Genomic DNA, 115343 nt, shown 5'->3' with positions numbered 1-115343 from the left:
ACCTTTCGATCCGACCGGCAGCATATCGCCGATGGCGGGCTGGTTTCGCAGCTTGATCAAATCTTCAATCGTGAGAATGTCGGGATCATCCAAGCAGACTTCATGCTGCGGCGCGCTTTTCGGAATGCCCGCGCAGACGACGACGTCTCCCGCTTGCGCTCTGCCCGGATAAAAAGATGCCTTGTCGACCAAGCCTAGCACCGTGATGCCGATGCCGGTCTGCCGAGTCGGCACGTTATCTTCCGTGCTACCGGTGAACTGATTGTCTGCGTGCAGTCCTGCCCGCGCCGCGTACGCCTTGATCGCGCGAATCAGCTTTTCTCCGGTTCCATCCATTTCGACACAGAGGCAGTCGACCACAAGCATCGGCACAGCCCCGCTCGCGATAAGCTCAAACAAAGGAACGCGCACGGCAAACGCACCGAGCACTTCCTCCGACACCTGCACAACATCCAGCTCCTTCGTGCCGATCCCGCCGTCCGAGTCGCAGGCGACGACCATGTACTGCGTTTCATTAATATCAATAACCGTCAAATCGCGCACCTTTTGCAAATGGGCGAGCGGCTTTGCTATGTATGGAATACTCATGCAACCACCTTCTTCTCAAAAGCTACGGGGTGACCTTTTGCGTGCTCCTGCTGTCAGACCATGTTGCTTTTTTTGACAATCTTGTAAGCGATGGCCGAGATGATAATGTTGATGGCTGAACCTACGGTAAGCGGCAGAAGTAAGCTGAGAAAAAGTCCGACTCCCCCGATTGGAATAAAGAGGGCGGGAGCGATCACCCCGTTGCAAATCACCGCGGCGATGACGCCGACCCACAGGTTGACTTTGCGGGCAACCAGCCAGAACAGGACGGCCCAAACCGCCTGCTGCAAGGCGACAAACAAATGAAGAGGCAGGCCCATGGGAAATCCGGTGGTAGCAGCCGTAAACAGATGGCCGACGCCTCCGACAATCGCCCCGTCGATCGGCCCGAAGGCGACCGCCGCGAAAAAGCCGGGCGCAGAATCGAGCGCGACTGTCCCTGTAGGCGACGGAATTTTGATGAAACCTCCTACCGCGCTAAGCGCAATCACGATCGCAAGACGCGCGACCCTGCGCGGTGTCCAAAAACCTTTTTTGACCGACGGCATCTTTTGGTTCACATTCATTTGTGCCATCATTCAATCCCCTTTCCATCTATTTGATTGACAAACATGAATTTGTCACCCCGTATCATGGTTTCCACATACTCGACCGGACGGTTCACCTTATCGGCATACATCGTCCGGCACAGCAAAAAGCACGGCTCTCCGACAGGAATTTGCAAAAGCTCGGCGCTCATCTCGTCTGCCGTGATCACCTGAATCGTCTCTTTGCCTGCCTTCATCACCAAGCCGGCGGATTGCGCCAAATGGTGGTACAGCGAGCTTACGTTCAAATCGGCGGACAAAATCGGATAGCACAGGTTAAACGGCAGATACGAAACCTGGTGCGAAATCGGGTATTCGTTGACATAGCGGATCCGTTCGATCCGAATTACGCTCGTTTCCCCTTCTTCGATCTCCAGCTTTTTGGCAATCTGCTCGCTCGGACGCGTCACGAGCTGCCCAAGCATTTTGCTGTGCGTCCGCTTTCCACTCAGCGCGATCTCGTCGGAAAAGCTTCCAGCCCCATGCATCCGGCCGGCGAGCTTCTGGTCCTTCACAAACGTCCCGTCGCCAAGGCGCTTTTCCAGCAAGCCTTCTCTCACCAGCTCGTCCACCGCTTGTCTCACCGTCATTCTACTGACCCCAAACCATTCCGCCAAGTCCCGTTCAGGCGGGATCGTCTGCTGCTCAACGACGATGCCTTTTTCGATCAGGCCGCGGATTGCCTCACGAATTTGCAAGTATTTCGGGATTTTCGATGCAGGATTAAAATGCTTCAGCAAAAATGGCTTCGTGCTCAATAGGAGCATCCTCCAGACATATAGAAGTCTAGACCAATTATACAATACGGTTTTTTACACGAGTGGAATATTTTGCAAAAATACGACTGTTTTTTTCGCCATATTTCGACTTTTGCTTACAACGAATAAAGCTTTATCATACAGGAGAACCTTTGGCAGCGCCAATGCAAAAAGACCGATCACCCCGCTTCCTGGCAATCGGTCTTGCTTTCTACGCGAATCTGCTGTGTGCTTTTGTTTACGATGATTTCAATGCGGTTCGGCGCTGGCCGACATTGATGCCCAACACCTCTTCCATCGTATAAAGCCCTGCTGTCTTGTTGGACAGCCATTTGGCGGCATAGAGCGCGCCTTGGCCAAAAGCATTGCGGCTGATCGATTCGTGCACGAGCCGAATCGTCTGGTTTTCCAGGCCAAAAATGATTTCGTGCTTGCCGACGATCCCGCCTACGCGCACGGAATGAATATGCTCACGCTCGTTTAGGCCCAGCTGGTCGGCGATTCGCACCGCCGTCCCGGATCTGTCTTTTTTGGCGGCAAAATGCTCTTCCACAATCTCAATATCGGCATGCGGGATAATCGTCTTCAAAAACTTGGACGCTTCCAGAAGAAAATTGATCCCGATCGTAATGTTGGGCGAATACAGGATGGCCGTCGAACGGCTGGCATGCTTCAACACGTCCAACTGATAGGGGGAATAGTTGGAAATGGCGGAAACGATCCTGACCTTTGCGTGTGCAGCGCTTGCATAGCAGTGGACCGAGTCCGCTGACGAAAAGTCAACCATGACATCCACCGGATGTTTTTTGAAAAAAGTCGCAAGGTCTACTTCCTGGACGGAATGGATGAGCCCTTGAAGAGGGCCGTGACCGAGCACCTCACTTGCATAGTTTCCGGAATGTTCTGTCGACGATTTCAACACCCATTCCAATCTGCTACCCGAATCCTTCAACAGCTCTTCTGCAACCGCTTTGCCCGTTTTTCCAAAGCCCATGAGTCCGATTCTCATATGCAAACTGCACCTCCTGATCAGATTTTTCAACGCTTCCCGACGACTTGTACCCAAATCATGGGAACTAACTTACAACCCATTATAGCATAACAAGTTGTTTGTAAAAACATGTCTTGCGCACAAATTTTGAAAACGTTGCACGCCGGTGCGCATTCAAGCCTTTTTCCAAAATAAAAATCCGCGCAATGATCATGCATGCGCGGATTGTGTTTGTTGTAGCTGGAATCTGTCAGCTGTTCGCTGCCCCCGAATTGTCCAGTTGGCTGAAATACTGGATGGTTCTCTCCTCGACCTGTTCATCTCCGACCAGGATCAAACCGTCCTGCACGCGCAGGATCACGTGCGAGCCTGGGGAAATCGTCAGTTCGGAGCCGCGGCGCAGCGCGATCAGCGTCGCTTGTGTATGCTGCCACAGCTTGATGTCTGCAATGCTTTTGCCGATGACATGCGCCCCCGGCGGAATGGTCACCTCGACCGGATGGAACGGCGCCAGGTTGCGCAGCCGGTCGGAAAAGTGGATCAGGCTGGATACGACCTCCTCCAGCTTCCGGTCCAGCTCGCGCTTTTCCTGCAGCAACAGCTCCAGCTCCTCCCGGTACGATGACACGGATTTCATATACTGATATTTGTTCAAATACTCGCTCGCAAGCTTTTGCGATGTAACCGAAACTTCTTTTCCTTGCGACACCTCAACGATTTGTTCCGCCTTCAGCAAGCCGATCGCTTTGCGGATGGTTTCCGGCGAAACGTGATAATGGCTGGCCAGCAAGGTACGGCCTGATATTTTTGCGCCCTCGGCGATCTCTCCGCTTGCGATGCGTTGAGCCATATCCAAGGCGATCGATTGATATATGGGAATCTCCGACATGCTTTCTTCTCCCGGCCTTTCTGCAGTCTCTGTTTTACGATGGTTTCCTCCATTCTACTGCATGCATCCGTTCGGAAGCCAGCTTCTTTTGAAAAGGAAACCGCGAAAGCCGACCGCATTGGGCGCCACCCTCACCCATTATGGAAAAATACCCAGCCGGTCCATGGCTGGGTATGTTCACGTGTGGATGCAGGCTGGGTAAAAAAACGACATCCCCGCACCAAAATAGGCACGCGTGCCGCAGCACGGCTCGCATTGCTGCTACGAATTCGGCGATGTGGACTCAAGTCCGTGGGAATCCGCGCTCTTTTCCGCAGGTTCCGGCGGCAGCGACAAAATGAGCATGCGCGATAAGAGCTGGTTTCGCTGGTTATCCAGCTCAATCTTGCGCTTCATGAAACGCAGTACGCTTATGATGAAATAGATCGCCAGCACATAGCCTGCAAGCGTAACCAATAATGGTACAAACATGAACAATCCCGCTGGTAAACTCGTCATTTCAAACAACCTTTCTCCTTCTTTTCATACCCCATTTTGCAACTTTATCATTTTTCTGGAAAATTGTCATTTTTTTCATATTCTGTCACAGAACACGATGAACACAAAACCGGTTGTACGCAAAGAAGGAAAAGGGAGGCTGGTCAAGCCTTGCTGCGCCTGCTTTTTTTGACCATCAGAGAAATAAGACGGGCATCGCGCGGAAACGTTGCACTGGAATTAATGGGTAGCGCTCATAAATTTTCCAACAATTGATCGTTTACGGTCAATTCAAGAGTGTGGTACCTTCATACCTAGCCAAAACTTCCCACACCGGAAGTGCGGGGGACGCTTTAACTCGCTGGAATCTGAACAGCGATTGGGGTGAATCGCGTACGCGTAGGGTTGACTCCTCAACCCGAATCCGACAACTAACCTCGCAGGCAGTCGAAAGGAGCGAATTTGTTTTGAAAAAATTGCTTTCCCTACGTTCACTCGTGTCGGTCACGATGAGTCTTTTTCTGATGGGCATGTCGGCACAGGCATTTGCCGCGACTTATCAGGTCAAAGAGAACGACACGTTTGAAAGCATCGCCAAGCAGCATGACATTCCGCTGCAATCGGTGCTCGAGGCAAACAAGGGCGTTGACCCGCTGAACCTGCAAGTGGGACAAGACGTCCAACTGCCGATCCAACCTGCCGTCAAAGCCGCTTCCGTCCCTGCTCCCGCAATGGAAAAGGTCGTGAAAGCCGCAAACGGCAAGGAGCATGCCTTCACTCGGCAATTGAGTGTCGTTGCCACTGCCTATACCGCTTCACCTTCTGAAAACGGCAAGTGGGCCGGGCTTGATTACCTCGGCAATCCGCTCAAGGTTGGCACCATTGCAGTCGATCCGTCCGTGATCCCGCTTGGATCTACCGTGTACGTGAAAGGCTACAAATATGGTTCTTTGCCTGCAACCGGCATGATCTGCCGTGCGACTGACATCGGCGGAGCCATCAAAGGGAACCGCGTAGACATTTTCGTACCTGGTACGGATGCCAGCAACTTCGGAATGCAAAATGTTCAACTCTATGTCCTGAAATAATGCAGGAACGAAATCCGCCCCTATGAAGGAGCGGATTTTTTTCGTACAACCGCGGCTCCGCAAAAACGTTTGGCGGAGCCGGGTTTTCTACTCCCAATAGGCGGACATCAGATCGACCGACCAGGCTGGCTGTTTGACCTCGCTCCTCGGCAAAAACTCCTTCATCACCGGCTTGATGTCGATGACGGGCGTCCCATCGATCGCGTCCAGCCCTGTCACTGTCAGGCTCCGTCCGTTGCGTCCGACAAGCTTGGCCACCGTAATTCCCAACTTGTTCGGCCGGTTTTTTCCCCGCTGTGCAAAGATCCCGACTTTGGGATAAGCCGGATTGTTCCGCGGATGGCGCGCCTCGTATTGAATCTTTTCATCCTCTACCTGATCGAAATAGAAAAGCACCTCGATGTGTGAGAATTCCTCAATGCCTGCAAGCGACGATTCCTGCAAATGGTCGGCGAGCGTGATTTCCGATTGCACGGCACCCCAGTGGTCATCCTCTACGGCTGTACGGGTGTTGCGGACATACGCGACCGGTTTGATTTCGATCATGAGACTTCCTCTCCCTTGCTTGTCTTCCACTTCCTCTGCTATTTTAGCAAGTTTTTCCTCTACGCAGTTTCAATCTCTGCGATTTCCGTTCTGTTTTTGTAACGCGCTGCTTCCGCTTCCACCAATTCTTTGTATACACGATTGGTCAGCAGCAGTTCTTCATATGTTCCACGCTCCGCGACTCGTCCGCCGTCCATGACGTAAATGACGAAAATTTCGCACTCGCTCGACGAACGCCATTTTTCCTGCAACCTCAACGGAAAACTTGTACGCTTTCTCAATCCCGATCATCAACTCCGACGTTAATTGGTAAATGACAACAAAGAAACCGACCGACAAGTCTCCCTGCAAAACTTGGTAGCCGCCGATGGCAAGCGCCGTCAGATAACTTCCCCACGTGATGGGATCTTTTGTTAGGAGCTGCTTCACCATCATTTTCCCTTCCGCCATAACGCTCTGGTAATAGCGTCCGAACACGTTCAAATACTTTTGGTGCTCCCACGCTTCCCCGTGATAGGCCACGACTTCCCGGGTCGATGCCACCCCTTCTTCCAGACAAATGACGACCGCCGTCTTGTCCTGCTGGATTTGCGCCGCCATCTTTTTTTGTTTGCCCCCGAATGTTCGTCCCATTTTCACAAGGAGAATGCTGAAGACCGTTACACCGACAAAAATCAAAGGACTTGCCGCTCCAATGACAATGCTGACGAGTAGCGCAGCACAAAAAATTGGTTGACCCGATCTGTTACATGCAATACGCGTTGCGAATCCCACATTTGCGAAAAAGAGGCGCGCAATTCTGTTAGCGCGGATATGCTTTCATACGCTTTTTGACCAAACTCCATTTGGCTATTCGCTAACTTTTGCGCTGTCCATGAGGCTTTTTTTTCAAAATAAGGCCCAACCAAGTAGTAAAGGAGAAAACAGGGAAGGAACATGAGCGTCAGCGAGAAGCTCAAGGAAAACATCAGCATAAACGAGATGCACGTAAAAATCGTGTTTTGCAATAATTCCGGGAAGTATTGGCGGTATAATTTCTGAAGCGCGGAAACCTCTGTATTCAGCAGGGTCAAAATAGCACCGGCTGACGTGTTTTCATAATAGGAGAATCCGAGGCGTCGCAACTGCTGAAAAATAGCAAGCTGCAAATCACGCGCCGTATTTTCCTGGAGCATCCGTTGCGAAATTTCTTTTCCTGAACTGGCCCCGAATTTGAAAGCTAACACCAGAAGAATCAAGAAAATTCCGATGACAAATTCCCTGTGATCTTTTGCCGGATCGGTAACATCGAGAAAATGTTGAACAAATTTCGGAATCAAAAGCTCGCATATCGCTGCGATGAAGCCACATGCGCAAAGCAAGAGCACCCCGTTTTTGTAAGGCCGCATGAACGATAACGCCCACATGTATTGCTTCATGTTCACCCTGTCGGTTTCATGTGATTCCTTCACACTTTCGTCCTCCTCCCACACTCATCACAACTTCGCTTGACAGACAAGTTATAATTTTACCATAATTTAACGTTTCTACGTCAATCCCCCTCCTCCGCAAGCAAAAATTGACAAGCCCATTTCTGCCTGCTACACTCTTATCTCAAGAAAAACTTTTTTTGGTAAATCGGTTATGAAAGGACCTGCAGATCTGCACTGTGGCTCAGAGAGTCGATCCTTGTCTGGAAGATCGATACGCAGATGGTCTGCTCCCCATCCTGGAACCGCCGGCGATGAGCCGTGACGGGTGCCCTGCCGTTATCAGGGTTCTTATGAGCGGATTGCATGTGCGCATGCAGTCAATCAGGGTGGTACCGCGGGTTATTCGTCCTCGTCCCTTTTTTGGGGACGGGGATTTTTTATTTGAAAAGGGAGTGAATGTACAGTGGCAGAGCAAAAAGGACAGGCACGGCATATTACGCCGCAGTCGGAAGACTTTTCACGCTGGTATTTGGATACGATTCGCAAGGCAGACCTGATGGACTACACGCCGGTTCGCGGCTGCATCGTGTTCAAGCCGGACGGCTTCGAGCTGTGGGAGCACATCCAGGACGCGATGGACAAACGCTTCAAGGAAACGGGCCACCGGAACGCCTATTTCCCGATGCTGATTCCCGAGTCGTTTTTCCAAAAAGAAAAGGAGCATATCGAAGGCTTCAATCCTGAGCTGCCGTGGGTGACAGAAGCCGGCGGCGAACCGCTGGAGGAAAAACTGGCGCTGCGTCCGACATCCGAGACGATCATCGGCCACATGTACAGCCAGTGGATTCAAAGCTACCGGGACTTGCCTGTGCTGATCAACCAATGGGCGAACGTCTTCCGCTGGGAAAAACGGACCATGCCGTTTTTGCGTACGTCCGAGTTCCTTTGGCAGGAAGGGCACACCGCCCATGCGACCGAAGAGGAAGCGCGCCAGGAAACGATGCAGATGCTGGAGATTTATCGTGAGGTTGTCGAGGAAGTGCTCGCGATCCCGGTCTGGAAGGGGCAGAAGACGCCGAGCGAGCGATTTGCCGGAGCGGTCGATACGTATTCCATCGAGGCGATGATGAAAGACGGCAAGGCGGTTCAGGCGGGCACGTCCCATTACTTGGGCGAAAACTTTTCTCGCGGGTTCGAGATCAAGTTCCTCGACCGCGACAACCAGTTCAAATACGTGCATACCACCTCTTGGGGCTCCTCGACCCGTCTGATCGGCTCGCTGATCATGGTGCACGGGGACGATCGCGGCCTTGCGCTGCCGCCGCGCGTCGCACCGATTCAGCTGGTCATGATTCCAGTCGGTCCGGCCAAGCTGCAGGCCAAAGTCATGGAGACGTTCGATCCGTTGTTCGACGCGATCAAACAGGCAGGCGTCCGCGTCAAAACCGACCTGCGGGAAGAAACGCCGGGCTGGAAGTTCAATGAATGGGAGATGCGCGGGGTGCCGATCCGACTTGAACTCGGTCCGCGCGACGTCGACAACAACCAGGTCATTCTGGCCCGACGTGATACCGGTGAAAAAATCACAGTGGCGCTGGATCAGGCGGTGGAGACGATCAAGCAGTTGCTCGTCGACATCCAAAACAACATGTTCCAAAAAGCGCTGGCGTACCGCGACGCCCATTCGCATCTGAATGTCGATTCGCTCGATCAGCTAAAAGAGCTGATCAGCCGAACCGAGCAAGAGGGGCAGCCGACCGGATGGGTGCTGGCAGGCTGGTGCGGCACGAATGAGTGCGAGGCGAACGTGAAGGAAGAAACCAAATTCACGTCGCGCAACATTCCGTTTGAGCCGCCGACCGCGAAAGAAACGTGCATATGCTGCGGGCAGGCGGCGAAACAGACCGTCTGGTTTGCCCGGGCGTATTGATTTTTTTGATCATGAAAGGCAAAAAAGGAGGCGCGCGATGTGCCTCCCTTTTTTTCGCCCCCATTCACTTCTTCAAATAATACGGCACCATCGCGATCTTCACGTTCTCTTTAGCGAACAAATACGCGCGCAAAAGCAGGCTTGTCTGGTTGTGCAGCAGGTTTTGCCACCAGTGGCGCGTGACGAAATACGGGATCATGATGGTGACGTGATCGGTTTCCGCCGTTTTCCATTCCACCGTTTCGATGAACTTGGTCAACGGCTTGACGATGCTGCGGTAATGCGAGCGCAGCACAATCAGGCGGACGCCCGGATTCCATTCGTCCCAGCGCTTCTCCATCCGGTGCACCGATTCGTCGTCAAACCCGACATAGACCGCGATGATGTTATCGGACAGCGACTGGGCATAGCTGATCGTATTGCGCACCACCTGTGTGATGCCCCCGACCGGGATGACGATGACACTGCCTTTTTTGCTCGGCTTCTCATGATCCACATCGAGGCGCAATTCGTCGGCCAAAGCGCGATAATGCTGATTGATCTTCTGGAAGATGAAAATGACCGCAGGCAGGAACAAAAAGATCATCCACACCTGGGCGAACTTGGTGATCAAAAAAATGAGCGTGATCGTCAAGGTGGTCAGCATCCCGACCGTATTGATCAAAAACGGTATCAGCCACCCGGATGGCTTTTTGACAATCCATCGTTTCATCATGCCGGCTTGCGAAAGCGTAAAGGGAATGAACACCCCAACGGCATACAGCGGAATCAGGCTCTCCGTCTCGCCTTTTGATGCGATGATAAGCAGCCCCGACAGGATGCCAAGCACGATGATCCCGTTGGAAAAGCCAAGCCGATCGCCCCGGACCATAAACATGTTAGGCATGAAGCGGTCGCTCGCCAGCATGAATGCCAGGAGCGGAAAAGCTGCAAACGCAGTATTCGCGGCCAAATACAGGATCAGAGCCGTCACCGCCTGGATGAAGTAATAAATGATGCCGCGTCCATACGTCGCCGAGGCGATTTGCGACACGACGGTTTCATCCGGTTTGGGCGCGATGCCGAACCCGTAAGCGAGCAAGCTGATCCCGATAAACATCGCACCCAGGATGATCCCCATCATCACCAGCGTTTTGGCGGCATTTTTTTCGGCTGGCGCCATGAAATTGGGGATCGCGTTGGATACCGCCTCGACCCCGGTCAACGCGGAGCACCCGGAGCTGAACGCCTTCAGCAGCAAAAACAGCGACATGCCGGAGACGACGGTACCGACGGCAGGCGGAGTCGCATGAATATTTCCGGCCAAATATTGCACCGCCCCGCCAATGATCAGCAGAAAAATGGCCAAAACGAACAAATAGACCGGATACATCAAGATGGACGCCGACTCGGTGATACCGCGCAAATTGAGCAGCGTAATGACGATGATCATGAACAGCGAGATGAAGACCCGATGGCCGTGTAAGGAAGGAAAAGCGGACGTGATCGCATCCGTTCCTGCCGACGAGCTGACGGCGACGGTCAAAATATAATCGACCAAAAGGGAGCCGCCCGCCACCAAGCCAAACGGTACACCCAAATTATCTTTGGCGACGATATATGCCCCTCCCCCCGTCGGGTAGGAGTAGATGGTCTGCCGATAGGAGAGGATCAAGATCGTCAAAAGGCCGAGCACCGCAAGCGAAATCGGCAAAGAGTACCAGAGCGCAGCCGCCCCCGCAGTCACCAGGACGAGCAAAATTTGTTCCGTTCCATATGCGACCGAGGAAAGCGCATCGGAAGACAGCACCGCCAACGCCTTCAGCTTCGTCAGCTTTTCCTCCGCTAACTCATGGGATTTCATCGGGCGTCCGATCAGCAATCGTTTTAGTTTCATGAGCGTACAAGCCTCCCCTGCATTTGCAGAAATGCCCCGATCCAATTGTTCTGGCAAATGACGCATGAACCTACAGTTTCTGTATCTAGTTTGCACCTCGCTGGTTCGGTTATGATATCCACTTTGTTCCGTTCCTGCGCGCCAAAATGGCTGCGCCATGCTTTTGGCTTAAGCCGCGTTGCACCTACACAAAAAAACCGGCAGGCTCGCAGTCGCTGCCTGTCGGTTTTTTTGTGCTTCATAAAGGCTTATTGAACGATTTTGATGTCTTTCATATAGGCGTTCCATGTCCAGAGCGGCGTATCCTTGTAGCCGTCTACGCCCTCTACCCCTTTTGTGGTCACCATGATCTGCTTCGGATGGTCGATCATGATCCAGGGCGTTTCCTCGGCGATGATTTTCTCGGCTTGGATCATCAAATCTGCCCGCTTGTTGTCATCAATCAGCTTGCTTTGCTCATCCAAAAGTTTGTCCAGCTCGGGATTGCGGTAGTTGGCATAGTTCGCCCCGCCCTCGCCTACATAGGCGGAATGGAAAATCGGCACCAAATTGCCGGACGGATCAGGGAAATCCGAGCCCCAGTCGTTGGCAATAATATCATAGTCGCGCGCCCCGCCGAATCCGCGTGTCGTCAATTCCTCACCGGTCACCTTCTCGATCTCCAGATTGATGCCGAGCGGTTTGACCGCCGCTTGCAGCGCGAGCACGGCATTGATCTTCAGCGTGTCATTGTCGGTCAAAATTTTGGCGCTGAAGCCGTTCGGCACGCTTGATTCGGCCAGCAGCTGCTTGGCTTTGTCCAGATTGTACGCGTAATCGGGCAGTTCCTTGTAAGCAGCTTCCCACTTGTCTTTGGCAAACGTCCAAAGCGTCGGGGAAACAGGGACGGCGCGTGCCGGCATACCCATTCCACGGACGATCTGGTCCATGATTTTCTGCTTGTCGAGAGCGTAGTTCATCGCTTGCCGCACTTTCACGTCGGTGAACGGCTTGCGCTGGGTATTGAAGGCGATCACGTCATTGCGCAAGCCATCCACCTTCTGGATGTTTACATTGTCCATCCCCTCTACGACTTCCACCAAATCGAGCGGCAGCCCGATCAGCATGTTGATCTGCCCCGTTTTCAATCCGGTCACGCGCGTCGTTCCTTCGGGGATGACTTTGTAGACGACTTTATCCAGGTAAGGGCCGCCCGTTTTATCCCAATAGTTCGTGTTTTTCTCCAGGACGATTTCGCTTCCTGTTTTCCAGCTGACATACTTGAATGGGCCTGTGCCCAGCACGCCGCCATCCGGTTTGCCGAAATTGTCTTTATGCGCTTCGTAATATTTTTTGCTGATGACGTGGCCGGCCGGCGTTCCCATGACGTAGCGCCAGAGCGCGTCCGGCTTTTTCAGCGTCACTTTGACCGTCCATTCGTCAGCCTTCTCGATTTTGTCCACATTTTCATACATCCAGCCCAAATAGGAGGCCGTTTTCGGGTCTCTGGTGCGCTCCATGGAAAAAATCACGTCGTCGATTGTCATTGGACTGCCATCGGAGAAGGTCACGTCCTTACGCAAATAATACAAATAGGTGACAGGGTCTTTGGCCTCCCATCGTTCCGCCAGGTTGGGGGCGAGCTGGGAGTTTTTATCATATTTCAGCAGCCCTTCCGTGATCTGGTCTACCACCGCATCGGTCGACGGGTCATAGGCAAAAGCGGGATCGACCGCAACGATATCGTAGCCGAGCCCGAACGTCAGCGTTCCTCCCATTCCGGCCGCTTTCGGCTGTTCTGCGCCTTCTGTCTTCGCCGCGCTTGTCGGCGCTTCTGCCGGTGTTTGGCTCGCACATCCCGCAGCGAGCACGAGGCTTGCCACGATGGGACCGACCGTCCATTTTTTCAATAGCCTTTTCATTCCAATCCCCCCATCTTATACTTGATGAATATATATAGAAATCATTATATCCTTTTTATTTTCTGAACATTTTTACAATTTTATCTTCCCATCTGCAAAATTCTATCATGTTTTGTTCGACGTTGACATGCGCGAAAAAACCGGACAAGTCTTTGTCCGGTTTTTCGTTTCCTTATGATTTGTGCGCATAGGGCCCTACTTGTCGGTGCGTGAAGCGGTAGGGCGTGTTTTTATTTTTCAGCCACATATTTCCTTTGACGATGAGTACATAGACGGCCGCGATGAAATAGATGGTCCCGATGATCCAATCCCATGCTGTGACCATGCGTGCGGCGATGATCTCGTCCAGATACCAACCCCCGATCGGAATGTGCAAAAAGACGACGGAGAACAAACCGGGATTATAGATGGTTTTCGCTTTTACATTGGCGAAAATGCCATGCCAAATGAACTGAAAGAACCCCATGAATATGGGCGCCAGTCCCAGCCAAACAACGGACGGAAAAGCGACGGGAAGCAGGTAAAACAGGTAGGCGATCACAATGTTGATGACCATCGCAGATTGCGGATTCAGCGGATACCGCTCCGGCTGTTCGCTGCGGAAAATCAGCCCGTTGAACAACCCGCCAAAGTAGCCGGGCCACCTGTATTCCTCGAATTGGTGGACCAAAATGGCGATGAAGCTCAGCCACAGAAGGCGCCTTGGAGCGGTTAGCACCCCCCACTCCATAAACAGGTAGACTCCCACGGCGATTGCCACCAAAAGCCCGAAATCTTGCCAATACTTCCGTAAAGCGTTCATGCTCTTCTCCCCCTATTTTCTTATGACTCGTGAAAATAGCGTGCAAACAACAGATCGATTTGCTGTTCCAGCGGGGCGATCTCGGTATCAGCCCCCGTCGCCAAAATCGACTTCAGCAGTGTTGGGAGGAAGACGGCGCCAAAAATTTGCATGATCATCATCATGAGCAACTCGGGGTCGCTTTCTCCCGTTATGTCTGTAAGGACCGTCTTCACTTTGTCGAAGCCGATCGTTTTGAGGAATTGGCCGTATTCTTGCTGCGAGGCGAACACAGCCCCCCCGATGGCAAAGATGCGCGATACCAGTTCGGGATACTGCTGGATGACGCCGACATACTGGAGCAAAAATCGTTTGAGGCGTTTCTTGGGTGCAAGGGTAGCGTCGTCGAGAATCTCGAACGTGCTTTGAAAGCTGCTGAGCAAGACCTTGATCGCTTCGCTGATCAGCTTGTCTTTGGAGCCGAAATAATAATTGACCAATGACAGGTTGGTCCCGGATTCTGCGGCAATCTTGCGCACAGTCACTCCTTCAAAGCCTTCACGCTTCACCAACTCCAGCGTGGTTTGCAAAATTTTGTCCTTTGTTTCGCTATTTCGATCCATCTGTGACATGCACGACCTCCTCTTACCGGTAAGCAGAAGTTCATTTCAAACAATGTTTTAAACATCGTTTAATTGAATGCTAGCACTTGTGCGCGCCATGCGCAATTGTTTTTTTATTTTGTACATCCGCATCGAGATCGTTGAGTTGCTCCTTTCGAAAAAACAGCAAGACTGATCGAAGGATCAACCTTGCTGCTTGATTCCATTCCATATGTGCCGCAAACAAAGAGGGAGCTTGCTTACAAACGTCTGAAAACGGGCGCTGGCATTGTGCGCCGCTACTGCGGCAGCGTCCTCATTTCATCGGTTGCAACCAACGACAAAAAACATCCGCCCCGAGCTGGAACGGATGTTTTGTCATTACCCGATTATATCGGCTTAGATGGCTGCGCGGCCGCCCTGCTCTCCGCTTCCATCTGCGCACGAATCTCCTTCTCGATCTGCACGCGCAATTCTTGCTCCGATTGCTTCACTGGCGCTTTTTCTTCCACCGTGCTCGCTTTGGGTGCATCATCGCTCAACAGTCCTTGCGAAGCCAGCTTGAATTCTTTCAATGTGGAACCAACCGCCCTGCCCAGCTGCGGAAGCTTGGACGGGCCGAATAGCACCAGGCCAACGAGCAATAAAAATAAAATTCCGGTCAAACTCGGTATATGCACGATTGATCACCTCTATTGGGCACCGTTTTTTTTCAGTATAGCAGCCAATTTCGGCAGAATCATGGAAAAACGCATATATTTTGTGACAATCCTCTTCTGCACGCCGTTTTCTTCCATTTCCACCGCTTTCATATTTCGGAATAATGAAACTTTTTTAAATCCATACCCTATTACCTGCAAACTCATTGAAAAACTGGAAACTCAGTAATAAAATGAGACGTAGAAAAAGTCAAGAACCAAATACAGGAAATGATTGATCCGACATGAGGGTACGCTGCAATATCCTACCCTACATCTTGCTACGTTCAAGGAGGTCCTCATGTACAAGCAGGTACGTACAGCATCTGAGCTTGCTATCTTCTATTCGATTGTAGACTTTGTCTGGGCGGAGAAAAGCTACGCTCGCGAGCGTTTTGAAGGTACGGATAAATTTTTGCTCCAGGCGGAGGATGGCGAATGGGGCGCGGTTTTGGAAGCTTCTCCCTTGGAAAAAAGCGATCCGATCATACGCGAGCTGTTTTCCCCCTACATCAGAGACTTGTCGGTCGTCGATATCCCGACGATTGCCGTGCTTCCGCAATACCGCGGCAGTTTGGGAACGAAAGCGATCTCGCTCAGTGTGAAATACTGCGAAGAGCATGGCTATGAACATGTAATAAGCGTGAACAATCCTGTTTTTTTCCGGGCCTTGAAAATTACATACAAGATGCCGCTCACCCGCATCGATCAAGCCATCAATTACAAGGGGTCACCGTTTATTCCGGCCATTCTGCACATTTCCCGCATTTATCGGAACAAATCCGACTATCCTTGGCTTTTCTACCCGCAAGAAATCAACGAAAAACGGAGGCTTCCTCGATGGACCGTCATCTCATGAGCAGGCAAAATCTTTGGATTCTTCAGTTTGTCCTGGTGATTCTCACGCTTTCCATGGTCACCAATCTCCTTACGGGGAACGACCTGATGTTCGTGGTCATCGCGTCACTCATCGGTTACACCATTTTCGGCACGCTCTGGTATTTATCATTCAGCAAAGCGCTGCGCGAAAAAACCGCTTCATTTGTAAGGTACGCCAATGTCATCATCATCGGGATTTACATTCACTTGACGATTGTGCTGGACCCGGTGCTGACAAGCTTCATGTTTCTCTTTTTCTACGTCGCGATCATGGCGATCTATCAAAGCAAAGTGGTCAATGTGATTGCGGGTATCCTGGCTGCAAGCTCTGCTGCCTACTTCTTCCTGTTTGATGCTGCGAACATTTTTCCGTCCGTGGAAATTTCGGAATTGGTCTTTACCGTTGTGATCTTTCTTTTCATGATGGCGTGCTTCAATTCGCAGAGCAATTTCAACCGCGGCCTGCGCAAGGAAGTGGAAGAGCAGCGGCGCAAAGCGATTGAATCGAAGGAAACGTTGGAAAAAGCATTCCAGCAAATGAATGATTCCTTAAAAGCGGTGCAGCGCTTCCAGCAAGAGCTGCACAACCAGGCGGCAGCCACCAGCGAGATGTCAACCACATTGGTCAAGAGCCTCGACCGCATGGCGGAATCGTTTAGCGAACAGATGGAGCACTCCACGGAAATCCGCAACGAAATGTCAGCGACGAACATGCGCGTCGATGAGGTGAGCAGCTCATCGCAAATGATCTACTCCTATTCCAAAGACACGCTGGAATCAGCGGAAGCAAGCGGCGCCGAGTTGGACAAGCTGGAGAGCGACCTCCATATCTTCAATCACTCGATCGAAACCGCGGCGACATTGATGGGCCAACTGGAGGAGCGCACGGAAAGCATCGAGCGAATCATCAAAGTCGTGACGGACATTTCACAGCAAACCAACCTGCTCGCGTTGAATGCGTCGATCGAAGCGGCGCGCGCGGGCGAGCATGGCCGCGGATTTGCCGTCGTTGCCGAGGAAGTGCGCAAGCTGGCGGAAGGCTCGAAAGACTCGACCCTGTCCATCTCCGAGCTGTTGCTTGAGATCAAGTCTTTTACAACGCAGGCGACCGAACAGATCGTCAACAGCCAAGGCTTTATCCAGAAAAACCATGCCAGCATGCAAAATGTGAAAACCATTTTCCATGAAATCACCCAACACATGCAAAACTTCTCCGCCAAATCGCAGCATTTGCAAGACTTCTTGTTCGGCTTGCAGGCGACGATGCAAGAAGTCTATTCCAAAGTCGATTCAGTGACCGACATTTCCCGCAACAATCAGCAGCACCTCGAAGCGATCTTGAAAATGATCCGCGAGCAGCACTCCGGCATTTTGCAAATGATCCACGATTTCGACTCGATTGAAAAACAGATGAGCCAGCAAAAGCTGTAGCGAAACCAACAAGCCGCGACTGTGATTCATGCACAGCTCGCGGCTTGTTTTATCTCCCACTTTTTTCCTATCACCTCTCGATTACGATTTTGAAGCAATGCGTATTTCTCCGTGACAAACCTCCGTTTCGCATGGTATAAAAGTAATGTATTTTATCCAATTTCATGATCGATTGCGAAAAAGGCAAACCATGCCGAAAGGATGGGACGCAAAGCCGTGGGTCTACGGAGGGAACCCCTCTATGATTGCCAGGTTGCCGCATTTTGGACCCGACACGTCGATCCAGGATGCTTATGCACTTGGGTCTTTTTCTGTTTTCGATCAGCGCCAGCCAAGGGGGACTCCATTTGAGAAGAAGTGACATAACACCGGAAGAAGCGAAGAAAAAGTATATCCGCGAATTCCTTCAGACGATTTTGAATATGAACGACCAGGATGATCCCGCCTCGATCAAAAGCCTCATCGCCATGCTGAACGGCCTTTTACGCGTGAATACGTTTATTCCCCCGACGATTGAAATCATGAGCTTTATCAAACAGCAAAAACCAACGCTGTACCACGCCACAAGAAAAAGCATCACATCCACGAGCAATCTGGCGATCCTGTTTCACCTCGATGCCGACCCCAAGATCGTTGCCCAGCGTTTGGAGGAATACATTACGGATTAACAGCCAGCCGCTCTGGCTTGCGCGATTTCTGCAAGGAACGTCCTGATTTCCCTGGCAGTCGCGATCACCTGATCGAGCGGCATGAGATGGCGAGAGTCAGCCAGCACGACCGTTTTGGTCAAGATGTCGGCTGGCACCCGTTCGATCATTTGCAGCTTCAGCGAAAGCTTTGGCTCCGTTTCCGCCGGCAGGAACAGGATCGGACAGCGGATGCGGCCATACGCCTCTTCATAGCGCAGATCGCACACCGTCTCCATGATTTGCAGATTGATCCGTGTGGGGATTTGGTAGGCGATGCGTCCATCCGGCAGCGGATACCGCGACGTATGCTGAAACCATTTTGCAAAATACCCCTCCCACGGCACCCACCGCTCGAGATTGTCCGGAACAATGTCCTCCCCGGGTTCGAATGCCTTGATCGGCCGCTGGGCAAACTCGGCGAGAACCTCCTCACGGGTGAGATCCCGTTCGCCGTCCGGCCCGATATAGTTGATCATGCCGGCATCCAGCAAACAAAGCGATGCCGTTCGCTCCGGATGAAAGGCGGCGAAAAACACGGCGAAATCACCGCCTAACGAATTGCCGATAAGATGCGCTTTGGGAATCTGCAGCTGATCGAGCACAGCGAGAATATCGCGGCACATCGTCTCGATGTCATACCCTTCATCAGCAAAATCCGACTCCCCATGCCCCCGCATATCCATGCTGACCGGATGGTACTTGTCCGCGAAATGGGGCAGCATCTCGTCCCAAATACTTGAGCGACTCCCTTGGGGATGAAGGAATAGGAGCGATTCTCCCTTCCGCTCGCCTTCCCATACTTGCAATTTGGTTTGCGCTTGATAGACAGCTACACGTTTCATGATGATCTCACCTTTCACAGTTATTGGTAGAAAAGAGGTATCCCTATGAAGCGAACGGGACGTTTGCTCGAACTGCTCTCACTCCTGAATTCCAAAAAAACCTTTACGGTAAAAGAGCTGGCCGACACCTTTTCCGTCTCCCACCGGACGATGCTTCGCGATCTTCACCTGCTGAGCGAATCCGGCGTCCCGCTGCAGGCGACACCCGGCCCAGGAGGTGGATACAGCCTGGCGCGCAAACATACGCTTCCCCCCGTCACATTCACGCTCGAAGAGGCAGTGGCTCTCATCATTTCTTATGAATCGTTTCTCCACTATACAGACAAGCCGTTTGAAAAAGAGACGCTTTCTGTCATCGCCAAGCTGTTCGCGATTTTGCCGCCGGAAGCGACGCAAAAAATCGAGCTGCTGCGGCAAAAAGTATTTATGCGCAACCCGCGCCGCGTTACCCAGGCGCCGTTTTTGCGCCCGCTGCTCGATGCGGCGCTCGAACAGCATGCGGTTCACATCGAATACGACTCCTTGCAGCGCAAGAGCAAGCGGATCATTCATCCCTATTACCTGTACGCATTCAATGGCTATTGGTACTGTCGCTGCTTCTGCCGGCTGCGGCAAAAAAACGTATCCTTGCGCGTCGACCGCATTCAATCGTACACCGTGCTGACCGAGCCTCCGCTCCCTGCCGTGCCGCAGATCGATGATGACCAGGAACAGCCGGAGCTGCGCCTTTTGGTGAGACTGACGGCAAGAGGCTGCAAACTGGCCGATTGGCATCATGAGTTCGGCAATTTGATCCACTATCAGGAAGACGGCACAGGCACGATCGACACCAAGATTTTTGCAACGGATGTCGAGTGGGTCAGCCGCTTCATCCTCGGCTTGGGGCAGGAAGCGACCGTCGAGCAGCCGATACAGGTCATCGACTATTTGCAAACCGAGCTTGGCGCTTTGCAGCAACGCTATGGGAGTGGAATTCTCCCGTCATCGTAACCGGAAATGGTGACAGATCGTGACAGCATTTCAATAGTTGCTCGATTTTTTTGTGAAAAGAAAAAACCAGCCGCATGTGGCTGGTTTGATCGAGGAAAACTGCGTTTCCTCTTGCTTATTTGATGGAAGCAAACCCGAGCAATCCAAGCACCTAAATGTTGCTAAAACAGGGAGTTTTTTTAATAAAAGTAAATTAAGGTTTAGATGGGGCTGAAAGTTTTATCTTCCTGTTACTGCTGCGCTGCTTTCGCGAGCGTCGCAATCGTGCCGAGATGCATCGCCTCATGGGCAAACGCGAAATTCACGACCTCCCCCGCTGTTCGAAACGTCAAGGGTCCCATCTCGATCGGTTTACGCAGCGCCTCATCCAAAAGCGCCGGCGATACTTCATCGAGCGCTCGCAGCTGCTTCGTCAAATCGTGGAGCAGCTCTTCTTTGGCTGGAGGTGCCTGCATCCAGTCTGCCGGTTTCGTTCCGGTGTGAAACAAGGCGCTGTACGCTTCCGGCAATTCTGTATTGAACGGAAACGCCAGCGAAAGGAAATAATCAAGAGCGACGACGATATGGCCCACATTCCAGCGGATCGTATTGTTGCACCCTTTCGGCTGAATGTCGAACAGCGCTTCGTCCAAGGCTCCCAACTGGTGGATGGCGATTTGGCGAACCGATTTTCCTGTGTGGATAATGGCTTGGGACATGGTTGATTCCTCCGTTTATTTGGGATTTTTTGTATTTCCTCATTTGCATCCTCAGTATACCGTTTGGCTTTTCTCCCCATCAATCACGCCTTTCCGATCAAAATCAGTAGTGAAAACGATCGATGGGCTGACCTGTGCCTGCGTTTTTTGACAGAAAAAATCCCCCCTTGCGAAAAGGGAGGCCGTCTTGATTGGCAGGTCGTGCCGTCACGGGCGCTTCTCTCTGCTGTAAAAGGCCGGCGTGAACGGCAGCGTATGTTTGGCGGGATGCCTCGTGCGAAAATGCGTGATGCTCACATCCAGAATCGCGACAAAATGGATCAGGCAAATATGCAAAATATCGGGAAACTCGTTCGGGTTGATGTAATCGGGGTCGCGCTTCAACACAGGGTGATGCTGCAAGGCGAAGGCAAACCGCTCCGTCTTGCGCAGCATGGAGTACAGCCGTCTGCCATCGTTCGGATTGAGATCCTTGTCCAAATGGTGCGCGAGGGAATTGCGCAGGTCATTGAGAAACAAAAACGGACGGATTTCATCTTTTTCAATGAGGCCCAATGCGCAAGCCAGCCTGACTTTGTTCGGAAAATTGAGGGTTGCCGGATCAAAGGTGTCCTGATTGACACAGGCGAGCTTGATCAGCTCAATCAGCCCCGCCTCGATGAACAGATGGCCTTTTATCAGCGACACGATCGGGTCCTTCGCTTCCGTCACGCGCTCGATAAATTGATCGGGATCGATATTCAGCTTCATCCATGACCTCTTTTCTCTTTCTATTTTGGACTCAGCGCATGATTGCCTCGTCGTCTAGCAACAGTTGTTTTACCTGCTGCAAGTCTTTCGGATCGATCTGGCAATCGCGTGTGAGATACGCTTCCATCGTGCCATGACGCGCCAAAACCGCCTGTATCACATCGTCCAGATAGTCGCGCCGCACCTCGAGCAATGGCTTGATGCGTTCGGGTGAGAGCTGAAACAGGCTGGCCATGCGAATAAACCGTTCCATCCGCTTCATCCGATGGGCAATCCGGTCGTTGGACAGCAAGTAATCGTCCAGCACCTGTGCGTAAGGAACGCCGAGCAGCAATTGGATCACGGCACAGAGAAATCCCGTGCGGTCTTTGCCGCCCGTACAATGGATGAGCGCCGGCAAATTCGTTTGCTGTGCGAGGAGCGCGATCACGCCCTGGATTTGCCGCTGACTGTCAAATGCCATTTTATCATACATGTCTTTCATGATTTTTTCAAAATCAAGCTCCCGCGCCCGCAGCGTCAGCATCGAAAAAAACTGAAGCCGCGAAAGCTCCTGACTACGGTCCGTGAACGGCAGGTTGACCGTCGTGATCCCTTGTTCCGTCGCAAGTTTGCCCGGCTTTGACTTGCGTTCGCCCGCCGTGCGCACATCGATGACCATACGGATGCCAAGACCGCGCATCGTCTCAACATCCGCTTCCGTCAGGCGGGATAAATCCTCCGAGCGGTACAGCACGCCTTGCTTGACATACCGCCCTTCCTCCGTTTTTCGTCCCCCAACGTCGCGAAAATTGGAAAGGCCCGTAAATGCATGGCTCGCTTCGATTTGCCTGTTTGTCATGATGATTCTCCTTTCGTGTGGTGCCGATCGATACATGCGACTATTTGTGTATTTTTAGTCACATAAATTCCAAAAGAAAAGACTGCCTCATCGTACAGCCAATTTACTTCCATCATGGAAATCATTACAATATAGTATAGTTATTCTGTGACCAAAAGTCCATAAAAAGTCATAGAAATTCGAAATGGAGCAAACCGATGCCTAAATTCACAGAACAAGAAAAAGAGCGCGTTCGCGAGTCGCTGCTGGTCAAAGGAAAAGAGCTGTTCATCCAATACGGCCTCGCCAAAACGAGCATCGACGACATCATCCTCGCATGCGGGATCGGCAAAGGCACATTTTATAAATTTTTCGCCTCGAAAGAAGAGCTGTATTACGCGATTCTCAAAAACGAAGAGGAGGTTCGCAAGCTGTTGATCGGCAAGCTGCTGGGAGAATCGCTCAGCCCGAAAGAACTGCTGACCTCCTTCTTCATCGCCTCCTTTCGCTATGCCGATGAGAACCCGTTTTTTCAGCGCGTGTTCCAAGACGGTGAACACGAGCGGCTCGTTCGCAAGCTGCCCAAGCATTTGGCCGAGGAACTGGCCTATGAAGATACGGCAAAAGGCATCGAAGCGGTGCAAGCGCTGATGCACAAAGGCATATTGCCGAAACAGGACCCGGCGGTTGTCGTGGGCATCATGAAAGCGGTCATGCTGCTGCGGTTCCACAAAGACAAGATCGGCGAGCCGCTCTTCGACCAAGTGATCGAAAAGATAATCGATTACGTGACCGACGGCATGATCAAGGACACACGGGAATGATAGCAAGCTTGTCTGGGCAGGTCAGGCACGCGGCAGCTCGTGCGGATCGATCCGCTTGCCTGCCTGCATCCAACTGCACTCCATCGTCAAATGAATCGCCATGCCAAAAAGGAGGGGACGCCCTCCTTTTTTTAATTGCCGCATCGCGCCCGCAGCTTGCAGCCTCCCTTTCGATTGGTAAAGATTGCATAAATACGAGCGGCTGCGGGAACGATAACGCATGTATTGGAGGGATTCGCGGATGAAGTCTGTGCAAAATCAGGAGAAAAAACTGGCGCTCCTCTCGTTTGCCGTCTCCTTGCTCCTCTTGCTCTCGCTGCTCGCCAAACTGATTCGGTCGTGACCGGAAAGGAGATCGCTCCATGTTTGACCAAATCGTCCTCGCGCGACTGTTGACCTTTATCACACTCGGCTTTCATATCATTTTCGCGACGCTCGGTGTCGGGATGCCGCTTTTCATCTCGCTTGCGGAATTCATCGGGCTGCGCAAAAAAGACCCGCACTACCATCTGCTCGCCCGCAGGTGGGCGCGCGGCTACGTCATTACCGTCGCGATCGGTGTCGTCACGGGCACGTGCATCGCGCTTCAGCTTGTCTTTCTTTGGCCCGGCTTCATGCAGGTTGCAGGCAAAGTGATCGGGCTCCCGCTCTTTTTGGAGACGTTCGCCTTCTTTTTCGAGGCGATCTTTTTAGGCGTTTACCTGTACACCTGGGATCGTTTCAAAAATCCGTGGCTCCACTGGGTACTCTCCATCCCGATCATGATCGGCTCCGTCGGGTCGGCCTTTTTCATCACGACGGTCAATGCGTTCATGAATACCCCGCAGGGCTTCACGCTTGCGGGCGGAACCATTACCCGGATCGATCCGTGGCTCGCGATGTTCAACCCGGCCACCCCATCCAAAGTGGCGCATGTGCTCTCTTCCGCTTTTTTGACCGTGTCGTTCGTCTTGGCCATGCTTGCCGCATTCCACTTGTACCGCAGCAAAAAGCATGTATATTACAAAAAGGCTCTGCATTTCACGATGGTGCTGGGTTTGCTTTTCTCGCTCGCCAATACGTTTATCGGTGACTTGTCTGGAAAATTTCTGGCAGACTATCAACCGGAAAAACTGGCCGCCGGGGAGTGGCATTTCCATACGGAAGAACGGGCAAAGCTGATTGTCGGCGGGATTCTGCATCCCGATACGCTGCAGGTGGAGTATGCCCTCGGCTTGCCGTTTGCGCTCAGCATTTTGGCGAAAGGTACGCCTGATGCGACCGTGATCGGCCTGGACCAGTTTCCACGCGACCAATGGCCGCCACTCTATATCCATTATTTCTTTGATCTGATGGTGGGCCTGGGGACGTACCTCTTGGTCATATCGCTCGTGTATGTCGTGGTCACGCTGGCGCAAAAGCGCGGGAAGCTGATGCGCCTGACGAAATGGAACCGCCCATTTTTGGCCTTGATCATGGCAGGCGGCCCGTTTGCCGTGCTAGCGATGGAATGCGGCTGGATTTATGCGGAGGTCGGGCGCCAGCCATGGATTTTGCGCGGATACATGCGGACAAGCGAGGCCGCCACGCAGGCGGCTTACTTGCCGGAAATGCTGGTCTTGTTTGTCCTGCTTTACGCGTTTTTGGGCGTGCTGGTCGTAAGGGTGCTGATCCGCCTGTTTCGGCAGACGCCCCCCGAGATGGAGCTGGAAGCCAAAAAGATCATTCTGTAGAGGAGAGAGCGAATGGAATTACATGAGATAGGCGTTATCATCGCATGGGTCTTCTTGTACGGCTATTTGATCGTCGCCTCGATCGATTTCGGCGCCGGTTTCTTTTCCTTTTACGCCAAGCTGACGCGGCGCGACCATATCATCAACAAAATCATCGAGCGCTACCTCTCCCCGGTCTGGGAGGTGACGAACGTGTTTCTGATTTTTTTCGTGTACGCGGTCATCAGCTTTTTCCCTGATGTCGCCTACGTGTATGGGGTCGCCCTGCTTGTGCCCGGGAGCATCGCCCTGGTGCTCTTGTGTATCCGCGGTTCCTTTTATGCGTTCGCCAACTATGGCGCGCGGAAAAATATTTTTTATTTGTTCGCCTATGGTGTTTCCGGCCTGTTTATCCCGGCATCGCTCGCGACGCTGATGACCATTTCCGAGGGCGGCTTCATTTCTGTGCAAGGGCGAAACGTCGAGCTGCTGCCGGGCGCGCTGGTCAAAAACCCATACTCCTGGGTCGTTGTTTTTTTGGCGCTCACGAGCGTCCTGTTTATCAGCGCATCGTTTCTGGCCTATTACGCCGATCGGGCAAAAGATATGGATGCCGGCGAGCTATTGCGCAAATTCGCGCTGTACAACAGCTTGCCTACGATTTTCTTCAGCTTTTTCGCCTTTTTCACGCTGCGCAATCACAACCCGGAGCATTTCGAGCGGATGCTGGACATGAGCTGGATGTTCATCGCATCGCTGGGCTGTTTTTTGGTCGCGCTGGCCCTCTACATTCAGCGGAAATGGTACGGGACGGCATTCATCTTCGTGATGCTGCAGTTCGCCTTCGCGTTTTTCGGGTATGGCCGCTCGCATCTGCCTTATTTGCTTTATCCGCATCTGACCATTGAATCCGGGGTAACCAGCGAAGCGATGGGCGCTGCGCTCATCGCCGCCTTTATCGGCGGGCTGTTGCTGTTGATCCCGTCGCTTTATTTGCTGATGCGGCTGTTTATTTTCAATGCGGATTATGTGCAGCGCGGGAGAGGGTCGTGACGGTGCGGCTACCGATCAACACGCGCAAAAAACCCGTTGGCCAAGTGGCGCCAGCGGGTTTTTGTTTTTTGATTCGGGATGGTTAGCTGATCCGTACGGAACGCACCGCAAGCTCGCGGACGACCGCTTCATCCACGTCGACGCCCAACCCCGGGCGATCGCTCAGCTTGAGCTGATGGTTTTCATAGGTAAGCTTGCCGAAATCGCGGGAAAACATGAGCGGGCCGACCATCTCGTTGGAAAAGATGGCTTTTTTCGCAAGCGAGAGATGTGCCCCTGCTGCGGTGGCAATCGCGGATTCGACCATCGAGCCTACCTGGCAGCCGATGCCCGCCAGCTCCGCTTGGGCGACGAGCTTGCATGCAGGAAAAATTCCGCCGCATTTCATCAGCTTGATATTGATCAAATCCGCAGCCTGCCGGACGATCACCTCGCGCATCTCCTTGTCGCCATGCAGCCCTTCGTCGATCATGACGGGAATCGTGGTTTTTTGGCGGATTTCGGCCAAGCCAATGATATCATCGGCGACCACCGGCTGCTCGATCCATTCGATTCGGCAATCCTCGATCTGCTTGAGCACGCGCAGCGTTGTCGCCGCAGTGCGCCAGCCCTGGTTCGCGTCCACGCGGAGCGGAACCTCGAAGCCGATCGCATCGCGCACGGCGCGGATGCGCTGCACGTCCACCGCTGGATCGCCGCCTACCTTGATCTTGATGTTGGTATACCCCTCTGCGATTGCCTTCGCCGCCTGGCGTGCCATTTCCTCCGGCGCCAAAATGCTGATGACACACGGCACGTCAAGCGTTTCATGATATGCACCGCCAAGCAGCTTGTACACCGGCTGCCCCGTCGCTTTGCCGATGATGTCATAACAGGCCAGATCGAGGGCCGCCTTGGCGGACGGAGCGTATTTGACGATGGCATTCATGCGTTCATGCACGCGCTCCAGCTGGAACGGGTCCTGGCCGATCAGCGCCGGCGCCAAATCATGCTCCAGCATCGCATACGTGCTGGCGGACGTCTCCCCCGTCACATGCGAATCCGGCACGGCTTCCCCGTACCCAACAATTCCTTCATCCGTTGTTACCTTCACAACGATGCTCGGCAAGTCGAAATACGTGTCATACGAGACGATGAATGGGCGATGCAGCGGAAGGTTTGTGGTAAAAATTTCAATCGAGGTAATGTTCATGACAACGACTCCTTTTGTTTCTGTTTCGTGAAATGGGCCATGTTTTTTTACTTTTCTGTTATCTTATCGTAGAGCATTTCTTTCGCGATGAAAAATTGGAATCCACAATGCTAACCATTAAAAAATTTGGGGATTCGCGTTTTCCAACAAAAAAGAAACCCTGCGCACATGCGGGTTTCTCCTTGCCTGTTGCATTCAGGTTCGCAGCGTCTGCCACGTTTCCAGCAGCACATCGACAAAGCTGCTGACCGTGCTGAAATCGCGCTCGTCCTTCGGATAGATGAGGTAGGTCGAGAGCCGTTTGGGGAACCGCTCCAATACGACGAGACTTCCTTCCTCGACCTCTTTTTCAATGAGGATGTCGCTGATCAGCGCAATCCCCGCTTTCATGACGACGGCGCGCTTGATCGCTTCCTCGCTGCCGCACTCGATCGTGGAGACAGGTTTGCAGTTGATTTCATCCAGACAGTCTTTGATCACGCCCTCGATGTCATACGTGATGAACGGTTTCTCGGCAAAAAGCTCCACAGCCGTTTTGCCCCTCGCGACCTCGGAGTCCGCTACCAGCACCAAATCTTCCTGATCGATCAAGATTTCCTCGATCCCCGATCGATTGCAGGTGCCGGCAATAATGCCGATATCCGCCTTGTTCGAGTCAATCAGCTTGATCGTTTCCTTGCTGTTGTAGCAAAGCATCTTCATCTGCACTTGCGGATGCAGGTCGAGATAGACGCTGATCAGTTGGGACAAGTAATAGCTGCAATAAAATTCAGGCGCCGCGATCGTCAGCGTGCCGAACGGCTTTTCCAGCCGCTTTAAATCTTGCTCCAGCTCATCGAGATCGGAAAACAGCTTTTCCGTATGCTTTTTCAAAAGCTTTCCCGTCGGCGTGAGGAATGTCCGTTTCCCGACGCGGGAGAGCAGCGTATGGCCGATCTCTTTCTCCAGCGCCTGAATCTGCAAGCTGATTGTCGGCTGGCTATACTTCAAAATGTCTGCCGCTTTGGTCAAATTGAGACACTCGGCCACGACATGAAACGTTTTCAAATGGCGTAATTCCATTCATGCTGCACCCCCAAGCGTTGTCACTCTATTCATACAGGTCGCGCGCCAGCTCCTGCAAAAGCCCTTTGTCGAGGATTTCGAAACGGTCCCGCATTTTGACAATCGCGCCCTGCTTGCACAAATTCGTGAACGTGCGCAGCAGGTGGCGATAGCTGGTTCCGAGCAGCTCGGCAACTTCTGTCATGCTGTGCATGCTGCCCGCACAGCCGCTTTCCTCATGTGCGAGAATGTAGCTGGCGACCCTGTTTTCCAGCGGATAAAGCAAATTTTGCGAGCTGTATTTGGACAGCCGAAACAACTTGTCCCCCAAGCTTGCGCACATGTAACGCAGAAACGCCGGATCATCCAGCTGACATTTGCGAATAACCTCCATCGGGACTGCCAGACAATACGTCTCCTCGATCGCCTGAATGTTGGAATTGGCATGATCCATCGTCATGAACTCAATGTCGCCAATCACTTTAAGCGGTTTATAAAACTGCAGCAGCAGCGCTTTCCCGTTTTTCTGGGGCATGTAGACTTTCGCTTTGCCTTCGATCAAAAAAAGCAAATAGTCCAGCTGCTCCTCCGCTTTGCACAAATGCTCATGCCTGCCGAAGCGGAACAGCTCGATGTGCGCCATAGTCCCGGCTGTCAAAATCTGATCAAGCCCATACGTCTCGATCGCATGCCGGATTTTCCCCGTATCCATTACTTTTTGCATGAACCCTTGCCCCTTTTTGCTGCCGAGGTTGTCCTGTGACATCTGTCATCATCGTTACCCGCGCGGACGTGGTAGTGTCATAACTATATCATGAGAAGGAGGATTACATGAACAAAGTCTATGCTTCCGCAATCGGCGTTTTCATCGCGGTCATGCTCGCCTTCAATGCGATTTTGGCTGGCCGCACAGGCGATACGCCATCGCTTCTCATCATTCATGCCGTCGGGCTTATCACCATCAGCCTGCTTCTGATCATCAAGCGGACACGGCTGACGATAGGCAAAGGCATTCCTTTGTACCTTTATTCCGCAGGCGCAATCGGCATCTTTATGGTGCTGTTCAACAACATCTGCTTTGCTCACCTCGGCGTAGCCCTGACCGCATCGCTCGGTTTGCTCGGACGGTCGGTCGCGTCCGGCATCATCGACCATTTCGGCTTATTCGGGATGAAGCGTGTCGCATTTACCCGCTCCAAGCTCGTCGGAATGGGCCTGGTTTGCGCGGGCATCGCCGCGATGGCCCTGTTTTAGAAAGGAGAACGCATGCTGTACATCATTTTGGCACTCATCATCGGTGTGCTCATCATTTTTTCCATGATCATCAATTCGCATCTTGCGCGCAGAATCGGGGTGCTGCAAGGCACCTGGATCAATTATCTCGTAGGCTTGGCCGGTTCTGCGGTGATGCTTTTTGCTGCAGGCGATGGATTGGCGTTCGCAGGCATCCCATGGGGAAGCATCCCGTTTTGGGCGTATCTTGGCGGCGCGGTCGGCGTCCTGATCGTCGCCTTGTCCAACATCGTCATTCCGACCATCCCTGCCATCTATTCGACACTGCTCATGTTCGTCGGCCAGCTGTTTGCGAGCATGCTCATCGACTATGCCGTAGGGCATCCGATCACGGCAGGAAAAATTGTCGGCGGTCTCCTGATCCTTTCCGGCATGTTGTATAATTTTGTCATCGACCAAAAAGCTGCGGCAACATCTGCAGATTACAAAAAGGAGTTCAACGTGCGAGCATGAAACCGACTGAAAGCGAAAAACACCATATCCTTTCGTTCATCAAAGAGCTGGAGCGATTGAAGGACCAGCAGCGGACGGCATGGACCGGCAAGGCGCGGCGCGAAAGCATCGCCGAGCATTCATGGCGGCTCACCATGTTCGCCCTCATTCTTGAGGATTACTTTCCCGATGTCGACTGCGACAAAGTGTTGCGCATGTGCCTCATCCATGACCTTGGCGAATGCTACGATGGCGATGTATCCGCCACGATCCCCGTCGACAAGGCGGAAAAGGAGCGGAAGGAAGAGGCTGCCATCACTACCCTGTCCCAGCCGCTCGCTTCTTCCACCCGGCAAAAATTGCTCGCGCTGTGGCACGAGTATAACGCCGCCGAGACAAAAGAAGCGAAGCTCGCCAAAGCGCTGGACAAGATGGAAACGATTCTTCAACATAACCAGGGGAAGAACCCGAGCGGCTTTGATTATGTGTTCAATTTGGACTATGGCCGGGCTGCGGCGCAGTTTGATCCGCTGATCGCCTCGCTGCGCGAGCTGATCGATCAGGAAACGATGGCGCGCGCACGCGAACACGGGCAGGGATAGAAAAAACGACAATCGCCAAAACCGCGAGCAGCACCGCTCCGGACAACGCTTCCCTTTTCCATCACAGGCGCGGGTGCTTGTTTTCAAAAGGAGATCGATCGCTTATGGAACCAATCCAATCGCTTTTGCAAGAAAAACAGATTCCGCATGACATCCTCTCCCACCCTGAACATCTTCGGACGGCACAGGAAGGAGCGGATTATTTGGGCATTGAACTGGGCCAGACCGCTCCTACCTTGATTTTGGCCACAGACAACGGTTATGTCGCGCTGATCGTATCGGGGGCGCGCGGACGCGTGCGGTTGGAGGAGATCGCGGCCATCCTGGGCGTTGCACAGGTGAAGCTCGCCCCGCCCAGGGACGTCTTGCGGATTACCGGCTATCGCGTCGGCAGCGTCCCCTTGGTAGGGTTGGAGCTTCCCTGTATCCTCGATCGAGCATTATTTCGCTTTTCAAGCGTTTATGGCGGGACAGGCCATCCCGCCTCCACGCTCAAGCTGCACCCGGAAGCCTTGGAGCAGCTGAACCGCGTGGTGGCCTACCTCGACTGATCGACATGCTACCAACGAAAGACCGCCTTTTTCACACAAAGGCGGTCTTGTTCATTCTTGTCTCTAGCGGAGCAAAACGCCGACGCGTTCCTCCCCGACTTCCACATATTCCATTCCGTCATGCTCCATGCCCAAAAATAACAATGACGAAAACATTACTTTGACAGACATAGTAATATAGTGTACATTATAACTCAGGAGGTGAGGGATATGATGGAAAGCAAGATCACTTCCGACTTGCTCAGGGGTCATACCGATACCATGATTTTGAAATTGCTCGGTCAAGGCGACAAATACGGCTACGAAATCGCAAAGCTCATCCATTCCTCCTCCAACGGAGAGTATGAGCTAAAGGAAGCGACGATGTATTCGAGCCTCAAACGGCTGGAACAGGAAGAAAACATCGTCTCCTATTGGGGAGACGAGACGCAAGGCGGCCGCCGGAAATATTACCGCATCACGGAAAAAGGGCGGCAAACCTACACAACGAACAAACACAACTGGGAGCATGCAAAAAAGATTTTGGATGTACTATTGTAACGAAAGGTGGAGGGAACAATGAACGTGAGAATCCAAAACTATCTGGAAGGTATTTTTGCGCAATATGAGCCGATCGGGCCGATTAGTGAGCTGAAAGAGGAGCTTTCCGCCAATTTGCAGGAGCGTTTCGATGACTTGAAAGCGACAGGCCTGGACGACGAGACCGCCTTTGCGCGGACGATTGCCTCCATCGGGGAAATTTCCGATTTGATCGAAGGCATCAGTACCAATACGCGCAAGCTGCAAAAAATCGTCGGGATGAACTTCTCCATGAGCAATTTGCAAAAATCCGATCTGCGGTCGATTGAAGTGCACGACGGCAAGTTCAATTACTGCAATCTGCAAGATTCGGACTTCAGCCATTCCGACCTGTCGCACAGCTCCTTCAAAAGCAGCAATCTCGATCGCGTCAAATTCGACAACGCCAACCTGACCGGAGCCAAAATCATCCGATCCAATCTCCGCGGCGCCAGCTTCGCCAACTGCCGGCTGGACCATGTCGACTTCCACAGCTCCGATTTGTCAGGCGTGTGCATGGACAATTTGACGTTCAACGGAACGGACTTCTCTTCCGCCGGATTGAAAGGGACTTCCTTCCGCAATGCCGTCTTCCACAATGTCTCGTTTAAAACCGATGTGAAAAAAGCGATTTTTGACGGTGCCGTCATGGATAAAGCCACCTACGCCATTCTCAAAGGCTACAAAGCGGATGTAAGCAAAGTGACGGTCGTCTAAACGAATGTATGTAACGACGAAAGCGGTGAAAACAGTGGAAGCAACGCAAAACAAACGGATTGTGGGGCGGGTTCGCCGAAACGGTCTGCTAGCAAAAAAGCGTCTGCACGCATGATGTGCCGACGCTTTTTTCTTTTGTTTGATCGTACGCGGCCGAAGTGCACGCATAGGTCACTTCTATCGTGGCAAACTACTGTTAAAAGCATTTTAGGGAGTGAGCAACGATTAGCTTGATGCCCATGCTTCTGACGATTGGTTCCATCATTTGTATTTTAGGCTTTATCGCCACCCTTTGGTACGGTAAAAAACAAGAAAACAGGGAGAGGGACATGTCGGTCGGCAGCTCGATGTCCAAACATCGCATCATGGGCAATACCGCTGCCGTGTTTTACATCGTCGCCTTACTTCTTTTGGCAGGCGGCTGGATCTTGTGGGCCGCACTTTATTAATTTTTTTCAGGGGGAGCCATGACCAAAAAACGATATTACGTCTCTGTTCAAGCCGGAACGATCATGGAAAATCAGGGCGATGCTGCTTATGAGCTGGAAATCGAGGCAACCGATTTCGAACTGAAATTGTTGCGCGATCTATTCCAGCAAATGAACGCGGCCGATTACCACTCCTTCTGGCGCGCACATGTCGTCGCCGTTCCCTATCATTTCGATGAAGAAAATGATACGTATGACAAATTGCTCCAGCAAGTGTATACGCTGCTTTATCAAAACGGGACGCCCGAGACACAGCGACACATTGCCTCGATGAACATCATTGACTTGAAGTAGGAGTTTGACACAGAAATAACCCCTTCGTGAAAGGGGTTATTTCTGCAGACTGCCATTCCAGGCTAAAATGCCGCCCTGCAAATGAGCGATATGGGCAAAGCCATGCTTTTTCAGCACTTTCGCCGCCTGCTTGCTTCTCATGCCGCTTCGGCAATACAAAAGGACTTCCTTTTGCTTGGGAATTTCGCCGATCCGCCTGTCAAGCTGACCGAGCGGGATATGAATCGCATGCGGGATGTGACCCGACCGAAATTCGTTCGCTTCCCTCACATCAATCACGACCGCGCTGCGCAGACGCTCCCCAAACTGCGCAGCAGTCAAGTTTTGCAGCCCTTTTACAGGCGCGAACCGCGTGTACAAAAACCAGCCGAGCAGCACATACAGCGCGATCGACACCCAAGTTGAAATGTCCATGCTGGCAATCCCCCTTCATCTTTAGCGGCTTTTCACCAGCAAATCGACGGCTTCCCGCACAATCGCTCCCGTGTCTTTTCCGCTCGCCTGTTCTTCCAGCAGGCAGCGCTGCAAATTTTCCGCGACAATCTGGGCGATCGCTTTATCCGAAGCATTGCGGATCGCCGTCAGCTGCGCGACGACTTCCTTGCAGTTCCGCTGCTCCTCCATCATCTTCAGCACGCCGCGCACCTGACCTTCGATGCGCAGCAGCCGACGCTTGATATCTTCACCGTACTGGTAATCCATTTCGCTTCCCCCCAACGTATACATGTACAGGTATAGTATACACGAATAAGGGACGGTTTAGATGAAGAGGTTCACCTTCGCTTGTGTCGCATCGCCCAAATACGCGGCGACGCCTGCATATTCCAGGCCATCGAGCAACTCCTCCTGCTTGAGCCCGAGCAGGTCCATCGTCATCGTACAGGCGACCAGCTTCACGCCCTGCTCCTGTGCAAGCTCGATCAGCTGCGGCAGCGACAATGCATTGTGCTTTTTCATCACATGCTTGATCATCTCCGGCCCCATCCCGAGCATGTTCATCTTGGACAGTCCCAATCGATTGGCCCCACGCGGCATCATCCACCCGAACGCCTTTTCCAGCAGTCCTTTTTTTACCGGGACCTGTGCGTCCTTGCGCATGACGTTCAGCCCCCAGAACGTGTGAAAAATGGTGACTTCATGATCATAGGCCGCTGCACCGTTGGCAATGATGTACGCTGCGATCGCTTTATCCAGATCGCCGCTGAACAGCACGATCGTCGTTTTTTCTTTCTGGTTTTCCATACTTGCTGTCCCCCTTATCAACTTTTACATATACCTGTATAGGTATGAAATTTAGCCAAAATAAATGCCTCGTCCCTTCTGCTTGGACATCGGCTTGCTTTACAGCATTCCCATCCAGATTTTGATCGCCGTCCCCGTCAGTAACACGAGCAGGCCGTACCGCAAAAACGTGGTCGTTACCCTGGCGCTGACCAGACTGCCGAGCGGTGCGCCAATCAGGCTGCCTGCGACCGTGAAAATCGTCGCTGCGAGCGGGACAGACCCGAACGCGAGCTTGCCTGCAACGCCGCCGATTGAGGAGAGGAACACGATCGCCAGTGACGAGGCAATTGCCACACGGGTCGGAATTTTTAAGATCGACAGCATGATCGGAATCAGGATGAATGCGCCTCCTGCCCCCACGATCCCCGAGACGATGCCGACACCAAACGAAAGCGCGGCAGCCAGCGGACGGTTATAGGAAAACGAATGTTGTTCTTCGCTTTCGCCCTCCGCCTTTTTCCCCAGCATGAGGATCACGGCCAATACTGCCAAGCCGCCATACACGTAGGTAATGGCCTCGCCTGAGAGATAGGCAGAAAGCACGCCCCCGGCAGCGCTGCCGATCAGGATGCTCATTCCCATATTCGCGACTACACTTTTGTTGATCAGCTGTCCGCCTTTTTTGTTCTGCCCGCGATAGGTGAAAATCCCCGCCAGCGATGCAAAGAACACCTGAAACATCGAAATCGTCGAAACCTCCTGCCCGCTATAGTGCGCGATGCCAAGCGCGTTCGGGACAAACAGCAACAGAGGATACGCGATGATCGCGCCGCCGATTCCGAACAATCCCGAGAAGAAAGAGCCGACAAGGCCAATGCCAGCCATGACGACGGCAACATACAGGTCCATACGCCCTCCATCCGGTCAAAAGCAGCCGTGCTCCAGCTGACCATGACCGCTTTCTCAGCCTTTTTTCACCAGGAATTTGTAGACGCCGTTTTCCACTTCAGTTTGCACCAGCTCATTGTTCGTTTGCTTCACCCATGCCTGAAAGTCGTTCAGCGACCCTTTATCGGTGGAAAGCACCTCCATCGTCTGGCCCGCTTGCAGGCCATCCAATGCTTTTTTCGCTTTCACGATCGGCATCGGGCATGCCATTCCTTTTGTATCAACCGTAATATCTGCTTTCATCGTTTTTTCCTCCTTAGGATTCGTGTACGGCACAGCGGTTTGGACCGATTTCCATCTCACGCTGTTCCTCTTCGTCTGGACGCAGTTTTCCCATGTTGGTTTGGCGAATTTCTTGATACGAGCGCGGCTGCGGCGGCAAGTTTTCCGATACGATGCGGCGAAACTCGCCTTCGTCAGCAATCTGCAGGCCTTGATTTTTGGCAAAAAGATCACCCAGTCGCGCCGACACCAGTCCGCCTTCGCCAAGCTCCGTGATGCTGCCGAAATGGGCTGGCAGGACGATCAGGTCTGGGGACAGCTCTTTGTAGCGATGGTAAAGCGTGTCGCGCAAATCGCCTGCCCAGTCTTCCGCAAGACCTGCCAGGTCCGGACGTCCGATCGATTCGACAAACAGGATGTCGCCCGTGAGAAAATATTTGCCATCCACGATCAGCGATGTGCTGCCGATGGTATGCCCCGGGGAGTATACCGGCAGCATGGCGATTTTTGTTGTGCCAACCGTGATCTCTTTCCCGTCTGCCAACGGTTCATAGGCGAATTGCACTTCTGCCGCATCCTTTTCCGGAAGCCAGTACGTCGCCCCTGTCTTGTCAGCCAGCTTTTTCCCGCCGGAGATATGGTCAGCGTGAAGATGCGTGTCGACCGTATGCGTAATCGCGGCGTGATTTGCCAAAGCAAACGCTTCATAGGTGTCTGTCATGCGCGCCGTATCCACGATCGCGGCCTCCCCTCCGGACAGGATCATATAGGACAGGCACCCTTTGCCCAGCCGAACGAATTGGTAGAGCGCTCCGCCGTCATGCAAATCCGCCACCTTCACTGGCTCCAGATGCTCGCTCCACGCCTTCATTCCGCCTTGCAAATAAAAGACGTCACGCATTCCTGCCTCGATCAGTTGTTCCGCGACGAAGATGGAGGAACCTTCTTTCGCGCAGACGACCAGCACCTTTTTCCCGTTCGGAAGCTGTTCGAGCGCGGATTCAACTCCGTCCATCAAATCAAAATACGGGATATTGATGATCTCGATGCCTTTGCCTTCGATTTTCCACTCTTGAAAATCGCTTTGGTTGCGGACGTCGAGAATGAACAGTTCTTCTTCGCGAATGACGATTTGCGCAAGTTCATGCGGGGTCATTGCCTTCAAGGTTTCATGTGTTGTCATGGTTTTTGTCCTCCTTTTTTTGCTTTTGTCACGCCTGCTCGATTGGCCCTGTCCATTCTGCCATGCCCGGCACGACGTTTTTCACTTGGGTAAATCCGTTTTCGGCGAGGAGCCTGCAGGCGAGATCGCTCCGTGTGCCAGACCGGCAAATCACATACAGCTCTTCATTCGGTTTCCATTCGGACAATCGTTCCAACAATACCCCCAGCGGTATGGAGACAGCGCCGGGAATGTGGCCGAACGCGTATTCCGCCGGCTCGCGCACATCAAGGATCGCAATCGATGGCTGGTTCATCCTCGCAAGCAGCTCATCGTTTGAAATCGTATGGGGAAAAGCCGCCTCCTCTTTCACTTCCACAGGGTTCGCCTTCCGCAAATAGTGGTAGAGCACCTCTCCCACTTCGCGCGTCCCCAAGTAATGGTGGCCGGTCGTGTTCGCCCACCCTTTCATATCCGCTAACGACCCACGGTCGGTCGCCTGAACTTCTACGACTTGGCCCGGCTGGATTTGTTCCATCGCCTTCTTTGTTTTCACGATCGGCATCGGGCAGGCAAGCCCTTTGCAATCGAGCGTCAGATCAACAGCAATGCTTCCATGTGCTCCCATTTCGCTTCCCCCTCATTTGTTGTGTGCAAGCTCGCCTTGCCAGTTCAGCATGCCGCCCGTCATGTTGAATACGTGCTCATACCCGAGATTGGCCGCATACTCGCAAGCTTGTGCGCTCCTTCCGCCACTGCGGCAAATGAACACGACCGTTTTGTCTTTCGGGATTTCATGCAACCGGATCGGCAAAATCGGCAGCGGCAGCAGCTGTGCTTGCGCGATATGCCCTGCGCTGAATTCATCCGGATTGCGCACATCGATCAACATCAAATCTTCTTTTTTGTGTGCCAGTCGTTTTTCAACCTCTTGCGGAGAAATATCGTGCCACGCTTTGCTCATTGTGCGTCACTCCTTTGTGCGGGATGTTTTATACATATACCCCTATGGGTATTATAATATGCTCGTTCTTTTCGTTTGTCAACGTTTCTGTCGGATTGTTGTATTTCGTAAAAAAACCAGCAGCAGACCCGGACGCAAGTCGTACGTCTTCGTCTGCTGCCGGTTTGCATGCCAACCAATCGGCAAGTCTCGGGACAGATCAACGGTAACCGGCAGCATTTGCTGGTTTGCCTGCATCTTGCACCTCGACGATGTAGCGCCAGCAGTCCGGCTGCGAGCCGTCCCCGGCGCCGCGTGTTGCACCTGCCACCAATGCAACTTTTCCCTCTAACGGTTTCATATGCAATGACTCCTTTCATTGATCTACCACTGATTATAGATTGTTAACATGTCAGCATGTGTCATATTAGAAAGCCTGGCTACGGCATCCTTTTGGCTTAAGCCGCGGTTGCACAAAAAAACCCCATCCGCTTGCAGATGGAGATTTGCTTGTCCGGCATTTCGCTTACGCCGGGCTTTCCGCTGTCGTCTGTTTTTGTTTCATGTGCAAATACCAGCCGATTCCGACCGACAGGAGAATCGAAATGACGGATGTCCATTGCGCAGTCGTCCAATGGAACAAAAAGCGGTGCGAGTCGCCGCGCAGCATTTCCAGAAAAAAGCGACCCAGGTTGTACAGCACGTTGTAAATGAGGAACATAAAACCGCGGGTCAACCGTTTTTGCAGCAAAAGCATCAGGATCGCAAAAATCACCACATCCATCTGCCCCTCCCACACTTCCGCCGGAAAGAGCGGCTGATCGCCGAACGTCGCGCGGGCATTCGTCCCTTCCGGATACAAAATTCCCCAGTTCCCGCCGGTTGGATCGCCGAACGCGTCGCCGTTCATCAAGTTGGCGTCCCGCCCGATGCTTTGGCCGAGAATCAGTCCGGGCGCACACAAGTCAGCCAGCTCCCAGAACGAAATGTTGTGCTTGCGGACATACCAGATGCCCACCAAAATCGCTCCGACTACCCCACCCTGTATGGAAAGGCCGCCATGCCACACCGCGATGATTTCTTCCGGGTGCTGCGAATAATACGCCCAGTCGAACAAAAAAACCGCCCAAAACCGCGAGCCGATGATCGCGCCGATGATCATCGGAACGGCCAGATTCAGCAGATGGCCGGCAAGCTCGTCCTTTTTCTGAAGCTTGGCCAATGTGACCGTCACACCGATTCCGAGCAAAATGGCGAGCATGAACAACAGGGAATACGAGCGGATCGGGAAGGAGCCGATGAAACCGAGATATTGGTGCAAAACCGTCACTTCCTAACTGTATGATTTTTATGGAAAGAATCTCTGTCAATGAAATCATACGTTTTTTTCCGGCTCCAGACTACCCTCACATTGTCCAGCAGACAACCGCACGTGATTGCAGGAATAAAAAACCGCTGGATTTGGACTTCCAGCGGTGCTTCACCTCTCCGTTTTTCCGATCAGCAAAGACTACTTAGGCCATGCTGTTGCTCGCCATCTGTTCGCTGTTTTTGTTGATGACCTGATCCAAAAAGCGAGCAATTTCAGCGACTGCCTTGATTTCGTTTGCTTTTTTGCCGAATCCGTGCCCTTCATCGGGGAACACCAGGTAGTCCACCTCAATGTCTTTCGCCCGCAAGCCTTCTACGATTTGGTCGGACTCTTCCTTTTTGATACGCGGGTCATTCGCGCCTTGAACCACCATGACCGGTTTCTTCATATTGTCGAGATAAGTGACTGGCGATTGCTCGATCAGTCGTTCCCTGTCCCGGATCGGGTTCCCGATCCAGGAATCCATCCGCGCCTTCCAATGGTCCGGTACGGATTCTACCATGGTAAACAAATTGGTCGGACCGCAAATATCGACACAGGCAACAAAATATCCCGGATGACGCCCAAACAGCAGAAGGCTCATATAACCGCCATAGCTTGCGCCCATCACGATGATTTGGTCGCGTGTCATTTTCCCCAGCTGAATCAAGGATTCGATCCCCCAAATGATGTCCCGTCTCGGTCCTCCACCCCAATCCCCTTCGATCAGCTTCATGAAACGCGTGCCGTAATTGGTGCTGCCGCGAAAATTGGGAATAAACAGATTGTACCCTTTTGCAGCGAAATATTGGAACCAGCCATAATACTCTTTACGTTCCAAAAATTGGGGACCGCCGTGCGGAAACACGATGGTATGGCCGTTGCTCATTTCTTTTTTGGCCGGGTAGTACAGGCTTTCAATCCGTGTCCCGTCATAAGACTCATAAGTAATCACTTCCGGTTCCACCAGATCATGCTCGCTTGCGCCGGGAACCCGGTTCTCGGTGATCTTTTGCCAGTTGGCATCCGCTTTTTTCCGGTACAAATTCGCAGGCTTCGTCGGACTTGAGCCCAGCACATACACCGTTTTCGCTTCCGTTACCATCCATTGATAGATCACATCAACGGGAATGGACAGCTTTTCGCACTCTCTTGTGACGACATTGTACCGATAGAGTGAGTTCCGCACACCGCGTGAGGTAGCCAGGTAGATGTCGCCTGAAGGCCGTGACAGTTGGAACGACGCAATCTCTTCCGCCGGTATGGACATCACTTTTTTAAACGTGCCTGTTTTCAAAGAAAACGAAGCGAGATAATTGTACTCTTCCTTATAGTTGGTGAGAAAGTAGAGCGTTTCATCATTCGCAAATGTGAGATTCGCCACCTTGTGCTCTTCGGTTGCATCGGGGATCAATGGCAGCGTCCGGTCCCCGCTTCGCACATAACCCTTCATGTTCGTGTGGTTATACCGGACAAAATAAGCCAGCGCCTGTTCATTGGGGCTGATCGCCTGGAAATGGGTTTCGGCTTCGGCACCTGTCAGCAGCAGCCGCTCTTCCCCGCTTTCCAGATCATAGGAATAGATGTTGAGATAAAGCGGATTTTCTTTATTCGAGCCGTAGTAGAGGCGTTTTCCCTCTTCGGACACCGCGCCAAAGAAATACCGTTTCCCTTCGTCGTAGCGCACAGGTACTGGAACGCCGCCGTGTGCGGCTACGGCATAAATCTGCATATTCTCGTCGCCGTCCCGATCGCTTGTGAACAGGATGAACGGTTGCTTTTGCTCGCTGCTCGCCACGATCTGAATCGCATCCGATGCTTGATGATGCTGTGTCAATTGATAAGGAGCAGCCGCCTGCTCGTCGATCGCCCAAAGGTTGAAGACACCGCTGCTGTTGCAGCTCCATACCACGTGCTGCTCATCGGGGCTGACGGCAAAGCATTTGATTTCATAAGGCTGAATGAATTGGCTGATGTCTGGCGCCTGGAACGTTATCATCGCACTTCTTCCTCCTTTCGATAACCTTCAAACACAACTTGACCGTCCACCATGGTAAGCAAGACGTTTGCGCGCGGAATCTCCTCCACCGGAATGTCGAACAGATTGCGGTCCAGCACGACGAGATCAGCCAGCTTTCCTTGCTCGATCGTGCCCAGCTCCCGTTCGCGGAAGCTGCCGTATGCGGGCGCGCTCGTATAGGCGCGCAATGCCTCGGCAAGCGGCAAACATTCTTGCTTGTTCCATGGCAAGCCATCGCTTCCCACCCGCGTCATCGCTGTGTAAATCCCGCGAAGCGGGTTCAGGGAGACGACAGGATAATCCGTGCCAAAAGCTACCACGGCACCGCTCCCGCGCAACGTGCCGATTGGCGAGTACAAGGCGAGCCGTTTTTCGCCAAGCAAGGCCGAAAAGATGCTTCGCTCATTGGTGACGATATGCTCCGGCTGAATGGAAGCGATGACGCCCAGCTGATGAAACCGCTGGATGTCGTCCGGATGGATCACCTCCACATGCTCGACGCAATGTCTCGAATCGCGCGGGCCATTTTCATTTGCGGCGTGTTCAAACGCGTCCAGCGCCAGACGGACGGCCGCGTCCCCAATGGCGTGAAACCGCACCTGAAATCCTTCCCGGTCTGCGGCTGCCACCCATTTTTTGATCGTGCCCGGCGGAAATGGCGTGCTCCCGCGATCTTGTCCTTTGTCGCAATACGGATCGACCATATACGCCGTCATGCTGGTGATCGCCCCGTCCAAAAACTGTTTCAGCCCTGAAAACGAAACCTTCCCTGTGGAACAGGTCTCGCGCAGCGCCAGCGCTTCCCCCAAATCCTCCTGGAGCGCCGTGGCAAAATGAATCCGGACGCTCAATTCGCCTGCCGCTTCGAACGCTTTGAACAGCGCGAGGTTTTGGTGGCCGTTTAGCGTACGGGAGCCATTCGAGTGCAGATCGTTCACCGAGGTCACACCATAGCGAGCCGCCTGCTGCAAAAATCCGCGCAAGAGACGCACTCTTTCCTCTTGCGGCAAGTCCCACGCTTGCTTGGTCAGCATCGATATGGCCCATTCGTACAAGATGCCGTTTGGCTCGCCATCCTCATCCTTGCCGATTCCACCGTAGGCCGGCTCCTGTGTCTCCCGGCTGATTTCGCCAAGCGCGAGCGCCTTGCTATTGGCCCACGCATAATGCGTTTCGGCATGCAAAAGCAGCACAGGGCGATCGGGCAGCACCTGGTCCAACGACTTTCGATGCGGCAGCTTTTGCTGGGGCCAGTAACCGCTATCCCAGCCGATGCCGATGATCCATGCAGCATCCGGCCGCGACTCGGCGTAGGCGCGAACCATTTCCACGGCTTCCTCCTCGGAGCGAGCCTTGCTCAAATTCAAGCTGTTTTCAATAAAGCTCCCCAGCATCAGGTGCAGATGAAAATCGTGAAATCCCGGCACGATCAGCTGATCGTCAAACCGGTACCATTTTGTATCCGGACCTGCCCAGCTCTCGATCTCCTGCTCCGTGCCCACCGCAGCGATTTTTTGACCCGCGATTGCAATGGCTCGTGGAATCGGTCCCTCATCAAGCCCTGTAAAAACCGCACGGCTTAAGAGGATGATTTCGGCTTTCCGCTCTTGGTTCATCCTTGTTTCCTCCCTTTCTCCATTACCGATACAAGTGACAAGCGACCATCCGCCCCTCTACCTCGCGCATCGGGGGCACCTCTGTTCGGCAAATGTCGAGACAGGCATGACAGCGCGGATGAAATTTACACCCTGCGGGGGGATTGGATGGCGAGGGCAAATCACCTTTCAGCGTAATTCGTTCCCTTTGTTCATCGGGGTCCGCAAGCGGAACGGAAGACAGCAATGCCTGCGTATACGGGTGAAGAGGCTGGCCGAACAGCTTTTCTTTTTCCCCGAACTCTACCATCTCCCCCAAATACAGCACAGCCACTTTGTCTGAAATGTGTTCCACCACGCTTAAATCGTGGGAAATGAACAGATAAGTTAACCGATATTGCTCCTGCAAATCTTGCAGCAGGTTGAGAATTTGCGCTTGGATGGAAACGTCGAGCGCCGAAACCGGTTCGTCCGCAATGATGACTTTCGGGCGCAGCATGAGGGCGCGTGCAATCCCGATCCGCTGCCGCTGACCGCCCGAAAATTCATGGGGATAGCGCGACAGATGACGGACCGTCAATCCAACAGCCTCGATTGTTTCCGCAAGCAAAGAATCGTGTTCCTCCTGTGGAACGCGATGGGCCACGAGCGGCTCTTTCAAAATGTTGCGAATGGTCTGCTTTGGATTCAGCGTGTCATACGGATTTTGAAATACCATCTGCATATGGCGACGAATGCGCAGCATCTCTTTTTTATCCAGCTCGCTGATGTTTTTCCCCTCAAACAGGATCGTCCCGTCGGAAGGCTCGAGCAAGCGGAGGATGCACCGTCCGAGCGTGGACTTCCCGCACCCCGACTCGCCGACGATCCCCACCGTCTCCCCTTCGTACACTTGCAGGTCGATTCCGTTTACGGCATGTACGAATGTTGGCTTTTGCAGCCAACCGCTTTTGTTTGCAAAACGTTTTTTCAAGCCTTTGATTTCCAATATCGGAGAGGTCATACGTTTACCACCGGTCTTTCCATCGTCTGCTCATACAGCCAGCAGCGGCAGGTCGTTCGTTCATCAACCGGCTGCAAGTCCGGCATTTTTTCCAAGCAAATGTTCATGGCCTGCTCGCATCGCGGGGCAAACCGGCATCCCGCCGGATATTCGTCTGGCGCAGGCACGGTCCCGCTGATGCTGGATAGCCTCCGCATTCCTTTCGACTTGTGCGGCGTCGAACGAATGAGTCCCGCTGTATACGGATGCCGTGGAACGCGCAGCAGCGTTCGCACATCTGCCGATTCGATGATTTGACCGGCATACATCACCACCACCCGATCGCACAGCTCCGCAATCACGCCCAGATCGTGCGTGATCAGCATGAGCGCCATGTCCTGTTCGCGGCGGATTCGCTTGAGCACATCGAGAATTTGCGCCTGAATCGTCACATCCAGAGCCGTGGTAGGCTCATCTGCAATCAACAGCGCCGGGTTGCAGGCGATTGCAAGCGCGATCATGACACGCTGTCTCATGCCGCCCGACAAACGGTGCGGGTACTCATGATAAATCTCGTCCGCTCTGGCGATCCCGACCTGTGTCAGCAATTCAATCGCCTTTCGCTTTGATTCGTCCTTGCCCAATCCCTCGTGCTTTTGCAGCACTTCATCGATCTGCTTGCCGATCGTGAGCACCGGATTGAGCGAGGTCATCGGTTCCTGAAAAATCATCGCGATCTCTTTTCCGCGCAGCTTTTGCATGTCTTTTTCCCGAAGGGTGAGCAAATCCCTGCCAAAAAAAGCGATTCTCCCTTCCGTCGTGGCATTGCTGCCAAGCAGGCGCATGATCGATAGCGATGTCACGCTCTTGCCGCAACCGGACTCGCCCACGATGCCCAGCGCCTCTCCCTTTTGCAAGGTGAACGTCACACCATCCACAACGGTGATCGTGGAGGCTTTCTGGGAAAACCGGGTGGTTAACTCCATTATGTCCAACACATGTTCCATACGGGTGATCCCCTTTCCACTGTGCTTCGTTTCCCGTTTCTTACGCGCGGCTCCTGCTTTGCGCTTTCGGGTCAAACCAGTCTCGCAACGCATCCCCGAGCAGATTCACCAGAAAAACGACGATCGTAATCGCAAGGCCGGGAAATGTGGCAAGCCACCAGCCGTCCAGCAAATATTCCTTGCCTTCGTTGAGCATCGTCCCCCACTCGGGCGTGGGCGGCTGTGCTCCCAGACCGATGAATCCAAGTGCCGAAGTGTCCAGAATGGCAGCCCCGATAAACAGCGTCGTATAGACGATCAGCACATTCATGATGTTGGGTATGATTTGAAACAAAATGATCCATCGTCCCGAACTCCCGATCGATCGGCTCGCTTCCACATAGCCGGAAGCTTTGACGCTCAAGGCAGCCCCCCTGACAAGGCGGGAAAAGCCGGGAATGGAGGAAATGCCGACAGCAATCATCGCATTCATTTGGCTTGGCCCTAATACGGCGACGATGGCGAGAGCCAGAATGATGCCGGGCAGCGCCAGCAACATATCCATGATCCGCATCAGAACGTTGTCGATCCACCCTCCCGCATAGGCGCTGATGACGCCGATCGCCGTTCCCAGTACAAACGTGATCCCGACGGACATCACGGCGACCGTCAGCGTGACGCGTGTGCCGTAAAGCATCCGTGAAAGCATGTCCCGCCCGATGGAATCGGTTCCAAGCAAATGCTCGGCGGATGGCCCTTGCAAAAATGCGCTGTAGTCCGCTTGCGCAGGATCGTAAGGAGCGATCCACGGCCCCACGATGCCGATGAGCAGGATCATGCCGATGAACAGCAGGCTGGTGCGCGCTTTGCGATTGGCCATCAGCTTGCCGAACCGCGCAAAGGAGGGAGTACGCAAGAATGCCGCTTTGGCAGGTACGATTTTGCCTGTAACACTCATCTTGTCAGCCTCCTGCTTTCTCAAGATGCTGCTCGATGCGTGGATCAAGCAGCCCGTAAAGGAGATCGACCAAACTATTGACCGTCACATACACGAAACCCATAAACATGATGATCCCTTGAATCAGTGGAAAATCGCGCGAGGCGATGGCATCGATCGCGAGTGTGCCGATGCCCGGCCAGTTAAACACTTGCTCGATGATGATCGCACCGCCAAGCAGCGTGGCCAGCTGCAAGCCGACGATCGTCACTATCGGGATCATGACATTGCGAAAGGCGTGCCGGAAAAGTACAATCGGCTCGCTCATCCCTTTCGCCCGTGCCGTGCGGATATAGTCATGATTCAGCACCTCGATCATTCCCGAACGTGTCAAGCGGCTGATCATCGTCGATGCGAGAAGTCCCAATGTCAAAGCAGGCAGGACCAAATCGGTCAAGCCGGTACCCCCGGCCACCGGAAACCACTGCAGATGGACGGCAAAAACCATGATCATGAGCAAGCCGAACCAAAAGCTGGGCAAGGACAACCCAAGGGAAGCAAGCGTGGCGATCGCATGGTCAATCCATGTATCCTTCCATTTCGCAGCGATGATCCCCGTCACGATGCCCAGCACGACTGCGATGCCCATTCCGGCGACAGCCAGCTTCGCCGTCGCCGGAAAGCGGTCCGTCAGCTCAACCAAAACCGGGCGCCCCGATTTGATCGAATTGCCGAGTTCTCCTCTGGCAATCCCGCTCACATACGAGACATACTGGAACACGAGTGGCTTGTTTAGCCCCAATCGCTCGCGCATTTCCCCGATCTGCTCTTTTGGCGCTTTGTCGCCCAGAATGATCCGAACCGGGTCTCCCGGAATGACATGGATCAAGGCGAAGGAAAACAGCGATAAACCGATGAGAACCAGGAAACCCGATGCCAGTCTCGCCATTACATAGCGCCTCATCAGCCATTCACCCAGCTATCTTGAAAATTCCAATACACATCTTTATAAACGGTCCCTTGCACACGATTATTTACGACCTGGAAATCTTTCGAGATATAAAGTGGAATCCAGTACGCTTGTTCGACGACCAGCTTCTGTACGGCTTCATAGATTTTTTGCCGGTCGGCTTTCCCTACCGTTGTCCGCCCTTTATCCAAAAGCCCATCCAGCTCTTTATTGTGGATCGCCGCATGGTTCATCCCGCCGATCTCCCTGGAGTGCAGGAAGATCGAGATAAAATCAGGATCAAACTCGGTATAGTTCATGAAAACCAGGTCGAATTCGCCCTTTGACGCACTGTCGAGAAGAGCGCCGAAATCCATGTTTTTGATCTTCACCTCGACGCCGATTTCTTTTAGCATCGCTTGCACCAATTGGGACTGCTGCGACCATCGCTCCGAACTCAAAAGCGTGAGGCTGAGCGGCTGCCCGTCTTTTTCCACGATTCCTTGCCCGTTCGCCTTCCAGCCCGCCGCTTCAAGCAATTGCTTGGCTTGTTCCGCGTCGTAATGGTAAGCGTATTGCTTGATGGCAGGATCATAGCCGAACATGTTCGGCGAAAGCGGTCCATCGGCAACCTCGCCTTCCCCGAGCAAAATCGCTTTCACCATCGCCTCTTTATTGATCGCCATATTCAGCGCTTTGCGCACCTGCACGTCCTGCAGCGGCTTGCTGCGCAGGTTCATTTCGACGAACAATCCGAGGCCGCTTCTCATTTGTTCGAGAACCGTATACGCGTCATTCTTTTTGTATTTCTTCACATCCTTCGGAGCCACATAGGTCGCAATATCGATTGACCCGCTGTCAAGCGCTGCCATCATCGTCTGGTTGTCTTTGATGAATTTGATGACCAATCGCTCCGGACGCACCGGCCCTTTGTTTTTGGCGAATGGCGACGGCGAATGGTACGCCTCATTGCGCACCAGCGTGACCGACTCGCCCGGTTTCCAGCTTTCAAATTTCCACGGACCGACTCCGACCGGGTTGCGTCCGTATTGATCGCCGAATGTTTGGATCGCCGCGGAGGATAACGGCTGCAAGAAGCTGAGATTGCTCAGATTCAACAGCAAAGGTGCGGATGGTTCCTTCAAGTGCATCACAAACGTCTGATCGTCCAAAGCCTCGATCGATTGCAACGGCTGCAACCGGGTTCGCGCATCTTTCGCTTGTGTTTTCGGATCTAAAGCCCGCTCATAGGTCGCTTTCAATGCCTTTGCTGTCAATGGCGTTCCATCGTGAAACGCGACCCCTTTTCGCAGCGTAAACGTCCACGTCAACCCATCCTCCGAGATGTTGTACGATTCTGCCAAATTCGGCTTCAGCTCGTGCGTCTCGGGATCTTGGGACAGAAGTGTATCTCCAAGCAGCATCGCGATCGTGTCCGATGACAGCATATTGGTTCTCTGCACATCCAATGTATCGGGTTCGGCAGGCATCGCCATCGTGATCGTGCCACCCGCTTTCGGTTCACCGTTTGCCTGTTTGCTTGCAGCGGGTGCGGATGGTTCCGCCTGACCGGTTTCTTGGGCGGTGTTGCCGCATCCCGTTGCACTGATCAATAACAGGCAGCTCAAACCGACTGCCAAACCGATTGAACGCATTCTTTTCATCGATGAATCCCCCTTATGATGGATCAGCCGTTGCTAGTGGTGTGAATTTGATTGCCCCGCAGCGCTCGTGCCATTCGCGGCGAACTCGCCAAGCTTGCGGATGACCTCGCAGGTGCAGGCAATCCCTTTCAAAAAATAATCGATCTTCATGTTTTCATTTGGCGCGTGATTCGCCTCGTCTGTATTGGCATAAGGAACGATGACGGAAGGAACCCCCAAAATTTTCGTCCAGACATAATCAGGCAAGCTGCCCCCAACAGACGGCAAAATGACCGGTTCCTGCTCAAATGCCCCGCGCACAGCGCCCACAATCTCCCGCACAACGTTCAAATCCGCGGCAGTCCGCGACGGAAGCATGCCGCCCAGCCGTTTGACCTCGACATCGGCAGCGTGCTTTTGGACGTGCGCGCAAAACTTGCGGTACACATCATCCGGGTCTTGCTCGATGACGAGCCGCATGTCCATCTTGACGCACGCGACAGACGGAATAATCGTCTTCATGCCTTCCCCGGTATACCCGCTATGAAACCCGCAAATATTGAAGGTCGGCTCCATCGAGGTAAGGCGATGGAACGCTGTACCGTCCAACGGCAATGCAAGATCGGGCGCTCCAACTTGCTCACGAACTTGATCCGGTTCGAACGGCAGTTGCCCAAGCAGCTTTTTCTCCAGCTCCGTCGGTTCGACGATGTGGTCATAAAACCCTTCGATCAAAACCCGGCCGCTTTCATCCCGCATCGTCCGCAGCAGCTCAATCAGCTTCCAGGCCGGATTCGGCGCGATGTTGCCGTAATTTCCGGAATGATGATCCCGATCCGCTCCTTTGGCAATCAGCTCCACGCTGAGAACCCCGCGGACACCGAGCAGGACGGACGGCGTCCCCCAATGCATCGGTCCATCCGCTGTATACACGAGATCACAGCGCAACAACTCCTTGTTCGCTTCCACGAAAGCTGCCAAATGAGGGCTGCCATTCTCCTCTTCGCCTTCCAGAATAAGCTTGACATTGATCGGCAGCTCCCCGGCGATATCCAGATAGGTTTTGACCGCAAGAATCTGCGCCATCAATTGCCCCTTGTTGTCGCCAACCCCCCGGCAATAAATCCGCCCATCCCGAATCGTCGGTTCAAACGGCGGTGACAGCCATTCGGTAATTGGATCAGGCGGCTGGACATCATAGTGACCGTAGATCAGCAGCGTGAATGCCTGCGGATCACAGATTCGTTCGCCGTATACAACCGGATGGCCAGCGGTTTCAAGCAAGCGCGCCTGCAAGCCGACCTCCTCCATCAATTCCCGCAGCATTTCGGCACACTCGCGAATCCCGATGTTGAGCGTGCTGATGCTTTTTTGCCGCAACACGCGAAACAATGCTTCCATATACGATGCTTGTCGTTGCTCGATCATCTTTTTAAAAACGGATATTTCCATGACGTACCCCCATTCGCTTTCACGTGATCGCCAGAATGCTATTGCAATTTTTCTGCCAATTGATTCGAATCGCGTTTTTACTCGTTTTTTTCACGTTTGCCCACGCGATGCCTTGAAAACCCGGCGACCATCTGACCCAACCAAACCCAAAAACAACCTTCCAGCTATCTGAAAATTCGGTTATAGTTAAAAGAACCGATAAATCGCACCCAAAAACCACTCACCCAAATACACCCCAGGAGGAATAGGCATGAACAGCTTGGTCCTGCTTACCGGCAGCACGATTACGAGAACCGTTCTGCATCGACAGTTGGAAGAAATCATCGGCGATTACGTCGGAATCACCAGCTTTTCCATCGAAGAAGGGCTCCCCGGGCATCCGCTGGAAAACCAATTCATCGTGCTTTCCCACAAGCTTGCCGAGACCATCCCCTCCATCCAGCAATGCATCGGCCCTGGCTGCAAAGTCATTTCCGGAAAACGGATCATCAACTACGAAAACATCGACAAACTGCTGTGCTACCCAACCGGTACAAGCATCATGTTCATCAACGATTCGCTGGAAACGTGCATGGAAACGATCGAATCGTTGCAGGAGCTTGGCGTCAACCATCTTCATTACATCCCCTGCTACCCGGGCAATCTGCAGTTTCCCAAGGTCGAAATCGCCGTCGCCCCAAGCAATTTTCACCAAATCCCGCCTTACGTCAAAGAGGTCATCCGCATCAATCCGCGCTTGCTGGATATTTCCACGATCATCCAAATACTGGACCATTTTCATTTGACCGAGCCTGGCAATGTCGTTTCCCAGCGTTACATGCGAAAAATCATCCAGCTCAGCAAGCGGCTGGTCGATGCCATGCAAAAGGCGAATGACTCCAACCACCATTTGCATCAAGTGCTCAATGGCGTCAACGACGGCATACTCGCGGTTAACAAAGCCGGCTACATCACGGTTTTCAACGAAGAGCTTGGCCATCTGCTACACGTCAAACCAGAGCGTGTGATCGGCAAAAAGCTCCTGCATGTTTTGGACAATCCGGAGCTTGTCGCATTCATTCAAAACACGGACAAAGAGGAGGATCGCTGGTTTTCGCTTGGTCAAATCGAGGTTGTCGTCCATCGGTTTCAGCTCGATACCGACCAATCGTCCGTCGCCACATTCAAAAATGCGCGAAAAACAATCGAGCTGGAAAAAAGACTGCAGCTCGAACTGCAGAAGAAAGGCTATATCGCCAAGTACACGATGGCTGACATCGTCGGACAAAGCGAACTGCTTGTGGCAACAAAGGAAAAAACGATGAAGCTCGCCAAAACCGAGCTGCCCATCTTGATTGAGGGCGAAAGCGGCACCGGCAAGGAGCTGTTTGCCAGCGCCATTCACAACTGTTCACAGCGGAGCAAAGGACCGTTTCTCGCCGTCAACTTCAGCGCGATTTCGGAAGATTTGCTGGAAAGCGAGCTGTTCGGCTATGAGGATGGCGCGTTTACCGGGGCGAAAAAGGGTGGGAAAGTCGGGTTGTTTGAACAGGCGAACGGGGGCACCATTTTTTTGGACGAGATCGGCGACACAAGCCTCAAGCTCCAGGCACGGCTCCTGCGGGTTTTGCAGGAAAAGGAAATCATGCGCATCGGCGGATCGAAAATCATCCCGATCGACGTCCGCATTGTCGCCGCAACCAACAAAGATTTGCTCACCATGATCAACTTGGGGAAATTTCGTGAAGACTTGTACCATCGGCTCAAAGTGCTGTTTCTTCACCTTCCCGTTTTGCGTGAACGCGCAGAAGACATCCCCCTGCTGATCGAATCCTTTATGAAACGAAACGGAACGGAACAAATACGCATCATGCCGGATGTCATCGGGCAACTGAAGGCCATGCCATGGTACGGCAATGTACGGGAATTGAAAAACACGATTGACTATATGCAGGCGGTCTGCGACGGAAATCTGATCCGCCTAAGCGACATCCCCAATAAAAACAGTTTTCAGGAAAGCCTGCGCTCGGTACAATCCGCTCCCGCCGCGACCGGATACGCTGCGCCAGCCTCCTTGCCTGCCTCCTTCACGTTTGAAGACGAAGAGCTTTTGTCACTCCTCGATGCGCTGTATGCCATCCGCGAAAGCGGGCAAATCCCGAACCGCAAGCGCCTCGTGGACTTGAGCCAAACATGGCGCAAGCCGTTGACTGAGCAGCAAGTGCGACACAGATTGAACCTGTTGGAGCAGCGGGGGTATATTCACAAAGCCCGCGGGCGGATCGGCACGACATTGACCCCCAGCGGTGTCGCCATGGTACAAGCGAATCGGGCGAAGAAGCCTGGCATGTAAAGCATGCGGCTAAAAGCTACCCGAAGCCCTTCAACTGAACATCATCACTCAAACGGATCAAACGCGAAAAAACCGTCTGCCTCCCCCTCGGCAACGGTTCTTTTCTTTATGAAAGCATAAGTAATCTGGTGGAAAACGGCAAAATCATGTGATTGATTATCGAGTCGTTTGAAGTTTTAGATAAAGTTTATCCAGCAGGCGTGTTGCAATCCACACCCGCGCGTGGCGGGTGACGCGTGACGCGTGAAGATGTTTTTGAAGCGGCGGAGTTTCAATCCACACCCGCGCGTAGCGGGTGACAATTGACCTTACAATCAACCATTCCGAATGTACTGTTTCAATCCACACCCGCGCGTAGCGGGTGACTATATCGTTACTTTTGGCAGCGCAACAAGCCATACCTGTTTCAATCCACACCCGCGCGTAGCGGGTGACTTTATCCTTGTCGCGGACATTCAGGCCGGTCAGCGTGTTTCAATCCACACCCGCGCGTAGCGGGTGACATGCAGCAGCTTCAAGAGTACGTCTGTAGCTTTCGGTTTCAATCCACACCCGCGCGTAGCGGGTGACGTGGACAGCAGATGCAACTTCGGGCATTACGGAGGTGTTTCAATCCACACCCGCGCGTAGCGGGTGACGATATTGCGTGATCGGGTTGTTCAGCTCCAAGAAGTTTCAATCCACACCCGCGCGTAGCGGGTGACCCGGATATGCTGAACGATCTGCAAAACATGATGCAGTTTCAATCCACACCCGCGCGTAGCGGGTGACCCAAGGGCAGCACGTCGAAATTCAAGTATCCAATGGTTTCAATCCACACCCGCGCGTAGCGGGTGACTGCCTTACCCCCTTGCTTTTGATAGTAGTAGACTGTTTCAATCCACACCCGCGCGTAGCGGGTGACTCCTCCCGATCTGCTGCAACGGCTTGCCGATCTGGTTTCAATCCACACCCGCGCGTAGCGGGTGACCCAAGCGCGACGGTCATCTTCCGCACCAAAAAACAGTTTCAATCCACACCCGCGCGTAGCGGGTGACACTGTCGCAAAAATTCCTGTCCATGCTCAGTATGGTTTCAATCCACACCCGCGCGTAGCGGGTGACGGAGGGACACAGTAAATGGGTGCAACACCAACACGTTTCAATCCACACCCGCGCGTAGCGGGTGACGATTAAAAAGTCCGAAATTAAATCAAAGTTAGTTGTTTCAATCCACACCCGCGCGTAGCGGGTGACAACAAGCTTTTACTTATCTTGATCCAGTTTACAATGTTTCAATCCACACCCGCGCGTAGCGGGTGACCAACGGTGGCGGATGTGCTGATGGTCAATCTGTGGGGTTTCAATCCACACCCGCGCGTAGCGGGTGACCAGGCATCTGCCACACTCGATGTTGTCGTTGGGGTGTTTCAATCCACACCCGCGCGTAGCGGGTGACGCCTGCGCCTGCGCCTACCGTCGCACCGTGTACGTTTCAATCCACACCCGCGCGTAGCGGGTGACCAGGCGAATGCGAGAGAGCAGACGGGACTGGGGTGTACGTTTCAATCCACACCCGCGCGTAGCGGGTGACGTGTTGTTTCTTGTCGGCGGTTACTGGTTTGGCGCGTTTCAATCCACACCCGCGCGTAGCGGGTGACGATTTATTTTTCCGAATGTTAGGGAAGATAGAAGGTTTCAATCCACACCCGCGCGTAGCGGGTGACCCGATTTCCTGAACAGTCTGACCAAGGACTTAGGGTTTCAATCCACACCCGCGCGTAGCGGGTGACGGCAATCACTTCACCAATCGTACCGCCACCAGACGTTTCAATCCACACCCGCGCGTAGCGGGTGACAGCGAGTTGGTTGACCAACCCCCACTGTTGGGGTGTTTCAATCCACACCCGCGCGTAGCGGGTGACGGCTCTTGCGATGATCTTCTTTGGTTCGGAAGATGGTGGTTTCAATCCACACCCGCGCGTAGCGGGTGACTGTGCAGCTCACAGGACAAGGATGCAGACTCTTTGTTTCAATCCACACCCGCGCGTAGCGGGTGACGCGCGAGGAACGGATCGCCAAGGGCTGGGACATAGTTTCAATCCACACCCGCGCGTAGCGGGTGACGCGCTGCTGCTCGACCTCCTCAACAAGACGATCAGCGTTTCAATCCACACCCGCGCGTAGCGGGTGACAGTACTTACGATAAACCCTTTTCACGCTTATGTTTTTAAGGCATTTTCCGCGAACCTCTACAAAAAGGCAATAGGTAATTATATATCTCCATCAAAACTATCAGATGTCTAGGTAAAATCAAGGTTGCGAACCTCATTGATATTTAATGTTCACTTGGGATTCGCAGCTATTAAATCATAATAAATCCCTCAGGATCATAATTTTGTTTTGCTCCAATATGTTCTATCTTCCCCTTCCATTTTGAGCCCAAATAATAAAATCGCAAACTATCTGTTTCAGAATCAATTGCTTTTTCCAACTCAAACTTCAACTCTGTAAATTGGTACGGTTCGATTAAACATTCAAAAACGGAATTTTGCACGCGCTGGCCATAATTTTCACACAAACGTGCAACTTTTCTTAACCTACGTTGGCCAGAAGCAGTATTCGTACTGACATCATACGTTATTAATACCATCATGAACCCATCACCTCCTATTTCCAAAAGAATGGCGGATAGTCATCCAAATCACCTCGCATGTATCTTGCTAGCAGCATTGCTTGTGCATAGGGTAATAAACCAATAGAAATCTTCTCATCCATAAACGGATGTCGAATCTCATCTCTTTTTCGTTGTTGCCACTCAGTTAGTACCGTTTTACGTGCATCATCTGTTAAAAGAAACGCCCCCGACTCCTTTTCAATAAAGTCATTTGGAGAAACTTGTTGACGGTTAATTAAGGTTAAAGCCATCCGATCCGCTAAATACACTCGAAATTCCTCCATAAGGTCTAAAGCCAAACTATTCCTTCCCGAACGATCTCGATGTAAAAATCCTACCTGAGGGTCTAATCCAACTGATTCAACCGCATGAGTTACATCATTAGCTAGCAGCGTATATAAGAATGATAACAATGCGTTAATCCGATCGGTTGGAGGTCTTTTAACCCTTCCTGGAAAAGGGAAGAATTCTTTATTGACAAGCACTTGTTCTGAAATGATGGAGAAATAATGCCGAGCCGCTAATCCTTCAACACCTCGTAATTGATCAAGAGATTTACTTTTCTTTACTTCTTTTATCTGTCGATCAAGAGTGGAGATAACAGATTTAAATTGATCCTTGTCCACTCGATCTGGATAATCACGTAATGTACGTTGAATCGATGCCTTCGCATTGGCTATCTTTGCGTACAAAAAGCGTTGAGCGAGCAACAGTGCCTTTTCATCATGATCACTCCAACGATACTGTGTACGCCTCAAGTGTACATTTCCCTTTGTTTCCCCAGTAACCCTTGCTTTAAACTGACCGTAGGGTGTTAGGAAGACAAGGGAAACGTTGTTTTCGATACAGAGTTGCATAGCATCTGGGCTCACACTTTTATATCCAAATACGATAACCGATTCAAGATTTAGGATTGGCACCTGCAGTTCCTTTGTCCCATTCGAACGTACGACTAGTGTTTCGCCTTTAGAACCTATAAAAGCATCCGGTAATGTCACATAAAGCGTGTTTAATAGACGTCTTATTCTCCATCATCTCCTATATGTTGCTTAAGATAGTCAGCAGCCGACTTTGCTCCGACAGAACTCAATTTCGGTTGGCAAATTTCAAAAAGAGAACATTGCTGACAGTGTTTATTATAAACTGCGCGTGGCGTTATCGCTTCGCTATAATAGTGTCGCATCGATGTGACAAGAGATTCAACACGCCTACGAAGTTCATTGCTAAATTCAATCCGCTCTCTTCTACGTGTTTCTGCGTAGTAAATGATCCCTGTATGAATCGTTACTTTCAACATCTCTTCCAGGCATATTGCTTGGGCACATATTTGGACAATGTCCCGATCGTCGGACTTCGGTTTACCGCGTTTATATTCAATCGGAACCACTGTCCAGAATCCTTCTCTCCCGTCCAATTCAACCGATTCATCTGTTTTTTCATTTACACGCCTGAACTCTACCATGTCAGCTATTCCACGAATCCGCAATTTTTCAGATACAACAGGCATGGAACGGACAATGCGCAAATCACCCCTTGTTTCGTCAAACCCGTCATCATCTACACGGCGATGAATCTGTTGTCCCTGTGTTGTCAACACGTTGTCCTGCCACTGCTGTTCAACATGGATCAGGGCCCACTGACGTTGGCAAAAGGCAAAATGCTGTAATCCTGATATCATTAAAAAATCGTCTTCCTCTTTGAACATATACCCTCTTCTACTACCTACACTTTTTCTTCAATCGTTACTCCTTGAGGAGCTTCACCGATCCATACATCGTAATCATCAAAAGAACGGGCAATATCAATGTGAGGTTTTCGTTCTACCTTTACCAAATTAAACAGCTTATGTGCAGGGGCATTTCCCAATGGGGATGCATGTTCAAAGACGATCAACTTCTGCGCAGCCATCTTTCCGCGTGAAGCGGAACGATCGTGGTCAAACATGTTAACTAAAGCCGACCATAGCACCTCCAGATCTTCCTCACCAAAGTTGGTTTGATTCGCCAATGGGGCTGAAATAAATCCTTCCATCCGATACAATCCATACGGAACGATACTTTTTCGTCCCATGGTACGTTCTTTCTCCGCATCCCTTTCATTCGTAACCGCCATCCTGGTTATCGTTATTTCTTGAGGAGAAATTGGATCAATACTTTTGGAAAAACTAAATTGAACTGGCCCACGTACTTGACCACAATTTACACCAGTTGTCATGACGGCCCCAAATGTTCGAATATCAAAGTACTTGTCACACATCCAACGGGTAAGTGTTTGCTGATCCTCTTTTTTCTTTGCTTCCATTTTGTCAGCTTTGTTTTCCTTCAACTCGATATCCGGGTTGTTAAGAAATGCCTCTTTGTTTAAGTTGTTTAATATCGCCGCTTCTTTTACATAAATATCAAATGAAGGCTCCCCTCCTTTTGCAATTTCAATATAATTCCGGACCTTTCGTTTCATACATACATCTGTGACCAAACCACATCCCGTCTCTGCATCCAATCGTGGAAGATTTCCAGCGTCTGGGTCGCCATTTGGGTTTCCGTTTTCAACATCAAACAACAGAACAAATTCATATCGTTTCGTTAACGCTGTTTTGCTATTCATCATTTTAATGTCCCTCTTTTCGTAGCTTTTGGATTATTTGTCCGATTTTTTTGTATATATAGCTTGTCTTTGATGATAGTATCCAAGTGCAAACATCCCCTGTTCTTCCAATGTAAGTCTCTTTGGAAACTTCTCAGGTAATGCACTCATTACATCTTGGATGTTTTGATCGTTTTTTCTCCCCCACTCCTCATCTTTTGCGACATGATGCTGGGACAAACTTAACAAACGCGGGAATACATTGGCAGGGGTTGCTGATGCTGCTCCCCAAAAACGATCGCGAATCGTGGTGTTAATCCCTTGACCTAAAGCACTCACCTGTGTTTTCTCCAATACTGCAAACAGTCTCCCCAAATGATATGGGACACTGGCAGATTGTTCGTTTAACGCCATGGTTATCTCTCCTTCTAAATTTTTGTTGCGGCTTGCCCGTGCCATTCGTAGCAAATATGCTTTGATCATGGCTGCACGAACTGCCCCGATCTTGTAAAACCCTTTTTTTGGATCATCGGATTCCGATCGAATCCGGTTCATCAACTGTGCAAATATTGCTCGTGAAAAAGGTGATCCAATCAGAATAGAACGGAGCATTTGCCCCTCCATATTCGGGGGTATATTACTCCAATCGTGACCAACCGCAATTTCACGTAACAATTCTCTGATTGTCGGACTTCGCTCCAACCCTGTGATTGCAAGATCCTTATAGTGCTCCCAAACCCGTTCGCCAATTTCCCCTAATGTTCCGGTATACCAAAACCGAACCGATAATCGGGCCGCATTGGGTGAGAGCCCCAACACATAAAAGGTGGCATCTGCATCTAGATCATGAAAGGTGTCCCTAAAATTTTGCCCTTGGCGAATCCGTAAAACTGCACTCCTCACCCGTTCCCTGACACTTTCTTCCGAAATTGGCGTATGATCTTCCTTTTTCACTTCTTCAAATAAACTTGAAAATAAGTCCTGGCCACTCAACGTTGCAGATTCCGCCCAGAAAACGACCGTCATGTCATTCAACCGTACCCTATGTTTTGGGTCCGCCAAAAAACGATTTAACACATATCCATAGGCATCTGCTGCCTTTTTAGAGGTTGGCGCATTATACGATTGATCGCGTTCATAGGAACAAAATGAAGGGATATTAAATGAAACAATGGCTGCGCCAGAGGATTGTGCTCCAACAACATTTTTAATGCTCGGATGAAGTCGAGCAATTTGATTTATTGGGGTTTGTTCGCCCGTAATTAAGCATGTCTGAACTTTGTCGCCCGATATTTCTTCAGAGGATTGTTTATAATAGTCCTCCCAAGCTTTTTGAATATATTTATCATCGTGGAAAAACTCACCTGTGGGTGCATACTTTAAGACACAAAAACCTCCACTTAATAATGCCTTTTTCAAATTTTCATCCATGAGAAGGTCAAGCTGTTCTGATAATTGTTCTTCGCTTAGGTTGATAAATCCGTACAACGCTTTAACCTTAGGTGCATCACTGGTCGTCAGCTTTAATACATCACACCATAAGCTTTTCATTCCTTCTCGGCACTCTTCTCGCATAGACAGGGCAGCGCCGAACAAATATTCAGTTTTATCACATAAAAAGTACGGCTTGATTCCTTTGCCAGGCCTTAAAGTTTGTTTGGGAACGTTATAGGTTTGTTTCTCTACCTTTCCCTTTTCATTCACGTACTGAATAATCGCTGCAACATGCCCCTTATCGTCAAGATGAATCTCAAATGACACATCCGCTGAAGAGAACTCCTCACGGGGTAAGTTATTCCCCTCTTTCTCCAGGAGCAACTGATAATATCGATGTAGTGCCTGTAGGATCATCGATTCACCTCCCGATCATTTAGGCAAGGGATTTCAATTACGCCATCCACCATTTTAGCGCGAAAGAAATGAGGAATGACTTCCTTCGTCTCCCCTTTCGCATTCACATGAAAAGTTTGATCAAGTAGCATAAAGCCTAAATCCCTTTCACCCGGATGAACATTTTCATATGTATATAATCTTTCGTTCTCTTCGATCAACTCAAAATTCACCTGAAATTCCCGGCAACCAAAGTACGGACGATGGAAGCATTGGCCTTGTCTTGCCCTGCGTAAAAAGATGTTATAATGCTTTTCTGGGGTTTCCTCTGCTCCCCCTTTGCCGGTCATCTCGAAGTGGGCCTCAATGATATATTCAACATTCTTAAGAACAAGCGAAGCGCGTTGCTGACGCTCCTCAGTAATATAGATCGCTTTCTTCCTTGGGGAAGCTTTCGACTCTACTTCATTCCTGCGAATATTCTCAAATCGGATTGGACTGACCACATGAATACGATCAATCACCCAACGAATCGCCGGTTTCCAGTGAATGGCCTCTAGAATACCACGGGCTGACGAGGGAGTGATTACATCATAGCTAACCCGTTCCACTTTCATCTCAGGACGAGTAAAGCATGCATACTCCCCCCATACTAGCAGTTTAATACCATATCCCATCTTCTCATCTCCCAATTAAAATAAAAGTATCTCAGCCTCTGGAGTATCGGTCGCTGATAATAACCCTGCTTGATAGTCATAGTACGAGTTTTCCATCAGCACCCAGGCCCCTCCGACATTGTCCAGCAAACGATTACGCTGGAATTCCATAAATTCGTGTTGATAAACCTGGACTGTATATGACTGTAGCTTACGCATCTCCCGTAACGGATACATAGTGGCTGATAGATTCTTGATCAGTTCTTCAGCTCGTGAATCATACCGAACCACTATCGTCTGCATGTTTCCATCTATGAATTGGAATTTGTCGGCGATCTCCTGATATGGAATTTCCAAATTTGAATTTTTACTTTTCAGCAACTTAATAATCCCTTCCGCATCCGTTACTTTCTCTACCCTACCATCACAAATGCCATGAATCCGCTCAAAATAGTTTTGAATATTAGCTAAAGAAAGCGGGGACTGATTATTGAACATGATGGTGTTCTGTGCTTCTGTTGCCGTTTCCTTCAACCAACCTTTTGATGGTATTCCGTGCTTTTCAGGGTAAAATACTACCATTTTTCCAGACTCTCTTTGACCTTCCCGATTACAACGTCCAGCTGCCTGGGCAATTGAATCCAATCCTGCGTATGAGCGAATCACGAAAGGAAAGTCCACATCTACGCCTGCTTCGATTAGTTGAGTTGATATTAACCTGCACGGAGACTGATTCTGTAAGCACTCACGAATTTTCATCAGAATTTCCGAACGATGCTTTGCACAAAGTCGCCCGCTCAGATGGTAAAGCCCCTCCACATTACGTTCTTTAAGTTCGTCATATAACTTTTTTGCATGCTTTCGTGTGTTCACAATACAAAGAACTTGTTCAGACTCCTCCATCCATTCCACAACTTGGCTGTCGGAAATAACCTCCGTATTGCTCCCGTGTATGATAACGTCAACTCGCTTGAAAGCATCCATCAACTCAGTTGGTGTTGGTGTGTCCATAATCTCCGTAATCTTGACCCCCAGCCCTTCCCACGATGGCTGAGTCGCCGTACATAGTACAACGGTACATCCATACGATTGGATCAACTCATCAAGTGCCATTAAACAAGGCTTTAGATACCCTCTTGGGATGCTTTGCGCCTCATCAATGACAATCACCGAATTAGCTATATTGTGAAGCTTTCGACATTTGCTGCGTTGATTGGAGAAAAGTGATTCAAAAAATTGTACCGAAGTAGTCACAACAACAGATGCATCCCAATTTTCAGAACTGAATTTTAGCAGACGCTCTTTGTCGCCTCCATAGTTTTCCTCATATTTCTCATAATCAAAATTGCTGTGATGCTCCAAAATGGCATCTTGTCCAAGTACATAACGAAATTGCTCCGCAGTTTGCTCGATAATACTCGTAAAGGGAATCACATAGATAATTCTACGCTTTTCATACTTAGTCGCGTGATTTAAAGCAAAAGCTAATGATGACAAAGTTTTACCACCGCCGGTTGGGACGGTTAAAGTAAACATTCTAGGAGTCATTTCCGCTTGACGCTGACAGGCCGTAAGAATTTGCCTCCGTTTTTGATTAATCGGTGTATCCCTGCTAGCGTTCAGCTTTTTTGACATATATGCATTAAATCTGTCTTGCAATTCGGACATGGAGGGACGCTTCTCCTCCACTATTCTACTATCGCTATCGTTACAATAATCTCTGGTATCGATTGAATCGGCATCAACCAAACACGAATAGAGCATCCTGCCAAGAAAGCTGTATTTCCAAGCTATCTGTTCTTGATTCCAGCCGGAATCAAGAACAAATTTTTTTGAATCCCACTCTTGCTGGATAATTTCGATTTCCTTCCAGGCTGAAGCCCATTCCTTAATATCTTTTTTTGCCAGACGATTCTTCAATGTTCCCTCTTCATCGACAGCTCCATAGTTCATAAGCCCACCGTGATGTCCGGATATGGTATAGGCGATTAAAATAGCAAAATAACGGTCTATCCCATAATTCCCCAAATACTCACGGTACACTTTATCATTACTAATCCATTGAGCTCCTGCGGTTGAATGGTCAACACGTATGTTGCAGCCCCGTATACGTTGTTGGAACTCGTCTGAATATTTGCCAACATCATGCAGTATCCCGGCCAAATATCCCAGATACCCTGCACCAAAAGCCTCCGCATACAACATGCTTTGTTTGGCTACACCTTCAAGATGATGTACCAACAATTGAAACTGATTGTCCTCCCTAGAGTGTGCGTAGTAGTTTATTCAAACCACTCCCTTACTGTAAATAGGTGTACCTCACCTAAAATACATCGATGGAAATTTTAAAAATAAAAAGTTTATTCGGTATGTAAATACCAGCATGGGTAAAGCATTTTTTCTTTACACAAAAACCCTAATACCCCTATTTTACACCATTAATGGTTCCTTATACAAAACATCCAATTATTTAGGTTAATTACAGAAGGTGTAACTTCACGGACCTTCTTCCTCTATTTTCTGAGACGCGATTTATTAAATTTCCATTTTTAGCAACCACCATTTCAAGATTCGCGAATTCTTACACGCCAACATTGTATCCACGATAACGATTTTCGATATTTAAGCCACGGCTTCTGCTGAATTGCACTAATTATCAGTCAAATTCATACAGATCAATTACTTGATCGCTTGTCGTACCTTCACGAAATTTCCCACTCGTCATGTAGGGCTTCATGTAGGCGCTTAACCTGTAATAATTACTACTTGTAACTTCTCGATTGCTTTTGCCTCATCAGCAATTATTAAACCACGGATATCCCGTAATAGGCTGAATTGTTGCTCAAAAGTTAGTGCGTGTTTTACCTTTTTCTCCTCCAAAACAAAAAACCCCCAGAAATAAAAAAAGCCCCATCTGGTACGCATTGTTAATAGGCGCGATGGGTTCTGTTAACAACAATATTAATCGATACCAGGTTTTTGTCAATTGTTAACTCCCTGCGACGCCATGACCCCCAAGGGAACCAATAATCACAAAACAAAATCAACGAATACCGGTGAACGCAGCATACTGGATCGGGTCCAATTGCGAAATTTCACCTTTGCGCGCAGGCATGGCCCCACATACAAGACGAGAACGTGCAACTACTATCGCATATCTGCAACCACTCGTATTCTTGGGATAAAACCAGTGAGGCAATGCTCTTGGAAGTGAAATTTACGGACCGCATTATCGCATTTATTGATGTACTTGGTTTCTCGAATTTAATAAAAGAAAGTGCGTAAAACGATCAAGTGATGCAAAGGTTGTATTATGCACTATATTTTTGAGAGGGCGAAAAACGCTCGCGATTCCCGGAATGAAAGCTCGTGGAACAATCACTACCGGAAAACTTATTCACACAAAAATTTAGAATGGGGTTCTTTTTTATGTAAACGCATGCAGAAATCTGTTCACTGCATCAAAATATCCATCCGGGTCACCGTTACGAATCGTATGACCACATTCAGGGAACTGCAGAAGTGATGTATTCGGTCTCTTTTTCGCCATCCTTTGGGCGAGTTCCCAACTGAGGATTGGGCTTCTTTCTCCTTGCATAAGCAGAGCTGGACAAGACGAGGCTAGCCAATCCTCCCACCAGGAGCCGTTTAGATACTCTTGTGAATGAATAATGCCCTCTGCATCAAATCGAACGGTCCATCCATCCGGGTATTCTACAACGCTTTCTTCAAAGTAAGAGAAAGCTCCTGCCCCCAGAATGCATTCCAGCGACTGACGAAGCTCCCGAATGGAAGGAACTCTTGCAAGTAATCTCTTTACCCAATTCTGATCATCAGCAACTTCGGCACCGATATCCTCGATGATCAATGCTTTGACGAGATTCGGGTAATGTGCTGCAAACTGATAAGCGTTCACACCGCCAAGAGAATGTCCAAGGAGGACTACCGGCATACCCCCAAGTTCTTTTTCAATGAGAACGTGCAGGTCGTTTCGGTACGTTTCGCGGGAATACGCCCTTTCATCTACATGTGCGCTCCATCCATGTCCACGCTGATCGAGTGCAACGAGTCTCCACCCTTGTATTGCCCGAGCAAGCTGGGCAAACATTGTTGCCGTCCCAAAATGGCCATGTAAGGCCACTAACGTCCGTTCCGATGGTCCACCGAAATCCACGTAGGATAACTCCACACCATCCGCTTGGTAAAAATGCCTTTTCATCCTTTCATCCGCTCCCTCAAAAATCTTTTCGCTCTGTAACGACATTCCGGCTCACCCTATTTACTCGCCTTTCCTATTGCAGCAGACCGCGCTTCTTTTGCCCGGATCACCAAACTGCATCCGATGGCAATCGCAGACAGGCAGGCCATGAACAGATACATACCAGATCCACCGAAACGCTCCATGAACCACCCGCCCAAAACCGAGCCGACAACACCTGATACGCCAAAAAACAAAACGGCAAGGACGGTCTGACCGGTTGACTTCCACTCATCAGGTACAATGGTATATAAGTATTGGATTGCCGCCGTATAAAACAGAACAAACGTAACACCTTGAAACAACTGGTACCAAACAATGAAAACCGGTTTGAGCGTCAACCCACACAGCAAAAAGCGGAGCGTGTAAAAAAAGGCGGCAAAAGTGATTACCTTCAGTTCGCTTCCCGGTTTCATAAAGCGATGGACGATCGAAAAAAACACCACTTCAATCATTGTCATGACGAACCATGCTTGGCCTACAAGCTCCATCGTTCCACCCAATTGGCCGATATAGATTCCGATAAAGTAGTCATTCATGCGGCTGGGCAAGGCTGTCAGGAAGATGAGGAGAAAGAAGCCGATCGATCGCTTGGTGGATAAAAAGGCTTTTAGCTCCCGAAAATGTAATGGTTTCTTGGAGGCAGGAGCATCTGTAAGCGCAAAACAGAGAAGGAAGGTAAAGATTCCATAACCTAAAAATAAGTAGGCCAATGTATCTATGCTGAATCTGTTCGTGACATAACCGATCAACAAGGAAGAGATTGCAAAGCCTAGTGCCCCAAACATGCGCACGGAGCCATAACCGATCTGGTTCTTTTGCGCTAGTTGGAAATTGAGACTCTCTACCAAAGGGTCGGTTGGCAGGAAGAAAAAGTATAGAAGCGACACCAACAGCAGTAAGAGTACCAGATGCGACATTTGAAACAAAAGGGTGCCGATCAAAACGGAAAAACCGAGAGCCAGCTGCAACACTTTTTTGATGGTGCGCTTCCTATCACTGATTACACCCCATAGCGGTTGAGACAGGATACCGACAAAAGCCCCCATGCCAATCATGAAGCCGGTTTGCGTTTCCGATACTCCCTGAGAAGTGAGATAGACGGGAAGAAAGGACAGGAATATGGAAAATAATGAAAAATAGAAAAAGTTACAGGTACGCAGTACGTTGATTGGCATCACATTCTTCCTCTCCCGTGATCTTTTGCGTGTAAAACGCAATACCCAAGCAAAAGCCCCAACACCAACACCAGACCTGCGAGTACCAGCAGTAAAGAAAGTGAAACGACACTGAAGACGATAGCAAACCAGGCAACAAGCAACGAAACCGGGCTTGTAGATTTAAGAATTCGATACAACAAGCGCGAAGCTCTGAGCCGAGGCAATTGTGTTGCTTCGAACAGCAGGATGGCGGGATTGCCGATTGTTCCATACAAGAGAAGTATCACGATCCAACCGGGGAATGCAGTATGGAAGCCAAGCTCCAGCACATAGGCCATCCCGCAACTAAGGGTTTGCATAAAGAAGTCCACATGTGCGCCTTTGAGCTTGCGTGCATTGGTGAAGATTTTCGTCCAAATCGGCGAACGTTTATAGTGAACGGCGGCAAGCGGCAGGGACAGGATCAGGCCAATGGAGAAGGACACCAATCCCCATTGTAATAATAGTATGTTCATGCTTATCTCTCCTCGCGATCGGGATGGTTGACGCTATTGCATGGCGGTTATCGTCCGATTAGCGCCATTATACGTCCGCCCTGAAGTCACTGACGCGCAAGAGTTGAGCCGTCTCACGCAAATTTTTGCGCTTTGCGCGCAAATGAAAAACCCGTCGCAGCCAACCTGCTCCAGGTTGGCTGCGATGGTTCTTCAGAGCAGAAAAATCGCATTGGCATACAAGCGTAGCTCCAGAAACACGAACTTCTTCTCCTTGCCTGTCATCCGTTATTTGCACACGCCCACTTGTGACAAAGCGTTCATTGATTTATGAAAACATGAGCAATCGAGAGCAAAACCACGAAATCATGAGATTGGTCCTCTTGGCGCCGTTTTCATTCGTTTCCAGTACCAATGATTGTCGCTTTCATGAGCGAATAGCGGCTTTGTGATTAGATAACAAAGTGGAGATAATAAAGAGGTAACAAAAACACGGAGGTCATTCAAAATGGTAAAAAGATGGAAATCTACAATCGAGTGGTTCAAAACGCTTAACAAAGGCTATGAAGTATTGCAAAACAAACGTCATCAATTAATGATTAAAGGATAAACATCATTTTTCAGGAGGAATTTCCATATGTTTCGATTATTGAAATCGGTTATCGAGTCGTTAGAAGTTTTGGATAAGGCTTATCAAGCTGGCGAAAGAAAGCGCGAACTGGCTTATGCAGAAATGTTCAAGAAAATCACTGCCAAATAAATAGAGAGGTGATTTGCTGCATGAAAATTGCAAAAGATGATCCCCTGGTCATGTCCAACATGGAATGAGCAGGGGATCTTTTTGTTTGCAAAAGAAACCAGCCGTAGGCTTCATTGTGCCAACGGCTGGTTTCCTTTTCACTGTCGTTTGTTGCTGCACCCTTATCTCCCTTGCGTCTGCTTCACCCGATAAAACTCATTAAACAGCTTCATCAACGCCCGTTTTTCAATGCGCGACACATACGACCGTGAAATCCCCAGCTCGCGCGCAATCTCCCGCTGCGTCTTCTCTTTATCCTGATCCAGACCAAACCGGCCGATGATGACTTCTTTTTCCCTGTCATCGAGGATATGAATATGCTGATAAATTTTACTGGACTCAAGCTTTAATTGTACCGCATCAACCACTTCGTCCGTTTCTGTACCGAGTACATCGATGAGCGTGATCTCGTTTCCTTCTTTATCCATTCCGATTGGGTCGTGCAAGGAAACATCTTTTTTTGTCTTTTTCAGGCTGCGAAGATGCATGAGGATCTCATTTTCAATGCATCGTGCAGCATAGGTAGCCAGCTTTGTACCTTTGTCAACCTGATAGCTCTCGATCGCTTTAATTAACCCGATCGTACCAATCGAGATCAAATCTTCGCTATCCTCGCCTGTGTTTTCGAACTTTTTCACAATATGAGCCACCAACCGCAGGTTATGCTCAATCAGTTTGTTGCGGGCGAACGGGTCACCGGTTGCCATCAGGCGCAGGAATTTCTCCTCGTCCACTTCAGACAACGGTTGTGGAAACGCGTTATTTTTGACGTATCCGACGAGCACAACCAGCTCTTTGACCATCATCGATAAGGCCATCAAAATGCTGGACACGGCTGCCACCTCCCACATTCGGATTTCGCTTACTTTTATTCTTATGTGGGCGCGAGCCTATGTGTGCATGTACCAGGGAAATGGGACGAGTGCGAGACCGATCGCAAGGTTAGCTGGTGAAAAAATTAGTTGAATCCGTACTTTTGCAAGATTTCCTTCCCTTTGTCCGATGTCAAATAGGCAAGGTATGTTTTGGCTGCATCAGCGTGTGCAGAACCGGCAACGACAGCCCCGGGGTACACAATCGGCTTATGCCAATCCGCTTTGGCAGCCGCGAGCACTTTTACCTGTTTCGAGACGCGTGCATCACTTGCGTAGACGATTCCTGCTTCAGCGTTTCCGGACGCAACATAGGTCAACACCTGGCGAACATCGTTGCCAAAAACGAGCCGATCCTTCACTTTGTCGCCGATTTTCAGCGTATCCAGCACTTCTTTCGCATAGCGACCCGCAGGAACAGTATTCGGTTCACCGACGGCGATATGCTTGACGGAGGGGTCCGTCAGCTTTTCAAAAGAATCGATGGCAACGGCGCCGGATGTACCTGTAATGAGAACAAGCTCGTTTTTGGCGAAATCTTGCCGTGTTTCTTTGCTGATCAACTGTTTTTCCTCCAGGCCGTTCATATCCTTGGCGCTTGCAGACAAAAAGACATCAGATGGGGCGCCTTGTTCAATTTGTTGTGCCAATTTTCCAGAGCTTCCAAAGTTGTAGGTAATCGTGATTCCCGGGTGCTGCGCTTCAAACGTCGTTTTCAGCTCTGTGAGAGCATCGGTCAAGCTGGCAGCTGCGGAAACCATGATTTCTGTTTTTTCTGTTGAAACAGGCTCTGGCTGGTTCGCTTGTGGAGTATCCGGAGCGCCGGAGCACGCGGTGAGCAGCAACCCCAGGAACGTGCATACTGCGAGTAATTGCTTTTTCATGATGTAAATCCTCCGCAATAACTTGATATAACCCGATTATATTCTGTTGGTTTCAAGAAGCAAATGTTGTTTCATGAACCAGATAGGAAAAGCCGGTTCCACCCCTTTTCTCGTGGTGAAAACCGGCTATTTTCAACGATTGGGCTCTTTCCTCTTCTCACCCTAGCTACGCAAGCCCCCCTCCAACTTGGGACTGGCATGATGGTGACCAACAGGAATTTGAATCAGACACGTTTCTCCAACCGGAGCCATCTGGTAGAGTTCATCCGAGGTGTTCGAATCATAGCCGAGGAGCGCGTGTCCCTGCATCCCGATGGCTGACGCGGCTAACAGTAATCGTTGCACGAGCATGCCCGCTTCCATCTGTTGGATGCGATAACCTCTATACCCGAGTGCTGGCATCAGGTGATCCTTCGCCCCTGACACATGAAAGCAGAGCGGTGTTTGGAACAAGTTAACCGTGTCCATATACATTCCCTTTTGCAGCCTGTGCCGATGATCTCCAGGTCGAACCAGACGCAGCGTATGATGAACGCTGTCATAGCGGTAAGCACCGTCCGGCATGCCTTCTACGTTATACAGACAGCAGTACAGCGCCACACGTGATCGGGGATTCTCCTCTTCTTCATCCAAATCATTTCGATAATCGAAGGAGGCAGTCATCTCTTGCAACAAAGCAGCCAGTTGCGTTTGGCTGACCTTGCCTAAAAAGAAATTCATTCCCGGTGAAAACCGCTTGCGGCAGACCGATGCCAGATCATACGACATGCGCTGCACGTTTGGCAGTATCACCGAATGGCCTTCACAGGTGCCGTTCTTTTCCCCTACAATCCGGCGAAACGACCGCGGCGAGTCTTGCAAAGACGCCTCGTTCATTTTTAGCAGCATCGGATACGCGATGGCCCTTTTTGACCGGACGTAATGATCATGCTGAATGGCTGGCAGCTCCCGGCACAATTCGGTAGCAGAAACAACCCGCTCACCGCCCTTCCCTTTCCCAAACCAGGTGATCCCGGACCCAGTCGATAGCGGGATGACCGCATATACGCTCTCCTCCTGTTCGGACAGCCCGAGCAGATGGTTGATTGCCCGATCAAGAAACTGGAAGTACACCCCCGATTCAAAGCCAAACCGTTTCGCGACCTCCAGCAATTGTCCGATCAGCACGCCAGCATCTTGTCCTTGTAAGCGATAGGAAAAGTTATTGTATTTAAAGAAATTTTTCCAAAACATGGTTGAAACAAAAACCGTACCAAAACAGGCGAAAACGTCACAACGCTCGCCCAATGCCTGCGCAAGATAGGAGTCGAAATTTCCGCTCCGCAACAGCACCAATCGGTGGTGTGCCGCATCATAATGGTAAATGCCTGCAGGAAAATCTTCCAGCTTGAGATAGACATAGACTTCACTTGGATATAACGCACCACCGGAGGGAATAAACCTCCGGTACAGTTGCATCGAACCAATCGCTTGTTCTGTGAACTCCATGTCAGGGACAGGATGGCTGAATTGAGTCAGCCCGTATACGTACCAAAGAAAATGGCCGATTTCGCGCAGGGTGGGCCTCGCTGGTGCCTCACTTCGAACTAGCGTAAGGGGTGTTTCTGAAGACAAGGGAATCACAGGCAAGCCACGGTAGAGCTTACATGGAAGCGGTGCATCTTCCCAATCCACCTCAAAATCCAGAGGTCTTGCCTTGTCAGTGTCGAAATGCAGATTGTACAGAAATTCATCCAAATTCATCCTTCTTCCCCCTACTCACGCCTTATGGAAACGGATGTGGATGTGGATTGAGCTGTTCATACGTGAGCGGTTGCGTCGCAAATCCAAGTTCCGCCGGCACACGCAATACCCTCTCTAGTCCCGTCACGCGGGTAAAACGTTGTCCAAACGTCATCGGCAGCATCCCCGGAATCAATACTTTTACGCAATGCAGCCCGTTTCGCAAGATTTCAGGTGTCGTCTGGTCCACCACGATCACGTCGAGATGCAACCGGCGAAACGCCTGAAGAAGCTCCTTCAGATCATCTGTCAGGTCTGCATGCCGCACCTTCTGTTTGAATTCCTGCTCAAACGTTCGCAATGGACGATCCTCATTCAGTAAAAATTGCAAGCGCTCTTCCGCTTCCGGTAACGCGTAGAGCATGGAATGGTCCTCCATTTTCTTCACCAGGGATGGATCATGGTACATACGCTCATATTCCTCCCGGCTCGCCTCGAATTTCTCTTCAAGCGTCAGCAGCATGGCTGCCACCTCGTGCAGCGAGCTTTTCACCGCCCGTACCGGGTCCGGATGAGCGCCGGCCGCACAAATAAGATTCAATCCTTTTTGTTTCCTGTTTTTCGCCAGCGTCCAAATGCTTGGAATCCCATTCTCCATCGTCGCGTTAAACAAATGGACATCATATCCTGCAACCGCCTGCAAACGTTCGATCATCAGACACAGTTCCTGGTCATTCGCAGAATCAGTGTCAAGGCGAGGGAGAGGTAGTTTTGCATACCAGGTCATGAGGAACGAATCACGTTCCACCACTTCCAACATCCCGTAGAAAATGGCCTCTTCCAGACTTCCGCCTAACGCACATCCATTGGACGTTTCAAAGACCAGTCCTTGACGATGGCCCATGCCGTAATAGGCGAGCAGCTCCGGAACCAAAATCGGCCGCTCCTGTAAAAAGGAATAACCCCAGACCCAATCGATCGGTTGCTCGGGATCAAACATTTTGAACGGATAACCGGGGCTCTCATATTGTTCCTTTGTATGCAGCCCAACCGTCACAGGATCGAGCGCTTGATCCGCAATATGGTGAAAACTGTCATGGACCACGGTCCGTTTGCCTCGGGGGACCAAGCCACAGTACCGTTCCAATCCCTCTAAAATGGCTGTCATCTCGCTTTGAGCATAAGAATGTGTCCGGCCTGCTGTCGACTCGTCTCCCGTGAACATCGGCAGATTCACACTCACATCGGCAAACGGTGACACGAGATCACGCATTTTCCCATTCAAAAGGCCTGTCCGGTAATCCAGATAATCTCTGCTCAACACGTTCTTCAGGACATCCATCGATTGACATCGGTAACTGTCGACGCTGCTCTTCGGACTCGGCTGCAGCGAAATACGGGCCGCCATCAATGAATCATCAGCCAATTGGCCGCACACCTCACAGGATGGCTCAGGCAGAATGAAGTGAAGGGAGCACTTCAGCGTTTTTAAATGGATGAAAAACATCCGGCCATCCAAGTGGGCCTGAGCGCCTGTCAACACCCGATGCGCTTCCGCCACGAGCAGATGAGCCATCTGCAAAAGTCCAGTGTGCGATGCCCATGCGTCATGATGCATTCCTCCGGACTCCCCGAGCCGCTGCTGCAGCTCCCACATCTCCTTGCGATCGCGTCCCGCCATGAGTTGTCGTAAGTCCGCACACCGGGAACACCCCGGAATACCAGGGCGAACCAGCGGACCGATCACGCCTTCGCCAAATGCAGCGAAACCGCGTAACCAAGGAATGCCGGCTGGTTGAAACACCCTTTCCGCCTCTTGATAAACATGGGGATGCCAAGCATCGTCCAGCACCAGAGCCAAATCGACCGTTTTGGGTAGCCCTGCCTTCAAATCGAGCTGCCGAACAATCTGATAATCAGTAGACAATTCTCGACACACGAAGTCCGCCAACTGCCCTTCTCCGACAACCATAACGACCGCGCTCACTTGGACACCTCCTTCCGCACCAACACGCCAACCACTCCGGCCATGTTCTCTTTCAAAAATGGTTCCAGCGCAAAATCAAAGAGGACGATCTGTTTACGATTGCGCTTCAAAACCTGCAAGGCGGACTGCAGGGCGTCCGTTTGTACCTCTTCATCAACCGCGGGAACCTCAAGGCTCTCTTGCTCACGCTCCTCCAGCAGAACGGATGAAACCGCTAACGCTTGTGGCAGGGTAAGCTCCGCTTTGTTTTGTTCCCTGCATAATGCCTGTTGCAACGACTTTCTCAGCGCGACGGTTACGTTCAGGCCAACACTGCCATACCAATGGTCGCCAGTACCAACCCAAACAACAGGAAAGCCGAACACTTCCCTTCCCAAGCCAATCGTCGGCGCTCCTTTCATTGTGGTCAATGCTTGCAAATAAAACTGGCAATGTTTATCCGCTACTGCACTTCTTCGTACCCGAATGACATGTGGCTGTTGATCCATCAGCTGCTTACCCAGTTCTTCGGACAAACATTGCTGTAGCCCACGGCACACACTCTCGGCAACGGTTTCTCCCACTCCCACACCAACACATTCATCTGGTTCCACCATTCCGCTATCAGCGGGCAGCTTCGTTCGGAACGTACCGACCATGCGCGACAAATACGCTTCAAGTCCAGCCAATCCCGCTTCCCTTCTCGCCTCCTCATGTGTCATGCCCGTACAAACCATTTCCGGCAACAGCCTGGCTGGCCCCTCCGACAGCGGATCAGCTGCCTGAATGCGGCATTGTGCCAATGGAAGCTGGTGTAAGTCCCCTTCCTCCCACCTATGAAAAATCCCCGTTTTCGATGATGTCAACGAACGGAAGTAAGAAATCAGCCCGCTTGACTCGTTTTTGACCGAATCCTGTTCGAGAAGAAGCTCGAGATTTTCAATCCATTTGACCTCCGTTTGTGCTGTCACCAACGGATGGGGCAAGATCGAATTCCAGCTTCCTTCCAGTGTCTCCAGATCCAGCAGGAATACATGATTCTTCATTTCCGATTCGGTCACAGCCGTAACCGTTTTGAACAATTCAAACACGATGATATTGGCCAGCATCGCTCCGGCAGTGGAAGAGAAAGTGTTCAACAGCGGGTCTTTGCTCAGTGCGGGTTGATGAATACGGCGCAACGCCGACTCCCAACATCCCGCAGCGTCAGGGTGTACCAGCGGGCCCGCTAAACCTGCTTGCTGCAGACACATGGCTGGCAGCAGCACCTTCCCCTTCTCCCTGCAAACCCTATGAAGAACCCGCAGCTCCTCGACATCGCCCTCCTGTGACACGTACAAAATAAAATCAAACGCCTGTACGGCCTCCCGCCAAGAACGCTTTCCCTTGATCTGCAGGCCAAGCTCCTCAATCGCAACGTCGGCATCCATTTCTTGTGCATGTACGGCCAGTTCCTTCAGCCGCTCCCGATTGGTCGGCACCGACTCCGTGATCAGCAAGTGGAACTTAGGCAAGCCGGAATCCAGCAGCGCCGCAACCAGCGAGACGAAGAATGGACCGGAGCCTACCGCCAACACGTTCGCCTGCCGATAACACTGAAAACGATACGCACCAGAATCGGCAAAATGATTCAAAAATTCAATTTGGGACGCATACTGTTTACGAACCTTGTCCGTCAATTGATGGGGACGGTCTTCGCTTACATCCTGAACAAATCCGTTTTGGAACAAGTTCTCTGCGATCTCATACACCCGGTCACGGTATTCGTCCGGCAACCCTTCCGTGAGATCGCCCAACGTATGCTCCCCATTTAATACCGGTAACAATGTTTCAATCCACTGCTCGATCCCGCTGCCTTCCATACGAAATGAGCCAACGTTGTTGCGAAAATACACGCTGCCCTTTGGATCAGGGAGAAAAAACGTATCCCTTTTTACTTTCAGACGCATAGAAGGGGTCAAATTTGTCATGTCACTCCTCCTTGCCATGGGTCATTCACAAATCTGCACCATCACTTTCACAGTCATCCTATGTATGGCTATTTGTCCCACATGCCAGATCTTTTAGAGAAGAAGAAGCCCCTGCCAGATCAAGACTCACCTGAGCAGAGGCTGCCTCATTTTCCCAATGAATCACCAATTTCGTTCGATGCCTTTCCTTAACGAACACAGAAAAAGCAAACGAAGAAGCAATTACAGAAACAGCTGCAAGAACAACTGCAGGAGCAACTGCACGAACAGCTGCAAGAACAACTGCAGGAGCAGCTACAAGAGCAGCTGCAAGAACAACTGCAGCGACCGCATCTTCTTTGCACCAAAACGGCATCTTTTTGCACGTCATTGTCCCAAGGCGTTACTTTTCCGCCATGGAATTTGTCAACGTTCAATTTTTTCAGTTCTTTTTTAAATTCATCCATTATGACCACCTCCTGTAGTAAGGTAGCGGGTTGTAACCGTTTTGTAATGAAAAATCACAACTGACAACACGACGGGTATCCTTCGGAGTTAGGTTCGTCGACCGGGTGAAACCGGCAACGACACAAATATTCAGGCGAATATACATTAGTTTTATGAAACATCATCCGCTAATGGTTACTCCTTCATTGTCCTTTTTATCGGGCCTTGTCAATTATCCTAAGCATGGGAGAAAAAACAAAAAGCAAGCTGCTGCCCACTGGAAATAGAGGGAGCATCTTGCTTTTTTTGTATCCTTTTCTTATTCACGTTTACTGATTCTACAAGGTTCTTTTCCATGGCATTTCCGGACGATCATCCCATGTCCGTTCAGCTTGTTTATGACAACGTTACTGTTGGGCTTGAAACGTTTCGGTCCCATCGACCTGCTGAATGGCCGCATGCGGGATGGTTGCTTCCACGATTTCACCGTACGCCCAGTGCTGTATCGGAACATCTGACCAAATCGGCTTGGTGATACCGGCGAGCGGCCCTCTGCCCGTCATTCTGTTGAACAAAGTCGCTGCTTCCGCTCGGGTCAATCCCTGGTTTGGACGGAACGTTCCGTCGCCGTACCCTTTCATCAGACCCTGTTCGACGACGACAGCTATGCTCGCTGCCGCCCAGTGGCCTTTTGTATCCGCAAACGGGCTTTCGGCCTTGCCTCCACCTAATTGCTTCCACTTGGCCAGAATGGTTGCCATTTCTCCACGCGTAACTTTCGCATTTGGATGGAATAATCCGTTTTCGTCACCGTTCATCAGCCCTACGTTCTTCACCTGCTGAATAGCAGAGGCAGCCCAATGATTTGGCAATACATCTGCAAATGCTGACGATTCAACGGTTACGGCCTCCTGGTTTTGCTCCTGCAACAGTTTTGCAAGCACCGCGGCCATTTCCGCCCTAGTCAAGATGCGATTTGGTTGGAAGGTCTGATCCGGATAACCTGTCATGTATGCGTTGTGCAGCACATGGTTTTGTTTCCCTTTCAGCGACAAAATGGTAAACGTACTGAACTTGGTGATCTCGATCTCGATCCCTGCTGGTGTTCCATGCTCATCGTACGTAATCTTGCCCGTTTTCAGCTCCTTATCCCCATCCGAATGCTGCACATAAACGGCCAACGTGGAAAGAAAAGCTTGTCTGGCAACGGGGTCTGCCGGTAGTTGTACATCATCAAGCGGGAACGTCACCTTTGTCCGGAAATTGCGGTAGTTCGTCTCAATGACCATTGGCTTGCCAACCACTTCAACGTCCTGTCCACCCGCAGCCTGCTTCACCGCTTCCGCATCCAGCGTTTGGCTTACAACTGTTTGCTTGTCATTCGGGCTAACGATAGGGACCACCCGGAAGTAAAGATCTTCGCCTGGCAAAGCTGCCACCATTTCCTTCGGAACCGTAATGACCACTTCTCCTGCTTGGATCTCCAGCGCAACCTGGTTGTCTTTCATCAATTTCAAGGCGCTGCCAGGCACTTTGACCGATGTTTCGTCGGCTGGGTCGTCAGGAATATCGTCGATGACAATCCGAACAACGTGGTTGTCATTCCCTCCTGCTCTCCCCAAAATCTCCTTCACTTTTTTCTGGTCAAAAACAACTTCGTCAACTTGTTTGCCGCCTGAAGAAGTTTTGCGTGTGATTTCCAGTTCGTCAGACAAGGAACCCTCGCTTCCCACCCCAACTTTGGCTTGACGAGTGGATTCTTTTTCCCGCTCTTCGCTCTTCCCTGAATCATCGCTGTTTCCGCCTTTATCGCTGCCATCGTTGTTATCGTCACCACGGTCCTCGCGCGGAGCCGCATTGACGGTGACACTGATTCGGGCATCCAGATTTTTCGGGTTTTCGACGTCAGGCGGGAGATCGATCAGCACACCTTTGACGGTAAAATGCTGTTTTTTGCTGCTATCCGGATCGTAATCCGCTCCCTCCACATCCCACCCGACGTCGACAGAAATCTTGCTGTCATCGTCAAGTGTTGCTTTGATCTGTTTCGGTAATCCCAATGCAGCTGCTGTCTTTCTTGTTCCGTTCGCTACGTCGGTGATCGCAGAAGGCTGCGTGACCTTCACAATCGCGCGCCTCTCTTCCCCATCGTCCTTGGCATTCACTTGTACCTGAACGGTCGCCGTATAATTCTTGCTGTTCGTCACACCTTTTGGCAATTTCACAAGCGCGCCATTTACGGTAAACCACTGGGCTTTCTTGTTTTTCGGATCGTAGTCAGCACCGGATATATCCCATTTGACGTCAACCATCAGGTTCGTTCCATCTTCAAGGGTCACTCTGACTTGCTCCGGTAACCCGAGTGCATCCGCTTTTTTCGGCGTTCCATTCGCCAGCCCAGTAATGTCATTGGGATTCTCAACCGCAATGATGTCACCTGTTGATGCAGCGTCCACACTTACCTCGACGGTCACGGTGAGATTTTTGCTGTTCTGTACCCCGTCCGGCAGCTTCACCAGTTCTCCGGTCACGGAAAAGCGCTGGGCATCTTTCTTTTTCGGATCGTAATCGGCAGCGGTCACGTCCCATTTGACGTTGACGGTCCGGAAGGTGCCATCGTCCAATGTCACCTCAACCTGGGACGGTAATCCCAATGCATCGGCTCTTTTCGATGTCCCGTTGGGCAGGCCGGTGATGGGTGCCGGGTTGGTCACTCTGACGATTTCCTTGTCTTTTGTGATCGCTGCTTTAACCGTAACCTGAATCGTTGCGACCAAGTTTTGCGGATTCGTGATTCCATGTGGCAGATTCACCAAATTCCCGGTTACTGTGAAGCTTTGGCGCTCCTTCCTGTTTGGATCGTAATTGGCACTGGCAACCGCCCAATCAACATCTACTTGGAGGGTAGCTCCGTTGTTCACACTTACTTCCACTTGATGTGGTAAACCGAGCGATGCGACGGTTTTCGCCGTACCGTTTTCTAGGTCTGTTATCGGTGCGGGTGTTTTTACAGAAGTTATCTCTATCGTTGGGACACGAATCGAGTAACTTTCGCTCATCACGTCGCTGTCGGTCATGCCTGGTTTTACGGCGATTGCTTTGATCGTCATTGCACTGCTTACCGTAATCGGACTGCTATAGGGCGTGCTGCTTGACGTCGGGGTTGCTCCGTCTGTTGTGTAGTAGATCGTCGCGCCTGCTGTGGCCGTGCTCAAGGCTACCGTTGTCCCCGCTGCAACCTCTCCTCCGGCTGGTGTTGCGATTGGCTTTGCTGCTTGTGGTGTGGCGGCGATGGTGTAGCTTTCGCTCATCACGTCGCTGTCGGTCATGCCTGGTTTTACGGCGATTGCTTTGATCGTCATTGCACTGCTTACCGTAATCGGACTGCTATAGGGCGTGCTGCTTGACGTCGGTGTTGCTCCGTCTGTTGTGTAGTAGATCGTCGCTCCCGCTGTGGTCGTGCTCAAGGCTACTTTTGTCCCCGCTGCAACCTCTCCTCCGGCTGGTGTTGCCGTTGGCTTTGCTGCTTGTGGTATGGCGGTGATGGTATAGCTTTCGCTCATAACGTCGCTGTCGGTCATGCCTGCTTTTATAGCGATTGCTTTGATTGTGACAGGGCCAGTGATCTCAATTTCTCCTGTATAGGATGGACTGCTGGCTGTTGGCGTGCTGCCGTCTACCGTGTAGTGGATCGTCGCGCCTGCTGTACTTGTGCCGAGCGTTACCTTTGTTCCTGATGCGACTTCTCCCCCGGCTGGTGTTGCGATTGGCTTCGCCGCTTGTGGTGTGGCGGCGATGGTGTAGCTTTCGCTCATAACGTCGCTGTCGGTCATGCCTGCTTTTATAGCGATTGCTTTGATTGTGACAGGGCCAGTGATCTCAATTTCTCCTGTATAGGATGGACTGCTGGCTGTTGGCGTGCTGCCGTCTACCGTGTAGTGGATCGTCGCGCCTGCTGTGCTTGTGCCGAGCGTTACTTTTGTTCCGGATGCAACCTCTCCTCCGGCTGGTGTTGCAATTGGCTTCGCCGCTTGCGGTGTGGCGGCGATGGTGTAGCTTTCGCTCATCACGTCGCTGTCGATCATGCCTGATTTCACGGCGATTGCTTTAATCGTCATTGCACTGCTTACCGTAATCGGACTGCTATAGGGCGTGCTACTTGACGTTGGAGTTGCTCCATCTGTTGTGTAATAGATCGTCGCTCCATCTGTGACCGTGCTCAAGGCTACCGTCGTCCCCGATGCAACCTCTCCCCCGGCTGGTGTTGCGATTGGCTTCGCCGCTTGTGGTGTGGCGGCGATGGTATAGCTTTCGCTCATCACGTCGCTGTCGGTCATGCCTGCTTTTACGGCGATTGCTTTAATCGTGACAGGGCCAGTGATCTCAATTTCTCCCGTGTAGGATGGACTGCTGGCTGTTGGCGTGCTGCCGTCTACCGTGTAGTGGATCGTCGCGCCTGCTGTACTTGTGCCGAGCGTTACTTTTGTTCCGGATGCAACCTCTCCTCCGGCTGGTGTTGCAATTGGCTTCGCCGCTTGCGGTGTGGCGGCGATGGTGTAGCTTTCGCTCATCACGTCGCTGTCGATCATGCCTGATTTCACGGCGATTGCTTTAATCGTCATTGCACTGCTTACCGTAATCGGACTGCTATAGGGCGTGCTACTTGACGTTGGAGTTGCTCCATCTGTTGTGTAATAGATCGTCGCTCCATCTGTGACCGTGCTCAAGGCTACCGTCGTCCCCGCTGCAACCTCTCCCCCGGCTGGTGTTGCGATTGGCTTCGCCGCTTGTGGTGTGGCGGCGATGGTATAGCTTTCGCTCATCACGTCGCTGTCGGTCATGCCTGCTTTTACGGCGATTGCTTTAATCGTGACAGGGCCAGTGATCTCAATTTCTCCCGTGTAGGATGGACTGCTGGCTGTTGGCGTGCTGCCGTCTACCGTGTAGTGGATCGTCGCGCCTGCTGTACTTGTGCCGAGCGTTACTTTTGTTCCGGATGCAACCTCTCCTCCGGCTGGTGTTGCAATTGGCTTCGCCGCTTGCGGTGTGGCGGCGATGGTGTAGCTTTCGCTCATCACGTCGCTGTCGATCATGCCTGATTTCACGGCGATTGCTTTAATCGTCATTGCACTGCTTACCGTAATCGGACTGCTATAGGGCGTGCTACTTGACGTTGGAGTTGCTCCATCTGTTGTGTAATAGATCGTCGCTCCATCTGTGACCGTGCTCAAGGCTACCGTCGTCCCCGCTGCAACCTCTCCCCCGGCTGGTGTTGCGATTGGCTTCGCCGCTTGTGGTGTGGCGGCGATGGTATAGCTTTCGCTCATCACGTCGCTGTCGGTCATGCCTGCTTTTACGGCGATTGCTTTAATCGTGACAGGACCAGTGATCTCAATTTCTCCCGTGTAGGATGGACTGCTGGCTGTTGGCGTGCTGCCGTCTACCGTGTAGTGGATCGTCGCGCCTGCTGTGCTTGTGCCGAGCGTTACTTTTGTTCCGGATGCAACCTCTCCTCCGGCTGGTGTTGCAATTGGCTTCGCCGCTTGCGGTGTGGCGGCGATGGTGTAGCTTTCGCTCATCACGTCGCTGTCGATCATGCCTGATTTCACGGCGATTGCTTTAATCGTCATTGCACTGCTTACCGTAATCGGACTGCTATAGGGCGTGCTACTTGACGTTGGAGTTGCTCCATCTGTTGTGTAATAGATCGTCGCTCCATCTGTGACCGTGCTCAAGGCTACCGTCGTCCCCGATGCAACCTCTCCCCCAGCCGGATTCGCTGTCGGCGTTGCTACTTGCGGCTTGATTGTATAATCTTCGCTCATTACCGCGCTGTCCGTCATCCCGCTTTTCACCGCAATCGCCTTAAGCGTTACTGCACCAGTAATCGGGATTGGAATACTGTAGAGCGTGCTACTCGACGTCGGGGTTGCTCCGTCTGTTGTGTAGTAAATCGACGCTCCATCTGTGGCCGTACTCAAGGCTACCGTCGTCCCCGCTGCAACCTCTCCCCCCGCCGGGTTCGCTGTCGGCGTTGCTACTTGCGGCTTGATTGTATAATCTTCGCTCATTACCGCGCTGTCCGTCATCCCGCTTTTCACCGCAATCGCCTTAAGCGTTACTGCACCAGTGATCGGGATTGGACTACTGTAGAGCGTGCTGCTTGACGTTGGAGTTGCTCCGTCTGTCGTGTAGTAAATCGACGCTCCATCTGTGGTCGTGCTCAGGGCTACCGTGGTCCCCGCTGCCACCTCTCCCCCAGCCGGATTCGCTGTCGGCGTTGCCACTTGTGGCTTGATTGTGTAATCTTCGCTCATTACCGCGCTGTCCGCCATCCCCGCTTTCACCGCTATGGCCTTAAGCGTCACTGCGCTGGTAATCGGAATTGGACTGCTGTATGGCGTACTACTGGTGGTCGGTGTTGAGCCGTTTGTTGTGTAGTAGATCGACGCTCCAACTGTGGTTGTGCTCAAAGCAACCGTGGTCCCCGATGCAACCTCTCCCCCAGCCGGATTCGCTGTCGGCGTTGCTACAGTCGGCTTCGTTAGCGCTCCTCCTAATTTAACCAGCCCTGAAGAACCAGCAGCTACGACTTTGCCGTCCCCCACTCTTATCGATGTGATTGATTTGGTGGAGCCTCCCGTAATTTCTGTGGTCCAGTTTGAACCGTCGGGAGAGGTGATCAGCGTCTCATTGGTTCCACCTACATAAAAATAACCATCAGCATATGTAACCGTTGCGAGACTGATCGAAGTTCCCGTTGGAGCGGCTTTTTCTTCCCATGTGATCCCATCATCCGAGACGTAGATATACCCTTGCAAACCCACTGCGACAAACTTTCCATCTCCATAAGCAACACCATATAGTTGTTTCGCTGGAGCAGCTGTCGTAACTTTGCTCCAGGCTACTCCGTCAGACGATGAATAAATGACAAAAGCATTGGAAACATCCTTGCCCACCGCGATAAACTTGCCTTCCCCATATGTGACAGCATTAAATCCTGAAACAGAGGCTATGGACCGATCATTCCAGTTTTCTCCATCTGCTGAACTTAATATGGTCCCGTTTGTTTCCCCCACGACGACAATTTGATTACCATCAGACGCGAAGGAGACCAGCTTGTTCGTTTGGCCAGTCGCTCTCTTTATCCATTGTGAAGTATTGATCGGATTGATTCCATCTTGGAGGGTGTAAATGCTCCCATCCCCGCACGCCGTCACCCATTTGTCACCGAAATGAAAGACTTCGTACACTGGACACAAAAAAGGTTTTGACGAATCCCACGCATAGTTTCGTCCATCCGTAGATTTGCCGTAATCTCGGCCTAGTGAAAACAGTAGCCAGGTACCATTGTAAAACCCGATTTCATTAATCGAAGCCGAACCAAAACCCGGACTAATCGTTTCCCACGTCGCAGCATCTGCACGGGAAGTAAACAAATTGTTACTCATGGAAGAAATTATCAATAATAGCATAAGGACACATTTTGCGACGATTCGAAACCGACGAAACAGATGGATCATTCCATGCTCCCCCCAAACACCCATGTTTTCTCTACTCGTTCAAAAAACGCCATGAGAACCTACCCCAAGGTTCATTGCTTCCACCCCCAATCAGGTATTCGTTGAATGGATGGTTGTTTAACAAAATCAAGCACAGCTTGCACGTGGGATCAAACATGCTCGATTCAAACACGTGCGATACCGGTACAACTCCCCCTCTCCACCTGAGACTCTTCCTGTTTCCTTTCAACCAGGAGGTTCATCGTATTCTTTATTTCCGTGAAACCTAGATGACTTGTACGATGTACCGATCCCCAAAATTCTGACCAGTCGTAATGTATTTGATAAATTTAAAGGCCTGCAACTGCTGGAAAAACCATAGTTTTCCATGCAACTCCTCATTCGACAATCACACTGCAATTCCTACTGCAAATTTGGAAATGTGACAAATTTTACATTTTATTCGCTTTTATTCATATAAAGCATCTTTTTACAAAACGTAATCTATGCTACTGTAATACTACGCTTTAAAGAAACATATTTTCGAATATTCTTAATCTATTGTTCTATTATTGAAAAAGTCTATCTTTCTTTCGCTCTCTACATACGACCAGACTGCCGACATGCACGCGAATGAATATGCATATTCGATTATATAATCAATAGATTCTAGCGTCATACCACTTTTTGTGTATTTCTTTTCGTTGCGCGACAACCGCACTGTTCAACAGTAGAAATGGATTCCAGACACCAGTTGGTTTGACGGGCCTTTCTAAATAGATGATGCAAGAGGTGACCTTACATGAGTGAATCGTATCTTGGTGAAATTCGCATGTTTGCGGGCAATTTCGCTCCGCAAGGCTGGGCATTGTGCAATGGTCAGTTATTGAGCATTGCTGAAAATGAGGCCCTATTCGCACTGATTGGTACTACATACGGAGGGGATGGACAATCCACGTTCGCTTTACCGGATCTTCAAGGTAGAATCCCGGTTCACCCAAGTGCAAACCATCCACGTGGTGAAAAAGCAGGTTCTGAGTCCGTTTTATTGAACACCGACCAATTACCAGCACATACGCATACAGCCAATGCCAATCTGGATCTTGCAGTAGGCGACACTCCCGCTAATAACGTATGGGCCCAAAATTTCTACAGCAGTTACTCCAGTGGGGTCGGTCAGACGCCGGTCGGTATGAATCCATCTCTGCTCTCGCCCGTTGGCAGTGGGCAGCCTCATGACAACATGATGCCGTCGCTCACCATATCCTACATCATAAGTTTGTATGGGAGCTTCCCTCCCCAACCTTAAGCATTGACAATTTTTTACGATAAAGGAGGACAATTACGATGTCAGAACCATTTGTGGGCGAAATTCGCTTGTTCGCCAATAATTACGCACCAAGAGGCTGGATGTTTTGCGAGGGGCAAATTTTGCAAATCAATCAAAACCAAGCGCTCTACTCCCTGCTGGGAAATGTTTATGGCGGAGACGGCATAACCACGTTTGCCCTTCCAGATTACCGTGGCCGTGTTCCGATTCATGTGAGTCCGAACATTCCTCTCGGGACAGCTCAGGGTGAGGAAAATCATACGTTAACGATCAATGAGATGCCGCAGCACACCCATCAAGTGAACGCTTCCTCCAATCTCGCTTCAACACCTCTCCCTGGCGGCAATGCCTGGGCAGCAGTAGATAATACATATGATCCGGCTTCCACTATGGTCCAAATGAATGCAGGCGCAATCGGCATAACGGGCGGCAGCAAACCTCACAGCAACATGCAGCCCTATCTTGTTATGAACTACGCGATTGCTGTACAAGGAATCTTTCCATCGCGCAACTAAAAGGAGGTAAACAAATGGCAGACGCTTATATCGGCGAAATTCGCATTTTTGCAGGCAACTTCGCGCCCAAAGGATGGGCGCTTTGCAACGGTCAACTTTTGCAAATTCAACAAAATATCGCGCTGTTCTCCATTCTTGGCGTACAATATGGCGGAGACGGCAAAAACACCTTTGCTTTGCCAAATTTGATGGGGGCCGCTGCGATGCACCAGGGCGCCGGACAAGGTTTGACTCCTCGCGCGATGGGCAGTAAGGTGGGATCGCCAACCGTCACACTGCTCACTAACCAAATCCCTGCCCATACGCATGTTCCACAAGCAATTAATGCGGCTGGTGACGCGAATGCGCCGGGGGGGAACTACTGGGCACAAGGACCAGAACCGGACCCGTTTTCACCTGCGCCCAATTTATTTGACCCTGTGGTGAATGTGCAGATGTCGCCGGTTGCTGTTAATGTATCAGGCGGATCGATGCCGCATAACAACATGCAACCGTTCATTGCGCAAAACTTCATTATTTGTTTGCAGGGCGAGTTTCCATCTCGTGGGTAAAAGAAGCTGCACGAAATAAACTGGCTACAAATGAAATAACCTCACACGGTCTTCGTTGAAAGCCATGCGAGGTTATTTTCTTTCTGCTTACCTCTTGCTCGAATTCTCCTTTCACCCAGCCAAAACCCACCCGGCAACCATCCCCGCAGCCACAACCACCCACGGCGGCATTTTCCAAAACACAAGCATGAGAAACAACACAACGGCAGCTGCAAAATCAGCCGGAGCCACGATCGTGCTCGTCCAAATCGGATCATAAAATGCGCACAGCAGCAATCCGACCACCGCTGCGTTCACCCCTGCGAGCGCTCCCTGAATCTTGGGGCTCTTACGAATAGCCGCCCAAAAAGGCAGCACGCCGACCACGAGCAGAAAAGCCGGGAGAAATATGGCGAGCGTCGCAACCGCCGCGCCAAGCCATCCTCCTCGCACAGCTCCGAGATACGCGGCGAACGTAAATAAAGGTCCGGGCACTGCTTGCGCTGCTCCATATCCGGCGAGAAACGCTCCCTTGCTGATCCAGCCGGTTGGTACCACTTCTTTTTCCAACAGCGGCAGGACGACATGCCCGCCACCGAAAACGAGCGAGCCTGCCCGATAGAAACTGTCGAAAAGCGTTATCCCCGGTAACGGATACAGATTGCGCAGCAACGGCAGCCCCAGCAAGAGAGCGAAAAATAACACGAGACAGATCGTTGCTGCCATACGTGTGATGGGGATGCGGATTTGCGGTGAACCGCCGCTTTCCGCTTTCCTGTACAGCAGTGTACCAATGAGACCCGCAGCCGCGATCAGAATCACCTGTCCGACACTCGATGGCCAGAGCAACGCGATCGCCGCTGTCCCTAACGCGATGGTTGCCCTGCTGCGGTCCGGCGCGAGCTTTTGGCCCATGCTGATCATCGCTTGTGCGACAATTGCCACCGCGACCAGCTTTAAACCGTGTATCCAGCCGGCATGGGCGAGATCCAGCCCGCCTATGCCAAAAGCAAACAGGACGAGCGCGATGACGGACGGCCATGTAAACCCGATCCATGCAGCGATTCCGCCCAGCATTCCCGCTCGCATGACACCGATGCCGATCCCGACCTGGCTGCTGGCAGGTCCAGGCAAAAACTGGCACAACGCAACCAAATCTGCGTAGCTTCGCTCATCGATCCATTTTTGGCGGCGGACGTATTCATTGTGAAAATAGCCGAGATGGGCAATGGGTCCGCCAAATGAAGTCAGGCCCAATTTAGTAGAGATGAGTAGTACATTCCAAATCGCCTGCCAGTCGGTCTTGTATCCTTTTGCCGCTCCATGTGGCATCCGGTTCAGCTCCTTCTCCCTTTCTGTGGATTTCCTTTCATTCGTTCCCTCCATTTGCAAGTATAGCGGAATCTTGCGGATTTGTTGCTGTTTGTCCACGATTTTTACAATCGGTTTACGATTCGTTGACAACACGTCCACCGCACCAACCCTAGTCATAACCACCGGCTTAGCCGGTGGCTTCCATTAGCCCTATAAGGGCATGTTGCAAGCGGGCGCCTCCAAGGCGCACTGAAAGTCTGCCAACCGCGTGCTACCACAGGCTGGCCCTTAAAAGGGCTACTTTACCTGCCCTTTTTTACCGACTCACCCGTAAACGGGTCAATCATCTCTTTCATCGTTAATTGTTCATAATTCTTGTCCTCCACCATTTGGTTTCGAATGTATTCTTCAATCACTTTTTTGTTTCGACCTACCGTGTCCACATAGTATCCTCTGCACCAAAATTGTCGGCTTCCGTATCGATACTTCATGTTTGCAAACTTATCAAAAATCATAAGTGAGCTTTTCCCCTTTAAATAGCCCATGAATTCCGACACACTTAGTTTGGGAGGGATGCTACCAGCATGTGGATATGATCCACGCAGGCCTCCGCTTCAACAATTTCTACTCCTTTTCGTTCACATAGTTCCCGAAGGATTTTTCCTATTTCTCGTTTTAGTTTGCCGTAAATTACTTGTCTACGGTATTTTGGAGCAAATACAATATGGTATTTGCAGTTCCATTTTGTGTGTGCTAAACTGCTGTTGTCCATCCTTTGTCCTCCTTGATTTCATGTGAGCGGTTGGCAGACCAGTTCTCATGGTATCATCGAGTTCAAAGGATCACCACTTATAGCTATAAGCTTTCTGGAACCCCCAGTCGAACTGGGGGTTTTCGTTATACAAAAAAACAGCCACCGCTCGCTGCGATGGCTGTACGTGCTCCTATTTCTTCTCTACCGCCCGGTGATACACTTCTTTTCCTTCGACCATCGTCAGCAGCACTTTTGCATCTTTGATCTGTGTGACCGGGATGGCGAACAGATTTTTGTCCAGCACGATGATGTCGGCTTTTTTGCCCAGCTCGATTGAACCCGTGATGTCATCCACATGGTTGGCATAAGCGCCCTCAATCGTAAAGCTGGCGATCATGTCCGGCAATGTGGCGCGCTCTTCCGGATTGGCGATTTTTTTCGGATCGGTTTCGCCGTCAGCGATCCGGGTGATTCCTTGCTGGATGCCGTTTAACGGATTGAATTCCGGTGTCACGACATAGTCGCTGGAAGAGGCCACATGCACCCCTTGATTGATCAGGCTTTTCATCGGATATTCTTTTTCCGCACGCTCGCGGCCCAAATAAGGCACCTCGATCTCATCGTAAAAGCCGTCCTCTTGCATGAACCAGAACGGTTGGACGATGCCGACTGCACCGAGCTTTTTGAAGCGCTCGATATCTTGCGGATTCACCAGTTGGAGATGGACGAGCGAATGGCGCGCATCGTGGTCGCCGTTTTGCTGCTCGGCATAGGCCATTCCATCCAAAGCGATGCGCGTGGATGCGTCGCCGATGGAGTGGATGTGCAGCTGGAAGCCTGCCTTGTCAGCAGCCGCAGCTGTCTTTTGATACACGTCCGGCTTCCAGATCAGTTCCCCGTTCGTATGCTTGTGCTCATACGGTTTTTCCAGATACGCGGTAGCGCCTTCGACGACACCGTCCATAAAAATCTTGACGGCATTGATCTGGAACAATGGCGTTTGGTTGCGGTCGCGAATTTTCACGAACTCGGCCACTTGCTCCGGGCCTTTGTCCGGATTGGCGGTGATCGCGTTGCGGAAGCGGATGGTCAGCTTGTTTTCCTTGGCCAGCTCCTCATATGCTTCCAACACATTCGGGTAACGCAGCAAATCCGGGTCGCGCACGGTTGTGACACCGCGTTCCACCGCTTTTTGCTGGTACGCCTCAATACCGGTTTCATACTGCTGCACCGTGTAGCCCCCGATTTTTTGCAAAACCAGATCCATCGCTTTTTCGCGCAGCGTTCCGGACGGTTCGCCGGTCTTCGGATCGCGTTCGATTACACCGCCTGTCGGGTTTGGCGTATCTTTGGTGATGCCGGCGAGTTTCAAGGCTGCCGAATTGACCCACAGCGAGTGGCCGTCATCCGACGTGAGCGCGATTGGCGTCGTCGGCACGATTTGGTCCAGCACTTCCTTGCGCGGTCCGATTCCCGGCGCCACCGGATTGCTCCAGCCGCGTCCTTGCAACGTCGGTTCCTGCGGATGCTCCTTGACAAACGCCTGAATGATCTCGACATATTTATCGATTGAGTCACCGTCGAACAGGTCGATCGAATAAATCAATCCGGTTGTTTTGCTCGCATGCGTATGGCTGTCGATAAAGCCGGGCAGCACCATTTTCCCTTGTAAATCGGTCACTTTGGTTTGCGCACCGATAAATGCTTTTGCTCCTTCGTCTGTGCCGACGTAGACGATTTTGTCGCCCCGAATCGCGACTGCCTGTGCGACATTACGATTGCGGTCTACCGTGTAGACGACGCCGTTCGTAAACACGGCATCTGCCGGAGCAATCACGGATGCATTGGCTGCTTCCTTTGCAAAAGCTTGTCCTGTCCCTTGTGCAAACGCAGCCACCGGGCTCATCAGCGCCGTGGCGAGCAGCACACTCGTCCACTTTTTCCTAAACAAAACGATCCCCACCTATTCGCGTATAAGTAAATAATGTGTAATGATTCTAAAAACACAGTAAATATGATTGTAGCACACTTTGCAAAAATTTTTCCATACAAACCTGCATTTGGCTGTTTTTCTACCCGCACGCGCGCACGGTAAAACGAGCAGAAAAAAGACCCCGACGGCTTTTCGAAAAACCGCAGGGTCTATCGCTTGGCCCGCTCGCTTGCGTGAACAAGCTTGCGAATGGCCACATATCGTTTGTCTATTTATTTTTGCCTGGTATCTGGCTCCTGCTGCCGTTACACATCCTGCTGCACCCGTCGGCCAGGCATGAACATTTTCTGCTCATTGACGGGATTCACTTTGGCTGTCACCTCTGTCGGTGTGATCTTGTACACCGCTACCTGCGCGCCGTGAGACGAACGATACTTTTCCACATGCTGGCGTGACAATTGCTGCTCATAATAGCCAGGCACATATTTATCGAGCATCGCCTGCAAGGCGCCTGTCGCCTGTGACAGCTCGGTGATCCGCTCCGCCTTTCCAAAAAGCATCACACTCATATAAGCGGTGTCCGTCTCTGCCGGGACCGGATCGGTAATCGTCCCGTACTCTTCGCTGACCAAAAAACAAACGTTGCTGTTGGCTTGCAGAACACGCTCTTTGCGACCGGCATCTGCGCCGTGGAAGTAAATGGCACCATCATGCCAGACAAAATTCAGCGGGATGACATACGGGAACTCGCCATCCACCATGGACAGCGCACCCGTCTTCGCCTGGTTCAAAAATTCATCGATTTTCGTTTGATCGGTACAGGTTCGTTTTGCGTAGCGCATGGCTTCCATCTTACCTTCTCCTTTTTCAACTGCTTGTGTCTTTAAAGAGATTGTAAGAGGGATTCTGTCTTTGAAAAATAGACAGTTTTCAACCTTTTTATCAGGACAGTTTGAACTGGCTGATCGCTTTGCGCAGATCCTGTGCCAATTCGTTCAGCCGATGCGTCGATGCGCTGATTTCTTGCATGGAAGCAAGCTGCTCTTCAGACGCGGAGGCCACATTCTGGCTGTACAAAGCGCCTTCTTTCGCTGTTCCCGCCACTTGTTCGATCGTCGCGGTGATTTCCTCCGAGCTGGCCGACATCTGCTCAGCGGATGCGGACACTTCCTGAATCTGTCCCGTTACTTCCTGGATTGCGGAGACGATGCGTCCGAACGCTTGTCCCGCTTCATTGGCGACCGCAGCACCCGCACTTGCATCGCTTTCTGCGTGCGCCATCTGCTCCATCGCGCGGCTCGTAGCTGCTTGCACCCCGACGATCAGCGTGGCGATCTGGTCGGAAGACTTTTTCGACTGTTCCGCGAGCTTGCGTACCTCGTCGGCCACCACTGCGAAGCCGCGCCCATGCTCGCCTGCCCGCGCTGCCTCGATCGCAGCATTCAAGGCCAACAGATTGGTTTGGTTGGAAATATCCGTGATGACATCGGTAATTTTGCTGATCTCCTGCGAGTGGTTGTACAGCTCTTCGATCACGTTCGCGGATTCGCGGACCGAATGGTTGATCGCATTCATTTGGCTGACCGTCGTCTGGATCACGTCATTTCCCTGTGCTGCATGACCCGATACATCGATAGCCGACTCTGAAACACGCGACGCCGATTCGGCGATGCGCACGATGCCGAGCGACATTTCCTCCATCGCCCGCGCTGTCTCTTCCGCCCCTTGGGTTTGTGCTTCGGCTCCGGTCGCAACCTCCTGAATGTCGTTTGCGATCTGTTCGCTCGCTTTCGCCGTTTGCTCGGCATTTTGCAGCAACGTCTCAGCGGAGCCTGTCAGCTGGTTGACAATCTCCTGCGTATGTCCGATCAACAAGCGCATGTTGGCGATCATCGCATTGAAATTGGCGGACATCTGTCCGATCTCATCGTTGGAATGGATGGCAGCCGTGACGGTTAAATCGCCGTTCGCGGCGTTCAAGCTGAGGCGGGACATCTCTTTCACCGGCTTCAGCACGCGCCGGATCACGAACACGCTGATCCCGATACACAATGCCTCAAGTCCGATTGCGATGCTGACGCTATCCCACAGCGCACGATTGAGTTCGCCTTTTATCCTGTTGTAATCAAAATCAATGCCGAATACCGCGATCAGCTCGCCTTTGGCATTTGTGAGCGGGCTCAAAATCGTCACCCACGTCCCGTACTGGTCGGTGTACGGCTGCGAAATGCCGAGTCCGGTTGCTTCAAAATCTTTGTATGCCTGCAAATATTCCGGTGTCAATTCATACTCGCTGCCCGGAGTAATACCCGCATGATAAAGCGCCTCGTTTGCAAGGACCATTTTCAGCGTGTTTTTGCCTCCGGTGGTGTGAACCCCTGGAAACATCAGATATGAATTTGTAGCCAAATCTTTTTTTAGCGCGCCTTCAAGCATCGGTGCGAACGATTTGATGGTTGCATCCGTCTTGTATGCGTCAGGATTGGCTTGAATCGCGGAGACCATCTTTTGCACGTCATCCGGATAAGCTTGCCACAAGATGACATCCATCGCGCTGATGCCTTTGAGCTTCTCGTAATACATCGTTTCATCCCGATAATAGGAAACGGTGGTGAAACACGAGGCTAGCAGAAAAACAAGCAGTACGATAAACAAGTTCGCTTTCAATATGAGACTTTTCCTTATCATGTTCTCTCCCCCCACAACCAGGTGGTTCTGTTTTATATGGATAGTACCCCCGAACCGATCGGGTTGAAACCTTTTGCAGCTAAAAAAAAGACCGGCCCCTTTCACATTGAAAAGAGCCGGAACTTTTTCCCCCGGAAGAAGTGAAAATCGGTTACATCCGCTCGGTCTGCTGGACCGCGACTGTTTTCGCATCGTCCTGCCCTTGCTCAGCGGAGCCGGAGGTTACTTTCAGGCCGATGATGCTGATGATCAGAAGCGCGGAAAACACCAGCTTCAGCGTATGGCGCGGTTCGCCCAAAAACACCATCCCAAAAATAACGGTCCCAAGCGCGCCGATCCCCGTCCAGATCGCATATGCAGAACCGATCGGCAGCGTTTTGAGCGCCAGCGACAAAAAGTAGAAGCTGACCATCATCCCCGCAATGGTAATCACCGTCGGCCAAAGTCGCGAGAAGCCTTCGCTATATTTCATTGCCATCGCCCAAACCACCTCAAAAAGACCTGCCACAATCAAAAATACCCATGCCATATCGTATGTCTCCCCTCAATCCGTCTGTTTATTGTTTTACGCCGGACCAGAAAATGTTCCAGGCACCTTCGATCCGCTCGTCATGGTTTTCGTCCGTGTAATAATAAAGCTGGATGAACAAGCCATCCATCATCGCCAAAAAGGCAGCGATCAAATCAGCAAGCTTGTTGGGACGCAAGTGGCCTTTTTGCAAGCCCTCCGTGAAAATGCCGGTCAGGCTCGCCAGCAGCTGCTCTTCCTGCCGCAGAAAACGCGCGCGCAGCTCGTCTGCCAACGCAGCCGGCGGAAACAGCATCGCCCGTTTCAAAAAAGCAGCCTTCACGTCCTCTTGTTTAAAATAAAGGCAATTGGCCCGCAGGTAGGCGTACAGCACCTTTTCCGTATCCGAACGGTCCATCTCCCTGAGAAGCTGTTCCATCGCCACGACCTGATGATGCAGGACATCTTCAAAAACAGCGAGGAACAAGTCTTCTTTCCCTTTAAAATGCGCGTAAATCGACGGCTTCTTGATCCCCACGCCCTGTGCGATGTCAGAAAGCGACGCGCCCTCATAGCCATGCTTTGCGAACAATGGCAAGGAAACGGCCTTGATTTGTGCTAACGTCATATCTCTTCCCTCTCTTATTCACGGCAGTTTTCCTACCTACCGGTCGTTAGCTAAAGAGTAGCACACGCATAAGGCAAAGGCAAGGAAATGGAGCAAAAAAAAGACAGCATCATCAGGCCCGCGCCTCTGCTGTCTTTTTTCGATTGCTTGAACAATCATTTCACGATCAATACGGGACAATGCGCACCTTGAATCACATCGTGGCTGACGCTGCCGATCAGCATTTCCTTGAGCAGCCCAAGCCCTCTGCTGCCCATGACGATCAAGTCGTAGTTGCCTTCCTTTGCGATCTCGCAAATCGTTTTCGCCGGATTGCCGAAACGGCAGACCGTCTCGCACTGGATCCCGGTGTCAGCAAACAGCTCCTGCGCCTTTGCCACGATTTTGCGTCCTTCCTTCTCCTGTATTTGATCGATGTCGTCCACATCAATCGCCACTTCATTGAGCGTGATCGTCGGGTTCACATGCAAAAGGGTCACTTTGACATCTTGCCCGGCGCTTTCCGCAATCCATCTGGCGGACCGGACCGCATGACGAGCATGCGCCGAGCCGTCGACCGGAACCAATATTCGCTGATACATAAGCCATCCCTCCCAATTTCTCACAAAAAACCGATTAATGGTGATGAATTGCCGAGTCGATGCCTGCGAGATGCTTGCGACGCGCGGCAAGGAACAGCACGCCGAGCAAAACCATCGCGCCGCCGAAAATAAACGGCACGCTCGGGTTGAACATTTCCGCCAGTTTGCCTGCAAGCCACGGCGAAATCCCGCCGCCCAAAAAACGGACAAAGCTATACGCCGCAGATGCCACGGAACGTTCAACCGGAGCGGATTCCATAACCGCTGTCGTGATCAGGGTGTTGTTGATGCCAAGGAAAAACCCGGAGATCACCACGCAAGCCATGATGATGGCCGGAACGGAAGAGCCGATTCCCATCACCAGCAAAATCACTGCAAAAATGCTCAGTACCGAAATGATGGACGTAACCGTTCCGTATCGCTGCTGCAGACGCGGTGCGACGAAAACGGATGTGATGGCGAGCAGCAAGCCCCAGCCAAAGAAAACGAAGCCCAGACCGCGCTCGTTTAACTCCATTAAATACGGCGAGTACGCCATCAACGTGAAAAAGCCGAAGTTGTACAGGAATGCAACAACGCCCAACGTCAAAAGGCCGGGATAGCTGAGCGCTTTGAATGGTGCAGACAGTTTGATCGGTTTTTTTGGCTTTGCCACATTCGGCATGACGAACAGCAAAAACAGGAATGCGACAGCCATCAGCACGCTGACGCCAAAGAACGGGCCGCGCCATGAAATCGAGCCAAGCTCCCCGCCAAGAAGCGGACCGACAGCGATCCCGATCCCAAGCGCCGCTTCATAAAAAATAATCGCCTTGGCAGCACCGGAAGCCGATAACCCGACGATCGCGGACAAAGCGGTTGCCAGAAACAGCGAGTTCCCCAATCCCCAACCGCCGCGCAGCCACACGATCGCATTGATCGTATTGGAGTTGCCGGCCAGCGCGCTGAAAACGATGATGATGAACACGCCAGCAACCAACGTCCACTTTGTTCCCAAACGGCTGGACACAAAACCGGTAATCAGCATCGCGATGCCGGTAACAAGGTTATAACTGGTAAATAAGAGCGAAACCTGGCTGGGTGTTGCGTTCATTTTTTTCGCAATCGCCGGCAAAATCGGGTCAACGAGACCGATCCCCATAAACGAAATGACACAGGCGAATGCGATGACCCACACCGACAGCGGTTGACGAAACGCACTTTGCTGTTGGGTTAGATCCTGATACTGCGAATCTGACGACATCTCTTTCTTTCCCCTCCATTTGGGATGCATCGTAGTAGTATTCTCCCCAGCCCCCGCTTGTATCATATCGCCAAGGCGGACAGGGACGGATACTTCTGAAGCTCCCAATTGAATTTAGTTGTATGATGAAACTATGTATTTGTATTATACAACTTACTTTCACGCTGTCAACCCCTTCTGATTTCGATTCTGGAGAAACAAAAAAACGCAAACCCGCGTAGGTTTACGTCCTCGAACACACATTGGTTTGCGCTTTTTCGCGCGAGCAGTAGAAAGTTGTCGAGATGGAAAATAAAGGGAAACAAAACATGGCAGCGAATCCTTCGGAGAAGACCATAGAGGAGGTGTCCCGCAATGAAAGATCTTTCGATTCTTTTGCTTTCCTTGCTCTTGCTCACCGGTTCGTCTGAAATCGCCCCGGGGCAAGAATCTCTCCCTGCAAGCCCGGAAGAGCTGGGCCCGATTCCGGCTGAAATCGTTTGGGGCGGAAAAACATATGCCGTTTCAGATCGCCAATTGCCGTCGCGTGAGATCGGCACGCATTTGGGACAAGCATCATTCATTCGAGGCACCCGGATGGTGTATGAAATCAAAGGCGCCAACAGCAGCGAGCAGCTTGCCATCAAGCAGATGGGCAAGTATTATCTTCTGGCTACGTCGCAAAGGTAGCCGTCACGCTCAAGTCGTATGAATCATGTCATCCGCTCCTGCTTTAGCGATTTCGGCACGGATCGCTTGGGTGACTTCCTCTCCACCCGTTCGCGCACGCTGCAGCTGTAATAGAAAACAGCCGGTCCTTGTGCAAGGCTCCGGCTGTCCTTTCCCCAAATCAGTTTCGGCAGCGGTCAGCGCTGTACGGCTGTAGCCATGTTCTTTTGGCTGGCAGTCCGTCGGTTCCAGCCGAGCGACATCACCAGGCTCCCCAGCAAAATCACAGCGCCGAACACATACGGCAGATTGACGTGGACATCGAACAAAATGCCCGCCAGCGTCGGCCCGACGATATTGCCGAGGCTCATGTACGCATTGTTCATCCCTGCGACGAAACCTTGTTCCTGCCCGGCCATTTTGGACAGCAGCGTATTGATCGCCGGACGCAAAATGGACGTGAAGACGAAAAAGATGGAGGACGTTACCAGTGTGTACCAGAAGTTGCCCGACAACAGCATCAGCAAAAAGCTGATCGCCGCAATGAGAAAGCTCGCGTTCATCAGTTTCTTCTCACCAAAACGCTTCAGGAGCTTATCGATAAACACGGACTGGATGATCACCCCAACCAACGCCCCAACGGTGATGATGATAGAAATATCCGTAGGGGTGTACGCATATTTCTTGTCGACATAAAGCCCGAAGATCGCTTCAAAGTTCGCGAGGCCAAAAGTCAAGGTGAAAATCAGGATCAGCAGCACAAAGTACGGCGCTTTCACCGACATCGCGAACTGCTTGAAAATGTTCTCCCGTTTCTTCTGCGAATTTCTCGCTTCCAGCTGCGCTTCGTGCGACAACGTCTCTTTCAGGAAAATCAGCGAGGCGATCGTCGCCAAGCCTGCAACGGCAGCGGATACGTAGAACGGAACGCGCAGGCCTAACTCCGCCAAAAACCCGCCGATTCCCGGCCCGATGACGAATCCGAGCGACATGGATGCCCCCAGAAGGCCCATCCCTTTCCCCCGGTTTTCATTCGTGGTAATATCCGCCACGAACGCCATCATGGACGGGATCATCGCAGCCGCTCCCATGCCCCCGATCAAGCGGGACACATACAAGAGCCACATCGAATCCGCCATGGCAAAAATCAGCTGGGACAGCGCAAAAGCGCCTAATCCGGTCCAGATCATCAGCTTTCGCCCGTACTTGTCGGACCATTCTCCGGCAATCGGCGAACAGAGGAATTGCGTAAGCCCGAATGCTGCTACCAAATACCCCAAATCGGCCCCCGTTGCACCAAACAATTGCATATATTTCGGCAAAACCGGAATGATCAAGCCGATCCCGAGCATGGCAATAAACATGTTTACCATCAAAATCAGCAAAGGTCCATTGTTCAACTTTTGTGAATTCACGTTACCACTCTCTCTCCTTTCCCAAACCCGCTGCTTCATTATGAACAAGCGACAAAAAACGGATTTTGGTCATTGGTTCATTCTAGGGGAAGCATCCTCAGAATACAAGACGGTGAATCTGGAGAATGTGCTACTTTTTTGTAAGGAATTTCTGCACTAAAAAAGGACCGCGCGAAGTCACGGAAAATGGCAGAGATTTATCGCTTCTACTATCGCCACTACGCGCTTCTACCTGATAAGAGTAGGTCTTAGTTGGAACTATAGTGCTGTCAATAAAAGTTGGATCTACTACTTCCCCCTGAAAATCACCATCCCGGAAGACCCCGTACGTCTTAACACCTTCAATACTAGGCCAGGACAATTTGACCTCACCTGACTGTATGTAGGCGGCTTTTATGTCTTTGGGGGTGATTAGTGGTCCTGACTGAACTACCTCAGTCTCAGATGCCCGAACATAAATTCCGGGATTTGAAACAGCCAATGCTGCAATCACTACGGACCCTTTTACTAGAAATTTAGATATTCCCTTTTTCATAAGTCCCTGATCCTCCCTCATTAGATATAATAAGTACCAATTCGTTTCCTCCCATTTATGTTTTAGTTCATTTAAGCCTGTAAGTGTATTCACGATGCCCGGTCATTGGCTTAAATTAATTATAAAGTTGGGTCTGACTATTTGAGTGTATTTCGGTTAAAGGATCACTGAGATTACTCTAATAAAAGGAAAGGTTGTTGGAGACGTCTCCAACAACCCTTTGGTTAATTAATTGTGAAATTGGTAATAGCATTTTGTGGAATTCCTGCTGGAACTTCATACACCCCACCATGCTCCAAAGTGTATTCTCCCGGCGCAAGATTATACGGGGCTAAGTCAATGTAAAAGTTTTTAGTTACAGATACACTGATAGGTCTAGAACCGTTATTGGATCTAATGGTTACTGTGATAGGATAATCCGCCGCATTATTAACATATTGGGGCGCATAGTTTCCAAAGGAGTCTACCACGGTATGGACCCCCGATAGAATCGGATTGCTTGAACTTAATTGAGTATTCGATAGAACTAATTTACTGTAGAGATTGCCACCAAAAGGTACCTCTATGTTCTTATCTACACTCACCTGGTCTGGAGTGACCAAGAGATGATCATAGAACTTTACACTTCCATGCGATGACTGCTCGTCTAATTGTTCCAATTGGAACTTATATGCCCCTGGGGATAATAAGAGTTTTCCTGATCTAGCAAACTGGAAAATCTTATCTTGGTAACACCCTGCAGAATCTAAGATTCTCACAACGAGGTCATCTTGATGACCACCATGTAGATCCAATGCTGAGGTATTAAAAGTTACAGTATGGGATTTAACTTTACTTAAGTCAATGGAAGCATTAGATTTAACTTTAAATTTATTAGAAATCAAAATGTAAGGGATCTTCGCCCCCTCTGAGGAAACCCCGAAATCGTAAGTGCCCTTATCTAAGTAATAGTTAAGGTTACTTGCCGATGTAATGACACGGATATTGTAAGGTAGCATGACGCCGTCAATGTAAGGCAACGCAAAAAATGTCTTATCGCCTGAATCTTTAGGGGAGGTCAACTTTAATTTAACCAAGTCTTCCACTTTCAGTTCTACGGAATCATTTAGACCCACATCGCGGATGAAGCTATACATGTTACCTTCATAATCGTCAAGGCTCACTATAATAAATAGGTCACGATAATCATCTTGATACCACGTGGTATCAAATGTAACAGAGCGGTCGAGGGATAATTTATCTGCTACAAATACTGGACCATCTGGAGTACGAGAGAAAACAGAATAGTCAATTGGGGGTCCATCCCCAAAATCTGTACTGATATTCAAAGAGGATGGATCACGAGAAATGATATCCCAAGACATTTCCTGATCTTGTACTTTAATTCTTACTTCGCAAACGTCACAATCAGAAACGTACTCCGAATCTACGGGGACTCTATAACTACCGTTTTTCGAAAAATTGATATCCTTCAAATCCCTACCATTAACAGTAACCCCAACGGAAGATGTCTTATACCCCAAGTTATTGATAACCAATTCAGGGGTTCCTTCACGTAGGAAATATGTGGTATTGAGGATTACAGATTTATCAGACTTATCGTACCCAGCTAAGTTCATAGTTCCAAATCCGAGCTCAGGATCAAACGAGTGTCCTTCGCCTTTTGTATTAGACTTTAACTTAGCCTCAATCTCATCAACTTTATAGGATTTGTTCTCAGCCTTAAGCATAGCTGCGAGTGCGGAAACGAATGGGGCCGCCATGGATGTGCCATTCATGTTAATGTAGGAATCCTTACCACCGATGTAACTGCTACCAATATCAACGCCGGGGGCTGAAAGATCAATACCATAGCCAAAGTTAGAAAATCCGGCTATTTTACCATCTTTATCAATTGCTGATACCGTAATAGCTTCTGGAATTGCGGCCGGGTAAATATCCGAGACGTTAATATGGTCGTTCCCAGCCGCCACTACAACCACAACGTTTTTCTTTACCGCATACTGGACAGCTTCGGTTAAAGCCTTAGACTCTCCATGCTGTCCCAAGCTAAGGTTAATAACACTTGCCCCGTGATCCACAGCATACTTAATACCTTTAGCAATATTAGAGTCATAACCATACCCATCACTTCCAATGACCCGTACTGGCATGATCTTAATAGGAAGATTCTGTACGGTATTAGCCACAATACCGGCGACGTGTGTCCCATGCCCATAAAGATCATCTGGATCTTTGTCTTCGTCAATAAAATCATAACCTTGAACCAAATGGTCCTTTAAGAGTTCATGGTTAGCATTTACCCCGGAGTCTACCACTGCTACAACGATACCTTTAGCAGGCCTTTTAATCTTCTTGGCAAGTTTATCCGCACCTACGTACTTAACTCCCCAATTATAATCAGCGTCAGCAGATGTTGAAGTTGAGTATACCTGCGCAGTCCTGATGTAGTCAGGTTCCACATACTCAACCCCGCTCATGTTAGAAAGTTCGCTAATCGCCTGACTCACTGTCTCATCCCCATCCAACTTGACGGAGTATGTTCTCTCAGAATCATCGATTTCTGTGTAGTCATGTTCTTGAATTGCTTTGAGTGTCTTCTTAGTGGACGACTTGCTACCACCTTTTAATTTTACAATCACACGATCAGTTTTGATTGGACCTTTTGATTGTTGAGTTGTCGCTGCAAGGGTCCCCATTGCGTCCTCAGAACTACTGCGTTTCTTAGATTTTGCCAAGGCGGATGGTACGAATGTATTGAGCATAACTGCGGCTGTTAAAAAGATCAGTCCCGTACGTTTTAACATCAATTTCCTCTCCCTTAAATACGATATTATCTCTCTCTTTTGTCGTCTCTAAGTTTGTACATGAGTATACACCTAGTAACCATTTTAGGTGGTTGGGATTCAATTAAAGAGGGTTCACGAGCGCAAGTCCCCCTTTTCTATGCAAACGATGACTGGGCTGTTTCCCCACGCAGTAGGCGGTTCAGTTTATCCGCCTCAAACAATGCCGACGCATCGGCCAAAATATCATCCGGCTTGTTGCCCTCCCCGATAATATAGCCGCCATATGTCGTGGTGACGAACTCGAAAATGTGCTGGAATTGCTGCACGAGCGGAAGCCCCTTCAGCTTGGCCTGGTCGTAGCCGGTCATGACCACGTAAGCCGTTTTTTGCCCCATCTTCTCCTTGAATGACAGGGAGCGATCCCGCAGGCTCTGTGACCAGCGATCGATAAAGTTTTTCATGATGCCGGACATGCCGTACCAGTACAGCGGCGTCGCGAAAATGATGACATCGTGCGCCAGCATCTGATGCACGATGCGGTCGTAATCGTCATCCACCGGCAAAAAGCCTTCCTCGGTATGCCGCTTGTCATGGATCGGGGTGATCGCATGCTCGCGCAAATAGATTTTGGTAGCTCCGAGCCCTTCTACGACTCGATCGGCCAATTTTTCCGAATTCCCGTTTTCTCGGGAACTGCCGTACAGTACAAGAACTTTTTGCATATGTCTACGAACTCCTTTAACCCGTTATGATTTTTCCACGATGGCTGCAGGCCCGTCCGCCGGCTTTTGACTGCCGCCCTTGACCACGAGGAATGCACCGATCAGAACAGCCGCGATGCCCAGCAGTTGAAGCAAGGTGAAGGTCTCATGAAACAGGAGCGCCGACAGCAGGATCGTTACGATCGGTTCAAACGTGCTGAGAATCGATGCGTTCGTCGGTCCGACCAGCTGCAGACCCAGAAAAAACGTGAGCAGCGGCAAAATGGTAGAAACGAAGCAAAGCGCCAAAATGGATAGCCACGCGCTCCCCGAAAAGTCGGTATGCAGCGTGCCGCATGCAATCCCGAACAGAAGCTGGCTGATCGCGGTAAACAAGATGACGAAAGCGGTCGTGATCAATGGCGGCAGCTTGCGTACGGTACGGTTCATCAGAACGATATGGACTGCGTATCCGATGCTCGACAATACCGCAAGCATAACGCCATAGTAATTGATCAAATGAAAGCTGGTCCCGAGCACGAGCGCCAAGCCGAGCAGTGAAAGCAGGATGGCGAGGACGAGCATTTTGGAAATTCCCGTGCGCTCCACGATTATGGATAATACTACCACAAAAACCGGATACGTGTAGAGCAAAAGCGAAGCGAGCGACACCGGGATGAATTGGATCGACCAAAAGAAGAGAATGGAAATCACTGCATAGATGACGCCCCCGTATAAAGCAAGGGCGAGCCATTCTTTTTTCGTGATGGACACATGATGCCCTTTTTTCAGCCAGAGATACAAGAAAAAGAAAATGGATGCCAGCGAAAAACGCAGCGTCAGCAGGGTGTCTACATTCACTCCTCCTTGGTACGCATATTTGGCAATGATGGGCATCACGCCAAAACCGACGGCAGAGAGAATGACAAAAAAGACCCCGAGAGTAAACCGATTCACCGTAATTGACCTCCTTGCGTGATGCAAAAGCAAAACCTTTCTCCATCATACAAGGGAATCGCGAATCTGGTAATGGGGGGCATGAAAAAACCAGCCATGTAGCGGCTGGTTCCTCCTTTTATCATGCTTGCGCCCGTTTACTCTCCTGCAACAAGCTTGCCTCGGTGCAACACAGCCATGCGATCGGCCACGCGGGCGACCGCTTCCGCCGAGCAGGAAGCATCGACAAGCACGAGACTGGCATCGTCTCCCACCATCGGCCATTGCTGTTGTCCATCGGCCGACAGCGGGGTTTTGCCCCCTGTAATGTAGGCCAAGGCCCGGGAGAGCGAATGCTCGTCGATCCAGCGGAAGCGCTCCGCCAGTCGGCTTGCCCGCTCGAGCATGTCGCCATTCCCAAACGGCGACCAGCTGTCATACATATTGTCGCTGCCGACTGCCACCCGAACGCCCTTCCCGGTGAGCAGTTTCACCGGGGGCATCTGGCTGTCGATCGGCACGCTCGTGATGATCGAGATCCCCGCAGCCGCCAGCATGTCGGCAGCATCCGCCGCTTCCTCGACGGCGATTTCCCCCAGGCAGTAGGCGTGGCTTACGGTCACCCGCCCTTGCCAGCCTGCCTCGATCGTCATCGCTGCCAGCCGTTTGATCGTATAGAGCCCCAATTGATCTGCGTCATGCAGATGCAGGTCAATCCCCGCGTCAGCTTCAACCGCAAGCTCCATCATCGCATGCAGGGACGCTTCGGTATCCCCGTCAATCGTGGCGGGATCGACACCCCCGACCAATGCTGCGCCATTTCGCAGCGCCTCGCGCATCAGGCCGACCGATTGGGATCGGAGCAAGCCCCGCTGGGGAAACGCCACGATCTCATAGGTCAGCTTATCTTTATAGTCTGCCAGCACATCGCGCACCGCTTCCAAATTCGCGAGGCCGACTTCAGGATAGAGATCGACATGTGTCCGCACATGGGTTGTGCCTGCCTGCTGCATGAGCGCCAGCATGTTTCGCGCCCGTTCTGCCGTCGGTACCGGCCAGCTGGCGAGCTGCCTGGTTTCCGTTTCGATGCTTTGCCAAATCGAACGGAATGGCTTGCTTGCCCGCCACCCTCCGCCTAGCAGCGTCTTGTCCAGATGGCAATGTGCTTCACGAAATGCAGGCAGGGCAAGTCGGCCTTTGGCATCTTTTCGTTCCACATTGTCTGCGAGAATGGTATCGCCTGAAACGATTCGCGCGATCTTGCCGTTTTCGATGCGCAGATGAACCGTCTGGGTTTTCGTTCCGCAAACCACGCCCGCCTTATACAAAAATCCGCTTTCCATCAACACATTGGTCAACCAATAAGGTGCATGCATCGTCCGTCCCGCTCCTTTCCCCTCTACACCTGGCGGATGCTTCCGCTGATGACCTGCCCTTTTGCCAGCACTACCCGTCGTTTCGCCCTGCGCGCCACCGCTTCTGCCGAGCAGCTTGCCTGAACAAGCACCATGGACGCCTCGTCCCCGACCGCCGGCCACACCCGCTCGCCATTTGCGGAAAGCGGTTTTTTCCCGCCCGTGATGAAACCGAGTGACTCCGCCAGCGAGCGTTCCTCGCTCCAGCCGAATCGTTCGGCCATCCGGCTTGCTTTTTGCAGCAGGTCGCCCGTGCCGAATGGATCCCAGTGGTCCGTGATGCTGTCATTGCCTAAGGATATGCTCACGCCTTTTTCATGCAGAAGCGGGATGGGAATCGTCGGCATATCGATCGGAACGGTGGATACAATTCCGATTCCGGCAGAGGCAAGCTCCGCTGCAACATCGGCTGCTTCTGCAGGTGTTACGTCAGCCAATGCAAACGCATGGCTCACCATCGCCTTGCCTTGCAGCCCTGCCTCCACAACGAGCGCCGCCAGCCGTCTCATCGTGTGGACCCCGAGTTGCCCGCCATCATGAAGATGAAGATCGACACCGCTTCCGCTCGACACCGCAAGCTCGATGATCGTCTGCAATGATGTTTCGATATTTTCGTCTACCGTCGCCGGATCGACCCCACCGACAATCGTCGCGCCTTCCTGCAGTGCCGCTTTCATCAGGGCGATTGAATCGCTGCGCAAAAGACCGTGCTGCGGGAACGCAACGATTTCCGAGGAAATAACCCCCTCGTAGCCGGCAAGCGCCGCTTTGGTCGCAGCCAGGTTGCGCAGCCCGACGACCGGATCGATGTTGCAGTGCGTCCGGATGTGGGTCGCACCGTGCTTGACCACAAGCTGAATCAGTGCTTCTGCCCGCGCTTGTGCCGTCGGCAGCTGGCGCAGCAGCAGCTCCTCCTCCTCTTTGATCCGGTCAAATACGCTCGTCGCTGGCATGCACGCCTGCCACGGCCCGCCGTAATACGTCTTGTCCAAATGGATGTGCATTTCGCGGAATGCTGGCAGTACCAGCAAATCCTCGCCATCCAGACACGGCAATTCCGTCTCCAGCGGCTGATCGGACGAAACGATTTCCGCGATGACGCCGTTTTCAATCCTGATTCGGCAATTTTCCGTCGTCGTCCCGACAACCTCACCGTGTTCCAGGCAAAAACCGCTTTCCAACCGCACATTGGTCAGCCAATACCCCGTGCTCATCCTTTGCACGCCCCTTTCTGTATTCGTAATCAGCCCCTTACTGGTCCAGCTTCAACTCAGGCGGCAGCTTTCTGAAAAAGTTGGTGTGAATCGCCAGGTAGATCAGACCGATTCCAAGCCAAACGAAGCCGACTGTTTTCGCATTCCCGTCCAGATTCAGCAGGAACGTCAGGCAGACGCCCGCTCCGATCAGCGGAACGATGAGGTAGCGCACCAGGTTAAAGCCGCTCCGTTTATTCTCCTTGATGAAATAATGGAAGATAACGGCGATATTCACAAACGTGAAGCCAAACAGCGCCCCGAAATTCACCAAGGAAATCGCTGTCGTCAAATCCAGAAACGAGGCGATCATGCTGATCCCGCCGATGAACAAAATGCTGAACGTCGGCGTGGAACGCTTCGGATGCAAATAGCCGAAAAACTTCTTCGGCAAAATATTGTCGCGCCCCATGCTGTACAGCATCCGCGAGCAGGACGTCTGTGCGGCCAAAGGACCGGCCAATGCGCCAATGACTGCCAAAAACGGATAGATGACCGTCAATGAATCCAGTCCGACACGTTTGAACAATTCCAGTGACGCCGTGTTTACGTCAGCGAATTCCTGCCAGCCAGTCGGCCAGGACAAGAGCAAGAAATAGGAAATGATCGTAAAAGCGATTCCCGCCCCGGCGCAGATGATCATAACCCCCCGGCCAATCGTAACGCGCGGGTTGATCGTTTCCTCCGCCAGCGTCGTAACCGCATCAAAGCCCAAATAGGAAAGCACCAAAATCGAGGCTCCGGAAAAAATGACGCCAAAGCCTGCGCCTTCCTGATGAAGCTCCCTGGCGTTGTAAAACGCGCTCCAGTCAAAAAACGTCGCAGCACCGCCCCCGCCGAGCAAATGCTTGCACATAAAAAAGACGACAACCAGCAGTACGAAAAACTGAAACAGAACAATGATGTTATTCACCCAAGCCGTCACTTTGATTCCGATATGCGTGATGAACGTCACGGTTCCGGCAAACAGCACGACCCACACCCAGCTTGGAATTTGCGGGAAGACCGTCGACACATAGTTGGCAGCGATTACATAGGAAAGCATCGGAATCAGCAAATAATCGCTCAGGAGAGCCCAACCGGTCAGAAAGCCCAAATACGGGCTGATGGCACGCTGGACATACGTGTACGACGAACCCGAAATCGGATAGACAGCCGCCATTCGCCCAAAGCTGTATGCCGTAAAAATCATCGCGATCGCCGTCACCAGGTGGGTGAGGGCAAGCATGCCATGCGTCATGCTCGAGACGATTCCATACATATCGAATACAGAGGTAGGAATCAAATAGGCAAATCCATAAAACACGACAGACGCAAGCGGGAGGACCCTTTTGAGGCTAAGATTGGCTTCGGTGTGAACATTCATGGAAAGGCAAAACCTCCTTCGAGTGGATCAGATATGCTCGCTTTTACTCATACCAGTAAGACCGGTCTGACCAGTTGAAACGAGCATATCCCTTGTTGTGTATTTCTCCTTGCTTTTTTTCGTTTCTATCAACCCTCTCTTTCCTTCAACCGGACATTGCAACTCTCATACCAGTTCCTGATTCTGCTGGAATAACGCGTTTACAGACTTCATCGCTGGTTTCTCTATTCAACCCTGCATAGCTATGCATCAACCGATACTTCCTTTTCCTTTTTCCATACTTGCTCCAGCGCAATGGCAATCAGCGTCCCCAAAAGCAATCCGTTGCCGCATACATAGGAAATGACGGAAGGCAGCTGTGCGAAAATCGTTTTCGGCAAAAACATCGTGCCGACCCCAAACAAAAACGTCACGCCCAGTATCGTCAGCCTGCGCTGGTCCAATGCGTCCCGCGTAATCGTCTGCAAGCCAAGCGCGATCAGCTGGACGAACGATGCCATCAATGCCGCATTGGCCACGGGTCCAGGCAACAACGACAGCTTGCTGATGACGGCGGGAACGAGCGAAATCAGCGAAAGTGCGATACATGCCGTCAAGAAAGGACGCAGCCGATGCTGTTTGGTCAACCCAATGAAACCTGCGCTCGCTGGCAGTGGTACAATCCCGACCGTTGAAAATGCCGCCGAAAAGAGATGTGCGATTCCGCCTGCCCATCCTCCTGCATTTAGCGCACCCGCTTCTTTTTCCAGACGTTTGGGCACCATCTGGCCCACTGCGGTTACAGCCGCCACCGTATTGGATACCAACAGCAGCGTGAACAAGACGACCGCTACAGCCATTCCGCTATCCCAAACCGGCATGCCCCAGGCAAAAACGCGCGGCAACTGGAACCAGTCCGTCGCAGGGAGCGCTGCACCGCTTTTTCCGCTGAGGTAGCAGGCAATCCAGCCTGCGATGATGCCGAGCAAAACGGCGTAGCCTCTCATCCAGCCTTTGCCCCATACCGACAGCCCGATGACAAGCCCGAAGACGCCAAATGAAATCAGCGCGGTGTGCAAATCCGCTTTCGCCGGTTCTCCGTGCGCCCCGAGCATCCCGAGCAAGAACACGCCGCTCAGCTGAAAGCCAAGCAACAGCAGAAACGAGCCTGTCACCAATGGGGTAAACAGTTTGCGCATGCGCACCATCACGCCTGTCGCTCCGAGCACGATCAGCAAAAGTCCGGCCATGATCATGCCGCCTTCCAGTATCTGCAACGTCTGTTTTAGATCGTGTCCCTGGCGGATGGCCATGTCGGCAAAAATGGTGAACACCGCTACCCACGAACCTGCCGGGCCGTCCGCAATCGGCAACCGATGCCCGATCCAGCCTTGCACAAACGACGTGACGCCGACGACGAAAAAGGTGCGCTGCATCAACTCCATCACTTCTGGCAGCGGCAGCTGATAAATCCCCCCGATCACGATCGGCAGCGCCACTGCATTGGCCAGCAAAAAAATAAACCATTGCAAGGAGCCCAGGCCGAACTGCCAGGGTGTTTGCCTTTCTTCCACGTACAGTTCCTCCTCTTTATTCGATTGTACAGGATACCATTGTACGCGTAGTCGTCAGAAAACAAAACCCTCTTGTTCACTGAAGGTGAAATAAAAAGCGCCCCGATGTGCGCTGTCATTTCGTTTTTCTCGGCTTTTTTTCACTACTTTCCATATTTTCGCAAGATTTCGGGCCCTGCTTTTTCGATCATGCGCAAAAACGCATCCACGATCATCGGGTCGAATTGCCCGCCTTTGTTCCGCTCGATTTCGCCGCATGCGACCGCAAGCCCAGCTTCCTTCCGGTAAACCCTCGTCGAGGTGATCGCATCAAAGCAATCCGCCACGGCCATGATGCGCGCGAACAAGGGGATGTCCCCGCCTGAAAGCCCTTTTGGATAGCCGGTCCCATCGTATCGTTCATGATGGTACAAAATCATGTCCAAAATTCCCCGCTTTTGAAAGGCAGGGATGTGTTTGACCATTTCAAAGCCGATGCTGGGATGCTGCTTGATCACTTCATATTCCTCTTTGGTCAGCCGTCCCGGTTTGGTCAGGATCGATTCCGGCACGCCGATTTTGCCAATGTCATGCAAAAGTCCACCCAAATACACCTGCTGGCAGATGCGCTTCGGCAAGCCAAGCTCCTTGGCGATCAAAACCGCATAGTGCGCCACATTTTCAGAATGGCACGCCGTATGCGGATCGCGCGAGTCCAGCGATTTGGCAAGCGCCACCGTCAGTTCGAGCGTATGGTCCTTTTCCGCAAGATACAGTTTGATCAAGGTGGAGACGGCAATGACCGCAAGCACGTTGGTCAGCCATTGCAGCACAATTTGCATGAAATTCTGGCTTGCATAGGGAGGGAAAAAATACCACAGCCAGGTGATCAGGCTCGCGATGATCAGCTGCAGCGGCATATTTCGCCAAAACACGCAGCCAGCTACGAGCAGCGGAATGAGATAAATGCCCTTCAGGTCTTTATACGGAAACACGAAGCCGTCGAACAACACGATCAGGAGAAGCAGAAGAATGAAACCAGAGATGGACAGGACAGGATACCTAATCCCATATAACAGACGACTCTCTTTTTCGGAACGAAACATGTACTTCTTCTCCAGCCTTTCTATGTAAGCGAGATTTAAGCAATCGGCGGTGCCGTTTCACATCCGCTGGACTCCCCTCTCCAGCTGCTTGTCAAAAAGAAACGACCCTTTTCAGCATTCGAAAAGGATCGTAACCTGCGGACACCAACATGTACTCTACTCGGTAGCTGGCTGGCAACACGTCTTCGATGACATGGAAGCCCCTCTAGCTTTGCGTCCCCATTTTTCAATGAGTTTGCCTTTTTCGAACTTAACTCATTCAATTATCGCTTTTTTCGATATAGAAAAAATTGCTACACTCATCGACCATATTAGTACAATCTCTTCCAATTATCAAGGATTGACTATTTTCAAATATGCAAAATTTCAGATCAGCAAATTCCCGCTGGTTTTATTGTGGAACTGCCAGCTGCTTCGGCAAAAACAATCAGCCGTGCCAGTCTGGCATGCCAGCCTCGGCACTTGATTCGTAACGATGCCAGGCTGGCATGTCTGGATGTGCGCTTACGTCGCTTTTAGCTCGATGACATCGATCAGCTTCACCAGCTGCTTGAGGACGAGATCGTACCATTTCTCCTCAAAGGACGCGCTGAATGTCATGATCGCCGTTCCTTCCTCTTCTGCCGGAGCATGGGAAAAGCTTCTGATGCAGACATTGTAGCGGGTCAGGACACCGATGATGCGCAGCAAAACGTCTGGCTGGTCATTCACGACCAGGGTGAAGGTTTGGTTCATTCTTCTCTCTCCTTTGTATATGGATAAAAAAAACCCTCGCCCGCAACCGGCTGACTGCACGCTCGGCAGTCCATCCGGTTGCTGAGGCGAAGGCATACTCGCGGTACCACTCAGCTTTCCTGCCGTCTTGCGAGCGGCAGGCTTGACAAGTCACAGAACGGGACTTGCATCCGTTAACGCCGGATGAGACGTCGCTTGCTACTTAGGCCATAGAGCCTGTTCACCGCGCAGCTCCAAGGTGATGCTTCGATGGGGAGCGGATGACCGTTCTTTCAGCAACCCGAACGGCTCTCTGGCATCTGCTGCTCCCTCTACTTGTCCTTGTCATCGCGTCTTGTTTATTCAATAGAAAAACCTCGCCCAAGCAACCGCCCCCTTGTACTGGAACTGGCTGCTGAGGCGAGGTTGTTGGCTCGCGGTACCACTCAGCTTCCCTGCCGTCTTGCGAGCGGCAGGCTCACTTAAGTCACCTGTGGTGACTCGCATCCGATAACGCCGGATGAGGACGTCGCTTGCTACTTGGGCCATAGAGCCTGTTCGCGGCGCAGCTCCAAGGTGATCTTCGCGGGCAGGTGATGACCGTTTTTTCAGCAAATCAAACGGCTCTCTGGCATCAACGCTAATCCGTTACTCGTCCTTGTCATCGCAAAATATCGAACATTCGTACAAATCAATCTCGTAAGCCCATTATAGAAAACGGGTGATTCGCATGTCAATCTGCTTTTCTAAACAAAGGCTCTTCTTCCCGCTTGGCAAACCATGTCGCCAAAAGCGAACCTGAAATGTTGTGCCAGACGCTGAAGATCGCGCTTGGCACCGCTGCAATCGGATTGAAATGCGCGGCAGCCAGGGCTGCGCCCAGTCCGGAGTTTTGCATGCCCGTTTCCAGCGTGATCGCCTTGCGTTTGGCGAGGTTCAGACCGAACATTTTCGCGAACAAATACCCCAGCAAGTATCCGAGCAAGTTGTGCAAAATGACGACAGCGAAGATGATGCCGCCTGTTTCGAGAATTTTCCCTTTGTTGATGGCGACGACGATGCCAACGATCAGGACGATGGCGATTGTTGAAACCAACGGGAGCGCTTTGACGCTCGCTGCGGCCTGTTTTTTGAACAAGGCTTTCACGATTACGCCGAGGACGATCGGAACGATGACGACTTCAATAATGTCGAGGATCAGCGATTGCGTATTGATCGTCATCCACTTGTTTGCCAGCAAGGAAATGATGGCCGGTGTTGCAATCGGCGCGATCAAGGTCGAAACCGATGCGACTGAAACGCCAAGCGCAACATCGCCTTTCGCCAAAAACGTCATGACATTGGAAGCGGTCCCGCTCGGGCAGCAGCCAACGAGGATGACACCGACTGCGATATCAGGCGGAAGCTGGAGTGCGATCGCCAAAAAATAAGCGAGCGCCGGCATGATCAAATAATGGCCGACCACGCCGATCAGCACGTCGACAGGGCGGCGGAACACTTCCTGGAAATCGGCTGCGGACAAGGTCAGTCCCATCCCGAACATGATAATGCCCAATAGCAACGAAATGTTTGCCTTCATGCCGACAAATGCTTGTGGAACGAAAAATCCGATGATGGCAAATAAAAGGACCCAAACTGAAAACGTACTGCCTACGAACTTGCTGATTTTCTCTACTTTGTTCACTGCTACGTCTCTCCTGTTGTGTGACTATATTGAAATTATTTTTTATTCTACTTCATTTAATTTCAATATACTTATACTTTTTTGTTATCTGGTCCGTAGGTTTTGCCTATACTGCCATCCATCCCGTTTTTCGCTTCCATCAAGCCGAAGCTTTCTTTTCCGGCAGACGTTGTCCGGTTTCGTTGCGTTTCACATAGAGTAAAAACAGGATGCCAAAAGCCACGAACAGCACGCCGTTGGCAATCAATGCATTGCCGAAGCCGCGGCTGATGTCATCCCCCGCCGCCTGCACGATTGCGCCCGTCACGATCGGCGAGATGATTCCGGCAATCGTGACAAATCCGGAGAGTACGCCCATGATCAAGCCTTTGCGCTCGGGCATCAGGCTGGTGGCGATCACGGATGCGGAGGTGCCGACCGAAAACGAAAAGCCTTTGGCAAGACAGGCCGCAATCAGCACCCATACAGCTTGGTGCGTCACAGACATCGCGTAGAAAAACAAGCCTCCGAGTATAATCGAGATTCCGCCGACGGTTACATATGATGTGCGATAACTGCGGTTTTTCTTATACAGCGTGTCGGCATACCAGGAGATGGCGATCGTCATCAAACCCGCGAGCAAGCCGGTTCCCGCGATGGCATAGCTCATTTGTTTCGGGGTAAAGCCGAGCACCTTGACCAAATAGACCGGTTCCCATACGGCGGCAAACGTCGTTCCCCAGATTTGGGCAAAGTAGATCAGAAACGTAAAGATAAAGCTGGCCGAAAACAAAACCGCGAACAATTTTTTCCACTGGATCGGTTCCTTGGCAACCAGCTCCTCGGGTGCGATTGCTTTCGCAGGCTTTTCCTTGCCGATCCACATCCAGACCAAAAACCAGGCCAGGCTCGCAGCGCCCAGCATCGCCCAGGAATGACGCCAGCCGCTCGATTCGATGATGCCGACCAACAGCGGTGCTGCCGCAACAGCGCCGACAAATGCGCCAAAATTGACGGTGGAAAAGACGAGCCCGCGCCGCTCCTCGGGAAACCATTTGCTCAAATGGCTGACGACCGTTGCCCAAAACGGCCCTTCCCCGATGCCGAGCAGGATGCGCGCGCCCATCAGCATCGGCAAGCTCGCGATCGCATATGCGCCGAACTGTACGACGGTCCAGGACAGCGCCATGATCGCCAGCATTTTTTTCGTTCCGATCTTGTCGGACAAGGCGGCGCCCAACACGCCTGCAATGGAAAACAACCAGAAGAAGCTGCTGCCGACAACACCCCATTGCGTTGCCGACAGCTGCAGCTCCTGCATGATTTGCACGGCCGAGTAGCCCGCAATCGCTTTGTCGGCATAGTTGATCATATACAGGACGAACAATAAAACAAGGGTGACCCATGCCATTTCGTCTCACTCCCTTTTCGTTTTATTACGGCTGGTCTTGTGACAAGCTGTCCAGGACGATTGCCAAAAACAGCTTTCCGATGAACAGCATCGACCGCTCATCCACATCAAAGCGCGGATGATGGTGCGGGTAGCTCGCGCCAATTTCCTCATTCCCCCCGCCTACGTAAAAGAAACTGCCAGGCACGCGCTGCAAATAGTAGGCGAAATCCTCGCCGCCCATCCCGGCAGGAAGCTGCATCACCTGCTCAGGACCAAACAGTTCCTTGGCAAGTCGCTCCACCTGCCGGGTTTCGTCCGGATGATTCCAACCGGCCGGATACCCTTTGCTGTAGGCATAGTCCGCACGCGCCCCCGCCGCTGCTGCAGTCGCATGTGTAATCGTGCCGATCGCTTCCTCCATGAGACTGCGCGTCGCTTCATCAAACGTGCGGACCGTCCCCTCGATCGTGGCTGTCTGGGCAATGACATTCGGCGCCCCGCCGCTCATGAACGTACCCACTGTCAATACGGCTGGCTGGAGCGGGTCAACCCGCCTCGACACAATTTGCTGCAAAGCCGTCACCAGCTGGCTGCCGGTGACCAGCGCATCGACCGTCAAATGCGGGCCGGCGCCGTGCCCGCCTTTTCCGCTGATCTCGATCGTGAAATTATCGGATGCTGCGGTAAGATAGCCTTCCTTCACCCCGATCACGCCGAGCGGCAAAATCGAGGCCACATGCGCCCCGAAAATCACATCCATCCCGTCGAGACAGCCGTCCTCGATCATCGCGCTGGCCCCTCCCGGCGGTACCTCTTCCGCGAACTGATGGATGAAGACGACCGTACCCGACAGCGCTTCCCGTTCCGCTGCAAGCGTTTCAGCCACGCCCAGCAAGGAAGCCGTGTGAATGTCGTGGCCGCAAGCGTGCATAACGCCTTCAATCCGCGACTTGTACGACACTTCCTTCTCATCCTGGATCGGCAGCGCATCGAAATCGGCTCTTAGCGCCACAGTCTTGCCCGGGTTTTTCCCGCGAAGGAACGCGACAACACCCCGGCCTCCCACCTGCTCGCGAACTTCCAGTCCCCATGCCCGATACGCATCCGCAATTTTTTGCGGCGTCCTCACTTCCTGAAACGATAGCTCCGGGTACATGTGCAAATCCCGGCGCATGGCGACAAGCTTGGGATACAACGCCTCCAGCCGCGCAAACAACCGCTCTCTCATGTCCGGCCCCCCTCCCTCTCAATCAATCTTGACTTTTCCGACGCCGTCCTCGATGGTGATCGTCGTCCCGTACGGCGCACTTAAACGTTGAAGCGATTCCAAAATGCGCGTATCGTGTGTCAGTGCGGGGCAGCCCATCCGGTAAATCGGTTCGTCAAAGCCCAGCTCGATCGGATACAGCAGCAGCTCCGCAAGCTCGCCATCCGCCATTTTCCAAACCGGAATGACCGACTCCCAGACATCCCGATGCACGCACAATCCCCGCGAATAGTTGGCGCTCATCGCCTCCAGCGCGTCCGCCACCCGATGCGTATGGCATAAACCATAAAACTCGTAAAAGTCAGCTGGCTGGCTGCTCACCGTCTCTGTCTGAAAGATGAAATCGCCGAGGCTGTAGAAAATCGGCCGCTTGCGATACAGCTCGATGCCGCGGACGATATGCGGGCCGTGCCCGATGATGGCATGTGCGCCTGCGTCAATACATGCATGCGCCACCGTCTGCACGAACTCCGCGGCAACCTCCTTGTCCGCGCCTTTCATCTCATGGACGTGGAGGCTGACCAGCACATAATCCGCCCGGCGCTTCGCTTCCCGAATGGAGCCTAGCATACGCTCCAAATCGCGCGGATGCGGAACCGTCGTCGTCTTCTCCTCGGTCCCCTCGACGAATCGGGCATTGCCGAACAAAAAAATCCCCTCTCCCGGCGGGTTCATGAATCCTTCCTCGATCAGCACCTTGTTCACCGCATTGATGTCCACGGCATCCGCGATCTCCTTGAGCTGCTGCAGCCGTTCCGGCGACACCGCATGCTGGGTCACATACCGCAGCGGATTGATGCCGGGCCTGCCGATGCTGTCGGCGCGTTGCTCGCCTGCAACCCACCACGGATGGAAGGTCGATGTCGCAGCGATCAGTGCGACGCGCCCCGCCGGCAAATCGAGATACCGCGGAGCAGATGCCTCCGCCAAGTTTTTTCCCGCGCCCGCATGAACGAATTCATACTGGTTTAAATACCGTTCCGTCGCTTCCAGTCCGCCGTATAAATAGTCAAGCGTGTGGTTGTTCGCCCAGCCGATCAGGTTGAAGCCATATTCTTTCAAATGGCGCAGCACTTGCGGCGGGGACATCGCCCACGTACCGCCGCTAAACGCGCCGGGATAGCCTTCGTTGTCATGCACGGTCGTCTCCAGATTGGTGAACCGGGCATCGGCTGCTTGCAGCAGCTGTGCGATGCGGGCGAACTGATCCGGGTCATTGGCCGTGCTCCTCGTGATAAAGCTGTCGCCGGTAGCGGCGAACGTCATCGTTTTACTCATCTTCCTCATCTCCTGCAAAAGAATAAAAGGTTGAGCTGATCTCGTCGTATTGCTGCAGCCGGTGCGCAATCTCGTCGCCGCCTGCCGCCATTACCCCCTCCACCAATGCATTCAGGATCGAAAACAGCGTCGGCATGCCATTGGTGGCGGCGGGCTGCGGTGTCGTCACCTTGAGCATCACGTCCGCTTTTGCACTGATCGGCGATAGTTCCCCCTCCGTAATCGCCAGAACCTGCGCGCCAATCGTCTTGGCTGCTTTGACGAAAGCAATGGTTTCTGCCGGATGGCGGGGAAACGAAAGCGCGATGACGAGCCACTTTTTGCTGTGCTCCGTAATCAGATAGTCCGCGTTGCCGATCGCTCCCTGGTACAGGTGCGTATCGCCTTTCAGCGTATTGAGCGCATTGGCAAGCCATGTCGCGGGTATGTGGCACCAGCGGAAGCCGACGACGACGATTTTGTCCGCCGACATGATCAGCCGAATCGCTTCGCGGAACAATGCCACGTCTGCATGCACAAGCGCCTGCTGAATGTAGGCAATGTCCGTTTCCAACGCCTGCTGGACAAAATTTTCGCTTGTGACCCGCTCGCCGGACGCCTCCTGATGCTTTTCGATCGGCCCGCGCAGCTGGTCGGAAATTAAAAGAGCGCGCCTGATCTCCTCCTGCATTTCGCCATAGCCGGAATAACCAAGCGCATAGCTGAAACGAATGACCGTCGATTCACTCGTGCTGGTCAGCTCGCCGATTTTTTTGGCGGTATGTACGGCAATCAGGTTCGGCTTTTCCAGCACGAAGCGGCTGATCATCCGTTGGCTTGCCGTCAAACCGGCAAAATGGGTGCGAATTCGTTCCTTGACATTTGCTTTCATGTGCAGCGGCTCCTTTATGGATCAGTAACGATTGAGGTAATTTTACGAATAGTTTAACATTTGAAAATATACACTTCAATAATACTCATAAAATGAAGTTACAGATGTCAAAGTGATGAAAAAGAACAGCCAAAACCCGCCTGGCGCACGCAAAAAAGGCCTCCGCAGCAATAGCGAAAGCCTTTCTTTTCAGTATGCAGTTGTTCCCCTTATTCCGCTTATGATCGGGCATCCCCGCCCTTTGACACGCTTTGCGACAAAATCAGGAACACCGCCGTGCCGACAATCAATAACGTAGATACCGCCGCAATGGTCGGATCGACTTGGGTCCTCATGTTTTCCCACATCACGATCGGCAGCGTCTTCGTTTTGGAACCGGCGATGAAAATGCTCACGACAACCTCATCCAATGACGTTATGAAAGCGAACAAAGCACTTGTAAACACGGAGGAACGGATCAGCGGAAGGGTGACTTTGAAAAATGCGCCGATCGGCGTGGAGCCGAGGCTTTGTGCCGCCAACTCGAGGTTGCCGTCCACTCCTTTGAGACCGGCCATGATCGTCACGAATACGATCGGGATCGCCAGGATCGAATGGGCCAACACCAGTCCCGGGATCGAATTGGTCAGCTTGTAGGCTGAAAACGTATGGTACATCGCGATCCCGACCACGATGACCGGTATGACCATCGGTGCCACCATCAGGTTGAGAAAGATTTTTTTGCCTGGGAATGTAAGACGATTCACGGCCAATGCCGCCATGGTTCCCAGAGCAAGCGAGACAATCGCCGTAAAGAAAGCGACGACGACGCTCCGCCACAATCCTTCCGTCCACTGTCTGTTGTTCCAAAAGTTTTCATACCATTGCATCGAATAGCTTTCAGGCGGAAACTGAAACGCGACCTGCGAGCTGAAGGAGAGCGGAATCATCACCAAAATCGGGGCGATCATCA

At 51.5% G+C, this 115343-nt stretch carries 106 protein-coding genes, 1 pseudogene, 1 CRISPR repeat array and 3 riboswitches (2 of these 111 cut by a window edge); of the genes and pseudogenes, 22 read left to right on the top strand and 85 right to left on the bottom strand.

Translation table 11 applies throughout. The annotated features are described in order from the left end of the window. The 6 genes from ACTID9_RS10590 to ACTID9_RS10565 all read right to left on the bottom strand — a co-directional run. On the bottom strand, positions 1–588 hold the 5' portion of the coding sequence (locus ACTID9_RS10590; protein WP_441071217.1) for an AIR synthase related protein. Its footprint begins 201 nt before the window's first position; only the first 588 of its 789 coding nucleotides appear in the window; its start codon is at positions 586–588; the stop codon falls past the left edge of the window. A 53-nt stretch (positions 589–641) separates the two neighbouring features. Next, entirely contained in the window at positions 642–1166 is a 525-nt protein-coding gene (locus tag ACTID9_RS10585) for an ECF transporter S component (protein WP_441071216.1), read from the bottom strand. Next, positions 1163–1933, bottom strand: coding sequence for a GntR family transcriptional regulator (locus ACTID9_RS10580; RefSeq protein WP_441071215.1), 771 nt, complete (start codon positions 1931–1933; stop codon positions 1163–1165). Before ACTID9_RS10580 ends, ACTID9_RS10585 begins: the two co-directional genes overlap by 4 nt. 238 nt (positions 1934–2171) lie before the next feature. Next, the gene (locus tag ACTID9_RS10575) at positions 2172–2942 is read right to left on the bottom strand and encodes a 4-hydroxy-tetrahydrodipicolinate reductase (RefSeq protein WP_441071214.1); all 771 of its coding nucleotides are present in this window, start codon (positions 2940–2942) and stop codon (positions 2172–2174) included. A gap of 232 nt (positions 2943–3174) precedes the next feature. Then, positions 3175–3813: a TrkA C-terminal domain-containing protein gene (locus ACTID9_RS10570; RefSeq protein ID WP_441071213.1), complete on the bottom strand. Its 639-nt coding sequence runs from the start codon at positions 3811–3813 to the stop codon at positions 3175–3177. A gap of 261 nt (positions 3814–4074) precedes the next feature. Further along, complete coding sequence (locus tag ACTID9_RS10565; RefSeq protein WP_441071212.1) at positions 4075–4284, bottom strand: hypothetical protein; 210 nt, start codon at positions 4282–4284, stop codon at positions 4075–4077. 312 nt (positions 4285–4596) lie between these two features. Then, positions 4597–4751, top strand: a riboswitch (cyclic di-AMP (ydaO/yuaA leader). 6 nt (positions 4752–4757) lie between these two features. Between ACTID9_RS10565 and ACTID9_RS10560 the strand changes: the two genes are divergently transcribed. Next, positions 4758–5378, top strand: a complete 621-nt coding sequence (locus ACTID9_RS10560; RefSeq protein ID WP_441071211.1) for a 3D domain-containing protein — start codon at positions 4758–4760, stop codon at positions 5376–5378. An 87-nt stretch (positions 5379–5465) separates the two neighbouring features. Here ACTID9_RS10560 and ACTID9_RS10555 read toward each other — a convergent pair whose 3' ends face one another. The 3 genes from ACTID9_RS10555 to ACTID9_RS10545 form a co-directional block, all read right to left on the bottom strand. Next, on the bottom strand, positions 5466–5924 hold the full coding sequence (locus tag ACTID9_RS10555; RefSeq protein WP_441071210.1) for an SAM-dependent methyltransferase: 459 nt from the start codon (positions 5922–5924) through the stop codon (positions 5466–5468). Between the two features lie 159 nt (positions 5925–6083). Further along, positions 6084–6602: an ABC transporter transmembrane domain-containing protein gene (locus tag ACTID9_RS10550; protein WP_441071209.1), complete on the bottom strand. Its 519-nt coding sequence runs from the start codon at positions 6600–6602 to the stop codon at positions 6084–6086. After that, positions 6599–7342, bottom strand: coding sequence for an ABC transporter transmembrane domain-containing protein (locus ACTID9_RS10545; RefSeq protein ID WP_441071208.1), 744 nt, complete (start codon positions 7340–7342; stop codon positions 6599–6601). The genes ACTID9_RS10550 and ACTID9_RS10545 overlap by 4 nt, the downstream gene beginning before the upstream one ends. A 457-nt stretch (positions 7343–7799) precedes the next feature. Between ACTID9_RS10545 and proS the strand changes: the two genes are divergently transcribed. Continuing rightward, positions 7800–9266 carry a proline--tRNA ligase gene (gene proS / locus ACTID9_RS10540; RefSeq protein WP_441071207.1) on the top strand — a complete coding sequence of 489 codons (1467 nt, stop codon included), beginning with the start codon at positions 7800–7802 and terminating at the stop codon, positions 9264–9266. A gap of 64 nt (positions 9267–9330) precedes the next feature. On the opposite strand, the gene ACTID9_RS10535 is transcribed toward proS, so the two are convergent. From ACTID9_RS10535 to ACTID9_RS10515, 5 genes are all read right to left on the bottom strand, one after another. Continuing rightward, positions 9331–11142, bottom strand: a complete 1812-nt coding sequence (locus ACTID9_RS10535; protein ID WP_441071206.1) for an APC family permease — start codon at positions 11140–11142, stop codon at positions 9331–9333. Positions 11143–11390: 248 nt separating this feature from the next. Then, entirely contained in the window at positions 11391–13043 is a 1653-nt protein-coding gene (locus ACTID9_RS10530; protein ID WP_441071205.1) for an ABC transporter substrate-binding protein, read from the bottom strand. Between the two features lie 172 nt (positions 13044–13215). Further along, the gene (locus ACTID9_RS10525; protein WP_441071204.1) at positions 13216–13845 is read right to left on the bottom strand and encodes an HXXEE domain-containing protein; all 630 of its coding nucleotides are present in this window, start codon (positions 13843–13845) and stop codon (positions 13216–13218) included. A gap of 20 nt (positions 13846–13865) precedes the next feature. Then, entirely contained in the window at positions 13866–14456 is a 591-nt protein-coding gene (locus tag ACTID9_RS10520) for a TetR/AcrR family transcriptional regulator (RefSeq protein ID WP_441071203.1), read from the bottom strand. A 359-nt stretch (positions 14457–14815) separates the two neighbouring features. Then, positions 14816–15106 (bottom strand): twin-arginine translocase TatA/TatE family subunit, encoded by a 291-nt coding sequence (locus ACTID9_RS10515; RefSeq protein WP_441071202.1) that lies wholly within the window; start codon positions 15104–15106, stop codon positions 14816–14818. A gap of 319 nt (positions 15107–15425) precedes the next feature. On the opposite strand from ACTID9_RS10515, the gene ACTID9_RS10510 reads away from it, so the two are divergent. The 3 genes from ACTID9_RS10510 to ACTID9_RS10500 all read left to right on the top strand — a co-directional run bounded on the left by ACTID9_RS10510 (position 15426) and on the right by ACTID9_RS10500 (position 18102). Next, on the top strand, positions 15426–15983 hold the full coding sequence (locus tag ACTID9_RS10510) for a GNAT family N-acetyltransferase (RefSeq protein ID WP_441071201.1): 558 nt from the start codon (positions 15426–15428) through the stop codon (positions 15981–15983). After that, positions 15965–17434, top strand: a complete 1470-nt coding sequence (locus ACTID9_RS10505; RefSeq protein ID WP_441071200.1) for a methyl-accepting chemotaxis protein — start codon at positions 15965–15967, stop codon at positions 17432–17434. Before ACTID9_RS10510 ends, ACTID9_RS10505 begins: the two co-directional genes overlap by 19 nt. A gap of 172 nt (positions 17435–17606) precedes the next feature. Then, positions 17607–17695, top strand: a riboswitch (cyclic di-GMP riboswitch). Between the two features lie 86 nt (positions 17696–17781). Next, on the top strand, positions 17782–18102 hold the full coding sequence (locus ACTID9_RS10500; RefSeq protein WP_441071199.1) for a hypothetical protein: 321 nt from the start codon (positions 17782–17784) through the stop codon (positions 18100–18102). Here the strand turns inward: ACTID9_RS10500 and ACTID9_RS10495 are convergent. Next, positions 18099–18965 carry an alpha/beta fold hydrolase gene (locus ACTID9_RS10495; protein WP_441071198.1) on the bottom strand — a complete coding sequence of 289 codons (867 nt, stop codon included), beginning with the start codon at positions 18963–18965 and terminating at the stop codon, positions 18099–18101. The two genes, ACTID9_RS10500 and ACTID9_RS10495, sit on opposite strands and share 4 nt — an antisense overlap. A gap of 45 nt (positions 18966–19010) precedes the next feature. Between ACTID9_RS10495 and ACTID9_RS10490 the strand changes: the two genes are divergently transcribed. Then, the gene (locus ACTID9_RS10490; RefSeq protein WP_441071197.1) at positions 19011–19955 is read left to right on the top strand and encodes a helix-turn-helix transcriptional regulator; all 945 of its coding nucleotides are present in this window, start codon (positions 19011–19013) and stop codon (positions 19953–19955) included. Positions 19956–20185: 230 nt separating this feature from the next. On the opposite strand, the gene ACTID9_RS10485 is transcribed toward ACTID9_RS10490, so the two are convergent. The 3 genes from ACTID9_RS10485 to ACTID9_RS10475 form a co-directional block, all read right to left on the bottom strand. Then, positions 20186–20653, bottom strand: coding sequence for a DinB family protein (locus ACTID9_RS10485; RefSeq protein WP_441071196.1), 468 nt, complete (start codon positions 20651–20653; stop codon positions 20186–20188). Positions 20654–20860: 207 nt separating this feature from the next. Further along, on the bottom strand, positions 20861–21403 hold the full coding sequence (locus tag ACTID9_RS10480; protein ID WP_441071195.1) for a hypothetical protein: 543 nt from the start codon (positions 21401–21403) through the stop codon (positions 20861–20863). A gap of 31 nt (positions 21404–21434) precedes the next feature. After that, positions 21435–22244: a tyrosine-protein phosphatase gene (locus ACTID9_RS10475; RefSeq protein WP_441071194.1), complete on the bottom strand. Its 810-nt coding sequence runs from the start codon at positions 22242–22244 to the stop codon at positions 21435–21437. 197 nt (positions 22245–22441) lie between these two features. On the opposite strand from ACTID9_RS10475, the gene ACTID9_RS10470 reads away from it, so the two are divergent. Continuing rightward, complete coding sequence (locus ACTID9_RS10470) at positions 22442–23047, top strand: TetR/AcrR family transcriptional regulator (protein WP_441071193.1); 606 nt, start codon at positions 22442–22444, stop codon at positions 23045–23047. Between the two features lie 21 nt (positions 23048–23068). On the opposite strand, the gene ACTID9_RS10465 is transcribed toward ACTID9_RS10470, so the two are convergent. Continuing rightward, complete coding sequence (locus ACTID9_RS10465) at positions 23069–23269, bottom strand: hypothetical protein (protein ID WP_441071192.1); 201 nt, start codon at positions 23267–23269, stop codon at positions 23069–23071. 140 nt (positions 23270–23409) lie between these two features. Here ACTID9_RS10465 and ACTID9_RS10460 point away from each other — a divergent pair, with 140 nt between their 5' ends. After that, positions 23410–24759 (top strand): cytochrome ubiquinol oxidase subunit I, encoded by a 1350-nt coding sequence (locus tag ACTID9_RS10460; RefSeq protein ID WP_441071191.1) that lies wholly within the window; start codon positions 23410–23412, stop codon positions 24757–24759. 12 nt (positions 24760–24771) lie between these two features. Next, complete coding sequence (locus ACTID9_RS10455; RefSeq protein WP_441071190.1) at positions 24772–25791, top strand: cytochrome d ubiquinol oxidase subunit II; 1020 nt, start codon at positions 24772–24774, stop codon at positions 25789–25791. 82 nt (positions 25792–25873) lie between these two features. Here ACTID9_RS10455 and ACTID9_RS10450 read toward each other — a convergent pair whose 3' ends face one another. The 3 genes from ACTID9_RS10450 to ACTID9_RS10440 form a co-directional block, all read right to left on the bottom strand. After that, positions 25874–26983, bottom strand: coding sequence for a mandelate racemase/muconate lactonizing enzyme family protein (locus ACTID9_RS10450; RefSeq protein WP_441071189.1), 1110 nt, complete (start codon positions 26981–26983; stop codon positions 25874–25876). Positions 26984–27178: 195 nt separating this feature from the next. Continuing rightward, on the bottom strand, positions 27179–28045 hold the full coding sequence (locus tag ACTID9_RS10445) for a LysR family transcriptional regulator (RefSeq protein ID WP_441071188.1): 867 nt from the start codon (positions 28043–28045) through the stop codon (positions 27179–27181). A 28-nt stretch (positions 28046–28073) separates the two neighbouring features. Further along, positions 28074–28751 (bottom strand): cyclic nucleotide-binding domain-containing protein, encoded by a 678-nt coding sequence (locus tag ACTID9_RS10440; protein ID WP_441071187.1) that lies wholly within the window; start codon positions 28749–28751, stop codon positions 28074–28076. Between the two features lie 107 nt (positions 28752–28858). Between ACTID9_RS10440 and ACTID9_RS10435 the strand changes: the two genes are divergently transcribed. The 7 genes from ACTID9_RS10435 to ACTID9_RS10405 all read left to right on the top strand — a co-directional run bounded on the left by ACTID9_RS10435 (position 28859) and on the right by ACTID9_RS10405 (position 32962). After that, on the top strand, positions 28859–29281 hold the full coding sequence (locus tag ACTID9_RS10435) for a DMT family transporter (protein ID WP_441071186.1): 423 nt from the start codon (positions 28859–28861) through the stop codon (positions 29279–29281). 12 nt (positions 29282–29293) lie between these two features. Then, positions 29294–29773 (top strand): DMT family transporter, encoded by a 480-nt coding sequence (locus ACTID9_RS10430; RefSeq protein WP_441071185.1) that lies wholly within the window; start codon positions 29294–29296, stop codon positions 29771–29773. Beyond that, entirely contained in the window at positions 29770–30354 is a 585-nt protein-coding gene (locus ACTID9_RS10425; protein WP_441071184.1) for an HD domain-containing protein, read from the top strand. The genes ACTID9_RS10430 and ACTID9_RS10425 overlap by 4 nt, the downstream gene beginning before the upstream one ends. 104 nt (positions 30355–30458) lie before the next feature. After that, on the top strand, positions 30459–30905 hold the full coding sequence (locus ACTID9_RS10420) for an aminoacyl-tRNA deacylase (RefSeq protein WP_441071183.1): 447 nt from the start codon (positions 30459–30461) through the stop codon (positions 30903–30905). A 210-nt stretch (positions 30906–31115) separates the two neighbouring features. Next, positions 31116–31445 carry a PadR family transcriptional regulator gene (locus ACTID9_RS10415; RefSeq protein WP_441071182.1) on the top strand — a complete coding sequence of 110 codons (330 nt, stop codon included), beginning with the start codon at positions 31116–31118 and terminating at the stop codon, positions 31443–31445. Positions 31446–31463: 18 nt separating this feature from the next. Beyond that, complete coding sequence (locus ACTID9_RS10410; RefSeq protein ID WP_441071181.1) at positions 31464–32180, top strand: pentapeptide repeat-containing protein; 717 nt, start codon at positions 31464–31466, stop codon at positions 32178–32180. Positions 32181–32647: 467 nt separating this feature from the next. Continuing rightward, positions 32648–32962 (top strand): hypothetical protein, encoded by a 315-nt coding sequence (locus ACTID9_RS10405; RefSeq protein ID WP_441071180.1) that lies wholly within the window; start codon positions 32648–32650, stop codon positions 32960–32962. Between the two features lie 36 nt (positions 32963–32998). On the opposite strand, the gene ACTID9_RS10400 is transcribed toward ACTID9_RS10405, so the two are convergent. The 18 genes from ACTID9_RS10400 to ACTID9_RS10315 form a co-directional block, all read right to left on the bottom strand. Further along, on the bottom strand, positions 32999–33376 hold the full coding sequence (locus ACTID9_RS10400; protein ID WP_441071179.1) for a rhodanese-like domain-containing protein: 378 nt from the start codon (positions 33374–33376) through the stop codon (positions 32999–33001). Positions 33377–33397: 21 nt separating this feature from the next. Further along, positions 33398–33664 carry a metal-sensitive transcriptional regulator gene (locus ACTID9_RS10395; protein ID WP_441071178.1) on the bottom strand — a complete coding sequence of 89 codons (267 nt, stop codon included), beginning with the start codon at positions 33662–33664 and terminating at the stop codon, positions 33398–33400. Positions 33665–33721: 57 nt separating this feature from the next. Beyond that, the gene (locus tag ACTID9_RS10390) at positions 33722–34204 is read right to left on the bottom strand and encodes a DsrE/DsrF/DrsH-like family protein (protein WP_441071177.1); all 483 of its coding nucleotides are present in this window, start codon (positions 34202–34204) and stop codon (positions 33722–33724) included. A 99-nt stretch (positions 34205–34303) separates the two neighbouring features. Further along, positions 34304–35095, bottom strand: coding sequence for a sulfite exporter TauE/SafE family protein (locus ACTID9_RS10385; RefSeq protein ID WP_441071176.1), 792 nt, complete (start codon positions 35093–35095; stop codon positions 34304–34306). A 54-nt stretch (positions 35096–35149) separates the two neighbouring features. Further along, positions 35150–35377 (bottom strand): sulfurtransferase TusA family protein, encoded by a 228-nt coding sequence (locus ACTID9_RS10380; protein ID WP_441071175.1) that lies wholly within the window; start codon positions 35375–35377, stop codon positions 35150–35152. A gap of 13 nt (positions 35378–35390) precedes the next feature. Further along, on the bottom strand, positions 35391–36539 hold the full coding sequence (locus ACTID9_RS10375; RefSeq protein ID WP_441071174.1) for an MBL fold metallo-hydrolase: 1149 nt from the start codon (positions 36537–36539) through the stop codon (positions 35391–35393). 28 nt (positions 36540–36567) lie between these two features. After that, positions 36568–37146 carry a sulfurtransferase TusA family protein gene (locus ACTID9_RS10370; RefSeq protein ID WP_441071173.1) on the bottom strand — a complete coding sequence of 193 codons (579 nt, stop codon included), beginning with the start codon at positions 37144–37146 and terminating at the stop codon, positions 36568–36570. 12 nt (positions 37147–37158) lie between these two features. Then, entirely contained in the window at positions 37159–37482 is a 324-nt protein-coding gene (locus ACTID9_RS10365; RefSeq protein WP_441071172.1) for a rhodanese-like domain-containing protein, read from the bottom strand. A 199-nt stretch (positions 37483–37681) separates the two neighbouring features. Beyond that, positions 37682–37822 (bottom strand): hypothetical protein, encoded by a 141-nt coding sequence (locus ACTID9_RS10360; protein ID WP_441072770.1) that lies wholly within the window; start codon positions 37820–37822, stop codon positions 37682–37684. 165 nt (positions 37823–37987) lie between these two features. Continuing rightward, positions 37988–38791 (bottom strand): prolipoprotein diacylglyceryl transferase, encoded by an 804-nt coding sequence (gene lgt, locus ACTID9_RS10355; protein WP_441071171.1) that lies wholly within the window; start codon positions 38789–38791, stop codon positions 37988–37990. Positions 38792–38975: 184 nt separating this feature from the next. Further along, the gene (locus tag ACTID9_RS10350) at positions 38976–40811 is read right to left on the bottom strand and encodes an alpha/beta fold hydrolase (protein WP_441071170.1); all 1836 of its coding nucleotides are present in this window, start codon (positions 40809–40811) and stop codon (positions 38976–38978) included. Continuing rightward, on the bottom strand, positions 40808–42448 hold the full coding sequence (locus tag ACTID9_RS10345) for an amidohydrolase (RefSeq protein WP_441071169.1): 1641 nt from the start codon (positions 42446–42448) through the stop codon (positions 40808–40810). The genes ACTID9_RS10350 and ACTID9_RS10345 overlap by 4 nt, the downstream gene beginning before the upstream one ends. 22 nt (positions 42449–42470) lie before the next feature. Then, positions 42471–43430, bottom strand: coding sequence for an ABC transporter ATP-binding protein (locus ACTID9_RS10340; protein ID WP_441071168.1), 960 nt, complete (start codon positions 43428–43430; stop codon positions 42471–42473). Continuing rightward, positions 43427–44416 (bottom strand): ABC transporter ATP-binding protein, encoded by a 990-nt coding sequence (locus tag ACTID9_RS10335; protein ID WP_441071167.1) that lies wholly within the window; start codon positions 44414–44416, stop codon positions 43427–43429. The genes ACTID9_RS10340 and ACTID9_RS10335 overlap by 4 nt, the downstream gene beginning before the upstream one ends. A 40-nt stretch (positions 44417–44456) precedes the next feature. Then, a complete protein-coding gene (locus tag ACTID9_RS10330; RefSeq protein ID WP_441071166.1) occupies positions 44457–45353 on the bottom strand; it encodes an ABC transporter permease in 897 nt (298 codons plus the stop codon). Between the two features lie 4 nt (positions 45354–45357). Beyond that, positions 45358–46296, bottom strand: coding sequence for a nickel ABC transporter permease (nikB, locus tag ACTID9_RS10325; protein ID WP_441071165.1), 939 nt, complete (start codon positions 46294–46296; stop codon positions 45358–45360). Further along, positions 46296–47945 carry an ABC transporter substrate-binding protein gene (locus ACTID9_RS10320; protein ID WP_441071164.1) on the bottom strand — a complete coding sequence of 550 codons (1650 nt, stop codon included), beginning with the start codon at positions 47943–47945 and terminating at the stop codon, positions 46296–46298. Before ACTID9_RS10320 ends, nikB begins: the two co-directional genes overlap by 1 nt. 33 nt (positions 47946–47978) lie before the next feature. Then, on the bottom strand, positions 47979–49376 hold the full coding sequence (locus ACTID9_RS10315; protein ID WP_441071163.1) for a M20/M25/M40 family metallo-hydrolase: 1398 nt from the start codon (positions 49374–49376) through the stop codon (positions 47979–47981). A 250-nt stretch (positions 49377–49626) separates the two neighbouring features. Between ACTID9_RS10315 and ACTID9_RS10310 the strand changes: the two genes are divergently transcribed. Then, positions 49627–51708 carry a sigma-54 interaction domain-containing protein gene (locus tag ACTID9_RS10310; protein ID WP_441071162.1) on the top strand — a complete coding sequence of 694 codons (2082 nt, stop codon included), beginning with the start codon at positions 49627–49629 and terminating at the stop codon, positions 51706–51708. A gap of 202 nt (positions 51709–51910) precedes the next feature. Then, positions 51911–53881: direct repeats of the CRISPR family, unit length 32 nt; unit sequence GTTTCAATCCACACCCGCGCGTAGCGGGTGAC. Between the two features lie 170 nt (positions 53882–54051). Here ACTID9_RS10310 and cas2 read toward each other — a convergent pair. From cas2 to ACTID9_RS10250, 12 genes are all read right to left on the bottom strand, one after another. Further along, on the bottom strand, positions 54052–54342 hold the full coding sequence (gene cas2, locus ACTID9_RS10305; RefSeq protein WP_441071161.1) for a CRISPR-associated endonuclease Cas2: 291 nt from the start codon (positions 54340–54342) through the stop codon (positions 54052–54054). 14 nt (positions 54343–54356) lie between these two features. Then, positions 54357–55388: a type I-C CRISPR-associated endonuclease Cas1c gene (gene cas1c / locus ACTID9_RS10300; RefSeq protein WP_441072543.1), complete on the bottom strand. Its 1032-nt coding sequence runs from the start codon at positions 55386–55388 to the stop codon at positions 54357–54359. Next, complete coding sequence (cas4, locus tag ACTID9_RS10295) at positions 55385–56068, bottom strand: CRISPR-associated protein Cas4 (RefSeq protein ID WP_441071160.1); 684 nt, start codon at positions 56066–56068, stop codon at positions 55385–55387. The genes cas1c and cas4 overlap by 4 nt, the downstream gene beginning before the upstream one ends. A 17-nt stretch (positions 56069–56085) precedes the next feature. Continuing rightward, the gene (cas7c, locus tag ACTID9_RS10290) at positions 56086–56970 is read right to left on the bottom strand and encodes a type I-C CRISPR-associated protein Cas7/Csd2 (RefSeq protein ID WP_441071159.1); all 885 of its coding nucleotides are present in this window, start codon (positions 56968–56970) and stop codon (positions 56086–56088) included. A gap of 30 nt (positions 56971–57000) precedes the next feature. Next, positions 57001–58797 (bottom strand): type I-C CRISPR-associated protein Cas8c/Csd1, encoded by a 1797-nt coding sequence (gene cas8c / locus ACTID9_RS10285; protein ID WP_441071158.1) that lies wholly within the window; start codon positions 58795–58797, stop codon positions 57001–57003. After that, positions 58794–59453 carry a type I-C CRISPR-associated protein Cas5c gene (cas5c, locus tag ACTID9_RS10280; RefSeq protein ID WP_441071157.1) on the bottom strand — a complete coding sequence of 220 codons (660 nt, stop codon included), beginning with the start codon at positions 59451–59453 and terminating at the stop codon, positions 58794–58796. The genes cas8c and cas5c overlap by 4 nt, the downstream gene beginning before the upstream one ends. A gap of 15 nt (positions 59454–59468) precedes the next feature. Continuing rightward, the gene (cas3, locus tag ACTID9_RS10275; RefSeq protein WP_441071156.1) at positions 59469–61676 is read right to left on the bottom strand and encodes a CRISPR-associated helicase Cas3'; all 2208 of its coding nucleotides are present in this window, start codon (positions 61674–61676) and stop codon (positions 59469–59471) included. A 412-nt stretch (positions 61677–62088) separates the two neighbouring features. After that, positions 62089–62157: a hypothetical protein gene (locus ACTID9_RS10270; protein ID WP_441072541.1), complete on the bottom strand. Its 69-nt coding sequence runs from the start codon at positions 62155–62157 to the stop codon at positions 62089–62091. A 20-nt stretch (positions 62158–62177) separates the two neighbouring features. Then, positions 62178–62312: a hypothetical protein gene (locus ACTID9_RS10265; protein WP_441071155.1), complete on the bottom strand. Its 135-nt coding sequence runs from the start codon at positions 62310–62312 to the stop codon at positions 62178–62180. Positions 62313–62859: 547 nt separating this feature from the next. Next, positions 62860–63696: an alpha/beta fold hydrolase gene (locus ACTID9_RS10260; RefSeq protein WP_441071154.1), complete on the bottom strand. Its 837-nt coding sequence runs from the start codon at positions 63694–63696 to the stop codon at positions 62860–62862. Positions 63697–63707: 11 nt separating this feature from the next. Continuing rightward, complete coding sequence (locus ACTID9_RS10255) at positions 63708–64868, bottom strand: MFS transporter (protein WP_441072539.1); 1161 nt, start codon at positions 64866–64868, stop codon at positions 63708–63710. Then, a complete protein-coding gene (locus tag ACTID9_RS10250; RefSeq protein WP_441071153.1) occupies positions 64868–65365 on the bottom strand; it encodes a hypothetical protein in 498 nt (165 codons plus the stop codon). The genes ACTID9_RS10255 and ACTID9_RS10250 overlap by 1 nt, the downstream gene beginning before the upstream one ends. 616 nt (positions 65366–65981) lie before the next feature. Between ACTID9_RS10250 and ACTID9_RS10245 the strand changes: the two genes are divergently transcribed. Then, positions 65982–66104, top strand: a complete 123-nt coding sequence (locus ACTID9_RS10245) for a hypothetical protein (RefSeq protein WP_441071152.1) — start codon at positions 65982–65984, stop codon at positions 66102–66104. Between the two features lie 161 nt (positions 66105–66265). On the opposite strand, the gene sigK is transcribed toward ACTID9_RS10245, so the two are convergent. From sigK to ACTID9_RS10210, 7 genes are all read right to left on the bottom strand, one after another. Beyond that, positions 66266–66976: an RNA polymerase sporulation sigma factor SigK gene (sigK, locus tag ACTID9_RS10240; RefSeq protein WP_122917630.1), complete on the bottom strand. Its 711-nt coding sequence runs from the start codon at positions 66974–66976 to the stop codon at positions 66266–66268. Positions 66977–67101: 125 nt separating this feature from the next. Further along, positions 67102–67899 carry a molybdate ABC transporter substrate-binding protein gene (modA, locus tag ACTID9_RS10235; RefSeq protein WP_441071151.1) on the bottom strand — a complete coding sequence of 266 codons (798 nt, stop codon included), beginning with the start codon at positions 67897–67899 and terminating at the stop codon, positions 67102–67104. A gap of 162 nt (positions 67900–68061) precedes the next feature. Next, complete coding sequence (locus ACTID9_RS10230) at positions 68062–69642, bottom strand: SagB family peptide dehydrogenase (protein ID WP_441071150.1); 1581 nt, start codon at positions 69640–69642, stop codon at positions 68062–68064. A 22-nt stretch (positions 69643–69664) separates the two neighbouring features. Continuing rightward, the gene (locus ACTID9_RS10225) at positions 69665–71608 is read right to left on the bottom strand and encodes a TOMM precursor leader peptide-binding protein (protein ID WP_441071149.1); all 1944 of its coding nucleotides are present in this window, start codon (positions 71606–71608) and stop codon (positions 69665–69667) included. Further along, complete coding sequence (locus tag ACTID9_RS10220) at positions 71605–73557, bottom strand: putative thiazole-containing bacteriocin maturation protein (protein ID WP_441071148.1); 1953 nt, start codon at positions 73555–73557, stop codon at positions 71605–71607. Before ACTID9_RS10220 ends, ACTID9_RS10225 begins: the two co-directional genes overlap by 4 nt. 188 nt (positions 73558–73745) lie before the next feature. Further along, positions 73746–74003 carry a heterocycloanthracin/sonorensin family bacteriocin gene (locus ACTID9_RS10215; protein WP_441071147.1) on the bottom strand — a complete coding sequence of 86 codons (258 nt, stop codon included), beginning with the start codon at positions 74001–74003 and terminating at the stop codon, positions 73746–73748. A gap of 387 nt (positions 74004–74390) precedes the next feature. Further along, positions 74391–80810 carry a chitobiase/beta-hexosaminidase C-terminal domain-containing protein gene (locus tag ACTID9_RS10210; RefSeq protein ID WP_441071146.1) on the bottom strand — a complete coding sequence of 2140 codons (6420 nt, stop codon included), beginning with the start codon at positions 80808–80810 and terminating at the stop codon, positions 74391–74393. Positions 80811–82287: 1477 nt separating this feature from the next. Here ACTID9_RS10210 and ACTID9_RS10205 point away from each other — a divergent pair. From ACTID9_RS10205 to ACTID9_RS10195, 3 genes are read left to right on the top strand one after another with little or no spacing between them, the layout of a single operon-like run. After that, positions 82288–82794: a phage tail protein gene (locus ACTID9_RS10205; RefSeq protein ID WP_441071145.1), complete on the top strand. Its 507-nt coding sequence runs from the start codon at positions 82288–82290 to the stop codon at positions 82792–82794. A gap of 38 nt (positions 82795–82832) precedes the next feature. Then, positions 82833–83330: a phage tail protein gene (locus ACTID9_RS10200; protein ID WP_441071144.1), complete on the top strand. Its 498-nt coding sequence runs from the start codon at positions 82833–82835 to the stop codon at positions 83328–83330. A 14-nt stretch (positions 83331–83344) separates the two neighbouring features. Then, entirely contained in the window at positions 83345–83881 is a 537-nt protein-coding gene (locus ACTID9_RS10195) for a phage tail protein (protein ID WP_441071143.1), read from the top strand. 111 nt (positions 83882–83992) lie between these two features. Here the strand turns inward: ACTID9_RS10195 and ACTID9_RS10190 are convergent, their stop codons facing one another. The 9 genes and pseudogenes from ACTID9_RS10190 to ACTID9_RS10150 all read right to left on the bottom strand — a co-directional run bounded on the left by ACTID9_RS10190 (position 83993) and on the right by ACTID9_RS10150 (position 93509). Then, a complete protein-coding gene (locus ACTID9_RS10190) occupies positions 83993–85192 on the bottom strand; it encodes a chromate transporter (protein ID WP_441072537.1) in 1200 nt (399 codons plus the stop codon). 284 nt (positions 85193–85476) lie between these two features. After that, positions 85477–85946: pseudogene (tnpA, locus tag ACTID9_RS10185) on the bottom strand (IS200/IS605 family transposase). A gap of 172 nt (positions 85947–86118) precedes the next feature. Continuing rightward, a complete protein-coding gene (locus tag ACTID9_RS10180) occupies positions 86119–87879 on the bottom strand; it encodes an amidohydrolase (protein ID WP_441071142.1) in 1761 nt (586 codons plus the stop codon). Between the two features lie 287 nt (positions 87880–88166). Then, complete coding sequence (locus ACTID9_RS10175) at positions 88167–88712, bottom strand: pyridoxamine 5'-phosphate oxidase family protein (RefSeq protein ID WP_441071141.1); 546 nt, start codon at positions 88710–88712, stop codon at positions 88167–88169. Between the two features lie 91 nt (positions 88713–88803). After that, entirely contained in the window at positions 88804–90549 is a 1746-nt protein-coding gene (locus ACTID9_RS10170; protein ID WP_441071140.1) for a methyl-accepting chemotaxis protein, read from the bottom strand. Positions 90550–90700: 151 nt separating this feature from the next. Next, a complete protein-coding gene (locus ACTID9_RS10165; RefSeq protein ID WP_441071139.1) occupies positions 90701–91078 on the bottom strand; it encodes a DMT family transporter in 378 nt (125 codons plus the stop codon). A gap of 28 nt (positions 91079–91106) precedes the next feature. After that, entirely contained in the window at positions 91107–91685 is a 579-nt protein-coding gene (locus ACTID9_RS10160; protein ID WP_441071138.1) for a TetR/AcrR family transcriptional regulator, read from the bottom strand. A gap of 155 nt (positions 91686–91840) precedes the next feature. Beyond that, positions 91841–92266, bottom strand: coding sequence for a universal stress protein (locus ACTID9_RS10155; protein ID WP_441071137.1), 426 nt, complete (start codon positions 92264–92266; stop codon positions 91841–91843). 34 nt (positions 92267–92300) lie between these two features. Continuing rightward, positions 92301–93509: an MFS transporter gene (locus tag ACTID9_RS10150; RefSeq protein WP_441071136.1), complete on the bottom strand. Its 1209-nt coding sequence runs from the start codon at positions 93507–93509 to the stop codon at positions 92301–92303. Positions 93510–93863: 354 nt separating this feature from the next. On the opposite strand from ACTID9_RS10150, the gene ACTID9_RS10145 reads away from it, so the two are divergent. Beyond that, a complete protein-coding gene (locus ACTID9_RS10145; RefSeq protein ID WP_441071135.1) occupies positions 93864–94178 on the top strand; it encodes a hypothetical protein in 315 nt (104 codons plus the stop codon). A 176-nt stretch (positions 94179–94354) separates the two neighbouring features. Here the strand turns inward: ACTID9_RS10145 and ACTID9_RS10140 are convergent, their stop codons facing one another. The 17 genes from ACTID9_RS10140 to ACTID9_RS10060 all read right to left on the bottom strand — a co-directional run. Next, positions 94355–95572, bottom strand: a complete 1218-nt coding sequence (locus tag ACTID9_RS10140; protein WP_441071134.1) for an MFS transporter — start codon at positions 95570–95572, stop codon at positions 94355–94357. A 130-nt stretch (positions 95573–95702) separates the two neighbouring features. Beyond that, entirely contained in the window at positions 95703–96107 is a 405-nt protein-coding gene (locus ACTID9_RS10135; protein ID WP_441071133.1) for a hypothetical protein, read from the bottom strand. A 224-nt stretch (positions 96108–96331) separates the two neighbouring features. Then, complete coding sequence (locus ACTID9_RS10130) at positions 96332–98914, bottom strand: S8 family serine peptidase (protein WP_441071132.1); 2583 nt, start codon at positions 98912–98914, stop codon at positions 96332–96334. Between the two features lie 137 nt (positions 98915–99051). Next, complete coding sequence (locus tag ACTID9_RS10125) at positions 99052–99618, bottom strand: flavodoxin family protein (RefSeq protein ID WP_441071131.1); 567 nt, start codon at positions 99616–99618, stop codon at positions 99052–99054. Between the two features lie 24 nt (positions 99619–99642). Continuing rightward, positions 99643–100554 carry a DMT family transporter gene (locus ACTID9_RS10120; RefSeq protein WP_441071130.1) on the bottom strand — a complete coding sequence of 304 codons (912 nt, stop codon included), beginning with the start codon at positions 100552–100554 and terminating at the stop codon, positions 99643–99645. A gap of 137 nt (positions 100555–100691) precedes the next feature. After that, positions 100692–101909: an amidohydrolase gene (locus ACTID9_RS10115; RefSeq protein WP_441071129.1), complete on the bottom strand. Its 1218-nt coding sequence runs from the start codon at positions 101907–101909 to the stop codon at positions 100692–100694. A 23-nt stretch (positions 101910–101932) separates the two neighbouring features. After that, positions 101933–103162, bottom strand: coding sequence for an amidohydrolase family protein (locus ACTID9_RS10110; RefSeq protein WP_441071128.1), 1230 nt, complete (start codon positions 103160–103162; stop codon positions 101933–101935). Between the two features lie 37 nt (positions 103163–103199). Continuing rightward, a complete protein-coding gene (locus tag ACTID9_RS10105; protein WP_441071127.1) occupies positions 103200–104567 on the bottom strand; it encodes an APC family permease in 1368 nt (455 codons plus the stop codon). 242 nt (positions 104568–104809) lie between these two features. Then, positions 104810–106120, bottom strand: a complete 1311-nt coding sequence (locus ACTID9_RS10100; RefSeq protein WP_441071126.1) for a purine/pyrimidine permease — start codon at positions 106118–106120, stop codon at positions 104810–104812. A 143-nt stretch (positions 106121–106263) separates the two neighbouring features. Then, positions 106264–107205, bottom strand: a complete 942-nt coding sequence (locus ACTID9_RS10095; protein ID WP_441071125.1) for an HD-GYP domain-containing protein — start codon at positions 107203–107205, stop codon at positions 106264–106266. Between the two features lie 159 nt (positions 107206–107364). Continuing rightward, a riboswitch (cyclic di-GMP riboswitch) is annotated at positions 107365–107455 on the bottom strand. 254 nt (positions 107456–107709) lie between these two features. Beyond that, complete coding sequence (locus ACTID9_RS10090) at positions 107710–107940, bottom strand: ACT domain-containing protein (RefSeq protein WP_441071124.1); 231 nt, start codon at positions 107938–107940, stop codon at positions 107710–107712. Between the two features lie 712 nt (positions 107941–108652). Beyond that, entirely contained in the window at positions 108653–109603 is a 951-nt protein-coding gene (locus ACTID9_RS10085) for a bile acid:sodium symporter family protein (protein WP_441071123.1), read from the bottom strand. Between the two features lie 139 nt (positions 109604–109742). Continuing rightward, positions 109743–110993 (bottom strand): MFS transporter, encoded by a 1251-nt coding sequence (locus tag ACTID9_RS10080; protein WP_441071122.1) that lies wholly within the window; start codon positions 110991–110993, stop codon positions 109743–109745. A 25-nt stretch (positions 110994–111018) separates the two neighbouring features. After that, positions 111019–112203: an amidohydrolase gene (locus ACTID9_RS10075; protein ID WP_441071121.1), complete on the bottom strand. Its 1185-nt coding sequence runs from the start codon at positions 112201–112203 to the stop codon at positions 111019–111021. An 18-nt stretch (positions 112204–112221) separates the two neighbouring features. Further along, entirely contained in the window at positions 112222–113520 is a 1299-nt protein-coding gene (locus tag ACTID9_RS10070; protein WP_441071120.1) for a CapA family protein, read from the bottom strand. After that, the gene (locus ACTID9_RS10065; RefSeq protein WP_441071119.1) at positions 113513–114391 is read right to left on the bottom strand and encodes a MurR/RpiR family transcriptional regulator; all 879 of its coding nucleotides are present in this window, start codon (positions 114389–114391) and stop codon (positions 113513–113515) included. Before ACTID9_RS10065 ends, ACTID9_RS10070 begins: the two co-directional genes overlap by 8 nt. Before the next feature lie 218 nt (positions 114392–114609). After that, positions 114610–115343: the 3' portion of an ABC transporter permease gene (locus ACTID9_RS10060; protein WP_441071118.1), read on the bottom strand. The gene runs 37 nt beyond the window's last position; the window shows 734 of its 771 coding nt (coding positions 38–771); its start codon lies off the right edge, out of view; its stop codon occupies positions 114610–114612.

This window comes from Brevibacillus fluminis (assembly GCF_052072235.1).
Lineage (GTDB): Bacteria > Bacillota > Bacilli > Brevibacillales > Brevibacillaceae > Brevibacillus_D > Brevibacillus_D fluminis_A.
The sequence above is the reverse complement of the archived record's forward strand: the minus strand, read 5'-3'. Positions and strand labels throughout refer to the sequence as shown.

Excerpts from the sequence above, each read along its gene's own strand:
- ACTID9_RS10320 (WP_441071164.1), bottom strand. The coding sequence starts at position 47,945 with ATGAAAAGAATGCGTTCAATCGGTTTGGCAGTCGGTTTGAGCTGCCTG.
- ACTID9_RS10450 (WP_441071189.1), bottom strand. The coding sequence starts at position 26,983 with ATGAACATTACCTCGATTGAAATTTTTACCACAAACCTTCCGCTGCAT.
- ACTID9_RS10065 (WP_441071119.1), bottom strand. The coding sequence starts at position 114,391 with ATGAAAGCAAATGTCAAGGAACGAATTCGCACCCATTTTGCCGGTTTG.
- ACTID9_RS10255 (WP_441072539.1), bottom strand. The coding sequence starts at position 64,868 with ATGCCAATCAACGTACTGCGTACCTGTAACTTTTTCTATTTTTCATTA.
- ACTID9_RS10170 (WP_441071140.1), bottom strand. The coding sequence starts at position 90,549 with ATGATAAGGAAAAGTCTCATATTGAAAGCGAACTTGTTTATCGTACTG.
- ACTID9_RS10260 (WP_441071154.1), bottom strand. The coding sequence starts at position 63,696 with ATGTCGTTACAGAGCGAAAAGATTTTTGAGGGAGCGGATGAAAGGATG.
- ACTID9_RS10370 (WP_441071173.1), bottom strand. The coding sequence starts at position 37,146 with ATGGGAGCACATGGAAGCATTGCTGTTGATCTGACGCTCGATTGCAAA.
- ACTID9_RS10075 (WP_441071121.1), bottom strand. The coding sequence starts at position 112,203 with ATGAGAGAGCGGTTGTTTGCGCGGCTGGAGGCGTTGTATCCCAAGCTT.
- ACTID9_RS10350 (WP_441071170.1), bottom strand. The coding sequence starts at position 40,811 with ATGATAACGTTCCAGGCGCCAGACATCAGCCAATTCATTCAGCCTTAT.
- ACTID9_RS10575 (WP_441071214.1), bottom strand. The coding sequence starts at position 2,942 with ATGAGAATCGGACTCATGGGCTTTGGAAAAACGGGCAAAGCGGTTGCA.
- ACTID9_RS10415 (WP_441071182.1), top strand. The coding sequence starts at position 31,116 with ATGATGGAAAGCAAGATCACTTCCGACTTGCTCAGGGGTCATACCGAT.
- ACTID9_RS10555 (WP_441071210.1), bottom strand. The coding sequence starts at position 5,924 with ATGATCGAAATCAAACCGGTCGCGTATGTCCGCAACACCCGTACAGCC.
- ACTID9_RS10130 (WP_441071132.1), bottom strand. The coding sequence starts at position 98,914 with ATGTTAAAACGTACGGGACTGATCTTTTTAACAGCCGCAGTTATGCTC.
- ACTID9_RS10095 (WP_441071125.1), bottom strand. The coding sequence starts at position 107,205 with ATGTTTCGTTCCGAAAAAGAGAGTCGTCTGTTATATGGGATTAGGTAT.
- cas8c (WP_441071158.1), bottom strand. The coding sequence starts at position 58,797 with ATGATCCTACAGGCACTACATCGATATTATCAGTTGCTCCTGGAGAAA.
- ACTID9_RS10175 (WP_441071141.1), bottom strand. The coding sequence starts at position 88,712 with ATGGAAGCCATGCGCTACGCAAAACGAACCTGTACCGATCAAACGAAA.
- ACTID9_RS10510 (WP_441071201.1), top strand. The coding sequence starts at position 15,426 with ATGTACAAGCAGGTACGTACAGCATCTGAGCTTGCTATCTTCTATTCG.
- modA (WP_441071151.1), bottom strand. The coding sequence starts at position 67,899 with ATGAAAAAGCAATTACTCGCAGTATGCACGTTCCTGGGGTTGCTGCTC.
- ACTID9_RS10345 (WP_441071169.1), bottom strand. The coding sequence starts at position 42,448 with ATGAACCAAGAGCGGAAAGCCGAAATCATCCTCTTAAGCCGTGCGGTT.
- ACTID9_RS10310 (WP_441071162.1), top strand. The coding sequence starts at position 49,627 with ATGAACAGCTTGGTCCTGCTTACCGGCAGCACGATTACGAGAACCGTT.
- ACTID9_RS10475 (WP_441071194.1), bottom strand. The coding sequence starts at position 22,244 with ATGACAAACAGGCAAATCGAAGCGAGCCATGCATTTACGGGCCTTTCC.
- ACTID9_RS10340 (WP_441071168.1), bottom strand. The coding sequence starts at position 43,430 with ATGACCTCTCCGATATTGGAAATCAAAGGCTTGAAAAAACGTTTTGCA.
- ACTID9_RS10230 (WP_441071150.1), bottom strand. The coding sequence starts at position 69,642 with ATGAATTTGGATGAATTTCTGTACAATCTGCATTTCGACACTGACAAG.
- ACTID9_RS10470 (WP_441071193.1), top strand. The coding sequence starts at position 22,442 with ATGCCTAAATTCACAGAACAAGAAAAAGAGCGCGTTCGCGAGTCGCTG.
- ACTID9_RS10435 (WP_441071186.1), top strand. The coding sequence starts at position 28,859 with ATGAACAAAGTCTATGCTTCCGCAATCGGCGTTTTCATCGCGGTCATG.
- ACTID9_RS10380 (WP_441071175.1), bottom strand. The coding sequence starts at position 35,377 with ATGAAAGCAGATATTACGGTTGATACAAAAGGAATGGCATGCCCGATG.
- ACTID9_RS10125 (WP_441071131.1), bottom strand. The coding sequence starts at position 99,618 with ATGCAAAAAGTTCTTGTACTGTACGGCAGTTCCCGAGAAAACGGGAAT.
- ACTID9_RS10195 (WP_441071143.1), top strand. The coding sequence starts at position 83,345 with ATGGCAGACGCTTATATCGGCGAAATTCGCATTTTTGCAGGCAACTTC.
- cas2 (WP_441071161.1), bottom strand. The coding sequence starts at position 54,342 with ATGATGGTATTAATAACGTATGATGTCAGTACGAATACTGCTTCTGGC.
- ACTID9_RS10315 (WP_441071163.1), bottom strand. The coding sequence starts at position 49,376 with ATGGAAATATCCGTTTTTAAAAAGATGATCGAGCAACGACAAGCATCG.
- ACTID9_RS10535 (WP_441071206.1), bottom strand. The coding sequence starts at position 11,142 with ATGAAACTAAAACGATTGCTGATCGGACGCCCGATGAAATCCCATGAG.
- ACTID9_RS10400 (WP_441071179.1), bottom strand. The coding sequence starts at position 33,376 with ATGGACATTTCAACTTGGGTGTCGATCGCGCTGTATGTGCTGCTCGGC.
- ACTID9_RS10360 (WP_441072770.1), bottom strand. The coding sequence starts at position 37,822 with ATGAAACCGTTAGAGGGAAAAGTTGCATTGGTGGCAGGTGCAACACGC.
- ACTID9_RS10190 (WP_441072537.1), bottom strand. The coding sequence starts at position 85,192 with ATGCCACATGGAGCGGCAAAAGGATACAAGACCGACTGGCAGGCGATT.
- ACTID9_RS10220 (WP_441071148.1), bottom strand. The coding sequence starts at position 73,557 with ATGACAAATTTGACCCCTTCTATGCGTCTGAAAGTAAAAAGGGATACG.
- ACTID9_RS10525 (WP_441071204.1), bottom strand. The coding sequence starts at position 13,845 with ATGAACGCTTTACGGAAGTATTGGCAAGATTTCGGGCTTTTGGTGGCA.
- ACTID9_RS10365 (WP_441071172.1), bottom strand. The coding sequence starts at position 37,482 with ATGAGCAAAGCGTGGCACGATATTTCTCCGCAAGAGGTTGAAAAACGA.
- ACTID9_RS10250 (WP_441071153.1), bottom strand. The coding sequence starts at position 65,365 with ATGAACATACTATTATTACAATGGGGATTGGTGTCCTTCTCCATTGGC.
- ACTID9_RS10335 (WP_441071167.1), bottom strand. The coding sequence starts at position 44,416 with ATGGAACATGTGTTGGACATAATGGAGTTAACCACCCGGTTTTCCCAG.
- ACTID9_RS10115 (WP_441071129.1), bottom strand. The coding sequence starts at position 101,909 with ATGCATGCACCTTATTGGTTGACCAATGTGTTGATGGAAAGCGGATTT.
- ACTID9_RS10445 (WP_441071188.1), bottom strand. The coding sequence starts at position 28,045 with ATGGAATTACGCCATTTGAAAACGTTTCATGTCGTGGCCGAGTGTCTC.
- ACTID9_RS10405 (WP_441071180.1), top strand. The coding sequence starts at position 32,648 with ATGACCAAAAAACGATATTACGTCTCTGTTCAAGCCGGAACGATCATG.
- ACTID9_RS10425 (WP_441071184.1), top strand. The coding sequence starts at position 29,770 with ATGAAACCGACTGAAAGCGAAAAACACCATATCCTTTCGTTCATCAAA.
- ACTID9_RS10430 (WP_441071185.1), top strand. The coding sequence starts at position 29,294 with ATGCTGTACATCATTTTGGCACTCATCATCGGTGTGCTCATCATTTTT.
- ACTID9_RS10165 (WP_441071139.1), bottom strand. The coding sequence starts at position 91,078 with ATGGCATGGGTATTTTTGATTGTGGCAGGTCTTTTTGAGGTGGTTTGG.
- ACTID9_RS10530 (WP_441071205.1), bottom strand. The coding sequence starts at position 13,043 with ATGAAAAGGCTATTGAAAAAATGGACGGTCGGTCCCATCGTGGCAAGC.
- ACTID9_RS10395 (WP_441071178.1), bottom strand. The coding sequence starts at position 33,664 with ATGGATTACCAGTACGGTGAAGATATCAAGCGTCGGCTGCTGCGCATC.
- ACTID9_RS10105 (WP_441071127.1), bottom strand. The coding sequence starts at position 104,567 with ATGAATGTTCACACCGAAGCCAATCTTAGCCTCAAAAGGGTCCTCCCG.
- ACTID9_RS10505 (WP_441071200.1), top strand. The coding sequence starts at position 15,965 with ATGGACCGTCATCTCATGAGCAGGCAAAATCTTTGGATTCTTCAGTTT.
- ACTID9_RS10465 (WP_441071192.1), bottom strand. The coding sequence starts at position 23,269 with ATGCGTTATCGTTCCCGCAGCCGCTCGTATTTATGCAATCTTTACCAA.
- nikB (WP_441071165.1), bottom strand. The coding sequence starts at position 46,296 with ATGAGGCGCTATGTAATGGCGAGACTGGCATCGGGTTTCCTGGTTCTC.
- ACTID9_RS10490 (WP_441071197.1), top strand. The coding sequence starts at position 19,011 with ATGAAGCGAACGGGACGTTTGCTCGAACTGCTCTCACTCCTGAATTCC.
- ACTID9_RS10455 (WP_441071190.1), top strand. The coding sequence starts at position 24,772 with ATGGAATTACATGAGATAGGCGTTATCATCGCATGGGTCTTCTTGTAC.
- ACTID9_RS10485 (WP_441071196.1), bottom strand. The coding sequence starts at position 20,653 with ATGTCCCAAGCCATTATCCACACAGGAAAATCGGTTCGCCAAATCGCC.
- ACTID9_RS10565 (WP_441071212.1), bottom strand. The coding sequence starts at position 4,284 with ATGTTTGTACCATTATTGGTTACGCTTGCAGGCTATGTGCTGGCGATC.
- ACTID9_RS10480 (WP_441071195.1), bottom strand. The coding sequence starts at position 21,403 with ATGAAGCTGAATATCGATCCCGATCAATTTATCGAGCGCGTGACGGAA.
- ACTID9_RS10090 (WP_441071124.1), bottom strand. The coding sequence starts at position 107,940 with ATGAACCAAACCTTCACCCTGGTCGTGAATGACCAGCCAGACGTTTTG.
- ACTID9_RS10205 (WP_441071145.1), top strand. The coding sequence starts at position 82,288 with ATGAGTGAATCGTATCTTGGTGAAATTCGCATGTTTGCGGGCAATTTC.
- ACTID9_RS10070 (WP_441071120.1), bottom strand. The coding sequence starts at position 113,520 with ATGAGTAAAACGATGACGTTCGCCGCTACCGGCGACAGCTTTATCACG.
- ACTID9_RS10245 (WP_441071152.1), top strand. The coding sequence starts at position 65,982 with ATGTTTCGATTATTGAAATCGGTTATCGAGTCGTTAGAAGTTTTGGAT.
- ACTID9_RS10215 (WP_441071147.1), bottom strand. The coding sequence starts at position 74,003 with ATGGATGAATTTAAAAAAGAACTGAAAAAATTGAACGTTGACAAATTC.
- ACTID9_RS10110 (WP_441071128.1), bottom strand. The coding sequence starts at position 103,162 with ATGAGCACGGGGTATTGGCTGACCAATGTGCGGTTGGAAAGCGGTTTT.
- ACTID9_RS10570 (WP_441071213.1), bottom strand. The coding sequence starts at position 3,813 with ATGTCGGAGATTCCCATATATCAATCGATCGCCTTGGATATGGCTCAA.
- ACTID9_RS10200 (WP_441071144.1), top strand. The coding sequence starts at position 82,833 with ATGTCAGAACCATTTGTGGGCGAAATTCGCTTGTTCGCCAATAATTAC.
- ACTID9_RS10495 (WP_441071198.1), bottom strand. The coding sequence starts at position 18,965 with ATGAAACGTGTAGCTGTCTATCAAGCGCAAACCAAATTGCAAGTATGG.
- ACTID9_RS10390 (WP_441071177.1), bottom strand. The coding sequence starts at position 34,204 with ATGGAAAACCAGAAAGAAAAAACGACGATCGTGCTGTTCAGCGGCGAT.
- ACTID9_RS10385 (WP_441071176.1), bottom strand. The coding sequence starts at position 35,095 with ATGGACCTGTATGTTGCCGTCGTCATGGCTGGCATTGGCCTTGTCGGC.
- cas5c (WP_441071157.1), bottom strand. The coding sequence starts at position 59,453 with ATGGGATATGGTATTAAACTGCTAGTATGGGGGGAGTATGCATGCTTT.
- ACTID9_RS10330 (WP_441071166.1), bottom strand. The coding sequence starts at position 45,353 with ATGAGTGTTACAGGCAAAATCGTACCTGCCAAAGCGGCATTCTTGCGT.
- cas4 (WP_441071160.1), bottom strand. The coding sequence starts at position 56,068 with ATGTTCAAAGAGGAAGACGATTTTTTAATGATATCAGGATTACAGCAT.
- ACTID9_RS10080 (WP_441071122.1), bottom strand. The coding sequence starts at position 110,993 with ATGGCATGGGTCACCCTTGTTTTATTGTTCGTCCTGTATATGATCAAC.
- ACTID9_RS10135 (WP_441071133.1), bottom strand. The coding sequence starts at position 96,107 with ATGAAAAAGGGAATATCTAAATTTCTAGTAAAAGGGTCCGTAGTGATT.
- ACTID9_RS10420 (WP_441071183.1), top strand. The coding sequence starts at position 30,459 with ATGGAACCAATCCAATCGCTTTTGCAAGAAAAACAGATTCCGCATGAC.
- ACTID9_RS10460 (WP_441071191.1), top strand. The coding sequence starts at position 23,410 with ATGTTTGACCAAATCGTCCTCGCGCGACTGTTGACCTTTATCACACTC.
- ACTID9_RS10585 (WP_441071216.1), bottom strand. The coding sequence starts at position 1,166 with ATGATGGCACAAATGAATGTGAACCAAAAGATGCCGTCGGTCAAAAAA.
- ACTID9_RS10440 (WP_441071187.1), bottom strand. The coding sequence starts at position 28,751 with ATGCAAAAAGTAATGGATACGGGGAAAATCCGGCATGCGATCGAGACG.
- ACTID9_RS10375 (WP_441071174.1), bottom strand. The coding sequence starts at position 36,539 with ATGACAACACATGAAACCTTGAAGGCAATGACCCCGCATGAACTTGCG.
- ACTID9_RS10520 (WP_441071203.1), bottom strand. The coding sequence starts at position 14,456 with ATGTCACAGATGGATCGAAATAGCGAAACAAAGGACAAAATTTTGCAA.
- ACTID9_RS10155 (WP_441071137.1), bottom strand. The coding sequence starts at position 92,266 with ATGTATCAGCGAATATTGGTTCCGGTCGACGGCTCGGCGCATGCTCGT.
- cas7c (WP_441071159.1), bottom strand. The coding sequence starts at position 56,970 with ATGATGAATAGCAAAACAGCGTTAACGAAACGATATGAATTTGTTCTG.
- ACTID9_RS10160 (WP_441071138.1), bottom strand. The coding sequence starts at position 91,685 with ATGACGTTAGCACAAATCAAGGCCGTTTCCTTGCCATTGTTCGCAAAG.
- ACTID9_RS10545 (WP_441071208.1), bottom strand. The coding sequence starts at position 7,342 with ATGAAGCAATACATGTGGGCGTTATCGTTCATGCGGCCTTACAAAAAC.
- ACTID9_RS10150 (WP_441071136.1), bottom strand. The coding sequence starts at position 93,509 with ATGTCGTCAGATTCGCAGTATCAGGATCTAACCCAACAGCAAAGTGCG.
- ACTID9_RS10410 (WP_441071181.1), top strand. The coding sequence starts at position 31,464 with ATGAACGTGAGAATCCAAAACTATCTGGAAGGTATTTTTGCGCAATAT.
- ACTID9_RS10145 (WP_441071135.1), top strand. The coding sequence starts at position 93,864 with ATGAAAGATCTTTCGATTCTTTTGCTTTCCTTGCTCTTGCTCACCGGT.